This window comes from Bacillus sp. FSL R5-0397 (assembly GCF_038593395.1).
Taxonomy (GTDB): domain Bacteria; phylum Bacillota; class Bacilli; order Bacillales; family Bacillaceae; genus Bacillus; species Bacillus altitudinis.
The window spans coordinates 568316-683658 of the sequence record NZ_CP151992.1; the positions used below are offsets into that span (position 1 = coordinate 568316).

Sequence of the window (115343 nt, forward strand, 5' to 3'; positions counted from 1 at the left end):
AGGATTTGATTTACTGGACGCACCAATCAAAAAAGTGACGGCTCCTCATACACCGGTACCATTTTCACCACCTCTTGAAGATATTTATCTGCCAACACCTGATAAAGTTGTGAACACCGTATTAGAGATGATTGGCAAGAGTCATGACAAGATCTTGAACTAGAGAAAGGAGAGAGGGAGATGGCTGTCGAAGTTGTGATGCCTAAATTGGGCATGTCGATGAAAGAAGGAACGGTATCTGTCTGGAATAAAGAGGTCGGTGAGACCGTAAGTAAAGGAGAAAGCATTGCAAGCATCAACTCCGAAAAAATTGAAATGGAGATCGAATCACCTGCTGAAGGAACCATTTTGGATATAAAAGTGTCTGAGGGAGAAGGTGTACCGCCCGGCACGGTCATCTGCTATATCGGTGAAGGAAATGAACAGGTGGAGAGAAAGAAAGAAAAAGAAATCCAGTCAAAACCAAAGAAAGAGAGAAAGAAAATCTCCCCTGTTGCCCGTAAAATGGCGAATAGCGCAAATCTAGACATTGATACGCTAGTGGGGACAGGACCAGGTGGAAGAATTACGAAAGAGGATGTGCTTCGTGCACTTCCTGAACGGAAAGAGAAGAAACAAAACGAGACAGTGCAACAGCCTATTAACATGATGCGGAAAACAATTGCCTCAAGAATGATGGAAAGCCTGCAAACAAGTGCACAATTAACCATTACGATGAAAGCGGACGTGACAAAACTGACAAACCTACAACAACAGCTGAATGAAACAGCCATCGCACGTTACGAGACAAAGTTGACCATCACCGATTTTGTAGCCAAAGCAGCGATCCTATCGTTGTTAGAACATCCTGCGATGAACAGTCAATATCATAACGGAGTTGTCGAAACCTTTGAGAATGTTCATCTTGGGATTGCTGCTGCGTTAGATAACGGATTGGCTGTACCGGTCATTCGGCATGCGGAGCGGTTAACGCTGATAGAGCTGGCGAAGGGCATTAAATTGTATGGTAAAAAAGCACGTGAAGGAAAGCTTCTACATGACGAAATCAAAGGTTCTACCTTTACCATCACCAATCTTGGAGCGTATGGTGTAGAGCATTTCACACCAATTTTGAATCCGCCGGAAGCGGGGATCCTTGGCGTCGGAACAATGTATGACACCCCTGTTTATCGAGAGGATGAATTGTGCAAAGGGACCATCCTACCACTCAGTCTTACGTTTGATCACCGCGTGCTGGACGGGGTGCCTGCCTCTGCATTTTTATCAACGGTCAAAGCACACTTAGAAGAACCATTATCCATTCTTTTATAGAAAGAAGGTGAATGTACCATGACACTGGTCATTATAGGAGGCGGACCAGCAGGTTATGTGGCGGCCATAACAGCCGCCCGTTTTGGCAGAGAGGTTGTGTTAATTGATCAAGGTCAGCTGGGAGGTACCTGCCTCAATGAAGGCTGTATCCCGACCAAAGCACTTTTGCAAAGCGCCGATATGTATGAGCATGTGAAATCGGCTGGACATTTTGGAATTGAGCTTCCAGAACATGAGCCTATCATTCAATGGAATGCTGTCCAAAAGCGGAAACAGTCTGTCGTCAAGCAGCTCACTGATGGTGTTCGTTACTTGATGAATAAAAACAAAATTACCGTGGTAAATGGGAAGGCTTCATTTCTATCAGCACATGAGCTATTCATAGAAAGTGAAGGAAAGTCTGAAATCATTCAAGCAAAACAAATCATTATTGCAACAGGGGCTGTGCCTGCGGCTTTACCGTTTGCACCTTTTGATGGCGAATGGATCATTCACAGCAAGGACGCCATGTCACTTTCTTCGATCCCAGATTCACTTTGTATCATTGGGGGCGGGGTGATTGGCTGTGAGTTTGCGAGCATCTTTAGCAGAATGGGATCAAAGGTTGTTATGGTTGAACGTGCAGTGCACATTTTACCAGAAGAAGATCGTGATACAGCACAATGTCTTCACGAGCAGCTCGAAGAAACGGGTGTAAACATTTTGACGTCCGCCGCAGTCAAACAGCTTGATTCCTCTTCAAGAAAAGTAGTGGTGGAGAATAATCAAGGAGAACGTTGTGACATCCAGTCGGATCTTTGCTTAGTGGCGATTGGCAGAACTCCGCAACTTGGAGAGTTGAATCTTGATCAGATTGGAATTGAATTTGATAGAAATGGAATCTACGTCAATGAACATATGCAAACCAATCTCCCGCATATTTATGCGTGCGGTGATGTGACAGGTGGTGTACAGCTTGCTCATACTGCCTTTCATGAAGGGACGGTTGCGGCTTCCCATGCATCAGGTGAACATATAAAGGTCAATGAACAAGTGATTCCGAGGTGCATCTACACCTCTCCAGAAATCGCGAGTGTTGGTTTAAATGAAGAGAGTGCTAGAAAACAATATGAGGAGATTCGGATAGGGACATGTGCATTTTCTGCAAATGGAAAAGCATTAATCTTAAATCAACCAGCCGGTCACGTAAAGGTCATTGTAGAGCCGCAATATCAAGAAATATTAGGCGTTTCAATCATTGGACCGAATGCAACAGAAATGATTGGACAAGCGGCGGTGATGATGCATGCAGAGTTGACCGCTGATACATTAGAGCAGTTTATTGCGGCACATCCGACACTGTCAGAGGCAATACACGAAGCCGTTCTGCAAACCATTGGAAGAGCGGTGCACTGCTGAAAGAGACTCCTTTTCTATCCAATTGACTTCTTGGGTTAGCCAATGATAATTGAAAGCGCTTTTATGTTTATCTATAATGAATAAAAAGCCCCCAGAGGAGAGGATGGAATGAATCCGACGCCTTGTTATTTAAATACGTGGAAACGTTTTGTTCGTGAAGGTTTGCTTGATCAGTCTCGTCTGAATAAGAGAGTGGCAGAATCATGGCACAGGTGTAAACAGGCAAATGTGAATCCGTATTTAGATAAAGGACAGTCGTTGTTAGAAAAGGAACGATTCAGTGCCCAAAAAAAGAAATATTCATTATTCCTAAATGCGGCTCTTCCTTACTTAAATAAAATCAATCAGCAATTAAAAGATTCTGATATGCTGGCCTTACTCATCGATGCAGATGGTTATGTGCTAAGTCTGACAGGAAGCGAAAGAACGATGGTGGAAGCCAGAAGAATTAATTTTATGGAGGGTTCACGCTGGACTGAAACAGATGTAGGGACAAATGCGATCGGAACGGCACTCGTCATCGGAGAAGCGGTGACGATCAACGGAACGGAGCATTTTTCTATCGCCTCTCATCATTGGAGTTGTTCAGCTGCTCCAATTCGCGATGCGGACGGTACGATCATAGGGGTGATTGATATCTCCTGTATGACGGATAACAAGCACCCTTTTATGCTTGGAATGGCTTCAACGGTTGCTTATGCCATAGAGAGAGACATTCAAGTCGAGCAAAAAAGGAGAGAGATGGAACTGATCACTCATTGTTTTCAGCAGGTGGAAGCAGATGAACCGTATGTGGTCTGTAATGAAAAAAAGCAAATTGTGTCTGCCAGCAGGTCGATTAGAGATCGATTTTCAGACTGGCATGGAATGGATGTTGAGCGGCTTAAGGATCATCCATTTGTTATCCGGGGAAAGCAGATCATTCAATCAGAGCAAGACGGGAAGGTGCTAGGCATATCCCTTTCTCTTGAAGAAGTAGCGAAAAGCAGCATGACCGTTTCTTTTGCTCAATTTCCCGGGGAATCAGGAACAAGTAAGGTATTTCAACAGACGCTTAGTGAGATGAAGAGAGCGGCACAAACAGATGCTCATGTGTATATTTGGGGAGAAACAGGGACAGGGAAGGAACTCGCCGCTAGAGCCATTCACTCCGCCAGTGAAAGGCATAAAGGGCCGTTTATTGCTGTTAATTGCGGAGCCATTCCTGAAAGCTTGTTAGAAAGTGAGCTGTTTGGCTATGCTGAAGGTGCTTTTACAGGAGCAAAACGTCACGGAGCTAAAGGAAAATTTGAACAAGCCCATAAAGGAACACTCTTTCTAGATGAAATAGGCGAAATCCCATATGCGATGCAAGTAGCGCTTCTTCGGGTGATAGAAGAAAGGGCAGTCGTACCGCTCGGCGGGACACACGAAATCCCTTTGGATATTCGAATCATTACAGCGACTCACCGTAATATGAACGAACTGCTGAAGGAAGGAAAAATACGAGAAGACTTGTATTACCGTCTTCATGTCTATCCGATCAATATCCCGCCGCTTAGAGAAAGAAAAGAAGACATTCATGATTTGTATCGTTATTACCAAAAGAAGCATCACTGGAATGCAGCGTTTCCTGAATCATTTTTTCAGAAATTACAGGCGTATCATTGGCCAGGGAATATACGAGAGCTTTTTAACCTGTTTGAACATCTAAGGGTCCTCTTTCCGAAAGGCGGATGGATTAGTGAATCGCAATATGCTTCAGTATTAGAGACGATTGATCAGAAAAAACAGAAGCTGCATCCAGCAGAGCAACCCGAGACTTCAAAAGAACTCACATTCAGGGAACGCATTCAAAAGCAAACAGTGATAGACGCACTGCATAAAACAAAAGGTCATGTGTCAGAAGCAGCGAGGTTAGCAGGAGTACCAAGAAGTACTTTTTATAAGTGGATGCGAAAGTTTCATCTGTCTTAATCTTATGAGGAAGGCTGCATCAAGGCCCTTGGTCTACGTGGAGGTCGGGGGCTTTCTGCCAAGTTAAACAAATGGCATGGAAAAAGGCTTGACTGTTATATTAGTATATGTTAAATTATAAAAGCCGTCGCAAATGAAGCAGGAATGAAACGCTTAAAAATTCTTGACACATTTTTCTGGCATAGATATAATAAAACATGTCTTATTATTCCGCAGTAGCTCAGTGGTAGAGCTATCGGCTGTTAACCGATCGGTCGTAGGTTCGAGTCCTACCTGCGGAGCCATAATGGAGAAGTACTCAAGTGGCTGAAGAGGCGCCCCTGCTAAGGGTGTAGGTCGCGCAAGCGGCGCGAGGGTTCAAATCCCTCCTTCTCCGCCATTATCATATGGCCCGTTGGTCAAGCGGTTAAGACACCGCCCTTTCACGGCGGTAACACGGGTTCGAATCCCGTACGGGTCATGTTTTCTTTTTTTATGTTGATTCGTTGGGCTATAGCCAAGCGGTAAGGCAACGGACTTTGACTCCGTCATGCGTTGGTTCGAATCCAGCTAGCCCAGCCATTTTTTTATATATGTTTTTCTGCATAGCAGATGAGCCATTAGCTCAGTTGGTAGAGCATCTGACTTTTAATCAGAGGGTCGAAGGTTCGAGTCCTTCATGGCTCACCATTGTCACGCGGGTGTGGCGGAATTGGCAGACGCGCTAGACTTAGGATCTAGTGTCTTTATGACGTGGGGGTTCAAGTCCCTTCACCCGCATTGTTTTTAAACAGTGCACTTATGAATATATGAGCACATCATACACGCGGTCGTGGCGGAATGGCAGACGCGCTAGGTTGAGGGCCTAGTGGGTGAATAACCCGTGGAGGTTCAAGTCCTCTCGGCCGCATCTAAGAAACCAAAGGTTATAGACCTTTGGTTTTTTATGTTTTCGAAGTGATAGAACCATTATCTATGGCATTACGATAATATCAAGTTCTGTGAAACGAAGAATATTGCTCAAATTGTGATAAAATGTTGAAGGTTAGGAAAGGAGGAAAATACATGTCAATTTACCATAAAGTCATTGGAGAGGGATTTCCGATCGTGATATTGCATGGTTGGACACTTGACCATCAAGTGATGTTACATGCATTGGAACCGGTATTTGAAAAACAAAGCGGTTGGAAAAGAATATACATAGACTTACCGGGGATGGGACGTTCCAAGCCGCATCCATCTATTCAGAACTCAGATGATATGTTAGAAGCGGTATTGCGTCTTTTGGACGAGATGATCCCTGATGAACAGTTCATTGTTTGTGGTTATTCGTATGGAGGGTACATAGCTAGAGGTATTGTTCATTCACGCCGGGAAACCGTTCGTGGATTACTGCTTGTGGCTCCAATGACTATACCTGTATTCGATAAAAGAGTCGTGCCAGAGAAGACCGTTCTAAAAAGTGACAGTCACTTAATTTCACAACTGTCTTCAGAAGAGGCGGATGAATTTTGCTCCATGGCGGTTGTGCAAGGAAAAACGGAATGGGAGAGGTTTCGCGATGAAATTTACCTTCCTTCTAAACAAACAAATCATGAATTCATCAACAATATTCTTCAAAATGGATATGGCTTTACTTTCGATATTCCTTCTGAATTTCAGTATCCTACGCTCATGATCACAGGACGTCAAGACCATGTCGTCGGATATCACGATGCGTGGCGGCTGATCGAAGACTATCCAAGGGCCACTTTTGCAGTGCTTGATATGGCTGGTCACAACCTGCAGATTGAACAACCCGATGTGTTTCATTCATTAGTCCATAACTGGTTAAATAGACTTGAGTCGGAAAATGTGTAGTATTTATCAATAAGAGTTTACTGGAGTGAGACGGAACTAGATTATTCTTTTTACCATCAATTCACCTCTCTTATTTGAGTCACTATGTCATGTGTGATAAGCTTTTAAATCAACAAATTGCAATTATTTCCGATTCATGCTATAATAAAAAGTAATTATTTTTGTTCGGCGTAAAGGATAGTATGAAGATTGACTTTTCGTCTTGAGGGTACTTTGGGCAAGGATAGTATAATACATTGTGTGGTAAACGCACGAGGAGGCAACAATCATGGAACAAGGTACAGTAAAATGGTTTAACGCAGAAAAAGGTTTTGGATTTATCGAACGTGAAGAAGGCGACGATGTATTCGTACATTTCTCAGCTATCCAAGGTGACGGATTCAAATCTTTAGACGAAGGTCAAAAAGTAACATTTGACGTAGAGCAAGGTTCTCGTGGAGCTCAAGCTGCTAACGTTCAAAAAACTGCTTAATCTTCCTTTTTCAAAACAGGTTCTCTACAGAGGGCCTGTTTTTTTTGCATGAAAAAACCCTACTTAGCGTACAAGTAGGGAGATGGTGCAAGGTATTCGTAAAAAATTTCATGCTTCAAAGGTTAGTGTATAGTATAACATACTAGATTGACAAAATGCGGAATTTCCATAAATTTTATTAAATTTTCATTATAGGTGAACTGTTTATTCGTTAATTTATTATAAAATTAAAAACAAATCTTACTTATCAACCAAATAAAAGAATATTTTTCCTTTGTAAAATATGTTAAAATTTATTCAGTGAAAAAATTGGAAATGTGGTGGCAATAATGAAACGTATTTTGGTGTCTTTTGTTTTTATATTTATCTTTAGTTTTTCATATGTTTTATTAGCAAGTGCAGAAGATGTGAATATGTCTTCTGGAGTCTCCGTAAACGGAGAATTGAAATCAAAGGATTCAATGAATCGTTACCAATTTACAACAAATAATGATGGGGAAATATATATAAGGCTAGAAAATGCATCTGCCTCTTTTAAAATCTCTCTCTCCGATGCAAAAGGAAATAGGATAGATGTTAATGAATCTTCATTTTATGGAGAATCCTTAGTACTAAATAATCAACTCAAAAAAGGAACATATTTTATTGAAGTGATGCCTAGCGAATGGAAAGGAATAACTAGAGGTACTTATCAACTGAAAGTAACCTATCCAGGTGCAATTAAGCGTAATTTAACCACTTTCGAACCAAATGATACTTTTGAAACAAGCATGAAGGCATCTAACGGTATTTATTATAAATCAACGATTGACAGTGATATTGATAAGGATGTTTATCAGTTTTCTTCAAATAAAGATGGTGAGTTGTATCTCACATTAGACCAAGAAACATCGAAATTAAAAGTCACTGTTTATAATGAAAATAGAAATGAAATCGTATCTGACTATACATGGAATGCTGGGGAAAATATTGTTATCCATGAAAATATAAAAAAAGGAAAATATTATGTCGAAATTAAACCACAAACATACAATTGGAGCGGGGTTTCAAATGCGAAGTACCGTCTTAAAGTAACGTATCCAGGGCCTTTTAAAAGAGATTTAAAAACTTACGAACCAAATGACACCTTTGAAACAGCATATCCACTTATCTCTAATCAATATTATAAATTAAAGCACGAATCGGATTTAGATAGAGATGTATATCAATTTTCCACAGTGAAAGATGGAAAAGTAAAGATTAATCTAGATAGAGTAACGGAAGGTGCAACCGTCGCCTTATACGACAAGAATGGTAATGAAATAACGAAGGAGTATTCACCTTATATTTTTGGAGTAGAGCCAATTATCGATTTAAATTTAAAAAAAGACAAATACTATATTGTTGTTGAGCCTAGAAGTTGGGATGGTGTATCTAGTCAAACATATCGTTTGAAAGTCTCTTATTCAGACAAAACACCAAGTATAAAGACAATCACTGATCAATCAACAAATATTTCAGGCCAAGCAGAAACTAATGCAAAAGTTTATGCTTATGTCGATAAGAAAAAATTGGGTTCAACAAAAGCTAGCAAAGGTAAATATTTAATTAAAATTCCTAAACAAAAAGCAGGAACTTTAATCACGGTGTATTTAGTGGATGCCAATGGAGTAAGAAGCGGTAGCAAATCTGTAAAAGTCTTAGATAGAACTCCACCAGCAGTGCCAGCTGTTAATAAAGTCACAAAAAAATCAACATTTATAACAGGTAAAGGCGAAAAATATGCGACAGTTCATGTTTATCAAAAAAACAAAAAATTAGGAACAGCGAAAGTTAATAAAAGTGGACAATTTAAAGTGAGAATAAAAAAACAAAAGAAGAACACAGTCTTATCAATTTATTTAAAGGATGCTGCAGGAAATAGGAGTAAATCTAAGATAATTAAAGTTTACTAGTAACAGGATTTAATAGGAGAAGATCGTTTAAATAAAGGAGTATCACCATGTTAAGGAGATTTTTATTTATCTTTTCAACGTTGCTTATGGCAATTTTAGTATTATTTACGGCATCAAAGAATTCACCAGGAAAGAATACAGTTTCATTAGATGAACCTATTCCATTTATTTTGTCAGCAGCAATGATCATCTTTTTCTTTATTCCTCCTTTAGTGATGTCGTTTTTTGACCAAATTGTGGTCAGGGTGATCTCTGGAATTTACCAATGCTTCATTTTAATGGTGTTTATTGGATTGATGCCTATAAGTTTTCTTATTCCTAATGGAGGCTTGACATTCCTTGAATCAATATTAGGCTGTGTTATGAGCTTACTCAGCATAATTTTTACACTTTTAAGTAGAAAAAATAATTAATCAACATAAAATAACTTTAAGTATCGTGAAGGTGAAATGCTTATTGGGAATAGGGATGATCTAAAATGATTCCCTATTCCATCTTATTATCTAATATAAATCTAGTAGTCATAAAATTTATATTGTATTTCTTCAAAAAATACTCTATATTAAATGTGTAAGCAGTTTCATAATAGGATTGTGACCGTTAAGGGCGATACCTAAATTGATACGTGTACAATAATGTTTGTTATTGTATTGGTTTCAGTTTAGGTTTTTTTATACCTTTTTTCAGCAAATCTTCATGACAATGACATATATGAAAAGGGATTGTGACTGTTCGGCAGGCGAAACCTGAATTGATGTGAGTTAATTGCGTTGCGATGCAATTAACCGGCCTCAATTCAGGTTTTTTTATTTCAACATAGAAAGATAACATGTTTATTGTTTTGAAGGGGGGAACTCGTAAAAAAGTTTGGTTTAAACTATTTTTCTGGAGGCGATGAAAGTGGATAAAGTGACGTTAGCAAAAGATATTTTAAAATTGGTGGGTGGCAGTGAGAATGTTCAAGGTGTCACTCATTGTGCGACAAGGCTGCGTTTTAGGGTGAGCCAAAGTGATAAAGTGAAAAAAGGTGAACTGGAGCAACATCCAGACATTTTAAAGGTAGTTGAAAGTAGCGGGCAATTGCAAGTGGTCATTGGAAGTCATGTATCTGATGTCTATCAAGAAATTGAACGTCAAGGGCAATTCAATGATGACCATTCCGTCGGGAAGTCAGAGCAAAAACAAACCATTTTATCAAAAGTGTTTGCTTTAATCTCAGGAAGTTTAACGCCATTAATTCCTGCTTTTGCAGGGGCAGGTTTGATGAAAGCACTGTTAATCGTTTTAGAAAATCTCCATATATTAACGCCAGAAAGTGGTACGTACGCCGTTCTTGCGGCAGCTGGTAATGCAGTATTTTATTTCTTACCCATTTTATTAGGAGTCACGATTGCTAGAGTATTAGGTGCAAACCCATATGTAGCAGGTGCTATTGGTGCAGCACTGCTAGAGCCTAACTTCACTGCTCTGCGTGAGGCAGGGAACGTTGTCTCCTTTATAGGAATCCCAGTTCCTTTATTGGATTATGCATCATCAATATTTCCTATATTTATTGCCGTCAGTCTATTTGCATTCATTGAAAGAAATTTAAAGAAAGTCATTCACAAAAATATTCAAATATTTGCTGTTCCGTTTTTATCTATCTTGATCACTGTACCTTTAACAACCATGCTCGTTGGACCATTTGGTGTTTATTTAGGGACATGGTTAGGCGACTTGGTCAATTATTTGATCAATAGCAGTCATATTGTATCGGGTATTATCATTGGAGGGTCTTGGTCTTTCTTAGTTTTGTTTGGACTGCACTGGGCAATGGTGCCTATCATTTTAGAAAATCTTAAAAGTGGATCTGATTTAATTGTGCCATTGGCAGCAGCATCTGTTGCAGCACAAATGGGGATTGCTTTAGGGGTCTTCTTGAAAACAAAAGACAAAGATATGAAAGCCTTAAGTGGTTCGACATTTCTATCAGCCATTTTATCTGGAATTACGGAACCTATTTTATATGGGATTATCCTTCGACATAGAAAAACAATGATTTATATGGTTGTAGCAGGAGCCATTGGAGGAGCGCTGATTGCGATCTTTAACGTAAAATTAGTTGTCTTTAATTTCTTCCTTAACGTATTTACGTTCCCGGCTCAAAGTCCGATGATTCTCTATATCCTAGGTATTGTGATAACGATTGTTATTGCAGCAGTTCTTCCCATCATATTTGGATATGAATTGAAGCATCAACAGAAAAAAGAAGACAACGCTACGAATAAAGAGCTTGAAACAAAAGAGTCAATCATGAGCCCTCTCTCTGGACAAGTGAAAGCACTTCAACAAGTGGATGATGTTGTTTTTTCTTCAGAAGCGATGGGGAAAGGAATTGCGATAGAACCGAGCCAAGGGGAAGTCGTTGCCCCTGTAGATGGCGTCATATCAGTTACAATGGAAAGTGGACATGCAGTTGGCATGATTTCTAAAAAGGGAGCCGAAATATTAATCCATGTAGGAATAGATACGGTGAAACTGGATGGAAAGTATTTCACTTGTTTGGTGAATCAAGGGGATGATGTGAAACAAGGCCAGCCTCTCATCAAATTTGAATTAGATAAAATCATTGAAGCTGGTTTTCAGACGACAACACCAATTGTCATCACAAATTCCGACCAATATGAGCACATAGATGCGGTTGTTCCAGTTGAAGAGCAAATTCAAAAGAACGAAGATTTACTGAATCTAAAGAAAAAATCTTAATATGAACACCAGGTATTCTTTACCTGGTGTTTGTCTCTAAATTTTACGAAAAGGAGTGTGCTTACGTGAGGTTAATTATCAATGCAGATGACTTTGGTTTAACAGAGTCAGTGAGTAAAGGCATTTTGAAAGGGATGCAAGAAGGGATCATTACAGATACCACGATGTTGACGAATACAAGACATTTTGATCGATCTATAGAATTAGCAAAAGAAGCAGGGATTGAAGCAATGGGAGTCCACTTAAACCTTACATTATTGAAACCTATACTTGAAAGTGGGAAGGTTCAGTCGATTGTAGATGGCAAAGGGGATTTCTATCGAAAGCCATCATTGATTCCAAGTACGTTTCATAAAGGAGAAGTCCGTGCAGAGCTCAGAGCCCAAATCGAAAAGTTCCTTTCTTCGGGATTAACACTGACACATATTGACACACATCATGGTTTTAGTGTTGTGCATGCAGAGATGTTTCAGATCATCCTTGAATTGACCAAAGAATATCGTGTTCCTATGAGAAAAGATGATGTTTTAACGGATGATCCTTTCATTAAATCTCAATTAGCCGAATCGGGTGTGAAAACGACAGATGTATTATGCGCAGATTTCTCAGTTCCCATCATGCAGGAATCTGTCCTCATCAATACGATAGCAAAATATAAACAGACAAACGCAACGATTGAAATACCGTGCCATCCTGGATTTGTTGATGATGAGTTGCGAACAATTTCTTCATTAAATGATGAGCGAGAAGAGGATCTACAGTTATTGTTAAAGCAGGAGTGGTTAGGTTACATGAAAGAACAAGGCATCGAACTGATCTCATTTAGTCAGCTTTAACATTTTAAAATGATAGAAGTATTTTTTTAATAAAGTATGATAGATTAAAATGAGAACGTTAAATTTTCTCTGGATTTTCTTCTTTAGGATTGTAGGAAAGTGGGTGATCTAAATGAAAATCAAAAAAATCTTTAATAACAATGTCATCTTATTAAGTGATGAGATGGATCATGAAATGATTGTGATGGGGAAAGGGATCGGTTTTAATAAGCATAACAGTGAAGAGGTAGACTTTTCGAAAGTGGATAAAAAGTTTGTCATTGACAAAGGTCAAACCAACAAGCTGACTGAACTCATTGAACATATTAACATCGAATATTTAGAACTAACAAAAGACATGATTGAATATGCTGAAAATAAATTAGCCGTAAGTTTCAACCAAAATATTTACCTAACCTTGACGGACCATATTAGTTTTGCCATAACACGATATCAAGAAGGCATCGATATCAGAAACCCGCTTTTATGGGAAATTCAAAAATTCCATAAAGAGGAATATCATGTGGCTTTAGAGGCACTGAAAATCGTTGAAGAACGGCTTCAAATTGCACTGCCAACTGAAGAAGCTGCGTCCATTGCGCTTCATTTTGTAAATGCTCAACAGAGCGGGAGTGATATGAAGCAAACCATTGAAGTGACCAAGATTGTGAATGATCTAATCAATATTGTGAAATACCACTACGGCATTAAACTAGACGAAAATTCAATAAATTATAGTAGGTTTATGACACATTTAAGATATTTTGCCTATCGAATTCTCTCTAAAGAGGGAATACCGGATGAAAATGATTCGCTTTTTGACCAAATAAAAAATCGTTATCCAAAAGCATATAGCTGTGCACAAAAAATGGTCACATACCTAGAGAAAAATGATAGGATCACTCCTACCGATGAAGAGCTTGTCTATTTAATCATTCATATACATCGAGTAACCAATAGGAGTACAAATCGTTCATAATATGCTTTTTCGCAAAATATAAACCGATCTTTTGAGCTACTATTCATATAGTAGCCTTTTTTATTTTGAATGAAACAACAAAAGACCAGCCAAACAGGCTAGTCTTTGAACATGATTTTTTGATCATAATGTCGAAATATCAATCACAAACCGATAACGCACATCACTATTGAGCACACGTTCATATGCTTCATCGACTTGGTTTGCGTTGATCACTTCAATTTGTGGTGCGATATTGTGAGCAGCTGCGAAATCGAGCATTTCTTGTGTTTCTTGGATGCCGCCAACGAGTGAGCCGGCGATGCTGCGACGTCCCGTAATTAATGAAAACACATGGAAGTTGTCTGGCTTTGGTGGTGCACCGACGTTTACTAATGTTCCGTCAACACGAAGTAAGGACAAATAGGCATCCACGTTGATATTGGCAGAGACGGTATTGAGAATGAGGTCATATTGACCGGCTAGTGTCTTAAACGTATCAGGGTCACTTGTAGCAAAATAGTCTTTTGCACCAAATGACAGCGCCTCTTCTTTTTTATTCAAAGAGCGGCTTAATACAGTCACTTCAGCGCCAAGTGCGCGTGCAAATTGAATGGCGACATGACCTAGACCGCCCATTCCGACAATCGCCACTTTTTTGCCAGGCCCAGCCTTCCAGTGTTTTAACGGAGAATACGTTGTGATGCCGGCACAAAGAAGGGGGCTGGCGACATCGAGGGAGAGCTGGTCAGGAATATTGACAACAAATCGTTCTGTCACAACAATTTTCTGACTGTAGCCGCCGTAAGTTGGTTCTCCATCATAATCCAGGTTATTATAAGTTTGAACGACTCCTTTCTTGCAATATTGTTCATCTCCATTTTGGCAATATTCACATGTACCGCAAGAATCGACAAAACAACCGACGCCTACACGATCACCAATGTTGAATTTCGTGACAGCATCCCCAACAGCTGAAACAACTCCAGTAATCTCATGACCCGGAACCATTGGGAAAATACCGCCGCCCCATTCATCAAAGGCACTGTGGATATCTGAATGACAGATCCCGCTAAACTGAATATCAATTAAAATATCATGTGGACGAAGTGCTCTTCGTTCAATGGTTGTCCGTTCAAAGTTTGCTTTTGCATGGGAAACACTTAAAACGTTTGATTGGTGCGTCTGACACATTCTTGATCATCCTTTCAAAAGTAAGATTCGGTCCTTCCTCTATACTGTACGTCTTAAAGTGAACTTTAAGTCAACATAGAACCCTCTGATCGCCTCAATTCAGGCTTTAGCATCAACCTTGAATCAAGATTTGAGCCAAAAGTATCTTGTCTTCTCGATTAAAATGGAGATGATGGGAAAAGGGAGATCGTCAAGTAAGAGAAAGAAGAGAAGGGTGAAAACAATGAAAATAGCACAAGCCGCCAAGCAGCTCGATTTATCTACTGCTACGCTCAGGTATTATGAGAATATAGGTTTAATTAGACCGATCAGGCGTGATGAAAATGGTGTTCGTGATTATACAGAAGAAGATATTCAGTGGATAGAATTTATTAAATGTATGAGAAATGCGGGTCTGTCAATTGATGCTCTTAGAGAATATACGGCTTTATTTATCGAGGGAGAGGATCGTACATTGTCCTCAAGAAAGAGTATTTTGGTCAATGAGAGAGAAAGACTCGTAGACAAACAAAAGGAAATCGAAGAAACGATTAAACGGTTAGATTACAAGATCGAAAGTTATGAAGATATTATCCACAGTTATGAACAAAAACTAGTTCATCAATTAAAAACGAGCTCTATTTAAATGAAGAAAAACCTGTGACTTGTCACAGGTTTTGTGATGTGGTTATCTTTTTGTGTAACGCACCCAATTGTAATGAGCGTAAAGTGGAGTAACACCGTTGTAGGAGCCGAGCCATTCATCGACACCTGCACCATTCCATAAGTTCATCATAATCTTTCCCGGTGTTTGAGGGATTTGAGTAGTAGCCGTATGTTTTAATTGACCGTCCACATACCATTTAATCGAGTTAGGCTGCCAGTCGAACGCATATGTGTGATAAGAGTTTGCTGCATCAAAACCAAGGTTGACGATTTTTTCATGATTTCCGACACCATTGGTATAATAGTTAAACTGAACCTTTGTCGTATCTTTTCCTAGAAATTCGATGTCGATTTCATCCCAAGGCGTACCATCAGTCGGTCCCGTATAAGTAAAGAACGAAGACACGATCCCAACATTTTTGGCTGGTTTCATGTTTACTTCATATAGCCCATAGCCATATGTTTGAGTAGAACGGTTTTCTCCGCAGTCAAACTTATTATAGGAAGGACTTGTGAGTGATAAGCGCATTTCCCCTAACGACGTCATGGAGACATTGTTTGCGCGCCACGTACAGTTAAACATATTTCCGTTCGAGTACCCATCGGCTTTTTGCCATAACCCGGTATTATAGTTGTTGAACGGTTCATAAAACGACCCGCCCGTTTGTGCCGAGGCACTTGCAGCAAATGTGGACAAACTTAAGAATAATCCAGTGACAAGCAGCATCAACATTCGTTTTACACGGTAAGACATGTAGGCATTCCCCTCTCTTTTTTGAAAGCGTTTTCTTTTTGATCATACATGATTCTCTCAAAATGGAAAATCGGTCTAAATAATGATAAACAGTGTGTTTTTTTAATAGAATGAAAAGAAAATTGATAGGTAAAAAATAATGATTGACAAAGCGGACAGTTGTCCGTAAGATAATACCGGTACAATTGTCCTAATGAAAATGAAAGAAATTTGATTTACACATAGAGATATATGCAAGGTGGATGAAGGTAAAGAAGGTGAAGCATCATGGAAAAGGATATTGGAAAGGAAATTGAAGAGGTCGCTTTTTCTTTGTTTCAAGAGTTTGGTGTAGAGAATGTCAGTATGCATAAAATTGCTAAAACAGCTGGTGTTGGACAGGGTACTCTTTACCGCCGATATGCCAATAAAAGTGATTTATGCCTTTCGATCCTTGGAGAAAAATTTGAACAACTGATTCCTGCGTTGCATCTTTACTTAAGTAAAATAAGTGATCAGCCGGTTCGTGAGCGTTTACGATATGTTCTTGAAGAAATTCATCTCATCGTCGGTCATCATTTAGATTGGATTCGCATGCTCACAATCTCTGGGAACTTAGAGCAGACAAGTAAAGTATATGATTGTCATTACAGTCAATCACTCAAACAAATCATTCGTGATTTGCTCGAGGAAGCGAAAGTAAAGGGAGAAGCGAACATACAAGACATTGAGTTGACGACATTATGTATGTCCTCTCCAATGACGCCTGAACTCATGTTTTATATTCATGAATCCGGCTACTCAATCGAAAAAATTGCCCAATTCGCTGCGGAAAAACAAATTTTATCTATTTTTCAACGACAATGAAGTGGCTCATTTCTGACTAGCCTGACTTCCTAAGATTGCTCAATATTGAAAAAGAAAAGGAGCCAACTTAATATGAACAAACAGCAAACAGCAGCTTCCGACATTCGAACGCTGCCCATTATTATTTCATTTATCACAGCTGGATTTATTGGACTGTTCAGTGAAACGGCACTCAACATGGCGCTGAGAAGTTTAACATTAGACTTTGGTATTGAAGCAACGACTGCACAATGGCTTACAACCGGCTATTTATTAACACTAGGGATTCTTGTTCCAATTTCAGGCCTCATTCTTCAATGGTTTACAACAAGACAGCTTTTCATAACCTCACTGGTCTTTTCGATCATCGGTACATTTATTGCGGCCGTTGCACCAGTCTTCAGTATTTTAATGGTGGCACGTGTGGTGCAGGCAGTAGGAACAGCCTTGCTCCTTCCATTGATGTTTAACACGATTTTGGTCATCATTCCGCCTCATAAAAGAGGTAGATCAATGGGGATTATCGGTCTTGTCATTATGTTTGCCCCAGCAGTTGGTCCAACGGTCTCTGGTCTTATTCTTAAATCGTTAACATGGCATTGGATTTTTTGGATTTCGCTTCCGTTATTAGTTGCTGCACTCGTATTTGGGTATATTTTTATGCAAAATATTACGGAACCCACAAGACCGAAAATCGACATTTTATCGATTGTGTTATCAACCATCGGTTTCGGTGGAATTGTGTATGGCTTTAGCAGTGCTGGTGAAGGCGGCGGCTGGAGCAGTATGCATGTGATTGTGGCGATTGTTGTAGGTGTCATTGGCATTCTTGTGTTCGCCCTAAGACAGTTAAACATGAAAGAACCGATGTTGAATTTAAGCCCATTTAAATATCCAATGTTTGTGATCGGGTTACTTCTGATTTTAGTGTGTATGATGGTGATGCTGTCTGCTATGATGATTTTGCCATTATATCTGCAAACGTCCTTGGCACTGTCTACATTTACAGCAGGTTTAATGCTATTACCAGGTGGAATTATCAATGGACTGTTATCGCCAATCATGGGTGGGCTTTTTGATAAATTTGGGCCGAAGTGGCTTGTCATCCCAGGCCTTGTCATCGTTGCAGCGACCATGTTTGGCTTCACGAACTTAAGTGTGAATACGTCCATCGGTTATATCGTGACGCTTCATATTACGTTAATGATAGGAATTGCGATGATCATGATGCCTGCCCAAACAAATGGATTAAATCAGCTGCCGCCAGAGCTATATCCGCACGGTACAGCGATTATGAATACATTGCAGCAAGTGTCAGGAGCGATTGGGACTGCGGTTGGTATCTCGATCCTTTCATCAGGAGCGCGCAGTTTTATGGAAAATGTGGCTGATCCCGCAAATCCAGTCAATCAGCTGCTCGCCTTTACAAATGGCGTCCAGCATGCCTTTATCTTTGCTGTCATTATGACAGTGATTGGTTTGGTGATTGCTTTCTTTATTAAACGAGTGAAAGTAGAACAACAAGTATCATAATATATGAAAAGCACTGAGGACTTAGCACCGCAGTGCTTTTTTTATTTACTCATAGGGGTGAATGTTTGTTTCAAAGGAGCTGAAAATGGGGAGATAGATAAAAAGCAACGACTCTCTGACGACATTGAAGGAAAAGGCGAAATTCGTAACGAATGGATAGAGATAAAAGAATAAGATAGGAGCTGAGATCATGAACTTAGACGAACAAATTAAAATGGCTGAGTCATTGCGTCAACCAGCTGAAGATTCATTAGCTGGTCAATCAGAACTTAAGCCAGTCCACCCTCCTGAAGTGAACAAAATGGAATATGATATCCCAACGGGTGCTGGTAAAACAAAGGTGTGGGTATTTAAACCTGTGAAAACATTGAAACAACCCCTACCTGTTTTCGTCAATTTGCATGGGGGCGGTTTTATACTTGGAAGTGCTGAAATGGATAATCATTGGTGTCCGGTCATAGCAGATCGTGCGGAGTGTATCGTCGTCAATGTGGAATATCAGCTGGCACCGGAACACCCTTTTCCGGCCGCTCTTCATGAATGCTACGATGTGATGAAATGGTTATATGAACATCCTGATGAACTACAAATAGACCCAAATCGATTAGCCATTGGCGGACATAGTGCAGGTGGGAATTTGGCAACAGCGGTTTGTTTGCTTGATATCCAAAAAGGGAACAAACTTCCGATTGTCTATCAAGTGCTTGATTATCCGCCGCTTGATTTAGCTACTGATCCAGCACAAAAGCCAGCGTTTGAAGAAGCAATTCCAGTTGAAATGGCGAGACTGTTTAATGCCTTCTATCTGCAAGGTCAAGATCCGCACAATCCGCTCGTTTCTCCAGTCTTTGCAGAGAGAGAAGTCTTAGCACAAATGCCCCCAGCTCTTGTTATCACAGCTGAGAAGGATTCACTAGCTGAAGAAGCTGAGCATTATGCGGACAAGTTAAAAGAAGCAGGGGTAGATGTCACATACAAACAATTTAAAGGAGTCCCTCATGCGTTCACTCATGCCGGAGATTTAGAGATAGCTGAAGAGGCTTGGCATCTGATGAGCGATCAGCTTAAGAAGGCGTTTGAATAAGAAATATTCGGATATAAATAAAAAGCACAGACCTTTTTTTCTGTGCTTTTTTTGTGTTCTTGCTGACGTCCTGAAAAGAAGTGTAGATACAACAATCACAACTGTCGATATAATAGAAAGATAGAAGACAACTAAAAAAGGAGCTAATAGAATGAAAAAAGAGACACTACAGGCATTTTGTCTTTCTTTACAAGGAGCAACCCACGACTATCAACCTGAGTGGCAGGCAGATCGTTATCATATAGGTGGAAAGATGTTCGCCATGATGGGGGGAGACGTCGATCGTAAGCCAGTTATCACTTTAAAATGTGATCCGCAACGCGCTGAAGAATTAAGAGAAATGCATGAAGGAATTATTCCCGGCTATTACATGAATAAGACGCATTGGAATTCTATTTATCTTGATGCAGATATTCCATCTTCATTTGTCGAAGAGCTAATTGAACATTCCTATCAACTGGTTTTTCACAAATTAACAAAAAAAGCTCAGCAGGCTATCCTCCAACATGATTCAAAAGAAACCGATTAAAAGCTGAACGTTCAGTTGTTCATGACTCTTTGAATCTCTTCAAAATTGACTAGAGTCACATGCTCTCGCTATACTTTAAACAGCTAGAAGATACGAATAGGGGGATATACAATGGGCTATACAGTCATTACAGGGGCAAGTTCAGGTATTGGATATGAAACGGCTTTGGCCTTTGCAGCAAGAGGAAAAAATCTGATCTTAGCTGCACGCCGGCTTGATAAACTCCAAGAACTGAAGGGAAAGGTTCTAGAAACATATCCCGATATTCAAGTGAAAGTCCAGTCTGTTGATTTAACAGACAGAGAGCAAGTGTATTCTTTCTATGAGTCATTAGCTGGTGATGAGCTGGATACGTTCATTAATAATGCCGGGTTTGGCCATTTTGGTTCAATAGGAGAGCAGGATGTGAAAAAAATTGGGGACATGCTTCATCTCAATATTGAAGCGTTAACAATTTTATCCACTCTGTTTGTCCGTGATTATGAGCAAAAAGAGGGGAAGCAGCTAATCAATATCTCTTCAAGAGCGGGTTATACCGTCGTCGGCAACGCTGTCACTTATTCAGCCACGAAATTTTATGTGAGCGCCTTTACAGAAGGGCTGGCCCTAGAATTGAAAGAAAAAGGAGCCAAATTACAGGCAAAAGTATTAGCGCCTGCTGCGACAGAATCGGAATTTGCAAAGCGTTCATTAGATGTCGATCAATTCGAATATGAAGGCACTATCAAGAAATATCACACATCAAAAGAAATGGCAGCGTGCTTGCTTGAGCTTTACGACAGTTCAAAAACAGTTGGTATCGTTGATGGGAAGACATTTGATTTTGAATTGAAGGACCCCATTTTTTCACACGCTGGCACAAGCATGAAATAAAAAGTTCCAATCACTGAGATAGATTCTCTTAGCGATCAGCAGGTCACCGAGCTGAAAGATGTCTTGGATAATGTGGAGCACTGTCAATACATACTAGATTAGATAAAAACACCTACACATTAGGTGTTTTTTTTATACTTCTTTGATGAATGAAAGAATCGCAGGTCCAGTAGATGAGACTGCTGACAATTATGATCGGAAGGGATGTGGAGCTCTCAATTCCATCCATAACAAAAAGCATGACAATCATTGCTATCAATAAGTAAGCCGCTAAATAAAGAGGATGAAAAGCCTTGGGCTGTAAAGAGAACAACAACTGTAAAGGTACTGCAAAGATGAAATAATAAACAAAAAAGATGGGAGTGTAAAACATCATAAACGCAGGCTCGCCCTGAATCGGTGGATATAAACATACGAACAAGCTGAGTAAAATGGAACTGAAGAATAGTGTGAGTAGGATTTTGTAAAATGGTTGAACGAAACGCACTGTATGTACTCCTTTTTTGTAAGATTTCCTATATTTTATCATAAATGGGTTGAGAACAATTTCTGAAGTCAATTTAGGTATTATGGTATAAATAAATTTTGATAATAGTGTCCTTTTTCCTTTATTTGGTTCTGAGACTTTCACCTCATGCTGATGAATGAAGGAATGGTATAAAGTAAACCCTATAGACAGATAATTATTCATCACATTTAAGAAAAGAGATGATCTTATGAACGTAACAAAATGGTTTGGTGCTACCCTTCTTTCTGTTTCACTATTGGTGACCGCAGCTTGTGCGAACGATAGCACTCAAGAGAATAATCAAAGTAATCAAGAAAGCACTACCAGTGAAACAAAAGAAAAAAACACGGCTGTTGAGACAGGGAACAAATCTTTATCCAATATTAAGGTGCTGGCAACAGGCGGAACGATTGCCGGTAGTTCAGATAGTAATACAGATACGACTGGATATAAATCTGGTGCACTTGGAATCGATAAAGTCATTGCTTCCGTACCACAGCTGAAGGATATTGCAAATGTCACGGGTGAGCAAGTAGCGAACGTCGGCAGTGAAAATGTGGATAACGCTCTTCTTTTAAAATTAGCGAAACGAGTCAATCAGCTTTTAAATGATGATCAAGTGGATGGCATTGTGGTGACACATGGTACAGATACTTTAGAAGAAACGGCCTATTTTTTACATTTGGTTGTAAAAAGTGATAAGCCAGTGGTGGTCGTGGGTTCCATGAGGCCAGCATCTGCCATTAGTGCGGATGGCCCGCTTAACCTGTATCATGCAGTGAAAATTGCTTCGACAAAAGAAGCCAAAGGCAAAGGTGTAATGGTGACATTAAATGACCGAATTGCCTCTGCTCGTTTTATTACGAAGACAAATACCACCACAACCGATTCGTTCAAGTCTCTTGAGCAAGGGTACATTGGAGAAGTGGCGGGTGAAGTTGTCTCTTTTTATAACGAACCGACAAGAAAACATACAGCTGACAGTGAATTCGATATTTCAAAGCTAAAAGAGCTGCCGCAAGTGGATATCTTATACGGCTATCAAAATGATCAAAAGTATGTGTATGATGCTGCCGTTAAAGCAGGAGCGAAGGGCATTGTCGTTGCCGCCGCAGGAAATGGAACGATGTCAACAGAAGCGATCAATGGGGCAACAGATGCAGTGAAGAAAGACGTGGTGATCGTGAGGTCAAGCCGTGCAGGAAATGGCATTGTCACACATGAAAAAATGGATGATGAACATCATTTTGTCTCATCGGATTCATTAAATCCACAAAAAGCCCGCATTCTACTCATGCTGGCTCTGACGAAAACAAAAGATCCAGATAAAATTCAATCCTATTACGAGCAGTATTAAAAAGAAAAAGACCCGACGTATCATTGGGTCTTTTTTTATATGTGTACCTGATGTTCTGCCCGTTTTTTTAAAGAGAGTAAAATGTCTCTCCAAACATCATCTATATCAGTAAGAAAATGTCCTGCTTGCTCGATATAGTGCGTTTTGGCGTTTGGAATGTTCGGAGCCATTCTTTCTATCTCTGCAAAAGGGGCCATCTGATCCTCTTTTCCATGCCAGACATCCACAGGGATTTGTATATCTTTCATATCGAATGCCCATGACCGTGAGAGTAAATCTGGTTCATGAATACATTCATCAACAGATTGACGAGTGGCTTCGTATAAATGCCGCATCATCAGCTCCAGTTGATCATCGGTTTGAAGAAATTGCCGATCCGAAGGATGTAAATGTTTGTTCCCTTTTTTCGTTAGTTTCTTGAATTTCTCTGGTTTCTTTTCAATTAGTTTTTTCTGAGCGCGATAACTTGCCTTTAAGAGCCAAGGCATTCTTTTACTGAGGAAAAAGGCAATCTTGTTCTCCTTTAGCATACTTTTAGGCGGTTTACCATCCTGAAATGGGGTGGTACTTGAGACGAGAGCAGCCGAAAGAATGCGATCTGGCAATTGATAGGCACAACCAGCAGCGAATGCCCCGCCTCCAGAGACACCAATCACTGAAAACTGGGAGATGTCAAGATGATCAGCCACTTCCTGTACGTCTTTTGCCCAGTCTAAAATGGTACGGTCAGGTTGCGGATCAGATAAACCAAAACCAGGTCTGTCTAAAGAAATGAGACGAATGCCAAGCTCTTTTGAGATTGGATCATCATCTAAAAACATCACTCTCGATCCAGGTGTCCCATGAAAAAAGAATACTGGGAATCCTTCAAGATCACCGTATTGAGACAAACCAATATGACGTCCATCTTGCAAATGAATCCTGTCCATATGATCATCCCCTTCATCGTTTATCTAGCTTACATATTCATGCATGAAAGGCCGGGTTAAGGCGTTTCTTTCGCAATTTGATAGATTTTTTCGTAAAGCGATAATAATGTTTTTAGATCTTCTTTTGAAAGCTTGGCATAGTATTTTTGAATAAGATGCAGCTGAATTTTTTCAATATCTTTATGATAGTCATGGCCCTTTTGAGCAAAATCAACAATGATTTCTCTACGGTTATGTGGATTAATCTCTCTTTTCACATATCCAAGCTGTTCAAGCTTTGATATGAGCTGGCTAGCGGCACTAGATGAAATGGAGAAATAATCAGCTAGTTCATTGATTGTTTTCGTCTTCGACCGCAGCAATTCAAGTGTCAGTTCTTGTTTGCTTGTTAAATCTGCATACTCATTTTTCAAGAATCGTTGATACTCTTCTACATAGATAGAGCCTAGTGCGTTTGAGTACTCAATGATTTTTTTGCTGTAATGAATGATATCCTCATCCAATGACATCACCTCTTTTCTCCTATATTATATGTGATCTTAATATTTAAGTGAAGTTAAATGTTAATTAAAATTAAATAAAAGAGGGATAGATGTGATGAGAAAATGACCTCTACTTCCACTTTCTCATCAACAATGGACAAAGAATACTTCCTGTTATCCCTAAGCATTCATAAAACATAGTTGGTTTGATTTTGAACATGTAGTAGGCTAAGGTGGCAATGAATAGATCATAAAAGAAAAACAAGTATACGTCCTTTTTGGTGATAGCATAAATGATCGTTTTGTTTGTTTTCACTTAGATTCACTCCTTAGGAAGTCGATGCCTTTTTCATTGTATTATGGGCGATCTCCATTTATAATAAAAAAATAAACCAACTGGTCGGTTTTATTTGTCCATGTGAAGAAAAGCAAGGTAGAAGGGATTGTTCATAGATGACAAGTACACAAAGCGGGGCTGGAAAAAGTGAAAAGACGAAGCAGAAGATTGTCACCGCTTCACGTGATTTATTTGCGAAAAAAGGATATTCTGAAACATCCGTGCGAGATATTCTAGAGGCGGCTGAGATTAGTAAAGGCAACCTTTATCATCATTTTAAAGGAAAAGAGTTTTTGTTCCTTCATATTATGGAAGAGGATCATCGATTCATGATGGAGACGTGGCATGAAGAGAAACAAACGCTGCACCGGGCCATTGATAAGCTCGCAGGGTTTGCAGAGCTGCTTAGTCAAATGGGGATTAACTATCCTTTAATGAGAGCAAGTGAAGAATTCTGTGCCAGTGCATTTACATCAGATGAAGTCATGGAGCGTCTGAACAAAATTGATGTGGACTTTGATGATGTGATGAGAGACATCCTGCTTGAAGGAAACGAAGATGGCAGCTGGTCGATTCAGCATGTTGAATCAAAAGTGAAAATATTACTTTCCGTATTCTATGGATTAGACGTGTTATATAAAAACGACACGATGCAGCAGAAAAAGGAATTACAAAAAGAGGCGATCTCATTGTTTATTCACGGAATCAATCATCATGAGTAACAAGTGAGTCAGTAAAGGGGAAACAAACATCATGCAAAAACCGATTCGTGAGCAAAAAGCCGTACTTGTTATTTTATTAAGTAATATATTTATTGCGTTTTTAGGTATCGGTCTGATTATACCTGTCATGCCGCTCTTTATGAATGTCATGCATTTAACGGGCAGTACGATGGGATATCTTGTGGCGGCGTTTGCTGTTGCACAGCTTATCGCATCACCTATTGCGGGAAGATGGGTAGACCGATACGGAAGAAAGATCATGATTGTGTCTGGGCTGTTTCTATTCGCGTTATCAGAACTCGTTTTTGGCCTTGGGACACATGTGTATGTTCTGTATTTTGCAAGGCTTCTAGGCGGTATTAGTGCGGCATTTATCATGCCGGCTGTCACTGCCTATGTCGCTGATATCACAACCGTTCAAGAAAGATCAAAGGCAATGGGGTATGTATCCGCTGCTATTAGTACCGGATTTATCATCGGCCCGGGAATTGGCGGATTTATTGCAGAATATGGTGTTCGCCTGCCGTTTTTCTTTGCAGCAGGGATTGCATTTATTGCTGTGATTTCGTCTATGTTTATGCTGAAGGAACCATTAACAAAAGAAGAGCGAGAGAAACAAATGGATCAAGTGAAGGAATCGACCTTCTTTAAAGACTTGAAAAAATCGATTCATCCAAGTTATCTCATCGCCTTCATCATTGTCTTTGTGCTGGCGTTTGGACTATCTGCATATGAAACGGTCTTTAGCTTGTTTACAAATCACAAGTTTGGATTTGGTCCGAAGGATATTGCGATTATCATTACCGTCAGTTCAATTGTAGCCGTCATCATTCAAGTCCTCGTGTTTGGTAAAATGGTGAATGCGCTTGGGGAGAAACGAGTTATTCAACTATGCTTGATTGTTGGAGCAGTTCTCGCTTTTGTTTCCACAGTCGTGTCAGGCTTTATGGTTGTGCTGATCGTGACGTGTGTGATTTTCCTTGCGTTCGATTTATTGCGCCCTGCACTCACGACCTTCTTATCAAAAATCGCTGGCAATCAGCAAGGGTTTGTCGCAGGGATGAACTCTACCTACACAAGTCTTGGTACGATCTTTGGCCCGGCACTTGGCGGCATTTTATTCGATCAAAATATTCATTTCCCTTTCCTGTTTGCAGGTGTTGTCTTATTTCTTGGATTAGGCTTAACCCTTATTTGGAAGGGGAAGGCGACGGTTGAATCTGATTAGATTAGGGGCTCTAACTAGGGCTCTTTTTTTTGTTCCTTTTGGATAGATGATTGAAAAATAATCACAAGGTCCCTGTTGAAAAGGTATTATACATGTTAATCTAATACATGTTTTACCAAAATACAGGAGGAGGATTTTCAATGCAAATTAAAGAGATTTTTTATATTCGGTGTATCTCGTGTTTGAGTGTTGTGCTTATTCATGCAATAGCCATTTTATCTAGCTCTCATTCATCATCTATTCTTGTAGCACTACTCATGTTCAGTACCCCGAGTTTTATTTTCATTTCTGAGTTTTTATTGGCTCATGCTTATCCGAATGGTACCCCTAAAGGATTTATGTGGAAGAGGGTGAAAGCCATCTTTTTCCCATTTGCTTTTATTGGGATTGTCGATGGTTTTTTGCATTCGGCATCGTTAAATGGAGGGGCAGCTGACTTTTTTAAAAGAGCTTCAGCAAATGTCTTATTGGGAAATTATATTGGTTATTTTGTTCTGATTATTTTTCAATTTTACTTTTTGCACATGTTTTTTCACAAAATGGCTAAGCGTACCTCAGCCAAATGGGTATTGCCGATCTCCTTTATCATCACAGTTGGTTATTTAAGTGTCATGAACCTCGTCAAAATCCCACAACCTCAATTACCTAATCCAATGTTCGGCTTAGAATGGATTCCATTTCCAGGGTGGTTGTTCTATTTTTGTTTAGCCTATTATTGTGGAGCGAATTATCAGCAGTTTATCACAAGACTTCATCGTTTTAAGTATGCCGTGTATGGACTTGTTTTGATTTCCGCAGCGACCCTTCTAAGCAATTCATATGTAGGCTTTTTCGAGTCTTCTTCTAAGAGGCCAGACGTTGTTCTTTATACAGTCAGTATTGTCTTCTTATGTTTTCTCTTGTTTTCTAAAGTGAAAAGCGTTCCACCTTTCGTAGCTGTCATTAGTCAATATTCATTCACCATCTATTTGCTTCACGGGTATTTTCTAGGTATCTCTGTGTTACTATGGGGACAATTAAAAGATTATCCATTCTTTGTAGGGACAATCATAACATCAGCACTTGCAATTGCTGGACCTATCCTATTGTCACGGATAGCAAATCATTATAAATATGGCTATATGTTTGTCGGTAAAATCAACAGAACGAGGCGAAAAACAGTCGCTTCATAAACGTTTTAAAGGGGATCTTAAGAAGATGCCCTTTTTTTGTTGCCTAAAAGTACAATGCTTCTTGCCCGAAAGTACAATTTCAATCGACCATCTCATTGCTTAGAATAAAGAGATCAAGTTCACGAAGTTGAAGAAAAAGGAGTAAGTGAATGGCAAAATTTTTATATCATTTAGGAAAAAGTGCATTTTCTAAGCCGAAACGGATGATTATCGGTTGGTTACTTGTTTTAGTAGCTGTTGTGGCGGCAACAATAGGGACAGGTGTTTCATTTAATGGCGATATGTCGATTCCAGGAACAAAGTCAGAAAAGGCAATGGATCTCTTGGAGAAAAAGTTCCCAGCAGGTGATGATGGCGGGACGATTCGTCTGATCTTTAAAGCACCTAAGGGTGAAACATTAGAAACAAAAAAAGTAAGAAACAAATTGAACGAAACGATCAAAGAAGTCAAAAAGGATAAAGCAGTCAAGCAAGTGACGGATTTATATCAGACATTTGCTATTAGTAAGGATAAGAAAATAGGGTATGCGGATATTACATACCGGGTAAAGGCGGATGAGGTAAAAACATCCTCAAAAGAGAAAGTATTAGATAGTATTAAGATTTCAAGAAAGGCTGGCATCCAAACAGAATTAGGCGGCTCCGTCACATTCTCAGAAATTGAGGTAGGCGGGATTTCGGAAGTCATAGGTATTGTCATGGCCTTCTTTATTTTAGCCTTTACTTTCGCTTCACTATTGATTGCAGGACTACCGATCTTGACGGCTGTCATTGGGTTAATAAACGGTGTGATGGTCATATTAATTACCTCAAATTTTGTTGAGATGTCTGCATTTAGTCTTACATTAGCTGTGATGATTGGACTTGCAGTAGGAATTGATTATGCATTATTTATCATTTCTCGTTATCGACAGTTATTAGCAGAGGGTTACGAATTGAAAGAAGCAGCTGCTAGAGCTGTTGCTACAGCAGGCAGCGCTGTATTGTTTGCAGGTGTTACCGTCGTAATTGCACTATGCGGACTTGTATTAGTCGGTATACCATTTTTAGGCGTTATGGGTCTTGTAGCTGCATTCATGGTACTATCAGTTATGCTTGTGTCTCTCACAATTGTTCCTGCCATACTAGGGATTCTTGGTGATAAAGTAAGCCCTTCAAGAAAGAATAAATGGTTCTCTAAATTACAATCTCAACAAAAAGAAGAAGCCACAGCTTGGGGAAGGTTTATCAAGAAGTATCCAGGTAAGATCATCCTAGGTGTCATTGTATTGACTGGTCTACTCAGTTGGCCAGCACTTCATATGGAGTTGGGTCTTCCTGATAACGGCATGAAGGGGAAGGAAACAACTGAACGTAAGGGCTATGACCTGTTAGCAGAAGGATTTGGTAAAGGGTTTAATGGGCCACTGGTTGTTATCATTGATGCCTCCCATGCAAATAACGCAATGAAATCTATTGAGAAAACAACAAAAGTATTAGAGAAGATGGATGGCATCAAACAAATGGCACCGCCTGTTCCTAATCCATCGGGTAAGTACGCCATGCTGACCATTTTACCGAAAAGCGGTCCAGAAGATAAGGCGACAAAGCAATTAGTCAAAGTTATACGAAATGAATCTAGTCAGACTGCTGCAAAGTATGATACGAAATTACTTGTTACTGGTTCTACGGCAGTTAATATAGATATTTCAGATAGACTCAGTGAAGCGTTACCGAAATTTGCAGGAGTCATTATTGGATTTGCTTTGATTTTGATGATTCTTGTGTTTAGGTCATTCCTTGTTCCATTAAAAGCGGTTTTAGGATTTCTTATGACATTGACCGCTACACTAGGTTTTTCTGTCTTTGTTTTACAGGATGGACACCTTGCGCCATTGTTTGGAATACCAGCAAATGGCCCATTGTTAAACTTTATGCCTGTACTAGTAACAGGAATATTATTTGGTCTTGCAATGGATTATGAGGTCTTTTTAGTCAGTCGAATGAGAGAAGATTTCCTTCTATCAGGTGATGCGAAAAAGTCCGTTGTATCAGGTTTGAAGCATAGTGGGAGAGTAGTGACTGCCGCAGGCTTAATCATGATCTTCGTCTTTGCTAGTTTTATCTTTGCAGATGACTTGATTATCAAAACAATGGGGTTAACGTTGGCATTCGGTGTTCTGTTTGATGCATTTGTCATAAGAATGACTTTTATCCCAGCTTGTATGATGCTGATCGGACGAGCTGCTTGGTACTTACCCAAATGGTTTGAAAGCTGGCTTCCACGTATAGACATTGAAGGTGAGTCTATTTCTCAGAAGGATGAGAAAGAAGAGAAGGTGATTTAGTCACTGATAGTCTTACATGGTATGATTGATGATACCGCCATTACCTCGATAAAGGGTGGGCGGTATTTTTTGAGTGAATATGAGGCTCGGATGGTGATATTTATGGCGAAACGACGGGTAGACCCTTTTAATGAAATGATCTATTCGCGAATTCCAACATTATTATGGGTGATTCTTGTTTATATTGCAGCAATGATATTTCAGTTTATAACCACCCCATTAGCACTTTCTGGCCTGTTTTTTTCTGCACTTATTGCCATACATCTGATTCTGCATTGGTGGTCATTTTACTGGTTTCGGCAGAATCCATGGGTATATTTTCTGATTCAAGGAATAGTGATTCTACTTTGTGTTTCAGTCATGCAGGCGGCTTCCCCTGTGATCTTAATTGGTCTGTTACCGGTACTAATAGCGCAAAGTATTGGGGTATATTATCATACATTGAAGGTGATTTTGACAGGGCTTAGTTTTTATGTTCTTTTTTTTCTTGCCCTTATTTTGGTCAATGATACAGATGATTTGACCGTATACATTCCTATTTTGTTTTTGATTCTGATTGTAGTCATCGCATACTCCATTTTATTTTTTAGACAAGTCAAAGCTAGAATTCGTACACAAACATTTTTAAAGGAACTTGAATTGGCACATCAACAAGTGGAAGAGCTGACACTTGCTAATGAGCGTCAAAGAATGGCGAGAGATTTACATGATACCCTTGCACAAGGGCTGGCAGGTATTATTATGCAGCTAGAAGCGGTCCATGCCCATTTAGAGAATCAGAATGTTGAGCGTGCTCAAAGCATTATTAAAGGTTCAATGAGCCATGCGCGGACGACATTAGGTGAGGCGAGATTGGTCATTGACGACCTTCGAACATACAGCCAGGATCAATATGACTTAGCTGATTCTGTGAAAGATGAAGTGAATCGGTTTATGACGGCGACGAATATTCCAGTTCATACAAAAGTGGCTGTCTCTTATCAAGTGTCCCCTTTCCTCATCGAACATACCGTATACATTGTCAGTGAATGTTTGACGAATATTGCCAAGCATGCCAAAGCAAGTAAGGTCGAATTGATGATGAAGCAACAAGATGATCACATCTCCTTGCAAATCACAGACAATGGAGTGGGTTTTGATGAGAAAAAACAAGAATCCACTTCCGGGCATTACGGTCTAATTGGTATGTCAGAACGTGCCCGACTGCTTGATGCACAGCTACACTTGAAAAGCGAAAAAAATGAAGGTACACAAGTGACGGTAACCATACCTTTGAAAAAGGAGTAAAAACAATGTCTTATCAAATTGTGATTGTCGATGATCATTTTGTTGTTAGAGAAGGATTAAAATTAATTCTTGAGACAGATCAACGATTTGATGTTGTTGGTGAAGCAGAAGATGGAGCAAAGGGTTTAGATATCTTGAAAGAGAAGGCTCCAGACCTTGTATTACTTGACCTCAACATGCCTAACATGAGTGGGCTTGAGATGTTAAAAGAGATGCAGTCTCTTCAATTAAAAGTACCGGTCCTGATTCTCACTACCTATAACGAAGAGAAATTAATGATTGAAGGGCTGCAACTTGGAGCAAAGGGCTATCTTTTAAAGGATGCCAGCAGAGAAAATTTATTTTATACAATTGAAGCAGCTATCAGAGGGGATATTCTTCTTCAAGCAAACGTCGCTGCTAAAGTATTTGAATCAACAGAGCATCAAGTGACTCCGACCCATTTGAAAAAAGAAATAAACATGCTGACTGAAAAAGAGATGCTTGTCTTGCAAGCAGTGGCTAGAGGATATCGAAGTAAGGAAATTGCATTTGATATGGGGATTTCCGAGAGAACTGTCAAAGCTCATTTAACAAATATTTATCAAAAGCTGGAGGTCACTTCAAGAGCGGAAGCAATTAAAGCAGCAGTGGAATTAGGGGTGATTCATTTTTAGAGAGAATGAGTTAGCAGCAGAATAATAGACAAGAGACCTTTCAAATAAGGTCTCTTTTTTTTAAGGTTGCGGCTTCAGGTGATTCAGTGCCTGCGCCAGTTTTTGATTTTGTTGCTTTTTGTAAAACAGAAAGGCGATGATATGGCCTACTAATGTGAGAAAGGCTATACCGATAAAATAAGGCATGATCCATTCGAGCAGTGCAGTCGAATATAAAGCGACGGCTCCTACTTGAAACCCTAAATTGACGACAGTGGAGATGAGAATGTTGATGGGTGCTGGAAAGGTAAAGTAGTTCCATAGTAAAGGATACATGACCCCAAAGACGATGCCTGCTAAAGTACCGATGGCAATGATGTGCCACACGTAATGAAAAGGGATAGAGGATGACCATTGAGTGATTGACAGGATGAGTGTCAGCCATACGATAGAGACAAAAGCTGTTTGCATAAATTGATGTTTTAGTTCCTTGATCATTTGAATCGCTCCTTTATATATTTGGCGTAATGACGACTGACGGTGTAGCTGTTTTTCGAGATGGTTTCGACCTCTAAGCGAGCGTACGTACCAGCGACAAAGCTGTCGACTTGCGCTAAATTGAGAATGACTGCATTGTTGATACGATAGAAATGTTCACGCTCTAACGACTTCAGATCCTTCAGCCGTTTACTGAGAAAATACGTCGTACCCTGAGTCGTGATCACCTTTGACAGATGTCCAAGCGCAGAGATCGCTTCAATTTGTTCTAATGGTAAAAGAGACTGCCGATCATTTTTTGGATCTTTGACCGTTAGAGATGTACTAGTCTCCAGCATTGATGCCATCTTTTGTAAACGTTCTTGATTATGTGGATGGCTGATGACGTCTACTTCCGTCACATCCTTTTCTTGATTCCAGATCAAACGAAATTTCATCCATAAACCTCCTCTCACAATGAGCATAGCAATAGATGAAAGCGAATGCGATTGAATGTTGCTTTGATGCAGAAGAATTCTTTTTGTTGCAAAGATTCACCGCGTGTCTGCGGCTTTCCTTTATAATGAAAAGATACTCGTTCGTGAATGGAGGAATGATGTTGTATCTTGTAGATCAACAAAGGACAGGAGCGGTAAAAGAGGAAATTCGGCGGATTGATCCTGCCTATCCAGTGTTCGTAGATGCGATACTCGATGGGGTGATACAAGGAGATTTATATGTGGATCACCGAGATCACCCGTGTGTCTATTTTGCAGGGACGACAACCGGCATTTATTATGTCGCAGGCAAGACAGAAGCAGCACTCTCATTATGTTCAACGTTCATTGTGGATGTTTATAAAAAGCAGAAAAGAGAGAACAGACGGTTCACTTTGTTTTCAGCAAATCCAGCATCAGATGAGATGATGAAAAAATGCTTCGGTTCCCAACTGAATGAAATGCAAAGACATGCGTATTCTTATGACTTGACCTCTCCTGATCTGATTGTGCCTGATCAAGACGAAATGATCAAACGCACGAATGAACAAGTCATTGCCGCAAGCAAAGTATTCCCATCCAGCTATTATGAAGCATATTGGGGAGGAGTAGATCACTTTTTATCTAATGGCGTCGGAGTTGCCATCTTAAATGGTGAAGATGTGGTCAGTGAATGTATCTCTATTTTTTTAAGTGAAAAACGTGTGGAAATCGATATTTGGACAGATGAAGCCTGCCGTGGAAAAGGGTTGGCTTTGTTAGCAGCTCAGCAAATGATCAGCATCTGTGTTGAAAAAGGGAAGACACCGCATTGGGATTGCGATGTCCATCATGCAACCTCGGCCAAATTGGCAGAGAAGCTAGGTTTTCAGTGGACAAAGACGTATCGTTTATTTTATGCCTCACGCTGAAAAGGTTTTGAGATACCAAGCATCCATGGCAGAATGCTCTGAGCCTTCAATCGGTGCAGGAAGAAGAGAGAAGTCATACCGTTGATAAAGACCAGTAGCAGCTGTTAATTCACTGCGGGTTTCTAAATAACAAGCATTGTAGTATGTAGCAGCATATTGCAGGGCCGTATCCATCAGTTTCTTGCCCGCACCTTTGCCTTGTGCTTTTGGGCTTAAATAAAGCTTTTGCAGCTCACAAATGCCATCTGTGAAAGGGGCAATGCCAACGCCACCAACAACTTCACCATGTTCTTCGGCAATCCAATAGGCTGCATGAGTCAATGATTGATAGTATTCGAAAAGCTGATCAAGGTGTGGGTCTGTGTAGGCTGTACCTTCAATCGCAAGATTCGCTGATTCTAATGACTGGCGGATAATGGCCGCGATAAAAGGATTGTCCTGCTTTTGAATCGGTCTGATATTCATTGGAAAAACCTCCATTGTCATAGGATAAAAAAGAAAAGGAGTTGATGCGATATGTTCTGGCTGCAAACCGCTATTTTTACTGTCATTGTACTCTGTCTCTCGTGGTGGGCAGGAAAAAGACGCAGGCATCGCCATGCCGGGCTGATTGTTCCGATATGTATCACTTTGTTTGGATTGCTCTTATTGATCGGGAGTTTCTTCATCGGCAGATGGGAAGGGATGGCGCTCAGCATATCAAGCGTCTCTATCGTTCTCTCTTCTATCATTTGTTTGATCATCGTTACAGGGGTTCATTTGTTTAAAAAAGATGACCCATCGTAGGCTGGGACATCTTTATGATTTGATTCTATCGTATTCCTCACGAAGGATGCCCATCATGATGACATCCGAATAAGCACCGTTGAAATAGAGCGCTTGACGTCTTTTTCCTTCATATTGAAATCCGGCTTTCTCATAGCTTCGAAAGGCTCGTGGGTTATGGGAAAAAACTTCAAGCTCAAGCCGATTGAGTTCTAACGTCTCAAAGGCAAATGTTTGAACCATCCGAACAGCCTCAGTACCATACCCTTTGTGAAAATGCTCTGGACCATGCAGCGCAATGCGGAAACTTGCCGTATGGTTTATCGGATCAATATCCACAATCGCCGCATCCCCGATCATTTCTTTCGTGTCTAGCAGACAAATGGCAAAGTCTCGTCTACTGTCATCCAGCAGAAAACGGGTATAGGCTGAACGAATTTCTTCTAGTGTGAACGTTTTGCGTGTGCCAGTCATATAAAGTGTTTCTGCATGCTGGCATCCTCTATGAATACCAGGATAATCTTTTTCTTCAATCGGTCTCAAGAATAATCGAGTCATGATGGATCAGCCTCCTCTATATATCGGGAGATTTCAATTAAGTTCATATCAGGATCACGGATATAAATGGATTCAATCGGACCTAATGCACCAGAACGTCTGACCGGACCTTCTTCAATTGGAACAACCTGCTTTCGAAGATGAAGCAATAAACTGTCTATATCTAAATCGGTGATAAAACACAAGTCAGCAGATCCAGGCTTGGGATGATTAGCTTTTGGTTCAAATTCATGACCCGCTTCATGAAGGTTAATCTTTTGTAAGCCAAAACGAAGGGCTTTACGGCCTTCTCCAAAAGTTTCTTCCTTCATTCCTAATACGTTTGTATAAAAGCGAATGGTTTCCTCCATATGTTGAACAGTCAACACGATATGATCAAGTCGTCGTATCATCAGTCTCTCCTCCAAGTATGATCATTGTCTGAACTGCTTCTATTATATCATCCCTTGAAGAAGATACCTTATTTGATCACGGTTTTATAACTCCAGCTTTCTAGGGACATGTTTTCTCCGTGCAGTACTCTCTCATCAAACTCCGTCCACCCATTTTTTCGATAGAAATGACGATTGGCCTCGTTGTGTGTAATCAGTGTGAACAGTCCGCCGCCTTGCCGGGCAATAAAGGGGAAAAGACATTGCTTTAGCATACGGCTTCCAAGTTTTTTTCCTTGTTGGTCTTTTGCAACGACAAGTGCTTCTAAATACCAGTAAGGTTTCTTTAAGGAAGAACACGCTTTTTTTGCCTCCTTTAACATACGGAACACATGCTGAATCGCCGATATGCCACCAGTAAAGAGCAACTTTAACCCACCAGATAACACATAATCCATGAGTCCTGGTTCAGGAAGACGGGGATGTTTTAACAGGGCGGCAGACACAATTTTCTCGTTCTCAACCCCGACCAAACAGATTTGATGCTGAAAATATACCCTTGTATTGATCAAATGCAGCTGACGGGCGAAAGCAGCACGCTTGGTAACCTTTTCGCATAATAAATCAAAAAATGAATAGTTCTGAAATGAATCATCTAACAACGCTGCCACTTGAGGCAGTTCATCCTCTCTAGCAAGTCTGAATTGAAGCATATGATGGTCCTCCTTTTTTTGAACAGATATAGATTATTGAACATGTGTCCATTATAATAAGAGGAAAATAAACCGAACATCGGCAATGAATGATCTCTTGTTCATAAATAGACAGGTATAGCCAGATTGTTCAAAAATGGAGGGTGTTTGATGAAGGACAGACGAACAATCAAAACCAAAAAGGCGATACGGGAAAGCTTTCTTGAGCTTTTAAAGGAAAAAGATGTTCAACAAATTACAGTATCAGAGCTATCTAGAAGAGCGGATTTAGGAAGAGGGACCTTTTATTTGCACTACCAAGATGTATTTGATTTGCATGAACAGCTTGAGAAGGAACTATTCGATCAGCTTGGCGGACTATACGATGAATCGTTTCCAAGCCAGGACCCGCTTGATATGCTGTCCTTTTTAAACAAAACAACTGAGTATTTAAAAGAAAAACAATTCATGATGACGTTGTTTGTCAAACCGAATAGCCCAACGACGAATCAATTCAAATCGTTTTTTAAAGAAAAAATCATGAAAGAGTGGCAGCTTGATCAGCGTCAAATTACGGAGCATGAACAGATTGTGGCCTCATTTGTTGTGTCTGGTGTTGTTGGTGTACTGGAGGAATGGATTCATGAAGGGATGACAGTCGAAGCGGGGCAGCTTGCACACATCTTGTACAAACTTCTCATGAAGGTAGAACAGGAATCGTAAGAAACGAATGGATCATATATCATTTATCTATTCTTTCTGTTAAAATGGGAACATGCGTTCTTATATCAGGCGGGGAGTGGTGAGATTGAAAAGGAAATTACTATTTTATGGGGCAATGAGCATTGATGGATATTTAGCAAGGGATGATCACCGTTTAGATTGGCTCATAGGAACAGAGGGCGAAGAGGATACGAGATATGAGGAATTTTATGCTTCCGTCGATACGCTGATCATGGGACGGAACACATACGAACAGGTTCTAAAGCTCTCACCTGATGGGTTTCCTTATGAAGACAAGACATGTTATATCGTTTCTCGCACTTTACAAGACAGTCATACAGGAACCCATATCATTCGTGAAGATGTTCTCTCATTTATCCACAATTTAAAAAATGAAAAAGGGCAGCATATCTGGATAGTAGGAGGCGGGGAACTGCTTCAAGCATTATTAAAAGAAAAATTAGTCGATGAGCTGTATCTCCAAATCGCACCTGTCATGATTGGAAAAGGAATCCCTCTTTTCCCTCCAACTGATCAGGAATCTAGATTTTCATTACAACAAGTGAATCAATACAAACAAATTGCTGAAATGCATTTTGTGTCAAAAGAAGACCACTGAATCACAGGGGTCTTTTTTTAATCAAACAAACACGTTGACAAGAAAATATCCTAGTGTTAGGATAAATTTATCCTAGTTTTAGGATTTATTGAAAAAGGAGTAGTTGCCATGGTGCAGCAAGATCAGGAATTAGACTTAAGGCTTTTCCGAGTATGGATGAAAGCCTATCATGCCCTTTTTGCAAATATCCAAAAAGACATTGAACGTTATGATATCGGATTTGAAAACTTTCAAATTCTTGAATTACTGTATAGTAAGGGACCACATCCCGTTCAAAAAATTAGTGAGATTTTATCCATTCCAAGTGGGAGCATCACCTATGTGGTCAACAAATTAGAAAAACAAGAATTAGTCAAAAGACAATGTGCACCTTCTGATAAACGTGTATTCCATGTATTACTGACAGATAAAGGGAAACAGCTATTTGACGATATTTTTCCAAAACATACAGATGTCATTTCACAAAATCTGTCCTTTATCGAAACAGAGGAAAAAGAACAGCTCATTGAATGGTTGAAAAAAATCGGTTTAGGTGCAAAACAACTTCACGAAAAGGGGAAACAAGATGACACACAGCTTTGATACATTGGTACGTGAAAGACGATCAGCATCAAATTTTTTGCCAAATATCTCGATTTCGAGAGAAGAGCTTAATAGTATCTTTGAAGAAGTGAAGCTGGCACCTTCAGCCTTTAATTTACAGCATACGCAATATGTCGTCGTCCAATCAGAAGCGCTTAAAGAGCAAGTAAGAGATGCTGCATTTGGACAATATAAGGTGCATTCCGCTTCAGCAGCGATCATTGTACTCGGCGATCCGAAAGCTTATGAGCAAGCAGGAAACATTTATGAAGGCCTAAAAATGCTCGGCATCTTAAATGCGCAACAATATGAGGAAATGGTCAGAGAGACGATGAGTTTTTATGTGCAGAGAGGATCAGACTTTCAGAAAGAAGAGGCGATTCGCAATGCTTCATTATCTGCCATGCTATTTATGCTTGCCGCCAAAAACAAGGGATGGGATACTTGCCCAATGATCGGCTTTGACCCCGAAGCAATGAAAAAGGTGTTAAACATCGAATCAGATTTGGTTCCTGTATTAATGATCACGCTCGGAAAAGAAAAAGTAGAGAGCAGACAAGCGAGAGGCTATCGCAAGCCGGTCTCTGAATTTGTGACATATTTATAAGATAGGGGGTTCCATTCATGGAACTAGGAATTAGTACATTTGTAGAAACAACACCTGATTTTCAAACAGGAAAAACAGTCAGCCACGCACAGCGTATTCGTGAAGTAGTAGAAGAAATTATTTTAGCAGATCAAGTGGGTCTCGACGTTTTTGGTGTAGGAGAGCATCATCGTGAAGATTTTGCCGCATCAAATCCAGCAGTCGTATTAGCAGCTGCGGCAACGCAAACAAAGAATATTCGTCTGACAAGTGCCGTAACTGTTCTTTCATCGGCAGATCCTGTTCGTGTGTTTCAAGATTTTGCGACATTAGATGGCCTTTCTAACGGGCGTGCAGAGATCATGGCTGGCCGTGGATCATTTATTGAATCGTTCCCGCTTTTTGGCTATGACTTAGATGATTATGAAGAATTATTTGAAGAAAAACTAGATTTACTGTTGAAATTACAGCAGTCAGAGCGTGTGACGTGGAGCGGTAAGCACCGTCCTTCCATTCAGGATGTCGGCGTATATCCAAGACCTGTTCAAGATCCGCTTCCCATCTGGATTGGCAGTGGAGGAAACAGAGAATCTGTCGTACGTGCTGGATTATTAGGATTGCCACTTGTCCTTGCCATTATTGGCGGCAGCCCTAGACAGTTCGCACCGCTAGTGCAGCTCTACAAGCAAGCTGCGATTCACGCTGGACATGATCCTGAGAAATTAACGGTGGCATCCCATTCACATGGATTTGTTGCGGAGGAAACAGAATTGGCAGCAGATCAATTCTTCCCTTCTACACAGCATGTCATGAATACATTAGCAAGAGAACGAGGCTGGGGACCTTATACCCGTTCTACATTCGATGCAGCAAGAACATTAGAAGGTGCATTGTATGTAGGAGATCCAGATGCCGTAGCAGAGAAAGTGATTCATCTGCGAAAAAATGTAGGCATTACGCGCTTCATGTTGCACGTACCAGTCGGTTCAATGCCGCATGATCAAGTGCTGAAAGCTATTGAGTTATTTGGGAAAGAAGTGGCTCCTAAAGTAAGAGAAGAGGTTGCTCGCTGGGAAGCCGAACAAGCATAACAAAAAAGTCGATCAAGTGAATAGGCTTGATCGACTTTTTCTTATGCTTAAGGATCAATAACACATGGTTTCACTGTAGGGCATGAAGCAGCAGAAGCAAATGGTGTGGCCGTCAAGGTGAAGAGGAAAACAAGTTGAAAACAGATAAGCCATTTTTTCATGAAATCACCTCCGTTATCAATTGTTTCACTAGAACGAGGTGAGGATAAAAGCATAGAAGTATGTAACACTCTCTATCCAGCATAAGACAATCATATCATAATTTTCAAAAAAATGAAAAAATAACTTACTAAAGTTCTAAATTATGGTATGGTTAATATGTTCAACAAAAAAGGGAGGGATTTTTGTATGAAAAAGGTCATAACTTCTGTTTTGGTTGGAGCAATTGTTTTAACGGGTGCGGGTGTCACCGCTGTCCCGGTAGAAGCGAAGGGGAAAGTAAGCAGTGAAGTAACGGTACAAGCAAGTCGAACCGTCTCGGAAACGAGAACATATACGACGTCAAACATCCCATCAAGTATTACATATGCAAAGGATGGATGGGTCGGTATTCTCTATCAATCGTCAATTGAAGAGTTAGGTTTAGGAAAATATAGAGTTACCTTTACTGGAACGGTTGTACGCGATCCAGGATTTAATTAAATATAAAATGTAAAGCTGACAGGTGGACAAGCCTGTCAGCTTTTTTTAATGGGGATAATAAAGAATCATTTGCATCCGTACCATCTGTTCTCCTGATTGTTTATACTCATGGGCGCGGTCAGCCTTAAACCGAATCGAGTCGCCAGCTTGTAATGTGTATTGCTCATCACCGATCGATAAATCAAGTGCTCCCTCAAATACGGTAATCAATTCCTCTGTACCGCCGATATGTTCTTCCGCACTTAACGACCCATGAGGATCAATTTCTACCTGATAGACTTCAAATTTTCTCAGGTCATCAAATGGGAACGTCGTATATACCCGATACCTTCCCTCGTCCTCGGTTAAAACTTGTCCTTCTTCTTTTCGCACGATCTTAATTTCAGGCTGCGGTGCGTATATGAGTTCGCTAAAAGACACCTTCAACCCATTGGCGATTTTCCACAGAGTGGTGATGGTTGGTGTGGATTCTCCTCTTTCGATTTGCCCAATCATCGTTTTACTCACACTTGTTACCTCAGCCATCTTTTCTAGGCTTAATTTCTTTTGCTCTCTTAGCAGTTTGACATTTCTAGCAATAATTGATTGTACGTCCTCCATCAAAAAACTCCTTTCTTTTATTTACTTTATAACGACCGAATAGTACAATGAAACGTAATATACGCAATAAAGACTTTTAGGTCTAAATAACGTATGAAAAGGAGGTAACGATTTGATTGTTTCCATGTTGATTTATGCTTTTGTTACCAGCTTCACCCCTGGGCCGAATAATATCATGGCGATGGTCTTTACGAATAAATATGGGGTCAAGCAAACATTTCGATTTTGTTTAGGGGTTGGGATCGGATTTTTGGTCATTTTATGTTTGAGCGGTTTCTTTAATCTCATTCTTTATCAAGTCATGCCGAAAATAGACTGGGTCATGGCTTTCATCGGAGCCGGTTACATGATCTATTTGGCTGTTAAAATCATGAAAAGTAAAGGCGGAGATGACGAAACATTAGACCGCTATAATCATTTTATCCCGGGGATGCTGCTGCAATTTATTAATCCGAAAGCCATTTTGTATGGGTTAACCGTCATTTCCACTTTTGTTCTGCCGTATGGACAGTCCAATATGCAATACATGTTGTTGACGCTGATTCTCGCCATCATTGGTTTTTTAGGCACATTTAGCTGGAGTTTATTTGGCTCTGTATTCAAGCGTTTTTTAACTCTTTATCAGCGGCCGTTCCAGTTCGTCATGGGGCTGCTGCTTATGTATAGTGCGATTTCGATGATCTGGAGTTATGTCATGTAAGCGGTCAGGAGACTGGCCGCTGCCTGCCCATCACAACCGTATCATAATACATGCCGTCCGCCAGCCGTTTATCTTTTTTTAACAAGCCTTCAATCTCAAAGCCATAGTGTTCATATAAACGAATGGCTTTTTGATTGGTTTCCATTACTTGAAGTGACATCTTTTGAATGCCTTGCTGATCTGCCCAGTCGATCGATGTAGCTAAAAGTTCTTTCCCGATGTGATAGCCCCAAGCGGCCTTCTGTACGGCGACGCCAAACGTTACTTTGTGAGCAGAGCGCTTAAGAGAATGTCCTTCGCATCTTGAAAAACCGACAATGTCTCCTTCAATATCTGCAACTAAAAAGAGATGACGGCATTCATTGGAATCCTCTTGAATCAACGCCTCGAACCCTTTCTCATCAATAAAAGCTTCACCCGGTTCACGATCTAAATATTCGGTTTCACCATCGATTTTCAGTCTGAGAGTTGATAACTGTTTGGCATCTGCTAATGCAGCAGAGCGAATACGATAGGTCACACCACGTACAGTGAACATACTTTCAGAAATGATCATTGAACAGACCACCAACCTTTCATTCCATTATGTCTATCATACCTGAAACGCGCACACAGCACACTCAGATGTTTTGTCATGTGCAAAAAGGCTAAATAAACAGTATCAAACGTGGAGGTGGAACAAATGAGTGAACAAAATGGACATATGGATAAAGCGAAAGGAAAAACAAATCAAGTCAAAGGTCAAGTGAAAGAAAAACTTGGCGAAGCGACAGATCGTGAAAACCTGAAAGCAGAAGGAAAGAAAGATCAAGTAAAAGGAAAGCTTCAAGATAAAAAAGGTGACGTGAAAAATAAGCTGAATCAGTAGTTTGCGCATACTTGCAGGTACTCGCCCCATGTATCCATCATCACATTCCTTTCATCAATAAAATCAATAGGTGTGTGAAAAGAATTGATTATAAATTCTTGCTTCCGTCATGTAGACTTTAAATAGAAGACATGAACAAGGGAGATGGATGAAATGGAGCAAGTATGGGGGAAAGTTGACGAGTATATCAAAGACAAATTGATGGTCAAAGATGACGTATTGGAGCAAACTCTTATCAAGAATAAGCAAGCCGGGTTACCAGAAATAGATGTGTCGCCGGCCCAAGGAAAACTGCTTTATTTGTTAGCAAAAACCAAGGGTGCAAAGCGCATTTTAGAAATCGGTACACTTGGCGGTTATAGTACCATTTGGCTTGCCCATGCACTTGAAGCGGATGGAGAACTCATGACATTAGAGGCTGTCAGTCATCATGCAGAAACCGCACAGCAAAACATAGACAGAGCAGGCCTAGCAGAACGTGTCACCATTTTACAAGGAAAAGCGTTAGATACTTTATCTCAGTTAAAAGAGCAGGATACGCTTCCGTTCGATTTGATTTTCATTGATGCAGACAAACCAAACAACCCGCAATATTTGAAGTGGGCGTTACATTTCTCAAAAAAGGGAACAGTCATTATTGCAGACAATGTGGTCAGAAATGGAGCAGTTCTTCATGCCTCTGATCAAGATGAGCGAGTGAAGGGAACGCGTGAATTTTTCGATTTACTCAAACAAGAGTCGAGAATTGAAGCAACCGCTATTCAAACTGTTGGCGAAAAAGGCTATGACGGCTTTATATACGGTATCGTAAAATGACAAAAAGCTTAACCGCATCCGGTTAAGCTTTTTCTATTAGAAAAACCATCTAGCTGTGCCCATCAGCATGACGCCTACTAGAACGGTGAGGGACAAGCTTTTTGTCCAAATAGCGATTAACACAGTTGGAAGCAAGACAGCAAGGTACATCCAGTGAATGGTGACGCCTGCTGTAGTATGTATGAAAAGATGCTCTGCAATCAAAGCGGTAAATATACAAATGGGGATAAACGATAACCATTTGAGCACCACTTCTGGCATCTGGATACTCCTTACAAATAAAAATGGAACGACTCTTGGGATGATGGTCACAATCATACAGCCAAGAATGAGCCATAACATAAAACTACTAATCATTTATCTGTCACCACCCCAATAGTGGCAACAAGCACAGTTGCCAACAAAACAGCCACGTGTGAAGGAACAAAATGAAGCAGCACAAACATCGCAACAAACATATATAAAACAAGTGACAAGCGATGGGTTAGCTTATTTTTTGGCACCGTCTGTAAAGAAAGAATGAGCAGCGCAGCAAACATCGCGGATAGGGCAAAATCAAGACCAAGCGCCTCTGGATTGGAAATCCAGTGTCCGAATATTCCGCCAAGTGTACACGCAGCAATCCAGCATAAATAAGCTGTAATATTCAGTCCATGCATCCATCTGTTATTCAATTTTCCTTGCTGTGCTAATTTATTCATCGCTACGCCAAAGGATTCATCAGTAAGCAGAAGACCAAACCCGATGTTCTGCTTTGCAGAGTAGCGTGTAAAATGAGGGGCAAGCGTAAGGCTGAGTAACAAATGCCGTAAATTGACAATGAACGTGGTGAAAATAATAGCGGAAAGGGGGCTTCCTGTCACAAGTAATGCACAGATGATAAACTGTGAAGCGCCAGCATAAATAAAGATAGAGAGCAGCGCGATTTCCCATATACTTAACTGCGAACTAATGCCAACAATTCCAAAGGCAAACCCAATGCTCATATAACCAAGCAAGGTTGGCACACAATCTTTTATTCCCTCAAGAAACGGTTCGTTTCCGGCAGTGGGAATGTGTTTCCTAGCTTCAACATCCAAAGAACTCTACTCCTTTTCTGTGTAAACATCAATTGTTTTACTTACTATAAGAAAACGAATTCATCATGTCAATCCTATTGAACTTCTATTATATGAAGAAACATGGCGATAAAAAAGGATTGAAGTGAACCAGATTTTGTTATAAAGTAATCAGAAAATAAAAACAATTGGGGTGACTGATATGCAATGGAAGCCTTTATTTGAACATGATGTACCAAATCACCTCCGTCCATAACGGAGAGTGATCTCCGTTTGTGGATATCGCAGTGAATATATCCAGTAACGGAGGGGAAAAAATGAATGAAAAATATATAGGAGCCCTTTACTTAGCGTTAGCTGCTAGTATTTGGGGCGGTATGTATGTAGTGGTCAAAGTAACAGTTGCGGTGGTCCCGCCACTTGAGCTTGTCTGGATGAGATATGCAATAGCTGGAGTCGTTCTTGTGTTCACGATTTGGCGTTTGGGTTACTCTTTTCGATTAGACAAAAAGGATATCCCGCTGATTGTGGCGATTGGATTGATTGGCAACTTTCTCTCGATCGTGACCCAAGAAATTGGCACAATGTATACGTCTGCACAAATGGGTGCCGTCATCACATCGGCCACACCTGCTTTTATGGTGCTTTTCGCTTTCTTTCTATTAAAAGAATCATTCACAGTGAGAAAGTGTGTCTCCATTCTGCTTGCTACAGTAGGTGTGCTGACGATGATTGGGCCTGTCGCTGTTCAAACGGATGAGTTTGTTGGTGGTCTTTCACTGGTTATTGCTGCATTAACATGGGCGCTCATGTCTGTTCTTTTGAAACGAGTTCCAGGAAAGTATCCTCAAGTAGTGACGACAACATATGCGATCATTGTGGCCTTTATCGTATTAACACCACCTGTCTTGTTTCGTTTGCCTCATCTTGATGTGCAGCAAATGGCAAGACCGGAAATATGGGGCGGCATTCTGTATCTAGGTATCATCTCAACGGCCCTTGCTTTCTTTTTGTGGAATAGAGGGCTTCAACTGATGGACGCTTCAAGCGGTGGTCTGTTTTTCTTCTTTCAACCAATCGTTGGCACGGTCCTTGGATGGATGCTTCTAGGTGAAGAGATGGGCTTACGTTCGTTTGTTGGGATTTTGTGTATTTTCGCAGGTGTATATACTGTCCTGCGTCAGAGAGAGTAAGACGAGATTCCCCTTGGAGAAGGGGAATTTTCTTTACAATGAATAGATGAGAGACTCATAGAAGGTGAAGGTGAGCAGGATGATCCAGTATCCGCATTTGAAAAAGGGACAAACAATTGGTGTGACAGCACCATCCTCAGGTGTACAACCCTCTTTGCATGAGATGTTTCAACTGTCTTGCGATCGGATGAAAAAAAGAGGCTATGAAGTCATATGTGGAGAGACAGTATGGCAGCAGGAAAAAGCGAAATCAGCCCCTGCGATCAAGCGAGCAAATGAGTTACAGCGGATGATGACTTGTCATGAGATTGACCACATCATCCCGCCATGGGGGGGACAGCTGCTTATTGAAGTGTTAGAGCATCTTGATTTCTCAGTGATGCAAAAAAAGTGGATTCTTGGTTACTCAGATACAAGTCTCCTTCTATTAGCTTTGACATTAAACACAGGCATTGCGACAGCGCATGGACCGAACCTGGTGGATCTTCAGGGGGAAGAGCTTGATCAGGTGACGGCTATGTGGGAACAAATACTTTCCACTCCAGAGAAAAAGGACGTTACTCAATTTTCTTCTGATATGTATCAAAAGGAATGGCAGTATGACCATCCAAGCATTCATGTCTTTCATTTAACCGAGCCAACCGCATGGCGTACTGTTGATCACTTAGAGACGACGATGAAGGGAAGACTGATGGGTGGCTGTATTGATGTGATCCGGCACTTAGCTGGCACGCCTTTTGGAGATGTCAAAGCTTTTCAAGAAACATACCTGAAAGGTGAACCCATTCTATGGTATTTTGAAAACTGTGAATTAAATGCTGCGAGCATGAAGAGGTCTCTTGTTCAATTAAAACTAGTAGGCTGGTTTGATCATTGCTCTGGCATCATGTTTGGCAGGAGTGCAGTGGACACTCCTGTGGAAGGATATGAATATACGGATCTATATGAAGAATTGCATAAGGAATTACACATACCGATTGTTTACGATATTGATTGTGGACACGTACCGCCGCAAATGACCCTCATTAACGGAGCATATGCGGAGGTACAGTTGCAACAAGAAGGTAAAGCCGTGCTGAAGCAGACATTTTTGCCATAAAAAAAGGAAAGGGCGACCCCTTTCCTTCATAAAAAACATTACATTCCTTTTGTTTCTTCACCTGCTTTTGGAACTTCCCATGCAGACTCTCGGAATACTTTTTCCCATTTAGAAACGACAATACAGGCAACCGCATGTCCAGGAACATTCACGCCTGTTCGAGCCATATCCATAATCCGGTCAACCCCGGCGATAATAGCGACACCTTCTGCTGGCAGGCCTACTGCATGAGCTGTTGCCAAAAGAACGACAAGTGAGCCAGACGGGACAGCCGCAATGCCTTTACTTGTTAAAACAAGGACAAGCATCATGAGGAGCTGCTGTGATAAACTCATATCGACACCAAACGCTTGTGCAAGAAACACACAGGAAACCGATAAATATAAACTTGAACCATCGCAATTAAGAGAAAGACCTGACGGGATGACGAAGGAAACGATTCTTTTTGGGCAGCCGTATTTCTCCATCCGTGACATGAGCTGTGGAAGAACAGTTTCTGTACTTGTAGTAGAGAAGGCAACCAAAAACAAATCCCAAATCATTTTCAACACTTCGAAGTAGTTAAAACGGAAGATCAGTGCGACAAGAGGGAACAAAACAAATAGAATAATAAACAATCCTAAGAAGACAGTGCCAACAAGTTTCATCATAGGAATGAGTAAAACAATGCCGTATTGTCCGACAGAAGCTGCCATTAATGCTAAAACTCCAATAGGAGCTGTCACCATGACCATTTGTGTGAGCTTAAACATAATTTGTGCTACTGATTCAAAGAAGGTAAGGACAGGAGCGGAAGCTTTCCCAATACCGCTTGCGGCTACACCGAATAAAATAGCGAAGAAAATCACTGCTAGTAAATCATTCTGAGCCATGACATCGATGATATTGGTTGGAATGATGTCTAAAACCATCTGTTTAAAATCGACGACCTTTTGAGTATAACCATCGAGTTCCCCAATATCTTTCTTAGCTAATTGAGAGAAATCGAGTCCAACGCCTGGCTTTAACACGTTGGCCAATAAAAGCCCGATTCCAAGAACGATGGTCGTAATGACTTCAAACCAAATGATTGTCTTTAATCCGAGACTGCCCATTTTCTTCATTCCACCGCTGCCAGCTGCGCCGATGACAATCGTAGAGAAAACAATAGGGACTACAATCATTTTAATTAATCGGATAAAGCCATCCCCAATGGGCCGCAGTGCCATTCCGAAATCAGGGAAGAAGTGGCCGATAAGAGCTCCTATCACCAAAGCGATCATGATTTGAAAAGCGACGAACTTTTTCATCATCTCCTACCTCCTTTAAATGCATGGAAAATATTAAGAATTTTCCAATAAATAAAAATTCTAGGTGACCATGTTTTGTCCTCCTTTGGATTTAGAAAGATTTTATTTAAGAATCATTAGAATTATGAAGAAAGAAATGAAAATAGGGCGATTGAAACTCTATTTATCTAACAAAAGAGCACTTCTTAAAAAACATTAAACTTTTTTAGAAAAATGTATTGACCCTTTTGTATGATCCATGGTATATTTTTATTCGTCGCTGATGACGCATCTGAAACACTGATGCTCAGACAGATACGACAAACAAACTTTAAAAAGATGTTGACTTAATAAAAACGATATGTTAAGATAATTAAGTCGCCTGATTAAGCGCCCGTAGCTCAATTGGATAGAGCGTTTGACTACGGATCAAAAGGTTAGGGGTTCGACTCCTCTCGGGCGCGCCAATAACATTTAACCACGCGGGTGTAGTTTAGTGGTAAAACCTCAGCCTTCCAAGCTGATGTCGTGAGTTCGATTCTCATCACCCGCTCCATTTTAAAAAAATGATCTTTGAAAACTAAACAAGACAAAACGTACCTGTTAATTCGAGTTTTTATAAAAAAATCCTATGATACATCATAGGTAGTCAGTCAAACGCTGACGAAAAACAAAACTTCGGTTTTGTACTTTTTCGGAGAGTTTGATCCTGGCTCAGGACGAACGCTGGCGGCGTGCCTAATACATGCAAGTCGAGCGGACAGAAGGGAGCTTGCTCCCGGATGTTAGCGGCGGACGGGTGAGTAACACGTGGGTAACCTGCCTGTAAGACTGGGATAACTCCGGGAAACCGGAGCTAATACCGGATAGTTCCTTGAACCGCATGGTTCAAGGATGAAAGACGGTTTCGGCTGTCACTTACAGATGGACCCGCGGCGCATTAGCTAGTTGGTGAGGTAACGGCTCACCAAGGCGACGATGCGTAGCCGACCTGAGAGGGTGATCGGCCACACTGGGACTGAGACACGGCCCAGACTCCTACGGGAGGCAGCAGTAGGGAATCTTCCGCAATGGACGAAAGTCTGACGGAGCAACGCCGCGTGAGTGATGAAGGTTTTCGGATCGTAAAGCTCTGTTGTTAGGGAAGAACAAGTGCAAGAGTAACTGCTTGCACCTTGACGGTACCTAACCAGAAAGCCACGGCTAACTACGTGCCAGCAGCCGCGGTAATACGTAGGTGGCAAGCGTTGTCCGGAATTATTGGGCGTAAAGGGCTCGCAGGCGGTTTCTTAAGTCTGATGTGAAAGCCCCCGGCTCAACCGGGGAGGGTCATTGGAAACTGGGAAACTTGAGTGCAGAAGAGGAGAGTGGAATTCCACGTGTAGCGGTGAAATGCGTAGAGATGTGGAGGAACACCAGTGGCGAAGGCGACTCTCTGGTCTGTAACTGACGCTGAGGAGCGAAAGCGTGGGGAGCGAACAGGATTAGATACCCTGGTAGTCCACGCCGTAAACGATGAGTGCTAAGTGTTAGGGGGTTTCCGCCCCTTAGTGCTGCAGCTAACGCATTAAGCACTCCGCCTGGGGAGTACGGTCGCAAGACTGAAACTCAAAGGAATTGACGGGGGCCCGCACAAGCGGTGGAGCATGTGGTTTAATTCGAAGCAACGCGAAGAACCTTACCAGGTCTTGACATCCTCTGACAACCCTAGAGATAGGGCTTTCCCTTCGGGGACAGAGTGACAGGTGGTGCATGGTTGTCGTCAGCTCGTGTCGTGAGATGTTGGGTTAAGTCCCGCAACGAGCGCAACCCTTGATCTTAGTTGCCAGCATTCAGTTGGGCACTCTAAGGTGACTGCCGGTGACAAACCGGAGGAAGGTGGGGATGACGTCAAATCATCATGCCCCTTATGACCTGGGCTACACACGTGCTACAATGGACAGAACAAAGGGCTGCGAGACCGCAAGGTTTAGCCAATCCCACAAATCTGTTCTCAGTTCGGATCGCAGTCTGCAACTCGACTGCGTGAAGCTGGAATCGCTAGTAATCGCGGATCAGCATGCCGCGGTGAATACGTTCCCGGGCCTTGTACACACCGCCCGTCACACCACGAGAGTTTGCAACACCCGAAGTCGGTGAGGTAACCTTTATGGAGCCAGCCGCCGAAGGTGGGGCAGATGATTGGGGTGAAGTCGTAACAAGGTAGCCGTATCGGAAGGTGCGGCTGGATCACCTCCTTTCTAAGGATATATGGAGCAGCGTACGTTTTTCGTCTTGTTTAGTTTTGAAGGATCATTCCTTCAAACATGTCTCTAGCGAGACAGGATTGTTCTTTGAAAACTAGATAACAATAAGTAATACATTCACATTGAATGCAATGCAAAGTTCATCACACATAGTGATTCTTTCTAAAGTAAGAAATGGTTAAGTTAGAAAGGGCGCACGGTGGATGCCTTGGCACTAGGAGCCGATGAAGGACGGGACGAACACCGATATGCTTCGGGGAGCTGTAAGCAAGCTTTGATCCGGAGATTTCCGAATGGGGAAACCCACTGCTCGTAATGGAGTAGTATCCATACTTGAATACATAGAGTATGAGAAGGCATACCCGGGGAACTGAAACATCTAAGTACCCGGAGGAAGAGAAAGCAAATGCGATTCCCTGAGTAGCGGCGAGCGAAACGGGAACAGCCCAAACCAAGAGGCTTGCCTCTTGGGGTTGTAGGACACTCTATACGGAGTTACAAAGGAACGATATAAGCGAAGAGGTCTGGAAAGGCCCGCCAAAGAAGGTAACAGCCCTGTAACTGAAATGTTGTTCTCTCCAGAGTGGATCCTGAGTACGGCGGAACACGTGAAATTCCGTCGGAATCCGGGAGGACCATCTCCCAAGGCTAAATACTCCCTAGTGACCGATAGTGAACCAGTACCGTGAGGGAAAGGTGAAAAGCACCCCGGAAGGGGAGTGAAATAGATCCTGAAACCGTGTGCCTACAAGTAGTCAGAGCCCGTTAACGGGTGATGGCGTGCCTTTTGTAGAATGAACCGGCGAGTTACGATCCCGTGCAAGGTTAAGCAGAAGATGCGGAGCCGCAGCGAAAGCGAGTCTGAATAGGGCGCATGAGTACGTGGTCGTAGACCCGAAACCAGGTGATCTACCCATGTCCAGGGTGAAGTTCAGGTAACACTGAATGGAGGCCCGAACCCACGCACGTTGAAAAGTGCGGGGATGAGGTGTGGGTAGGGGTGAAATGCCAATCGAACCTGGAGATAGCTGGTTCTCTCCGAAATAGCTTTAGGGCTAGCCTCAAGGTAAGAGTCTCGGAGGTAGAGCACTGATTGGACTAGGGGCCCCTACCGGGTTACCGAATTCAGTCAAACTCCGAATGCCGATGACTTATCCTTGGGAGTCAGACTGCGAGTGATAAGATCCGTAGTCGAAAGGGAAACAGCCCAGACCGCCAGCTAAGGTCCCAAAGTATACGTTAAGTGGAAAAGGATGTGGAGTTGCTTAGACAACCAGGATGTTGGCTTAGAAGCAGCCACCATTTAAAGAGTGCGTAATAGCTCACTGGTCGAGTGACTCTGCGCCGAAAATGTACCGGGGCTAAACGTATCACCGAAGCTGCGGACTGTTCTTACGAACAGTGGTAGGAGAGCGTTCTAAGTGCAGTGAAGTCAGACCGGAAGGACTGGTGGAGCGCTTAGAAGTGAGAATGCCGGTATGAGTAGCGAAAGACGGGTGAGAATCCCGTCCACCGAATGCCTAAGGTTTCCTGAGGAAGGCTCGTCCGCTCAGGGTTAGTCGGGACCTAAGCCGAGGCCGAAAGGCGTAGGCGATGGACAACAGGTTGATATTCCTGTACCACCTCCTCACCATTTGAGCAATGGGGGGACGCAGGAGGATAGGGTAAGCGCGGTATTGGATATCCGCGTCCAAGCAGTTAGGCTGGGAAATAGGCAAATCCGTTTCCCGTGAAGGCTGAGCTGTGATGGCGAGCGAAATTTAGTAGCGAAGTTCCTGATTCCACACTGCCAAGAAAAGCCTCTAGCGAGGTGAGAGGTGCCCGTACCGCAAACCGACACAGGTAGGCGAGGAGAGAATCCTAAGGTGATCGAGAGAACTCTCGTTAAGGAACTCGGCAAAATGACCCCGTAACTTCGGGAGAAGGGGTGCTTCTTAGGGTGTTAAAGCCCCGAGAAGCCGCAGTGAATAGGCCCAGGCGACTGTTTAGCAAAAACACAGGTCTCTGCGAAGCCGTAAGGCGAAGTATAGGGGCTGACGCCTGCCCGGTGCTGGAAGGTTAAGAGGAGCGCTTAGCGTAAGCGAAGGTGCGAATTGAAGCCCCAGTAAACGGCGGCCGTAACTATAACGGTCCTAAGGTAGCGAAATTCCTTGTCGGGTAAGTTCCGACCCGCACGAAAGGCGCAACGATCTGGGCACTGTCTCAACGAGAGACTCGGTGAAATTATAGTACCTGTGAAGATGCAGGTTACCCGCGACAGGACGGAAAGACCCCGTGGAGCTTTACTGCAGCCTGATATTGAATGTTGGTACAGCTTGTACAGGATAGGTAGGAGCCTTGGAAACCGGAGCGCTAGCTTCGGTGGAGGCATCGGTGGGATACTACCCTGGCTGTATTGACCTTCTAACCCGCTGCCCTTATCGGGCAGGGAGACAGTGTCAGGTGGGCAGTTTGACTGGGGCGGTCGCCTCCTAAAATGTAACGGAGGCGCCCAAAGGTTCCCTCAGAATGGTTGGAAATCATTCGCAGAGTGTAAAGGCACAAGGGAGCTTGACTGCGAGACCTACAAGTCGAGCAGGGACGAAAGTCGGGCTTAGTGATCCGGTGGTTCCGCATGGAAGGGCCATCGCTCAACGGATAAAAGCTACCCCGGGGATAACAGGCTTATCTCCCCCAAGAGTCCACATCGACGGGGAGGTTTGGCACCTCGATGTCGGCTCATCGCATCCTGGGGCTGTAGTCGGTCCCAAGGGTTGGGCTGTTCGCCCATTAAAGCGGTACGCGAGCTGGGTTCAGAACGTCGTGAGACAGTTCGGTCCCTATCCGTCGCGGGCGCAGGAAATTTGAGAGGAGCTGTCCTTAGTACGAGAGGACCGGGATGGACGCACCGCTGGTGTACCAGTTGTTCTGCCAAGGGCATCGCTGGGTAGCTATGTGCGGACGGGATAAGTGCTGAAAGCATCTAAGCATGAAGCCCCCCTCAAGATGAGATTTCCCATTCCGCAAGGAAGTAAGATCCCTGAAAGATGATCAGGTTGATAGGTCTGAGGTGGAAGCGTGGTGACACGTGGAGCTGACAGATACTAATAGATCGAGGACTTAACCTATATTCTAATGTGAAAAATGAACATTGTTATCTAGTTTTGAGAGAACATTCTCTCCATCAGGTTTGGTGGCGATAGCGAAGAGGTCACACCCGTTCCCATACCGAACACGGAAGTTAAGCTCTTCAGCGCCGATGGTAGTTGGGGGTTTCCCCCTGTGAGAGTAGGACGCCGCCAAGCTTTTCATTTTATATCGTCGCGGGGTGGAGCAGTTCGGTAGCTCGTCGGGCTCATAACCCGAAGGTCGCAGGTTCAAATCCTGCCCCCGCAACCAAATTATTTTACCTATTAAATAGGGAGTACTCATTGAGTACAGCCAAAATGGTCCGGTAGTTCAGTTGGTTAGAATGCCTGCCTGTCACGCAGGAGGTCGCGGGTTCGAGTCCCGTCCGGACCGCCATTTTTATGACTTGTAAACGAAAACGTATAGTTTCGTTTTTTTTTATGTCTTTTTCTTTCAATAAGTATCCTAGATGCAATGAAACTCCTTGTGTTTGGCTACACTAAATGTGATAAGAAAAGATCATGACTTCAACAAACATCGCCTGGTTTTTTTATACCAGGCTTTCTTTATATCGTTTTTAGTTGGAACCGAGGCTCATATTCGCTACACTAATACTAACTGTGTCTGACATCATGTTTGCTCAATCAGTTGATTGTATGAAGGGGCTGTCTTTTATGGATGAATTTGATCTTATTCGCCGAATTACACCAAAAGAAACGCATCAGCGTTCTTTGGTCATGGGCATCGGTGATGATGCTAGTGTTTATCAACCTCATTCACATTGTGAAGAGGTCGTTTGTGTTGATACAATGGTAGAGCATGTCCATTTTCGATTTGATTTTTCCACACCCTTTGAGGTTGGATTTAAAGCGCTGGCAGTGAATATCAGTGATATCGCAGCCATGGGAGGAACCCCTAAGTATTATCTTGTATCAATTGCAATCCCGCCTCATGGGGATGAAGCAATTGTCGCAGCTTTTTACGAGGGAATGAAAGCATTGGCTGACAGATATCATATGGATTTAATCGGTGGAGATACAGTAGCCACCCGCAGTGACTTTGTCATCACAGTAACGGTCATTGGTGAGATTCCAAAGGGAACAGCCTGTTACCGTCATAGTGCTCAGACAGGAGACGTTGTCTTTGTCACAGGTGAATTAGGTTCATCAGCTGCTGGGCTATCCCTTTTAATGAATGAAGTAAATGCTGAACATTCGATTGACACTGCTTTTTTTCTAGAGCGACACAAAATGCCGCAGCCGCATATTGCTGCTGGCCTTATTTGCTCAAGCTTCCCCCGGGTGACCTTGAATGATGTGAGTGACGGATTAGCGAGTGAGTTAAACGAAATAGCGGAAGCCAGTCGTGTAACGCTGGAAATTGAGGCTGATCAGCTCCCAAAACATCCACATCTACCGTTGTTACATAAAGAATGGCTTGAATGGGTCTTGTTCGGTGGAGAGGATTTTGTCTTAACTGGTACGATCCCTGAAACGGATTGGAAGCGATTTGAGATGCAATGTAAAAAAGATCACATTCAGGTCACGCGTATTGGACAAGTCAAAGATGATCGAGCGTCCAGCGTTATTTTAAAAGACCATGATCAACAAACAATTTTAATGAAAAAAGGATATAATCATTTTAAGAAATGAGGTGACTCCACCATGAAGTTAACGTGGACAACAAAAGGTGCGGATGAGACGAAACGTATTGCTGCTGCCTTGGCTACACTTGTGATGCCCGGCGATGTCTTAACATTAGAAGGAGACTTAGGCGCAGGTAAAACGACTTTTTCAAAAGGTTTTGCAGAAGGCTTAGGTATTACCCGTATCGTCAACAGCCCTACTTTTACAATTATTAAAGAATATACGGATGGCAGACTGCCACTTTATCATATGGATGTGTATCGTATGGAAGATGCGGAAGAAGATATTGGACTGGGCGAATATTTTGAGGGGGAAGGTGTATGTTTGGTTGAATGGGCACATCTCATTGAACCTCAATTGCCTTCATCGTATTTAAAAATTGAAATGCTGAGAACAGAACGTGAAGAAGAACGTCATCTCACGTTTTATGCAAAAGGGGAGCGCTATGAGGCCCTTTGTAAGGAGATGAAAGACATTGACCATACTGGCAATTGATACGTCAAACCATACACTCGGAATAGCTCTTGTCCGTGATGACACTGTGGTTGGGGAAAGTATTACGTACTTAAAGAAGAATCATTCAGTACGTGCAATGCCGACAGTTGAAGCATTGATGAAAGAATGCGGCGTAGCACCGAACGAATTAAGCAAAATTGTTGTAGCCAAAGGACCCGGTTCTTACACTGGCGTTAGAATCGGTGTGACCATTGCAAAAACACTTGCTTGGACGCTGTCTATCCCGATAACTGCTGTTTCAAGTTTAGAAACGCTGGCGGCAAATGCTCGATATTTTGGTGGAATGATTTCTCCTATATTTGATGCAAGAAGAGGACAAGTTTATACAGGGCTATATACATTTGAAGGTGGAAAGATAAAAGAAGCGAAACCAGATCAAAATATCCTGCTCACTGATTGGCTTCAAGAGCTGAAAAAGGAAGGGAACTCTGTTTTATTTCTTGGACATGATGTGCATCTTCATCAAGAGAATGTTCTCTCCATACTTGGAGAAACTGCTGTGATCGCAGACGAGGCATTTCATAACCCAAGACCTTCAGTGCTCGCATTTTTAGGGGCAGACCGCCCTGCTGAAGATGTCCATCAGCTTGTTCCTAATTATATTCGTTTGGCAGAAGCGGAAGTGAAATGGCTTGAAGGACAAAAATAATCTCAACACAGTAGAGATGCGAAGAATGACAGTAGAGGACATCCCAGAGGTATATACGATTGAAGTGCATTCGTTTACAGCGCCTTGGAAAAAAGAGTCGTTTGTCTATGAAATTCTCCATAACCAATACAGCCATTATTTCCTCATTGAAGAAGATGGTCAGCCTGTTGGGTATTGTGGCGTTTGGATTGTCATGGATGATGCACAAATTACGAATATTGCGATTCTCCCTGAGCACCGGGGAAAAGGATACGGGGAAGCGCTGCTTCGATATGTCATGGAATTTTGCAAAGAAAAAAAGACAGATCATCTTTCACTAGAAGTGCGGGTATCAAATACGCCAGCACAATCCCTTTATGAAAAGCTAGGTTTTAAACCAGCTTCTATTCGAAAGAATTATTATACGGATAACGGGGAAGATGCATTAGTCATGTGGGTGAAGATAAATGAGTGAAAAAAAAGATCGATTCATATTAGGTATAGAAACAAGCTGTGACGAAACAGCTGCGTCCATTGTGAAAAATGGGAAAGAGATCGTAGCGAATGTTGTCGCCTCACAAATAGAAAGTCATAAACGATTTGGCGGCGTGGTACCAGAAATCGCTTCAAGGCATCATGTGGAACAAATGACGATCGTATTAGAAGAAGTCATGACGCAGGCCAATATGACCTTTCAGGATTTAGACGCCATTGCTGTGACAGAAGGTCCGGGCTTAGTTGGTGCACTTTTGATAGGTGTCAATGCAGCCAAAGCATTGAGTTTTGCACATCAAATTCCGCTTGTTGGTGTTCATCATATTGCTGGACACATTTATGCGAACCAGCTCGTTGGTGAACTGGTATTTCCTTGTTTAGCTCTAGTCGTCTCTGGTGGGCATACTGAGCTTGTTTTGATGAAAGAGCATGGGTCTTTTGAGGTCATTGGTGAAACGTTGGATGATGCGGCTGGAGAAGCGTATGACAAAGTAGCTCGGACAATGGGTCTGCCATATCCAGGGGGACCTCACATTGATCGATTGGCACATGAAGGGGAGCCAACGATTAAGCTTCCTCGAGCATGGCTTGAAGAAGGGTCTTATCATTTTAGCTTCAGCGGTTTAAAATCAGCGGTTATCAACACGTTACACAATGCGTCTCAAAAGGGCGAAACCATTGCGCCAGAGGATTTGGCTGCAAGTTTCCAAGAAAGCGTGATTGAGGTGTTAGTCGGAAAGACATTAAAAGCGGCTGAAGCGTATGGTGTGAAACAAGTTGTTCTAGCTGGCGGGGTTGCTGCCAATAAAGGTCTTAGAGAAGCTCTCACTTCAGCATTTGCAAAGCTACCTGAAGTGAATGTCATGATTCCGCCATTGTCTCTTTGTACAGACAATGCAGCCATGATTGCTGCTGCGGGAACCATTGCATTTGAAAAGGGAATAAGAGGCGACATGGCAATGAACGGTCAACCTGGACTGCCGCTTGTCTCCTATGAATAAGAACTCCTGTGGATACAGGAGTTTCAGCGTGTAGACAAACCCTCGCATTCTTTGTCAGTCCTGCGTGCTGGTGCTCACGAATATGAAATTCGCTCCGCGCCAGTACTCGTCCTTCCTAGACTGCAAAGGTTTTCTAGCACGCTGAAAAGAAGACAAAGGGCTAAAATCAAGTTCATTTTAGCCCTTTGTCAAAAATTTGGAACTCCTGTGGATATACAGGAGTTTTTTCTATTGAAATGAAAGCGATTTATTCACATGTAAACGTTATATATCCACAATTGTTAGAAAATTCGTTTTAAAATGAAGAGAATGTGTATAAATGTGATCTTTTGTGTGGATATGTGATTAAAATACTGTGGATAAAGTGGATAACTTTAAAATATTTAAGAATAATCAAGATGTTATTGTGGGTATCATTGTGGATAAAGATTCTCACCTTAAAAAAAGAGCACCCGTTAGGGCACTCTTTATGCATCTGATAGATCTTCCCATTCCGCAAAAAGTGATTCCATCTCTTGATTGAGCGCATCATTTTCTGTTTGAATGGCTTGTACTTTCTCGTGATCTTGGAAAATAGCAGGATCACATAGAAGCTCTTCGTTTTCACCGAGCTTGTCTTCGATGACAGCGATACGCTCTTCAATTTCTTCAATTCGGCGCTGCTTTTGTCTTTCTTTCTTTTTGAGTTCTTTCTCTTCTGCATAGGAAAGTTTTGCTGTTTCTACTGGTTTTTCTGCTTGTTTTTTATGCGTCTCCTGAGTTTGGAGTGCTTCAAGCTCTAATTGTTCGTTTTTCTTTTCAAGATAATAGTCGTAGTCACCAAGGTATTCTTTTGTTTCATTTGGTGACAACTCGAGAACTTTTGTTGCCAAGCGATTGATAAAGTAACGGTCATGTGAAACAAACAAGATGGTGCCTGGATAATCTATTAGTGCATTCTCTAATATTTCCTTACTGTCCAAATCAAGATGGTTCGTCGGCTCATCGAGAATGAGGAAATTGGCTTTTTGGAGCATCAGCTTTGCCAGTGCAAGTCGTGCTTTTTCTCCACCACTTAAAGCATGTACAGGCTTTAAGACGTCATCACCTGAAAAAAGGAAGTTTCCTAAACAAGTCCGAATATCTTTTTCAGTCATATGGGGATAATCATCCCAAAGTTCATTTAACACTTTTTTGGAGGATGTCAGCTTGGCTTGTTCCTGATCATAGTAGCCAATCGTCACATGAGAACCAAAGCTGATCTCGCCTTTTACTGGTTTTAACGTATCCGTTAAGGTTTTTAAAAGAGTTGATTTCCCGATACCGTTAGGACCGATGAGTGCCACGCTATCCTCCCGTTTAATATGAAAAGAGAGGGAGGAGAGGAGCGGCGTTTTTTTATCGTAACTAATATCGAGATCATGCACCTTCAGCACGTCATTTCCGCTTTGTCTCATAATATCGAAATGGAAGTTTGCGGATTTTTCATCTCCTAGCGGCTTATCTAAACGATCCATTCGTTCCAGCTGTTTCCGCCTACTTTGAGCACGCTTTGTGGTGGAGGCTCTTGCTAAGTTGCGATCCACGAAATCTTGAAGCTTCGAAATTTCTTCTTGTTGTTTTTCATACAGCTTCATATCACGCTCTAGCTGCTCAGCTTTTTGGTCAAGATACTTACTATAGTTCCCTGCGAACTTTTTCATCGCTGTTCTTGACACTTCATATACATGGTTCACGACTTTGTCTAAGAAGTATCGGTCATGGGAAACGATGAGGATGGCTCCTGTATAATTTTGCAAATACTGCTCAAGCCATGATAAGGTATCAATATCTAGATGGTTGGTTGGCTCATCCAAAATCAAGAGTTCTGGTTTCATCAATAATAGCTTTCCAAGCGCTAGACGGGTTTTCTGACCGCCGCTTAAGGATTGGACGGTTGTATGGTCTTCAAAATGACTAAAGCCGAGTCCGTGTAAAATGGAGCGGACATCTGCTTCATATTGATAGCCGCCTTGATCTTTAAAAGCTTGCTGCAGTCTGTCATAGGTTTTCATTAGAGAATCTAATTCTGTTCCTGTGGAAGAAGCCATTTTCTCTTCTATGGTTCTCATCTCTTGTTCCATTTCTTTTAAATGATCGAAAACGGATAGTAGTTCGTCTTTTAGCGTACGTGTAGACGTCACATCTGTATGCTGTGCTAGATATCCAATGGATAGGTCTTTCGGTTTGATGATCTCACCTTGTTCGTAAGACATTTGACCGGCAATGATTTTTAAAAGCGTGGATTTTCCTGCACCGTTACGACCGACAATGGCAATACGATCCCTCGCTTTGACTTCCAATTTTATATTCGTTAAAACGGTATCAGCGCCAAACGATTTGGACAGCTGATTCACTTGTAGAATCATCATGTAACTTCACCTCTGCTATAATATGTTAAGTGTAGCTTATCAGCAGTAAACCGGCAAATCTTACATACGGCTGCCATGGTCAAATGAAAGACAGATAGGAAAAAATAGTGTATGATTTGAGTGAGGGAGCGTTGAAAGATGAGTCAATTTAGCCACTTTAACGAACAAGGAAGAGCAAAGATGGTCGACATTAGTGACAAATCGTCTACAGTGAGAACTGCCGTTGCTGTTTCAAGCGTTCGTATGATAAAAGAAGTATTTCATCAAATACAAAAGCATGACATTGGAAAAGGGGATGTACTATCTGTCGCACAGGTAGCTGGCATCATGGCAGCAAAGCAAACGTCCAGCATCATTCCAATGTGTCATCCGCTTGCATTAAAAGGTGTCGATATCTCCTTTGATTGGGAGGAAGACGGAAATGCGTACATTCTGAACATACAAGTACAGGTGAAAACAAAAGGAAGTACGGGTGTGGAGATGGAAGCGCTCACTTCTGCCTCAGTATGTGCACTGACCGTTTATGACATGTGCAAAGCAATAGACAAAGGGATGATCATCGGCCCGACCTATCTAGTAGAAAAAACAGGCGGGAAAAACGGTGATTTTCACAGAGCATCTGATATTTAAGTTGGAGGATCTTATATGAATATAGACCAGTCAAAAATTCCACAAGCGACAGCCAAACGTTTGCCGCTTTACTACCGTTTTTTAAAAAATCTGCATGCATCAGGAAAACAAAGGGTGTCATCGGCAGAGCTTAGTGATGCAGTCAAAGTGGATTCTGCCACCATTCGCCGAGATTTTTCTTACTTTGGTGCACTTGGGAAGAAAGGGTATGGCTATAATGTCGATTACCTCTTGACCTTCTTTAGAAAGACCCTTGACCAAGATGAAATGACGAATGTCATGCTCATCGGTGTCGGGAATTTAGGGACTGCTTTTTTACACTATAATTTCATTAAAAATAATAATACAAAAATTTCAATGGCTTTTGACGTCAATGAGAGTAAAATAGGAAGTGAGATAGGCGGCGTGCCTGTCTATGATTTGGATAAGCTTGAAGAGCATGTGCAAGAGGTAGGAGATATTCCTGTTGCGATTTTGACAGTGCCTGCCGTAGCAGCTCAATCCATTACAGATCGTTTGATTGCCCTTGGCATCAAAGGAATCCTTAACTTTACGCCGGCTCGATTGAATGTGCCGGAACACATTCGAATTCATCATATAGATTTGGCGGTTGAACTTCAGTCTCTTGTGTATTTCTTAAAGCATTACTCTGTTACACAGGAGGACTGACGAAAAGGGGTAAAGGGGGTGGAGCAAATGGGTCCGATCGGTCCTGGAAGTTTGGTTCTGATTGCGGTTGTTGCGCTCATTATTTTTGGGCCGAAAAAGCTTCCTGAATTAGGAAGAGCAGCAGGAGATACATTACGTGAATTCAAAAATGCCACAAAAGGTTTAGCTGATGATCAGGAAGAAAAAAAGAAAAAAGAAGATCAGTAGAATAGGATGAGCTTCATGAATGTCAAAGATATGCCGCTTATGGAGCATATTGTGGAACTGCGAAAACGTTTAGTGATCATTGCGATGTTTTTTGTCACCTTTATGGTGGCAGGTTTTTTTCTCGCTAAGCCGGTCATTGTGTATTTACAAAATACCGATGAAGCGGCCACACTGACATTGAACGCGTTTAAGCTCACAGATCCACTGTACGTGTTTATGCAGTTCGCTTTTGTCATTGCTCTTGTTTTGACGTGTCCCGTGATCTTATATCAGCTTTGGGCGTTTGTGAGTCCTGGCTTATATGAAAAAGAAAGAAAGGTGACACTTGCTTATATTCCGATTGCACTGCTTTTATTTCTGAGCGGTGTGGCTTTCTCTTATTTTATTTTGTTTCCATTTGTCGTCGATTTTATGATACGGATGTCAAATGATTTACATGTGGAGCAAGTGATTGGGATTCATGAGTATTTTACATTTCTGATGCAGTTAACACTTCCATTTGGCTTTTTGTTTCAGATGCCTGTCGTGTTGATGTTTCTCACTAGACTTGGTATCATTACACCGATGTTTTTATCAAAAATACGGAAGTATGCCTATTTTGTCCTCCTTGTCATTGCCGCACTTATTACACCGCCAGAGCTCGTTTCTCACCTCATGGTTACCTTGCCAATGCTCGTTTTGTATGAAGTGAGTATTGTCATTTCAAGAGTGACCTATCGCAAAATGCAGCAAACAGAGACAGAGGAGAAAGAAAATGATGTTGTCTCATAAAAAAGCATCGTGATCCAAATAGGGGTCACGATGCTTTTTCTATTGTGAAAGAAATTGATTGATTGCTTGAAAGAGATGCTCATAATAGGCAGGTTCATGCGGGACAAAATCATGTACATGGACCTCTCTCTTTTCCTCACGTCGCTTGCCGTCTGCATCCACTTCAAAGCCCTCGATGTTCATTTTTTCGCATTCTCTATTTAAAAGCTGCTGTGCATCGATCAACCTTGCTCTATAAAGTCCAGCAACTTCTTCTTTCTGTAGATGGACATCCATGTGCTCTTTTTGATCCATATAAAGATACACATGGCAAAACTCACGATCGGTAAACGATGGCATATGGATTTCATCTTTAATGACACCAGCAAAGGTAAGGTTCTCAAACGAGATGGAAAGACCAAGCTCTTCTTCGACTTCTCTGATGCCATCAGAAGGCTGTTCATCTGCGAGAAGGTGGCCTGCTACTGTGATATCAAGTAGAGAAGGGAAATCCTTTTTGGAGGGACTCCTCAGCTGAAAATAGAGAAACACTGTGTCATCTTCCTTTTTTAAAAGCCAGAAATGAAAGGTTTCATGCCAAAGGCCCTCAGCATGGATATCAGATCGAGCGGCTGTACCAATCGTTTCATGCTGATTGTTCATGATGTTCAGTTTTTCGTGTTCCATGAAAACATGACCTCCATAAAAAAACCATTTTCCAAACGGCGGAAAATGGTTTTTGCTTTATTTTTGCTGCTGTTTTTTCATTTTGACAGAAAAAGCAAACATTTTTAACGCGATATTGATATTATAGGCCGCAAACACCATCAGCAAAATGCTGTAAAATGACCACATGTCACCTGGATTTTGAATGGCCATATAGGTGAACGCCACACCTACGGCAAAATAAATAATGCCCCATACGACAGGGTTTCTCATGAGAAAAAGCCTCCAATAATCATTTGCATTGTTTGAGATTGTTCTTCAATCATTTTTCTTACTGGCTCAATCTGCACAAGAATGACGAGCGAGTTCATCAGCATGTGTGCGCCGATTGGAACAATGATTCGTTTTGTTTTCGCATATAAAAAGGCAAATGTAAAGCCCATTGCGGTATAGAGCAAGATATGTGGGAAATCATTGTGTACAGCAGCAAAAACAACTGAACTGACAAGTGCGCCAATGAAAAAATTCGTTTTTTCATAAACCACACCAAAAATGATTTTTCGAAAAATGATTTCTTCTAATATCGGTCCAATCAGAGCGATGACGATTACAAGCCATGGAACTGCATCCATAATGGCTAAAATGTTTTGAGTATTTTCGGATTCTCGGCTAATGCCAAATGCATATTGTTCAATCGCCCCCGCAATGGATTGTGCAAAGAGGGAAAGAAAGAAACCGCCAATGATCCAAGCGATTGCCACGCCGACTGATGCCGGTGCTTCATTTCGAAGTGATGTTTTTGGCACAGTCCGAAGGATGAGCAGAATAATGATTAGTCCAATACAGAAGCTGATGATTGTCCATGTTCCTGACAATTTGGAGAGCTCTGCTTGTGTCATCGGTGTCTGAATGTAACCTAACCACTTCATGATGAACACATACGGAAACGCAGAAAATTGCACCAATATATACGTTAAGATGATGTACCAATATTGTTTTTTCAAGTAACGAAAACCCCTTTACTAAAAGAACTAGATTTATTGTAACACAAGTCTTCTTTTTCGTTGAAAAGGAAAGAATCGGTGATAAAAAAAGATCATGAAAGCGTAAAAATTTTTAAAGGTTTTTACTTGAAATTACAGAAGACATTCTTTATTATAATAAATGTGTTAGCACTCGTTGATGATGAGTGCTAAAAAAGACTACATATAAAAATTGAGGAGGTTGTTTCTTATGTTAAAGCCATTAGGCGATCGCGTAATCATTGAACTCGTTGAATCTGAGGAAAAAACCGCTAGCGGTATTGTCTTACCGGATTCTGCAAAAGAAAAACCGCAAGAAGGTAAAATTGTTGCAGCAGGTTCAGGTCGTGTACTTGAAAGTGGTGAGCGCGTTGCGTTAGAAGTAAACACAGGCGACCGCATTATCTTCTCAAAATATGCAGGTACTGAAGTGAAATATGAAGGAAAAGAATATTTAATCCTTCGTGAAAGCGACATTTTAGCTGTTATTGGTTAATCACATAAACAAAGATTGAGATAAATTTCTAAAAAGACTGAGGAGGTTTCGTTATTATGGCAAAAGATATTAAGTTCAGTGAAGAAGCACGTCGTGCGATGTTACGTGGTGTAGATGCACTTGCAGATGCTGTAAAAGTAACTTTAGGACCTAAAGGACGTAACGTGGTTCTTGAGAAAAAATTCGGTTCTCCACTTATCACAAATGATGGTGTAACGATTGCAAAAGAAATCGAATTAGAAGATGCATTTGAAAACATGGGTGCAAAACTTGTGGCAGAAGTTGCAAGCAAAACAAACGATGTAGCTGGTGACGGTACAACGACTGCAACAGTTCTAGCTCAAGCAATGATCCGTGAAGGTCTTAAAAACGTAACAGCTGGTGCAAACCCTGTTGGCGTTCGTAAAGGAATCGAAGAAGCAGTGAAAGTAGCACTTGAAGGCTTGCACGAGATTTCTAAACCAATCGAAGGTAAAGAATCAATTGCTCAAGTTGCGTCTATTTCTGCAGCAGATGAAGAAGTCGGCAGCCTAATTGCTGAAGCGATGGAGCGTGTAGGAAACGACGGCGTCATCACAATTGAAGAATCTAAAGGTTTCACAACTGAGCTTGAAGTGGTTGAAGGAATGCAGTTTGACCGTGGATACGCTTCACCATACATGGTCACTGATTCTGATAAGATGGAAGCGGTTCTTGAAAATCCTTACATCTTAATCACTGATAAAAAGATCACAAACATTCAAGAAATCCTTCCTGTACTTGAGCAAGTCGTACAACAAGGAAAACCATTATTGATCATTGCTGAAGATGTAGAAGGCGAAGCACTTGCAACACTTGTTGTGAACAAACTTCGTGGAACATTCAACGCAGTGGCAGTAAAAGCACCTGGATTCGGTGATCGTCGTAAAGCAATGCTTGAAGACATCTCTGTTCTAACTGGCGGAGAATTAATCACAGAAGACCTAGGACTTGACCTGAAATCAACTGAAATTGGTCAGCTTGGCCGTGCGTCTAAAGTGGTTGTTACAAAAGAAAACACAACGATCGTAGAAGGATCAGGAGATTCTGCTCAAATCGCAGCACGCGTGAACCAAATTCGTGCGCAAGTAGAAGAAACAACTTCTGAATTCGATAAAGAAAAATTACAAGAACGTCTTGCAAAACTAGCTGGCGGCGTTGCTGTCATCAAAGTTGGTGCTGCAACTGAAACAGAACTAAAAGAACGTAAACTACGCATTGAGGATGCACTGAACTCAACTCGTGCAGCAGTTGAAGAAGGTATCGTATCCGGTGGTGGTACAGCACTTGTGAATGTATACAACAAAGTCGCTTCCATCGAAGCTGATGGTGACGTTCAAACAGGTGTGAACATCGTTCTACGTTCTCTTGAAGAGCCAATTCGTCAAATCGCTCACAACGCAGGTCTTGAAGGATCAGTCATCGTTGAGCGCTTGAAAAACGAAGAAATTGGCGTAGGCTTCAACGCAGCAACAAACGAATGGGTAAACATGATCGAAAAAGGAATCGTTGACCCTACAAAAGTCACTCGCTCTGCACTTCAAAACGCAGCTTCTGTAGCAGCTATGCTTCTTACAACTGAAGCAGTCGTAGCTGACAAACCAGAAGAAGGCGGCTCAGGCGGCGGAATGCCGGATATGGGCGGCATGGGCGGAATGGGTGGAATGATGTAAGAAATCTCTAAGACCTTGATCAGTAGCAAGGTTAGAGCATTTATTCAAACCCACAGTCATTTCTAAATTTCATAAGCTTCATTAAAAGCAATAAGAAGAGGTCTCTTAAAAAATTTATTAAATGAGAGGCCTCTTTTTTGTATCTAAAAAATATTTGAAATTTCGAAAAATATTTTTTGGTTTTTATATTGTTATAATATGTAATTAGTGGTACTGTAAAAAATATGTATGTATTCTTAAAGGATAATACCAATTATTATCATTTTTCTGAGTTCAAATATCTATAAGACAAAATCTGCACTTATGTTTTTATTAGGAGTGATTACTTGGAAAACAATCAATTAAAAAATTACTTTGAAAATTACTATGTACCTTTGAAAGAAACAGCTAATGAAAGGTTTTCAATCGAACATAGTGAGAATGGTAGGTCTAGAAATGAGTACCAACGTGATTATGCACGAATATTATATTCATCATCTTTCAGACGTTTACAAGGAAAAATGCAACTATTGGATGTTCAGGAAGGAAAATTCTTCAGAAATCGTTTAACACATAGTCTTGAAGTTGCCCAAATAGCAAGATCAATTGCAGAATTATTAAAAAATAAGATTCCAACTTTAGATGTTTACGGAGAAGACATTTATGTTGTAGAAAGTGGTGCTCTTGCCCATGATATAGGAAATCCACCATTTGGACATCATGGTGAGAAGGTTTTAAACAAACTTATGAAAGAGCATGGAGGTTTCGAAGGGAATGCACAAACAATTCGTATCTTAACAAAATTAGAAAAAAAGCATCCTAACTTAAAAGGGCTAAATTTAACCGGAAGAAGTCTTTTGAGTACTGTTAAATACTTTAGGCCCTATGATCATGATCACCAAGAAAGTAAATTTTTGTATAATGAAGACTATGATTTCTTCAATGCAAAGCTCAATGATCTAGAAATATACCCTCGAACAATTGATGTACAGATTGTAGATTTAGCAGATGAGATTGCATATTGTGCTCATGATTTAGAGGATGCTTTAAGTTCAAATTATTTCAATATCGAAGAACTTTTATTCGAGATTAAATTACATTGCAAGGATAATTTTAATATTTTAAGCGATTGGGTTAAGAGTGCAAAATGTTATGCTTATAAATCTACTATGTACAATTCTTCAGAAGAATTCGCATTTGTTTTTCGCAAAGAACTGACTTCTATCATAGTAGATAAACTGGCACGTGATATTGATTTAGTCCAGTTAAGCGAAGATTATAAAGTTAAAACAGGAACAAAAAACAATGAAGAGCTTGGGTTTGTTAAGTACCAATCTTTAGTGAAATCATTAAAGAAAAAAACCTTTACTTCAGTTAATCGTACTAATAAAGTTCAAATGTATGAGAGATTGGGTGAGAAAGTAATTAAAGGTTTAATGGAAGCTCTCACAGATAAAGATTTTAATAAAGATCTACTTCTTTTGCCTGTAGAATTTAGAGATACTAATTGTATTCATAGAAGTGTTTCAGATTATATTTCGGGTATGATGGATAAATTTTCGATTAATTTATATACTGAAATTTACGGTGAGTCAAGTTTGTCTAATTTATTGTAATATGTTGTGATCTAACTTGAATATATGAGTTTTAAAATATATAATTCTTTATTAATTTGTCGGGTTCAATTATATTATCCTGTTGTCTGTATTGTTTGGATCGAAGAGGCGTGATGATTAAGAGGCTGAAACCCACTTCCAGAGAGGAAGTGGGCTTTTTATTGCATATACAATATTCATGAGCTAGACTAATTTTTAAAATTTATGTAAATACAATAAAAAAGAGGCGTGATAAATGAGAGAAATTTTGCGGGAGATCGGCGTGATTGCTCGGGCACTTGATTCAATTAGTAATATTGAATTTAAAGAGTACGATTTAACGAAGGGGCAGTATTTGTATCTTGTGCGTATTTGTGAGGAGCCTGGCATCATTCAGGAAAAACTAGCAGAGATGATCAAGGTAGATCGAACAACGGCTGCCCGAGCTATTCAAAAATTAGAGCTGCATGGTTTTATTGAGAAAAAAGATGACTCAGTGAACAAAAAAATCAAGAAGCTGTTTCCAACTGAGAAAGGGAAAGCCGTCTATCCAATGATCAAACGAGAACATGATCATTCAAATCGGGTAGCGCTGGATGGGTTTTCTGAAGAGGAAGCGGAACAGATTTATGAGTATCTTCTAAGGGTGCGAAAGAATATCGAAAAAGATTGGGAAGATGTGAAAAAAGGGATAAAAAGAAGCTATTAATTAAATAAGGGGGAAGGGAATATGCATATACCATCATTTTTTCAAGTGAAAGATATGGAGAAAATCAAATCATTTATTCAATCACATTCATTTGCTACAGTTGTGACGACAACGAATGAAAAGCCCATTGCGACCCATATTCCAGTGAGTTTTCATCAAATTGGCGATTCGTATGTGGTCTCAGGGCATATGGCGATTGGGAATCCTCAGTGGAAAACGTTTGAAGAAAATGAGAAGGTGCTCGTCATTTTTCAAGGGCCGCATGCTTACATATCCTCTTCATGGTATGAGAAAGAAGCCGTACCGACGTGGAATTATCAAGCTGTACATGTATATGGAAAGGCTTCACTGCTCGAAAAATCAGAACTGGTCAAGGAATTAACAGCGATGCTGGAGACATATGAAAGTCATAGAGATCAGCCAGTGTTATGGGATACGTTATCTGAGGAACTGTTAGAGAAACAAATGAAAGGGATTTTGGGCTTCAAAATCGTCATTAATGAAGTTCAAGCTGCTTTTAAGTTAAGCCAAAATCGCCATGAAAGAGATTATGCTCGCATTATTGAACAGCTGGAAGCAGAGGGTGAAGTGGAAATGGCGGCTGCGATGAAAAAGAGAGAAGAGAATATATGAAAAGAGCACTCTGAAGAAAAAGAGTGCTTTTGTTGTTATCCTTTTATGTTCAAATATTCTTCAAGGGTTTTACCGCTCTTTTTCACTTTTTTCGCATTTTTTGATCCGAGGTATCTGAGGTGCCATGGTTCATATTGATAGCCTGTTACTTTTTCTTTACCTTTCGGATAGCGGATGATAAAGCCAAATTCATGGGCGTGTTTACCCAGCCATTTCGCTTCTTTCGTATTGGCAAAAGAATCTTCAGCCCAATGTTTTGAATTGGCACCGCCGATATCAAAAGCAAGGCCGGTTTGATGTTCGGAATAGCCTGGTCTTGCGCTAAATCGATCTGCTTGTTTTTTGCCATGAGAGGCGACGTAATTGTTGTACAAGACACGCTGACGGTCGTATGAACGGAAGGTGCTAAAAGCGGTGAGTCGGATGTTTGCTTTTTTGGCTTTTGCTGTCATAGCGTTTACAGCTTTTCTCGCTTGTTTGTTTTCTCCGGGATTGTATGAAGATGGGAGTCTATGTTTCTTATTCACAACCAATATCCCTTTTACATACGTACCTGGCGTTTTAGTGGAAGGAGCAGCATATGAAGCTGGCGAGCTTTTGCCTGCTTTTTTGATATATTGAGAACTGACGTAACCCGTCTTTCCTTTATACTTTGTTTGAATCCATGAACCATTCTTTTCAAGATAAGGAATCCTTTTCCCTTTTGGAATGGTCAATATCACTGAATATTTTGTTCCAGGTCCCTTGCGAAGATGAACATTCGCTGTTGTCACGTATTTCGGTGTAGCTGCTTTTGCGACTGGTGTCGCATGAGTCATGTGTAAAAAGGGCAGCTGGACAGGAAAGATTCCAAGCCCAAGTACGAGAACCACACTGACAATAATTCCTTTGATCCACGGGTGTTTCATCTTCATTTCTCTCATCCCTTTCAATCTACTAACATACATATATTGAGATAGATTGAAATAAAGTGCAATGGTTTTTTTATGCCAATTGAGATTGAATCATATCATTAGGTTCTCTTTTTTGTTTAAAATTACATAAAAAATCCACTATTTCCATAAAAAATCAGCTGAATTCCTTATAATAAAAGTATCTGAGAACGGGGAGTGAGTCGAGATGGACCAAAACGTGCTGCAAATGGATCAAGATAGATCAGAGAATGAATTCGCGGTTCTTAATATATCTTCTAAAGAGATTGGTGCTCTATCAAAGGGAGCAGCGGAGCAGATTTTACAAACGGGAGATACGGACCGTATTCATCAGCTGATGTACGTTCCGATTGAAAAGCAAGAAGATTTGAATTGGCTGATCCAATGTGTTGGGGAGGCGCTAAAGAATGAAGTTGGTGATGACGTTGCACTAGAAGTAGCTGATTTGCTCTATTTCTTTGTCATTCCGTATTATGGGAAGTATATGTTGAAAGATCGTCATTTGTATGAGTATATCGATCATTTGCTGGTACGATTAGCATCTAGAGCTCACTCGGATATTGACACGCTGATTGATATCATAAGAGAAGATTTAAATGAAAATATACAATAAAAGAAGCTTGTAGAGCGACCCTCTACAAGCTTTTTTATATCAACTTTATTCAGCTGGAACTGTTTTGACAGGCTCTTTTCTAAACACACCCATGCATCCTGCGATGAGGATTAATACAGCTGGAAGGATAAAGAACATAGAAATAGAAATAATACCACCAACAGCAGATACTAATAATAAAATCCCGCCAAGCTTTGCTTTTTTCTTCACGATAACAGATGCCACAATCGCAAGAATAGAGAAAAGCATCGCTGCCCAGCCTAATCCTGTGATTTGACTCGTACCTGATTCACTAAATGCCGCATCGAGTCCTCCAAAGGCAATGGCAAACATTGCACCGAAAAATCCAAAAATACCTCCAATTAAGCCTAAAACAAATTCCGTTGTTCTTTTCATGATACTTTCCCCCGATATGTAAATAAGAATTATTGGTACTTAAGAACCAACACAATCTTACTCATCGGCATTCTTTTCACAATGTTAATAGTTTTGTTAAAAAAAACAAGAAAATCCATAAAGAATTTTCTTGTCCAATTACTGGGCTCTCTCCCAGGTAATCTTTGTTTCAGTTGTTGTTTTCTTTCCTTTTGCCAGTACTTTTCCGTTTTCCTGTTTCACGGTAATGTTTAGGTCATAAAAGGAGTAGAGGGCGCCGAGGCTGTCATTTTCCGGTTTATGCAGGTTGTTTTCCTTTTCAGTGGATGCACCAATAGCTAGTGTTTTGGCAAAGTTCAAACCAATGACTTCAGCGTAATCACTATTGGTCTCAGATGAAGCCGTCACGTTTAAGGAAATGACTTTTTTCTTTTGATCAACGGTGATCGCTGTGTCTTTTACGAGCTTAGACTGCTCCATGACCTCTTTCGTTTCATTTTGAATGCGTTCATTAATCGTTGGAAGTGCCGTAGATTCTGTTTTTTCTTCTTTTGTCGTATTTGAGCAAGCTGCTAGGATAGAGAAGGTTGCAACAAGACTCATGAAAACAAGTAGACTTTTTCTCACGTTCTTTCTCCTTTGTTCTTCAAAGTATGTATGCTTATGTTACCACGAATTGATGTTTTGATTAAAAGAGAAGTGTTGATAAGCTGTGAACAATCAAAAGCACCCAAAGTTGGGTGCTTTATTGTGCTGAAAGGGTTGTACTAAGTGGGATAGACGAAATGACCGTGAATTTTGGAGCCGGAGCACCAGATTCTAGATTTTTGCGTAAAAGAGATGATTTGACGGTGCCGTCCCATTTTTTATAGACACTTCCAGATGTATTTGCACGGAGCTGTACATTAGAGAAACTTGCTTGCGAGTAGCTGTTTGTTCCATTATCTTGTACGCCGTGTACCATTTTGACGACATCGAGGTCTTTCAGACGACTAGGATTGAAAACAGGCTGTTTATAACGCAGTTTCCCGTTGACGTATAGTGACACTGTGCCATCACCATTGTTGATGAGCTTTAAGTTGACACGTGCACCATCTTTAATACTTGAATCGTATTCGCTGTTCCAATATTGACTGCCGCCTTGGGAGCCGGTGCCCAGGAAGACCTTATAGCCAGAAGATGTTTTTGAAATCCCGCTTTCAACAACGGCAGAACCGAGACCAAGATACCAGTCGGCATAGCCATTTTTAATAGTGGCTGTTTTTGGCAGCACAATATCAGCCGAGATACCTGACCATTTGGCTTCATCCGTTTGTGTCACGATGGCGCCGTGACGAGGACCAGCCGCAGAGGCAGGAATACTTGAAAGCATCAATACGAAGGTCAAACTTACACTCAAAACGATGAACCACTTTTTCATGAAAATTCCTCCTTATCTTTGATTCATTTCTATTATATAAAACAAAAGGGAGGGATCTACTGACAATGTTCTGGCTGTTTTTGGTGAAATTTATGAACAAAATCGGTCATTAAGTGGTCAACTTGTATTCGAATTGTAATGTGACTGTAAAATAACTGGGTGCATCTTCATGTATAATAGGGTCAGAAACCAAATACGGAGGATTTTTTAATGAATAAAAAGCTTATCGCGACAATCGTAACAGTAGCTAGTTTATTTTTAGCGTTTAGTTTCTCACATGGAGCAAGTGCAAAAAAAGTAAGCGGCAATATTACATGGTATAATGGTGTCGGTAAAAAAGGCGCAGATGGAAAAAAACTCGGTCATTGGGATGCAGCAACGAAAATGGGATTTGACGTACCGAAAAAAGGTACAAAACTAAGAGTGACAACAAAAGCGAAACCACATAAAGTGATTACAGTATATAAATATGATGTAGGTAGAATGCCAAACGCAGTATTAGACGTAAGTCCGAAAGCATTCAAAGCACTTGGGTATAAAACAAGTAAAGGTGTCGTCAAAGGGCATTACACTTATTAATACATAGGCATGCAAAGAAGCGGGAAAAGTTTATTTTCTGGCTTCTTTTCTTGTGGAGAGGGTCTGAAAGTCAATGAAAAAATCAACATGGTGGATCATCACAGCAATTGGAGTCGCAGTGATTGCGGCCGTCATCTTCTTCATGATGAAGCCGGGGCAAGAGGCAAAACATGAAGGAAAAGTGAAAACAAATCAAGATGCAAAAGACGAATTGCTTGTTTCATTTACGGATCAAAAGTTAAACAATACTTATTACTTGCATGACAAGGCGCTTCATACAGAGAAACTGACAGCATATCCTTCAATTGCTTATGATCAGGCGAAACAGCTTTTATACTATACGTATACAGATGAAGACACACAAAAAGTAAGTATACGGGAATTGAATGTGAAAACGGATAAAGAAAAAACGCTCTTTACGAGTGACGATTCAATCGACAGTATGAGACTTTCTGGTGACGGAAAACAGTTATATCTAAGGTATAACAAGGATTCAGGTGAGCAATTTTATGTAGCGTCTTTTGATTTGAAAACACAGAAAGTGAAAGTGTTATATCCAGAAAAAAGTGATGATGATACGGTGAGTTCTTTTGCTTATGATCCAGCATCAAATCTGTTGGCCATTCAGCATTATTCGTTAAAAGAGGATTATAAAAAGACGGATGAGGCAAATGAAAAAGGAATGGATCCTGAACCAACGACCATGAAGATTACCCTTCAAACAGGTGAGAAGGGTAAGCGAATTGCACGTATTTCTCAAACCATCAATGATATTTCTTTTTCACCAGATCATAAAAAACTCATTTATACAGAAGTGAAGGTTCGAAATGAAAAAGAAGTATCATCTATTAAGGTGATGGATGTAGATACAGGAAAAACAAAGACACTTGTTAAAAACAGCCAAGATGTGCGTATTTTAAGTGCTGCCCAGCCGCAATTTTCTGCGGATGGTACATCTGTTTATTTCTTAGGTGTTGCAAAGAACGCAAAGGAATTAAAGGATGACACAGGACGAAAGGCGAAGGTCAGAACCATTTTTGAATATGATATTAAGAAGAAAACAGTAGAAACCGCTTGGGAGAAAGAAGGCGGGATTGTTAACAATTTCACTGTCAATCGGTAAAAGGTGCGCGTTCAGTTATTTTATATAACTGGACGTTTTTTTATTTTGTCATGGGATGTGTCGGTGAAAAATGCGGTTTGTGAAATGAACATCACTTTTTAAGCAAGGAAATGAGTGGTATTTTGATATTTTGCTACTGTGACAGAATCAGCGTAAGAGAGTAAAGTAAGTGGAAATAAAAAAACGAGAGGACAGAAGACTTCTCGTTTTCTCTTATTTATTTATTGTTTTCATCTAGTAAGTTTTGAAAAATAAACAAGGCATTAATGGAATGAGGGAATCCTGCAACCTTTGTACAGTGCTTAATGATCTCCATAATCTCTATAACAGAGAGCCCGATATGTAATGCTTGTACAAAATGAGCTTTTAACTCTTCATTACAATCACCTTTTGCAATGAGAGCCGATAATGTGCTGATGGTCTTCTGTTTTTCATCTAATATGAAGTGATTGAATTCTTTTTGTTCACCGAGTTCAATTGTTAGTTGTTCAATGTTTGATCGAATGCTCTCGTTTTCATGAATTGAAAGCTTCTCCCTGTTACCTGCCACTGTTTCTTGCTTGACCTGGCAAGTCTCTTTTTCTTCATTCAAATTGAACTCCTCCGTTTTTTATGACGATTTTCTATTTGTTCGTGCTTGGTTTCTTAAGTGCCTTTTGATAGAGGTAATGGGTATATAGTAGTATTATCGGTTTACTTCGTCAACTTTTTAAGTGTGGAATGTTCAAAAAAATGCCATTCATGCGATACATTGTTCGTTTTTCTCATGGAGATTGAAAAGAAAATAGAGGGCTAATATATAGAAGCTGTTAGCCCTTTTTCATATTACGCAATTAAGAGAGAGGAGGTTTCATATTTACTAAATGATATCCATCGGCCGCATCATGTCATAATCCTCGTGTTCTAAAATGTGACAATGCCACACATATCGTCCGCTATATGGGACAAACCGAGCGATGATGCGAATGACTTCACCGGCATGCGCCTGAATTGTATCCTTGTAGCCTTGTTCATGCAAAGGAGGCGCTTCATTTGGTCCCGTGTACACGATTTCACCAGTTGATTGATAGATGTCTGTATCGAATGGTCTTCTATCAATCACCCGAAATTGAACAAGATGTAAATGAATAGGGTGTGTGCCCCTTGTTGGGTTGACAATGTTCCATACCTCTACACTACCAAGTCGAGGATTTTCCGTGACAGGATCATTCCAAAACCGGTTATCTAGTAATAAAATCGGGCGCCCATATTTATCTTGTGTGCCAGTAAGCGTTAGCGTTCGCTCGTTATCAGCTCGGCTCGGTCGGAGCGGTGGCAGTGGTTTGAAGATCGGACGTAATGTTTTAGCTGCTCTTCCTTTGAGCGGACGAGTGACTTTAAATTGCATAATGTTCGCATCTGTTTCTGGATTGACATCCTGACCGCAGCCTGCCGTATTTTTTAAAACAATTGTTTTGTTTTCGTAAGCTGAGAAGTCGATGATGACATCAAAACGTTCAGCAGGTGCAATGCTAAAAGATTGGTGATGAACAGGTCTTGGCAAAAAGCCGCCATCAGATCCAATTTGTAAGATTGTGGCGTCGTTATCTAGATGAAGCTCGTAAGTTCTTGTATTGGACGCGTTTAAGATACGAAAACGATATTTTCGAGGCTCTACTTCTAAATATGGCCATACTTTTCCATTGACTAAAATCGTTTCCCCGCAAAAAAATGGCACGATAGAGGGATCTGGAAGGTCACTATCTTCTGGTGTGTTATTTGGTCTACTTGGGTAAAACAGTGCGCCATCCTCCTGGAATGTCCGGTCCATGATCATTAAAGGGATATCATATTCATCTTTCGGTAATTCGAGTGATTTTTCAAACGCATCTGAGATCAAATAAAAGCCAGCCAATCCGGCGTATACATTTAATCGTGTCAATGCCATGGCATGATCGTGATACCACAATGTGCATGCTTGCTGGTGATTAGGGTATTCGTAAACCTCTCGTTCAAAGAAGGGTCCGGTCGCTTCAAAGTCTCGCGAAAACCAAGCCTCCGGATAACCGTCACTGCTTGCAGGTGTCACGCCCCCATGCAGGTGAACGACTGTTTTGACTTCGGGTTCATCATGATGTCCAGCGTGAATGGTATGATCGACAGGCAGGAAGTGTTTCAGCGGCAATTTGTTCATCCATTTGACTTTGACCTTTTCATTTCGATTCGCTTTAATGGTTGGACCCGGCAAACTGCCATTATAGGTCCATAGCTTGGTTGGGGGAAGATCTCTATGAACTTTTAGGAACACCTCCTCCATAGCGATTTCATAATACGTTTGTCTTGGGTTTTTTTTGACGGGCTCTGCGACTTCTGGAATTGGCAGCTCGTCAACAAACTTTTCTAGGTTCATGTTGACTAATCCTCACTTAAAATCAATTTGATACATTATAAGTGCGGACATCCAAATAGGTGAATAAAATAAAAAAACCCGCTTTTCAGCGGGAGAATTAAGGGTGTTTATTTTCAAGCGCTGCACTTGCAGGCACTTTTTTATTCGGTTTAAAGATGAAGTAGGCGGCTAGTACACCGATGGTAATGATGCTTGTCAGTATGAGCTGAGGTCTCATCGATTCGATAAACAGCATAGAGGCCAAGATGGCGCAGATGACCAAAATGGTAAAGTACGTAAGGTATGGGAACAGCCACATTTTGATTTTGAGTTGTTCTGGATTTTCTTTTTCAATTTTACGACGCATTCTTAATTGTGAAACGGCAATCACCAAGTAGACAAGAAGTGCAATGGCACCAGAGGCATTGACTAGAAATAGAAAGATGGTTTCAGGGTAAAAGTAGTTCATCATGACGGCAATATAGGAAAAGAAGGTACCTGCGACTGTCGCTGCTACAGGGACACCGCGTTTGCTGATTTTCATAAAACGTTTTGGTGCTTCGCCTCTTTCTGCTAATGAATAAAGCATTCTGGACGTTGTGTATAGGCCGGAGTTTAAACAAGAAAGAACGGCTGTTAAAACAATGACGTTCATGACTTGAGCGGCTGATGGGACACCGATGTATTCTAATACTGCAACGAACGGACTTGTTAAAATATTCGCTGAATTCCATGGGAGTAAAGTGACAACGACGGCGATCGACCCGACGTAGAACACAATAATACGCCATACAACTGAACGGGTAGCTGTTGTCACAGATTTGACAGGGTCTGCTGATTCACCTGCGGCAATTGCCACAATCTCGGTTCCCATGAAGGAAAAGATGACAACGACAATCCCGAGGAGCACAGAGCCGAATCCGTTTGGAAGGAAACCGCCATTTCCCGTTAAATTAGCAAGACCTGCAGTATGATGACCGCCAAAACCAAAGATAAATGCAAAACCAATGAGTAGGAAGAGAATAATGCTGACGACTTTAATCAATGAAAACCAATATTCAAATTCGCCAAAAGATTTAACAGAAAAGATATTTGTCAAAGTTAAGAGGATTGTGAGGATAAGACTTGTGAGCCAAACAGGTGCATCTCCATACCAATATTGAATAATGGCAGCACCAGCAATGGCCTCAATGGCGATGACGATGACCCAGAAGAACCAGTAAAGCCAGCCGATTGTAAACCCGGCCCACGGGCCGATGGCGTCGCTCGCATATTGTGAGAAAGAGCCGCTTGTCGGATAGGCACATGCCATTTCTCCAAGCATTCTCATAATAAAGATGACCAGAAGGCCGGCAAATGAATAGGAAAGAATCGATCCAGGCCCTGCAGAATGAATGACAGCACCACTACCAACAAATAGCCCTGCCCCAATGACCCCGGCAATGGAGATCATTGAAATATGTCTTGTCTTAAGGTTTTTTTGAAGACCGTTTGTCATGTTGGACATTTCTTTACCTCCAAACATTTCTCTTTTATTCAAGAGTTTGTTTTTAGAATATTTTAAATTTTATCATACTGAATTGTCATTCAGCATTGGACAGGTTATCAAACTGACATTTCAAACCTCTTAACATGATGTTAAAAAGTATAAAGGATTTGAGAGATTATGTTCCCTCATTTTCCTCTGCCCATTCTTAAAAATAGCATAAGAAGGAAGAAAGAAAAGTTGTGTTTTGAAATAAAACTATTCTGACAATTAGGTAGTAGAGTCATTTTGTTCTTTTTCATTTTTCGGGGTGGTTTTGAAAAACATTGATGGGAGTAGGTCTTGAGGTCAATTGACCTTATAAAAATAAGTTTGCTTAGGTCAACACATTTCTATGTCTCCTATTTTGCTGATTCAAGCGAATCATGTTGCTGTAGACCCACACGGGCTTGGCTTTGTAAGATAAATATAGAAAAGTAATGTGTGAGGAGGCGCTGTTCGGTATGGAGCGCTACAACGAATTAAGACAAGGTGAAACAGGTGCTTGGGTCAGCATTATAGCCTATGTGATCTTATCTGCTGTCAAACTGATCATTGGGTATGTGTTTCATTCAGAAGCCCTTTCCGCAGATGGCTTGAATAATACGACAGATATCATTGCTTCGCTTGCCGTATTAATTGGGCTGCGTATTTCTCAGAAGCCACCTGATGAGGATCATCCATACGGTCATTTTAGAGCTGAAAATATTGCGTCACTTGTGGCTTCCTTTATTATGATGCTTGTCGGGCTTCAGGTTTTGCTGAGTGCAGGCCAGTCGCTTTTCTCATCAGAGCATCAAACGCCTGATATGATTGCAGCTTGGACGGCAGCAGGAAGTGCTGTTGTGATGTATGGCGTGTATATGTATAACCGTAAACTGTCTAAACGAATTAATAGCCAGGCGCTATATGCCGCAGCGGCTGATAATAAATCAGATGCTTATGTGAGTATCGGGACGTTTGTCGGAATTATCGCCTCTCAATTTCAGCTGGCGTGGGTTGATACGCTTGCTGCGTTTGTGATTGGCTTAATTATCTGTAAAACGGCGTGGGAGATTTTCAGAGATGCGTCTCATTCGTTAACGGACGGTTTTCATATAAAAGATATGTCTAAATATAAAGAGACGATTGAATCGACACCAGGAGTGGGCGATTTGAAAGACATTAAAGCTCGTTACCTTGGAAGCACTGTCCATGTAGATGTGGTCGTTGAAGTAGAACCGCATTTAAACATCGCAGAAAGCCATGATATTGCAGATGAAATTGAACGCAGAATGAAGCAGGAACATGATATTTTACACTCTCATGTTCATATGGAACCAGCAAGTGAGCCTAAAGAGGAGCAGAAGTCTTTTCCATCGTGAGAAGGCTTCTTTTTTCTACGTGTTGATGTTTCATGCAAATGCGTGTTGTATGGTAAAGTTAGACTATATGAAAATTGACGGAAACGTGATAGGAGGATCAGGATGGCATTTGATGAACCGATGCATTCAGATTTACAAAAAATCGTAGATAACATCAATAAAGTGATGGTGGGGAAAAAAGATATTGCGATATTAAGCCTTGTTGCGATTTTGGCGAAGGGGCATGTGCTATTAGAGGATGTGCCTGGCGTTGGGAAGACCATGATGGTTCGTGCTCTTGCAAAATCCATTGGGTGTGAGTTTAAGCGAATCCAATTTACGCCTGACCTTTTGCCTTCAGATGTAACAGGTGTGTCGATTTATAATAAAAAGACAAACGAGTTTGAATTTAGACAAGGACCGATTATGGGGCAGATTATTTTGGCTGATGAAATCAACCGAACCTCTCCTAAAACACAATCAGCCCTTCTTGAAGCGATGGAAGAAGGCAGTGTCACAGTGGACGGAGAAACGATGCCGCTGGCAGATCCTTTCTTTGTGATGGCTACGCAAAATCCAGTGGAGTATGAGGGAACCTATCCACTTCCAGAAGCGCAAATGGACCGTTTCTTATTTAAGCTGCAGATGGGGTATCCAACCATGCTGGAGGAGCTTGAGGTGCTGAATTTGCAGGAGAAACAATCGCCAATTGACACGCTTCAGGCAGTCATGACAAAAGATCATATCCATGCTTTGCAGCAAGCGGTTCAGACCGTACATGTGGATGCATCGATTAAAGAATATATTGTCGAAATCGCCCAAGCGACGCGAAATCATCCGTCTGTCTATTTAGGCGTGAGCCCAAGGGGTTCAATTGCATTGATGAAAGCGGCTCAGGCGTATGCGCTGTTGAACAGGCGGGATTATGTGATTCCTGATGATGTACAGTATTTGGCGCCTTACACATTGCCGCATCGCATGATTTTGACATCAGAAGCAACATATGAAGGGAAGAAGGCGGAGACACTGTTGCGACAGATGATTGAGCATATTGGCGTACCAGTTCAAAAGTCGATGACTCAATGAAGTCACGTAATCGTTTAGCCGTTTCATTATGGTTACGGGTGATGATGCTCGTCATTCTCACGGCAGCAGCCTTTTGCTATGCCATGTTTCAGGGCGGCTTTGTGAGCTGGTTCCTTTTTTATGCATTTTCACCATATGCTTTGTATGCTTTGTTGTTTGCCCTTGTTCCACTTCGTGCAACAGCCAAAAGGACATTACAGCATACCCGGTTAAAGGCAGGGGATGTGCTGTCTGTTGACCTTGAAATCAAGCGGACGAATTTATTTCCGTACGTGTACGTCATACTTGAGGATGACCCGCCGGATACCATCCATTTACAGGAACAAATTGAAATGAAGCGAATGATCTTTCCATGGTTTCGGAAAACGTGGCGATTTTCATATCAATTCAATGACATCATGCGGGGAGAGCATCAATTGACGGCGGTTAGAATCAAAACGGGTGATATGTTTGGGTTTGTTGAAAAAGAAGTGATTCTTCCACTAGAGAAAAAATTACTTGTGTATCCGAAAATGTTGAATATTCCGGTTGAATCTGCTGTATCGGTGAATGAAAATGGAGGCAAAGCGGTGCACTCTTGGTTAAATGAACCGACAAATGTGACGACAGGTGTGCGTGAATACCAGCAAGGAGACCGTTTCGCTTGGGTGGACTGGAAGACAACAGCTAGAAGAGGTCAGCTTATGACGAAGGAATTTGAACAGAATCAGACAAAGGATCTGGTGGTGTTTGCTGATTTTACAGATGAAGCCGCTTTTGAAACGATTGTATCTATGGCCGCATCGGTTCTGCAAACGGCTGTGAAAAAAGGGGTGCCGGTAGGCCTTGTCCCGCTTGGGGATCAGCACATATTTCGAGTGGATCAAGGAGAGTGGCATTTACAGGACATGCTCTACTATTTAACAAAGGTGCAGTATCAGCCTTCTCGTGCACCTGATTATCAATCATTAACATCGAGTGAGCACCAGCAGACAGGAAAGTATGTGGTGACAGGTCATCTGCAAGAAGAGCTTGCTGCCATTTTACTTGGGAATCGAAACAGAAAGAACATCACTGTTCTTTTAGTGAAGAGAGCCGTTGATCGATTGACGGCAAAAGAAAAACAGCTTGTGGACCGGCTTAAAGCTTCTGGGATACACACGACCCTTTTATTTGAGGACCGGCTGCACGAAAGAACTGTGAGGTGACAAACATTTATGCTGCATATGCATCAGCGGCAAAGCCGTTTTGAGTTGTTCATCTATTATGCTGTCGCATTTCTGCTGCTTTGGGAGTGGCTTCGTCCGCTTCAAGATTTTACAGAGACGAGTCATACGTCTTATTTCATCATTTTTATAGGGCTTACGTGTTTGTTTACGTTCTTTCGATTGAAGTGGTATGTGACGTTTCCTATTTGTGCTGGATTGATCTTGCTCGCATTATATTTGATTTTTTATCAATCAGAGCCAAGTTATCTGCCTGCGCTGTTTGCTGATATTCAAGATAATATTTCTTTGATGAGCATGGGCATGTGGAGTGACATGTATCCGTCTTTCCGCACATTGTTGTTTTATATTTTGCTTTGGCTACTTGTTTATTTGCTTCATTATTGGGTTGTGTATCAGCAGCGTATCTTTTTCTTTTTACTGATGACGATTGTATATGTCACGATTCTTGATACGTTTACGCCTTATGATGCGACTTTTGCGATCGTTCGAATTATGGTATTTGGCTTTTGTTTGCTTGGCCTGCTCTATTTCGACCGGCTTCGTTCGGCTGAAGGTGTGAGGGTGTCACAGAAAGCGCGTCTCAATTGGTTCTTACCCATGCTGGCGCTTGTTCTTGTATCAGCATCACTCGGTGCTTCTTTGCCAAAATCTGATCCGAAATGGCCTGACCCTGTCCCGTTTTTTAAAGCGGTCACGAATCAAGATGGTTCCACCGGGCAGAATAAGGTGGGATATAGTACGGATGATTCGTCGCTTGGGGGACCGTTTAGTGAGGACCGTACACCGGTATTTAAATGGAGCGGAAAAGAGCCGTCTTATTTTCGTGGAGAAACAAAAAGTATTTACACGGGGAAAGGCTGGGAGGATGCTTCAAATGATACGAAACCTACTCGGTTAAAAGGGAATGAAGTGCCGAACCGGTGGTTTACCAATCGCGTGAAAACAGAGGAGCATGAAACGAGAGTCGATATGGAATCAAATTATCGATTTAATCATGCTGTTTATCCGATTGGTACGGTTATGCTGACGCCGATGGAAAACATTCCACTGCAAATGATGGGCAAAACGGAGAAAATTGTCCCGTCTACTCAAAACCCGCCCAAAAATTTAGGGAACTATCGAGTCAGCTTCTTATCACCTACATTTATCCTAGAGGACTTGCAGCGGATCAAAGTACCGACCAAGCAGCAAGTGAACCAGCAGGTCGGACGTGAATACTTGCAGCTCCCATCCTCGCTGCCAGAGCGTGTGAAAACATTGGCGAACAGCTTAACGGAAACGAAGGATAATATGTATGATAAAGCAAAAGCGATTGAGGATTATTTAGGATCTGCGAAGTTTTCATATGAAACCCAAAATGTCGCTGTGCCTGGGCGTGACGAAGACTATGTGGATCAGTTCTTATTTGATACGATGATTGGCTATTGTGATAACTTTTCAACCTCGATGATTGTCATGCTTCGCTCGATTGGAATTCCGGCGAGATGGGTGAAAGGGTACACGTCAGGTCAGTTATATGAAACACAGATGGATGGAAACAATGTGTATGAAGTGACCAATAACAATGCGCATTCATGGGTAGAGGTGTATTTTCCAAACCGTGGCTGGGTGACATTTGAACCGACAAAAGGGTTCACGAACCCAGAGACATTTACGAATGAAACCACGGCTAACAACGACCAAACAGATGATCAACAGGATGAAAAAGATCAGCCGGCATCTGATCAACAAGAAAACGAGCAGACACAACAGCCGCAGCAACAAGAACCAGAACAGGTGGCAAAACAAGAGGAACAAGCAGCTAAAGCAAAGCCAAGTATGATTCATGTTGGTTCAATCTTGGGCTACGCAGCAGGTGCGATTGTCTTTCTTGGAATTATAGGCTGGATGCTTTACCGGTTCAGAGCAAGATGGCTGCCAATCTTTATTGTGAGAAAGGTAAAACGTCTGCCAGATGAGGAAGCTTTTTTCTACGCATATGCTGCTCTATTAAAACAGCTAAGGCGCAGAGGGATCGATAAAAAGCCAGGCATGACGCTAAGAGAATTTGCTTCTTTGATCGATGACAAGGAAGGGAATCATCACATGTCTGAACTAACGCAGTTCTATGAGCGGGCGCTCTACAGGCGAGAAGATGCGTCGGCGCTTTGGCGGCAGTCGGTGAAGTTATGGGAAAATTTAATAAACAGGAGATAGTCTTGACCCCGTACCTTCCTGTTGTTAGAATAGGTGAATATTAAAACCTTCTAAAATACATGAAATTGAAGCGTTCGGATGTGAGTCTGGGCGCTTCAAAAGCGTGATTTACACTGAGAGCAGGTTTTCTCCTCTCATTTTTTCTGTGCGTTTATAAAAACTATATTGGACATAGAGGTGACACCATGACAAATTTAGTAAATGAAATGATTTTGGTTCTCGATTTCGGTAGTCAGTACAATCAGCTGATCACTCGCCGTATTCGTGAATTTGGTGTGTACAGTGAGCTTCATCCGCACACTTTAACTGCTGAAGAAATTAAAGAAATGGCGCCGAAAGGAATCATCCTTTCTGGTGGTCCAAACAGTGTATATGATGAAGGATCTTTCCGCTGTGACGAAAAGATTTTTGATCTAGGCATTCCGGTTCTAGGCATTTGCTACGGCATGCAGCTGATGACTCACTATTTAGGTGGGAAAGTAGAAGCGGCAAGCCAGCGTGAATATGGAAAAGCAGACATCCATATTAACGGAACACCTGCTTTATTCAAAGACCTTCCAACGGATCAAGTCGTTTGGATGAGCCATGGTGACCTTGTCGTTGAAGTACCAGAAGGCTTTACAGTTGATGCAACAAGTGCACATTGTCCAAACTCAGCGATGAGCTTAGCTGAGAAGAATTTCTATGGCGTTCAGTTCCACCCAGAGGTACGTCACTCTGAGTACGGAAATGATCTATTGAAGAACTTTGTCTTCGGCGTATGTGAGTGCGATGGCAAATGGTCAATGGAGAACTTCATTGAAATCGAAATGCAGAAAATCCGTGAAACAGTAGGCGACAAACAAGTATTGTGCGCACTAAGCGGCGGTGTAGATTCATCTGTTGTGGCTGTATTGATCCACAAAGCCATCGGCGATCAGCTGACATGTATTTTCGTTGACCACGGTCTTCTTCGCAAAGGCGAAGCAGAAGGGGTAATGAAAACATTTAGCGAAGGTTTCAACATGAACGTGATTAAAGTAGATGCGAAAGATCGTTTCTTAAACAAGCTAAAAGGTGTGTCTGATCCTGAGCAAAAACGTAAAATCATCGGTAACGAATTCATCTATGTATTCGATGACGAATCGGACAAGCTAAAAGGAATCGACTACTTAGCACAAGGAACTCTTTACACTGACATCATTGAGAGTGGAACAGCAACGGCACAAACAATCAAATCTCACCACAACGTTGGCGGTCTTCCAGAAGACATGCAGTTTGAATTGATTGAGCCACTCAATACGCTATTCAAGGATGAAGTTCGTGCTCTAGGGTCAGAGCTAGGTATTCCAGACGACATCGTATGGAGACAGCCATTCCCAGGTCCAGGACTAGGAATCCGTGTACTAGGTGAAATTTCTGAAGAAAAACTAGAAATCGTCCGTGAATCGGATGCGATTCTACGCGAAGAAATTGCCAACTTCGGCCTTGAGCGCGACATCTGGCAATACTTCACAGTCCTCCCAGACATCCGCAGCGTAGGTGTCATGGGTGACGCAAGAACATACGATTACACAATCGGTATCCGTGCTGTTACGTCTATTGACGGTATGACGAGTGACTGGGCAAGAATCCCTTGGGATGTACTTGAAAAGATCTCGACTCGTATCGTGAATGAAGTGAAGCATGTGAACCGCGTGGTGTATGATATTACGAGTAAGCCGCCTGCTACGATTGAGTGGGAATAAAAGTAACGGATGTGGTTTTTTGCACTAAATGTATTTAATGGTTTTTAGTGGGGATAGTGCCGTTTTGAATCAATTAAAAAGAGTTCGAACTGTCTATAAGATTGTTTTTAAAAATATCCGATAATCCACTTGGGTAATTTTTATGTTTCTGAAAAGTTCCAGTGTTTGAGTGAAACCTCAATATACTGGGCTTTTTTGTATATTTTTAGATGAAATGTAAATAAGACACTATTTTTAACTTGAGGAAATCAATGAGTGAAATTCTAGGGTTTAAAATAACTTTTCTTTAATTATAAATAAAGAGATCTTTCTTTTACTTTAAAATTTATGACGAGACTTCATTGATTAAAAATTCTTTGTCTTTTAGACAAATTCAAAGAACCCAGATAGGAAAATCCAAGAGATTATATTAAAAATAGAAAAAGTTGTTAAAATTATACATATTTGTTATAATTGTTTTAATTGCATTTTTCTTAATGAAGAACAATAAAGTTATCAATGCAATTTGGAGTGAGAAACTTGCGAGAAAAAGATTATTCATTATTAACAAGAGTTTTTACTAGAAAAGTTTTAAATGAATTAACAAATACCACTGTTAAAATTAGTAGTACCTTTGATGAAGCTAGAAAAACCTTTATTCACTCTGATAACAATACTGATTCAATAGCAAGTGCCTTCGAAAAGTTGTACTCTATTTTGCATCAAAACTATAGAAATGAATACTATTATAAAAACACTTTATTGAATAAGCTCTTGTTAGGAGTTCATAGTGTCAATACAACTACAGCTTTAACGGAATTATCGATTGGTGATGCAAAGGCAGACTTTGTTCTAATTAATGGAAAGGCTGTAGTTTATGAAATTAAAACTGAACTAGATAATTTTGAAAGACTAGATAACCAAATTAGAAATTATTATAAAGCATTTGACCATGTAACTGTATTGACAAGCGAGTCTCATCTTGAAAAAGTATCTAAAATATATAAAGATTCGTCTGTCGGGGTTTCTTTGTTGACTAGACGAGGGACTATAAGCCCTATTTGTTCTCCCGTGAAATCAAACGATAGTATTGAATTAGGAATAATGTTTGATATCCTTAGAAAAGGAGAATATGAAGACATTATTTTCAGTTATTATGGATATCTACCTAAAGTATCACAATTTGAATACTATAATACGTGTAAAGCTCTATTTTTAGATATAGAGCAAGACATAGCTTATAACCTTTTTATAAATAAGTTAAAGCAACGAAACAAGGTCTCTAACCCAATTTTTTTTGATTTACCAAAATCATTAAAATCGCTAGCGTATTTCAGTAACTTAACAGACAATCAATTTACACGTCTGAAAAGAAATATATTTTAGGAGGAAAAAAATGTATTATCCATTTTTGAGGGGAAAAAAGGAAGAATTATTAGCAATAAAAGAGCTGCTTTTAGCTGAAAAGTTGGGAGATAGAGTAACTCCCGTAATAGAATTAGTTAAACTATCCTCTACTTTAGTAAGTACCTTAGCTGAATTTGTAAAAGCCGAAAGAAATATTTATCTCGTTATGAACCCAATTGTTGGAGAGTTTGAGGATAACATGAGTGAAACATTATTAGGGAATGAAGATGAAGATGAGGTTCGTAGAATAAAACGATTAAATTCAAATAAAGAAAAATTCAATGTTCTGCTTACTTCTAAATTTGTAAAAATAGCTCTTTATTACTGTAATGATTTCAATGGATACTTCAATGATCCTAAACTTCAATCTGAAAATGAGATCGCTATCTTACTTAAAGATGGTGGGGAGAATGGGGCATTCATGCAAAGTTCTTTCATTGAGAACAATAGAATCAAATTATGTTTCATGACTGAAATTGAAGACGTTATTAATTTTATGGGTAAAGCAGTATTATGGAGAGATAGGTTTAACAAAAGAGAAAGAAATTCTGATTATCCTGACGATGAATTTTTCTCAAAAGATCACTCAATTTATTCAACTCACGGGTGTGTAGGTTTTTCTGACTATAGTATAGTTGATTCTGAATATGTTGATAATGGGTTTAGCCCTTACGCAATTGCTATTCACATGGTATATGAAGAAAGTGAGAATAAGCATCTTAGAATTCGGCATTTCATATCTGATTCAAATAAAAGCCCTAAGAATCCATCACAAAAATATAAGGAAGCAACCAAAAAGTTAGTTGCGTGGTGTGAACCAAATTTAAGTTTAAAAACATTGGGCTATTCAAAAATAAAGGATACACATGACAGAGAGACTTACCCAGGTCTTGGAAGTGTGAAACGCTTTTCAATAATGCATCATCTTGAAATTACAGGAGAGGTTTTAGAAACATTGTAATCGCACTACATACACCGAACTTTATAAAATAATTTTCGTTTGTTTTGAAATACCTTTCTTCTATCGAAAGGTATTTTTTGGAACTTTCATTTTCTGATTTAGAAAATGTTCAAGGAATATTGGATATTTATCGATTGATTTTTAGGTTTGAGTTTTGGCTATCTGTCGTATTATTAAACTATTTTCTTATAAGAAATAACCTACCAATAAATATAAATGGAATATGTTACAAAAGTTGTTCTATAACATTGGGGTGCCTTGCGTATACTCTGATTGTGGCTTTTGGATGAAATGAATATCCGTTTTCATTTGTTTCTCCTCTGTTTAATAGGATTTTTCGTAATCTCTCTTCAAAATCGAATACATATACACATCATCGAATCCCTTCTGACCCAATTCATACTCTCTTAATAAACCCTCTTGTACAAAATGTATCTTCTCCAATAATTGAACAGAAGACGTATTTGCTGGATCAATGATCGCTTCAATCCGATTCAAGTTCATCTCCTGAAATCCATACCGCAACACCGCAGTAATCGCTTCTTTCATGATGCCTTTTCTCCAATGATCATGGTGTAATTCATAGCCAATTTCCGTACGGCGGTGCTGTTTTTCTAGATTGAGAAAGCCGCAGCTCCCGATGATGGTGGGGTTGTTTTTTAAAGAAATGCCCCACCGGATGCCTGTTTGTTCTTTGAAGATATTGTCATACCACTTGATTTCCCCTTTTGTGTCCTCGATGGTTTCATGTGCATCAATGCCCATGTAGCGGCACACGGTTTCATTGGATAAATAGATGTGCATATCCTCAGCATCTGCGATTGTCGCTTGTTTTAAGATTAGTCTTTCAGTCTGTATCGTTGGAAATGATTGTGGAAAAGTAATTTTGTTCATGCATTTATCCCCCATGTGATGTCTTTTGTTCTGTACATGCCTTACAATAAAAAACCCCTTCATTTCTTAGCCAAGCCTTTACTTCTGTCATTCCTCGTCTCTTTGGATAGACCAGCTTAACGTACACTTCTTCGTTACCTTCTATTTTCTTTTGGCAGCTAGCACAAGCAGGTTCTTCAAATAGAAACAATCAATATCCTCCTTTTTGTAGATATTTCTTCCATTATATCAAAAGTTCAATACGATCTTTGCGGCCTATTCTTCACTTTCTCTATTTTTGTCCGACATATGTTGAGTAAAAGAAATTTTTGTTTGTTGAAACCGTTTGAGAGAAACCTTGCTCTAACAGGTGTAGGAGGTGTGGATGAGATGAAGCAAGTGCGTCTAATTAAAAAAGCACAAAAAGGGAATGTCCCGGCATTTGAGACATTAATGCTGATGTATCAAGAGCGTTTATATAAAACGGCTTTTCTCTACACAAGAAATAAAGAGGATTCGTTAGATGCTGTTCAAGAGACGGTCATTAAAGCATTTAAACATTTATCTGGATTAAAAGAACCGGCTTATTTTTCTACATGGCTGACTAGGATTTTGATTCATACGATTTTTGCGATGAAGAAAAAGCAGCAAGATGTTGTTCCGTTTGAACAGCAGCATGAGAGCGTTGAGCGGCATGATTTTTTGGAAGACAAGCTCGATTTAAAAAATGCACTTGATGTGTTAGATGAGCAATATCAGCTCGTGATTCAGCTATTTTATTTTCAAGATTATTCGATTTCAATGATTTCTGAACAGATGGGTGTGCCCGAAGGAACTGTCAAAACTCATTTGTATCGAGCAAGAAAGTTATTAAAGCAAACATTGGAGAAGGAGGAGAGTGTCGATGGAACGAAAAGAAATGAAAAAGCTCTATGATGAGATTGATGTACCAAAGGTTGAATTGACCTCTGCGGTTCGCCAAGCAATAGGAGATGTGAAAGCGGAAAAGAAAAGACGTTGGTTCAAATGGAACTGGAGAACGCCAGTATACTCTGCCATTGTTCTCATCGTCCTTTACTTTTCATCAGGTTTCCTTTTTCCTTCTCTTAATACAGCAATGGCACGTGTACCGATTATTGGACAGTTTTATATGATGTTTCACGATAAAGTAGGAATGTCTCTTTTTCAGAGTGATTTGGTGAAGCATGTCAATGAAGGGGCTGAATCAAGAGGGGTGACTGTGAAAGTAAACAGTGTGTATTATGATGCCGGGCGGCTTGTTTATACGTTTACTGTGGAGAATTTGAATACAAAGGAAGATGTTGTCCCTTTCATAGTCAACTTAGATCCAGTAAATCAAGCTTCCCAATCGAGTTCCTACAATCATGAATTGAAAAAATTAAAAGATGGCCATTATGTTGGGCAGGTGACAGTCTATACAAATGGTCAAACGATCAAACAAGGTCAACAAGTGCCACTTGTCATTTCTAAAATTGGGGATATTGTAGGGAATTGGCGCTTCAAGGTACCAGCGGTCAAGCAAAAAACCACTGTATTAGCTGGACAAAAAGACGTGTCTATTTTAAATGGACGTTATCACTTAAGAAATATAAAGGTAGAAAATGGAGTGAAAAGCTCTGTTATTCAATATACCATTGATTACAATGGTTTTGCTAAAGACGATATAGTTAGTATAGAAAGAATGAAGGATAATCTAGGGAATGATTATCAGCTCGAAATTGGAACAGTTTTAGGAGAAAAACAACTGACTTCTGACAAAACTAGAAAAAATCATTTGACCATTTTAGATCAGTCGATTGATCCAGAGGCAACTGAATTAACATTTTACACGGGTGTGACAGACGAACAAGAAGAAAGCAAAATCATTCCTCTTCAGACAAAGCTGCCTGTTCAGTTCAAAACAAAGCATCATGGAATAGGGATCAAAATCAATAAAATAGAGCAAAAGGGGCATTCTGTGACAGTTTATTATCAATTTACTGGAGTAGATCAGAAAGAATTAGATGAGGATGTTATGGAGAATATCGGTGAATGGATAGGATTAGGTGATGTTAAAAAGCTGAAATCGTGGTCAGATCCTGAAGCAAATGATGAAAACGGATATTACTTGGAGAGAAACGATGCGAAGGTGACCAATTTCAAGACAGCCTCTATGCAATCCACCTTTGAATTTGATGTGAAGAAGTTAGACACATTTTCTTTTAAGGATTATGGGCTGTATCTTGATCTGTCAAATCTGAATCTGTTGGCACCACAGGAAGATATACCCGTAACCATTCCAGTCAAAAAAGAAACATCAAAAGCTAATCGATAAATAATAAAGCGAACATGATTACACATGTTCGCTTCAGACCGTAGACAAACCCCACCTTTACTTCAAGTAAAAGTGGGGTTTTCACTTATTTTGATAAAATTGATCAGTCGCTTTACGCTGGACATGGCTCTTTCCATGTCCAGTTTGCTAATTTCTTAAGATTCATGGCAGCGAAAGTAAGCATCGCCTGCATCGAAACTTTTTTCAATCCTCGAAGTTTCGTCCATCGCATTCCATGCTTTTCTTTTGCATCCGCAAAAACGCGTTCAATCGTTTCTTTCCGTTTTGCATAGATGTTCTTATTCATTTCAGTGAGTCTCAGATGGTCTGCTTCGTCTAGGTAGTCCTGCCAAATATGTCGGTGAATCTGTTTGGTGTGATTTTGACTTTGTGTACAGTTATCTAGAAACGAGCAGGATTTACATACCTCTGAATCGGACGCATATTGCTTATATCCCTCTCTAGTCGTTGTACGATAAGAAAGAATTTGCCCGTTTGGGCAAATGTAACAATCAACATGTGCGTCATATACGTATTCATTCTTTTTCAAGTAACCAGCTTTTGTTTTCGGGCGAGTGTAAGGCATGACAGGTCTTATCTCTTGATCCATTAAAAACTTGGCGATATAAGGTGTTTTATATCCAGCATCCACTGCGACTACATTGGGTTTTCCGACTTTCTTTGTCACCTTTGATACAAGTGAATCTAACATACGACTATCATGAACATTTCCACCAGTGACCAGTGTTCCTAAAATAAATCCTTTTGAATCACAAGCCGTATGAAATGAATAAGCAAATAACTTTTCACGTTCATCCTTTACATAGTAGCCACTCTCTGGGTCAGTTGTACTGACCTTGATTTCTTTTTTCTCTTCTTTATTCTGTAGGGGTAACGGCTTTTTTCCATGTTCCTCACGATCAACATTGATCTCCTCATGAAGCTGATTTTGATAACTTCTCGTTTCTACTCGAACAATTTTCTTTTCAAGTTTTTTCTTATTGGCGTTCGCTTTTACATGAGTTGAGTCAATGAAAGCGATAGATGGATCAACGAGACCTTTTTTCATCGCTTCTCTTAAGATTCGATAAAAAATTTGTTCGAATAAATCTGTATCATGAAAGCGTCTCACGTAGTTCTTACCGAAGGTAGAAAAGTGCGGAATTTTCTCTGAAAACCCATACCCAATAAACCAACGATAAGCAACATTGGTTTCAATTTCTTTAATGGTTTGACGCATAGAACGAATGCCAAATAGATATTGGATCAAAACCATTTTAATAAGAACAACGGGATCCACACTTGGTCTACCGTTATCAGAACTATAATGATCTTTGACAAGATCATAAACAAAATCAAAATCGATCGCTTGATCAATTTTTCGTACAAGATGATCTTCAGGCACTAATTCATCTAAGGCCACGACTTCTAATTGATTTCTTCTTTCTTCTTCACGTTTCGATAACATGTTCATCCCCCACAGAAATGTGTTATTGCCCTTATTATACAAAAAAGCGTGTAGACTTTGTCTACACGCTGAAGCGAACATGATTACACATGTTCGCTTTTTATCTGTTGATGCAGCAGTCGATGACGATTGAACGAGTACCGAATCAACATCAACGCAACAAAACTGGCTAGCCCGCCTATCCAACTTAAATTCGTTACATTTGTATATTGAATAATCAGACCACCCATTGACGATCCGAGCATCATGCCGATATTCATAATTGCTGTATTAAAGCTCAGCACGGTTTCCGATGTTTCGGGTTTTAGGGAGATGAGATAAAATTGCTTCGCTGGTGTTGTCGTCCACGTGGCGGTGCCCCAAATGGCGAGCGTGATGAAGACGCCAACTACAGAAAATTGTGTAAAAGATAATGCAAAGAGCATGAGCATCTGAACCGTGATGCTGATTGAAATGGTTCGGTTTGGTCCCCATTGATCGACAGCGTATCCGCCAAAGCGTGATCCGATAAAAGCAGAAATCCCTAAGACGAGCAAGGCAATGCTTGTCATTTCGAGCGTAAATCCGGATGTCTGTCGCAATAATGGCGAAATGTAGGCAAATACCATTGTGTAACCTAAAATCCAAAAGGCTGTCGTGGCTAAGCCGCTTAACACCCTACGGTCTTGAAGAATTTGCATTTGCTGTTTGAATGGCACATGGGAATGTCCCTCCATAGGCGGTAATAATCGATACAGAAGAAATAAGAGACAAGCGGTTCCTATTGCAATGATGAGAAAAATGGCATGCCAATCTACATATCCTGCTAAAAATGTTCCAATCGGTACACCGAGTACTAGTGAAACAGTAAATCCAGTGATCACCGTTGCCATCGCACTCCCCTTTTTTTCTGGCGGGGCGAGCTGCGCTGCATAATTTGTTGCGAGTACAATATATAAGCCGCCACTCATGGCCATGATGACCCGTGAGAGCATGAGCAGCATAAAGTGATGGCTAAAAAAGGCAAGCACATTCCCTGCTATAAACATGGAAATCGCCGATAAAAGAACCTTTTTTCGATTCAATTTCGATGTGGCCATGACTAAAAAGAGGGCACCCACGGCATAAAAAAGAGAATAGATGGTGATAAGCTGTCCCGCAACCGGGATGGAGATGCGCAGATCGTCAGAAATGATGTCCAGTATGCCTGATACGACGAATTCTGAAGTGCCTGTGACGAAAGAACCGACGGCTAAAAGAAATATGAGCAATGGATAAGATGTACTTTTCATTTTGAACCCTTCCTTTATGTTGAAACGTTGTATTCATTTTAAATTCCGTGCTAACATAAGTAAAATTGATGTTTTTCATGAAAGGGATGAGTGAATACTCATGAGCTTTGTTCGATTCGAGACGATGGCTAAGGTGGTCGAGCTAGGCAGTTTTACCGCTGCAGCTGAAGCATTAAATATGACACAGTCTGCCGTGAGTCATGCGGTGGCAAGTTTAGAGACGGAGTGGGGCGTGTCTTTATTCGTGCGTGACCGAAAAAAGGGCATTACGCTGACAGATACCGGTGAAACCCTTCTCCCGCATATAAGAGAAGTGCTAAATCGAGTAGAGAAAATTCAGCAGGAAATTGCGCTCACCAAAAATATTGAATCTGGCTTGATTCGGATTGGAACATTTGCCAGTGCATCCGCTTGTTTATTGCCAAAACTGCTTGTGAGCTATCAGAAAAAGCATCCAAAGATTGAATTTAAATTCTATGAGGGGACATATGAAGAAATATTGGAGTGGCTCGATTCTGGCATTATTGATGTTGGGTTTGTTGTAAAAGGTAAAGCGGATGAAGCGTTTGATCTATTGCCACTTATGAAAGATAAAATGGTGGTGGCCTATCACGAAAATCATCGTTTTAATCATCGGCCAATTGTAGACATGGAAGAATTAGCAGATGAACCATTTATTATGCCAACTGGCATGTATCAATCCCATGTAGAGGATATTTTTTCAGAGGCGCAAATCAAGCCGTCTATTTTATTTGAAGTGCATGATTGTACGACCATTGCCCGCATGGTTGGGGAAGGACTTGGTGTGACGATAGGTCCTGAGTTATTCCTAAAAACGCAGCAACTTGTGCAGATCAGTCATCTGAATGTATCGCATCATCGTGAGGTGGCGCTTGCCTGTCCATCGCTCACGCAAGCTTCTCCTGCTGTGAAGGCATTTTTCGATGTAGCAGAAACGGCTTTTGCCAGAATTCAGTGATGGGTGTATAAAGAACTAGATGTGATTTTCCAAATTCGTGTAATAAGACGAATGAAGCGGACATTTCTTTGAAAAATGTTCGCTTTTCGTATTGTGTTTTAAAAATGAAGTTGGTACAATAGACACAGAAATCAAATAGATAGAAGTCGTATAATGGCGGGGATATGGCCCGCAAGTTTCTACCAAGCTACCGTAAATGGCTTGACTACGTCAATTCACACTCGTTTGATATAAATCATGCATTGTTCTTGTTTGATGTCACGGTCTGAATTCACATTGTAGTCAAGCGTCCCAAAAACTGTTGGGGCGTTTTTTATTTGACTTGTGAATGGGGCAGACTAAAGCAAAAGGACATGAAGGGAGTCAGTTGGCTTTGAAACAGTTTTTTCAGTTTGATGAGTTAGGTACGAATTATCGCAGAGAGATCATCGGCGGTTTAACGACATTTTTGTCGATGGCTTACATCTTGTTTGTCAATCCGATCACACTTGCTTTAGTAGCAGTACCGGATTTTCCAGATAAATTACGAATTGATCAGGGGGCTGTCTTTACAGCTACGGCGTTAGCTTCTGCGGCAGGTTGTTTCCTGATGGGATTGATCGCCAGGTACCCGATTGCGATTGCACCAGGTATGGGACTGAATGCGTTCTTCGCTTTCTCAGTGGTTCTTGGTATGGGAATCTCATGGCAGGCAGCACTTTCCGGTGTGTTTGTTTCAGGATTGATTTTCGTTGCTCTTTCTTTAACAGGTTTTCGTGAAAAAATCATTAATGCCATTCCGGCTGAGCTGAAGCTGGCGGTTGGTGCAGGGATTGGTTTGTTCATTACATTTGTGGGTCTTCAAGGCTCTGGCATTATTGCCAATAACGATAATACGCTCGTTTCGATTGGAAACATTCATAGTGGTCCTGTATTGTTAACGGTGTTTGGGATCGTTGTGACTGTCATTTTAATGGTTCTTCGAGTGAATGCAGGTGTCTTCATTGGGATGCTTGTGACAGCCATTGCTGGAATGATCTTTGGTCTTGTGCCAGTTCCATCTCAAATTATCGGAAGCATTCCAAGCTTGTCTCCAACCTTTGGCCAAGCCTTGATTCACTTGCCAGATATTTTCTCCATTCAAATGCTTATTGTCATTTTAACGTTCCTATTCGTTGGGTTCTTTGATACAGCTGGTACACTTGTGGCTGTGGCGACACAAGCTGGTTTAATGAAAAATAATGAGCTGCCGCGTGCAGGAAAAGCACTGCTGGCGGATTCTTCTTCTATCGTAGTCGGTTCTATTCTTGGAACATCAACGACGACGTCTTATGTTGAATCTAGTTCAGGTGTTGCTGCGGGTGCCCGCTCTGGTTTTGCAGCCGTCATGACAGGTATTTTCTTCTTACTTGCGATGTTCTTCTCGCCGCTTTTATCTGTCGTGACACCGAATGTAACGGCACCTGCTTTAATCATTGTCGGTGCACTGATGGTAGCACCTCTTGCGAAGATTGCATGGGATCGTTTTGAAATTGCGGTACCGGCCTTCTTAACCATGATTATGATGCCACTCACATATAGTATTGCAACAGGGATTGCGATTGGTTTCATTTTCTACCCGATCACCATGATCTTTAAAGGAAAAGCAAAAGAAGTGCATCCAATTATGTACGGACTGTTTGTCATCTTTATTCTATATTTTGCTTTCTTAAATCATTAATGGTTTGTCTGAAACAGCAGCTCATGGAGGCTGCTGTTTTTTGTAGGGAAATTTTAAAAACATAGTTGACTTATAGGAATTATGTGTTTATGATAAAAAGACATAATTCGCTGATTGGATCACCAAAGGCGCTTTGATTTCCTTTTTTCTATAGAAGGGTTCAGAGTGCCTTTTTTCTTGCATTCATTATAACGGGAGGGGATGACTTGTCACGCTGGCTTAGGCAGGTGATTGAGCGGAAAAAGCAGGTATTGATTGAGCAGCTCCTTTTATGGGGGCATGAAGAAAAACATGAAGCGCTCATGCATTATACGATTCATGAGCTGGAAAATGAGGTTCTCTATTTAAAAGAGCGAAAGCAAAATTAGTGGGATGGGGGATGAGCGATGGATGAACAAAAGCTGAATTTTATTTTATCTGCCTTAAAAGGGATTGAATACGGGTCGGTGGTGATCACCATTCATAATGGACAAATTACACAAGTTGATACGACAGAAAAGACTCGTTTCCCAGCACACCAGGAGAATCTTCGGATTCAGAAAGCAAAGCAGGGGCGCTATCGTTCATGAAAAGTTATGAAAGATGATGAAAAGCTGATCCACTCATCAGCTTTTTTGTTTTGGCTTATTTTCTCACCAATTAAAACCTCTTCATTCTTTTATCCGTCTATTCGTATGAACGTCAAGGAATCTTGACTGAATAGAGAGACTCCGCTACTTTAATAGGAGTCATCCGGACAGGTCACATGAGCCTGTGCGGATTGTCTGAGATAGGAGTTGATATGGGATGTTAGAGAAAGATCAAGAGCAGGTTACACCTGAAACGAAAAACGAAAACGAAGAGCCATCAATAGATCAAGAAACGAGGCAGTCCCGCCTCAGCCGCAGCGCTGCAAAACGTGGAAGAACGGCTAAGCCAGCTGATGAAGAGCGTTCAGCCATTCAGCGCATTGCAAGAAGTGTAGGAGGTGCGTTTAAGCGCTATGGCTCATATGGGCTCGCAATGTTAAAATCACCGAGCCGTGCGATCCATCAAGCGGACACTTTACGCATGAAGTACGCCTGGATTTCAATTGTGTTATTCAGTGTGTTTTTTGCTTTAGGCAACTACGTTCAATTAAAGGCGTCAAAGACCCGTTTATTAGGTTTTGGTATTCATTATTCTTTTGGTGACGCCTTTTTGAAGGTAGCGGTCTTTACACTCATTTTGTTAACACTGATGATGCTGACGGTTTGGGTGCTCGGTAAGTACATGCTGAAAGGGAACATATCGCTGAAAGAAGTGATCATGAAGTTCGGTGCCGTGCTTGTGCCGGTTTTGGTTTTATCTATCCTTTGGCTTGTATTTGCCATGCTGAATATTCCATATGTAACGGTGATTTTATCCGTGATGATGTTTTTTGGTCTTCAGCTGATTGCCATTGTGCTCTTCCGCTCCATTCAATCAGAGCAAGGTGCTGTACGGGGAGACTTGATGTATGCCGGCTGGGTCTTTTTGTTGATTGAGCTCGTCATCATTGCCCTTTTATGGGGCATTGTCGGAGAGTATTTGATCCCATCACTTGTTCCGGTTAGGTTTGGATAATAACACGTTTCAGCGTGTAGACAAATCTTTGCAATGCGTCAGTCCTGCGTGACGGTGCTCACGAAAGTGAAATTCGCTTCGCACCGGTACTCGTCCTTCTTAGAATTCAAAAGTTTCTATCACGCTGAAAAGAAGACAAAGGGTTAAAATAAAGTATATTTTAGCCCTTTATCAACCATCTAAAGCCTCCTTTTGAAAAAGGAGGTTTTTCATGTTGAGAAGAGGAAAAAACGGGTAAACTCTTGGTAACAAAGACCACCCCTTGTTGTCGAAAGATATATGTGTTTTTCTCGCGCAAATTTGATTGTATCAAGGTTTGTTCTCTAGTAGAATATGGGGTGCTTTATTTGATTTTTAGTGCAGGGGGTTCGAATCGTGCTTCAACAACTTTTATCCAATGCGTTCACCATGGTTTTGATTATTTTAGTGATTAACATTGTCTATGTCTCTTTTTCCACTATGCGTTTAATTTTAACAATGAAAGGCAGAAGGTATGCAGCCGCTTTTGCTGGTACTGTCGAGATGCTGATTTATGTCATTGGTTTGAGTATCGTATTAGATAACTTAGATCAAGTACAAAATGTCATTGCGTATGCGCTAGGTTATGGAATTGGAATCATTGTCGGGATGAAAATTGAAGAGAAGCTGGCACTTGGCTACATTACTGTGAACGTGATTACAAAAGAAATCGATCTAGATCTCCCAAAACAATTGAGAGAAAAAGGATATGGCGTCACCAACTGGGTAGTAGGAGGTCTTGAAGGAGACCGGTCAGCGATGCAAATTTTAACACCGAGAAAATATGAACTGCAATTATATGAAACGATTAAAACGCTTGATTCAAAGGCGTTTATCATTTCGTATGAGCCCAAAACGATTCATGGCGGCTTCTGGGTGAAGGCTGTGAAGAAAAGGAGAATTAAAGAATGACCGCAAAACCAAAGAAAAAGAAATTCTACGTGGAAGACAACATGACGATTGAACAAGTGTTGTCCCAGATGGCAGAGGAAGGCTACTCACCTGTCCGACGAATGGAGGAGCCCATCTTTCAGGAAAAGAAGGAAAATGGGTCGATTCAGATCATTCCGATTGGGAAGAAAATCGTATTTGAGGGAAAAATACTCTAAATCCGAACATTAAAACGACGACTTCATAGATTGTTCGATAAATCCGTTGACATCATGAACATCCGTTGTTAAGATAAACATGAAATCAAAACACGAGCCTCATATAATCTTGGGAATATGGCCCATAAGTTTCTACCCAGTTACCGTAAATGACTGGACTATGCAGGATAGTGAACAAAACTGACATGGCGTTTTAAAAGCGAACAGCGCTTACCATGGCCCGGTTTGTGTTGCTTCCTAACAATGCAATACAAACCGGGCTTTTTTGTTCGGCGTTTGACAAGCTGCTTAGGTTTGGGAAGCGTGTCAAACGATACAAAATCGAATAATAGCTTAAAGGTGGGGACAAAATGAAGCCGCTTGTAGGTGTCATCATGGGAAGTACATCTGATTGGGAAACAATGAAACATGCGTGCGATATCTTAGAGGAATTAAACATTCCGTATGAAAAACAGGTTGTATCCGCACATCGGACACCTGATTTGATGTTTGAATATGCGACTGAAGCAAGAGGTAAAGGACTCAAGGTCATTATTGCCGGTGCTGGAGGCGCAGCACATTTACCGGGGATGGTCGCAGCAAAAACGACACTGCCGGTCATTGGTGTGCCCGTACAATCAAAAGCATTAAACGGGCTGGATTCCTTATTATCCATCGTTCAAATGCCAGGCGGTGTACCTGTTGCTACAGTGGCAATTGGCAAAGCCGGTGCAACAAATGCAGGCCTTTTAGCTGCACAAATGATTTCAGCATTCGATGAAGCCGTTGCAGCACGCCTTGAAGAAAGAAGAGAGCAAACAAAACAAACTGTATTAGAAAGCAGTGATCAGCTTGGCTAAGCAGACCATTTTTCCAAACAAAACCATTGGTATCATCGGCGGCGGACAGCTTGGCAGATACATGGCCGTCAGTGCAAAGCAAATGGGCTACCGGGCAGCAGTCCTTGACCCTGTCACACTTTCTCCTTGTGGACAGGTTGCTGATACAGAAATTACAGCCGCATACAGTGACCTTGAGGCGATCAGGCAGCTGGCGGACATCAGCGATGTGGTCACATATGAATTTGAAAATATTGATTATGATGCACTCAATCAGCTGAAGGAAGAGGCGTATTTACCGCAAGGAAGCGAACTCCTTCTTTTAACCCAAAACCGTGAAACGGAGAAAAAAGGGATTGTAGATGCAGGCTGTGAAGTCGCCCCTTATCGCATCGTTCATGATGAGAAGGAGCTGAAAGATGCAGTAAATGCGCTTGGTTTGCCAGCTGTGCTGAAAACATGCAGAGGCGGTTACGACGGTAAAGGACAGTACGTCATCAAAGAGAAGGATCAGCTTCATGAAGCGGCTGCACTTCTCACGCATGGAACGTGCATTTTAGAAAGCTGGGTTCCTTTCCAAATGGAACTGTCCGTGATTGTGACGCGGTCTGTTCATGGGGAAATTGCGACATTCCCAGTCGCTGAGAACATTCATAAGCACAATATTTTATTCCAAAGCATCGTGCCTGCACGGGTAGATGGCAGCATTCAGGAGAAAGCAAAAGAGCTGGCAACAACGCTTGCTGAAAAGCTAGGGCTGGTCGGTACCCTTGCTGTTGAACTGTTCCTGACAAATGAAGGGAAGCTGCTTGTCAATGAACTGGCACCGCGCCCGCATAACTCTGGACATTACACATTGGATTTATGTGAGACGAGTCAGTTTGAACAGCACATTCGCGCCATATGCGGTTTGCCGCTTGGCGGAACAGCTCTTTTATCAGAGGGTATGATGGTGAATTTGCTGGGCGATGAAGTGGACATCCCAAAAGAACATCCTGAGCTTTTAAAGGAAGCGAAGCTTTATCTATATGGCAAACATGAAGTAAAAGCCGGCCGCAAAATGGGGCATATGACATTTATGAAACAGCTTGATGATGAATGGATGGCAAACATCACAAAGATATGGACTGAAAGAGATGGAGGAAACGGGAAATGATCGAACGTTACGCACGACCAGAAATGTCAGCAATCTGGACAGAGGAAAACAAATTTAATGCATGGCTTGAAGTAGAAATTCTCGCTTGTGAAGCTTGGGCAGAACTTGGTGTTATTCCAAAAGAAGACGTTGTGACAATGCGCAAGAATGCAAGCTTTGATATTGGACGTATTTTGGAGATTGAACAAGACACGCGCCACGACGTGGTTGCCTTTACGCGTGCTGTATCTGAATCTCTAGGAGAAGAAAGAAAGTGGGTTCATTACGGGTTAACATCTACAGACGTAGTGGATACGGCGCTTTCATATCTATTAAAACAGGCGAACGATATTTTGCTCAAGGACATTGAGAGATTTGTTGACATACTAAAAGAAAAAGCAAAAGAGCACAAATATACAGTCATGATGGGCCGTACGCACGGTGTACACGCTGAACCGACAACATTTGGCTTGAAGCTTGCTCTTTGGTACGAGGAAATGAAGCGTAACTTAGAACGTTTTAAACAAGCAAAAGACGGCATCGAATACGGCAAAATCTCTGGTGCTGTTGGCACATATGCGAACATCGACCCGTTTGTTGAGCAATATGTATGTGAGAAACTTGGCATCAAAGCTGCACCAATCTCCACCCAAACCTTGCAGCGTGATCGTCATGCCGATTACATGGCTACTCTTGCACTCGTCGCAACAAGCATTGAGAAATTTGCTGTTGAAATCCGTGGTCTTCAAAAGAGTGAAACACGTGAAGTAGAAGAGTTCTTTGCAAAAGGACAAAAAGGATCATCAGCGATGCCTCATAAACGAAACCCGATCGGTTCTGAAAATATGACGGGGATTGCCCGTGTCATCCGTGGTTATATGCTGACTGCTTATGAAAATGTACCGCTATGGCATGAGCGTGATATTTCTCATTCATCTGCTGAACGCATCATTTTACCAGATGCAACGATTGCACTGAACTATATGCTGAACCGTTTCTCTAACATTGTGAAGAACTTGACGGTGTTCCCTGAGAATATGAAACGCAACATGGACCGCACACTTGGCTTGATCTACTCTCAGCGTGTTCTGCTTGCACTTATTGATACAGGTATGGCACGTGAAGAAGCATATGACACGGTTCAGCCAAAGGCGATGGAAGCTTGGGAGAAACAAGTACCATTCCGTTCATTAGTAGAAGCAGAAGAGAAAATCACTTCACGCTTAACACCTGAACAAATCGCTGACTGCTTCGATTACAACTATCACTTGAAAAATGTCGATATGATTTTCGAACGTCTAGGTCTTGCGTAAGAAATGGGCCGCCTGCTAGTCAGGCGCCTAATCCTGAAAATTGCCAACATTCAAATTAGGAGGCCAATCTGAATGACTGTGAAACAAGAACTTCTCTACGAAGGCAAAGCGAAAAGAATCTATCAGACCGATGACGAGCATATTTTATATGTCGAATATAAAGACTCAGCTACAGCATTTAACGGTGAAAAGAAAGCGGAAATTGAAGGAAAAGGCAGACTGAATAACGAAATTTCTAGCTTGATTTTTCAAATGCTACATGAGAAAGGGATCAACAATCACTTTGTGAAACGCCTATCTGAAACAGAACAGCTCATTCAAAAGGTGGACATTGTACCGCTTGAAGTCGTTGTGCGAAACGTGGTGGCAGGCAGTATGTCAAAGCGTCTTGGGATTCCAGAGGGAACGAAACTGGACACACCTTTGATCGAGTTTTACTACAAAGATGATGCACTCGGCGATCCACTCATTACAGAAGATCATATTCGCATTTTACATGCAGCGACACCTGAGCAGGTCGAGGAAATGAAACAAATCACAAGACAAGTGAATGAAGAATTGAAGCAAATCTTCTCAGATTGCCATGTGAATTTAATTGATTTCAAGCTTGAATTCGGAATAGATCACGAGAATCGTATTTTGCTAGCTGATGAGATTTCACCTGATACGTGCAGGCTTTGGGACAAAGACACAAACGAAAAGCTTGATAAAGACGTGTTCAGACGAAACCTGGGCGGCTTAACAAATGCATACGAAGAAATTTTCAAAAGACTTGGAGGCCATAAACATGTATAAAGTGAAAATTTTTGTCAGCTTAAAAGAGAGCGTTCTTGATCCACAAGGAAGTGCCGTGCAGCACGCTTTGCACAGCATGTCTTATCAGGAAGTAAAGGATGTCCGTATCGGGAAATATATGGAGCTAGTCATTGAGAAATCAGAACGTGACTTAGATACAGTGGTCAAAGAAATGTGTGAAAAATTGCTTGCCAATACGGTGATTGAAGATTACCGCTATGAGGTGGAGGAGGTTGTCGCACAGTGAAGTTTGCAGTGATCGTCTTGCCTGGCTCTAACTGTGATATCGATATGTACCATGCGATTCAAGATGAGTTAGGTGAACAAGTTGAATATGTATGGCACGACGAAACGAGTCTTGATGGTTTTGACGGTGTACTCGTACCAGGCGGTTTCTCTTATGGGGATTACTTAAGATGCGGTGCGATTGCTCGTTTTTCTAACATCATGCCGGCTGTGAAAAAAGCAGCTGCGGAAGGAAAACCTGTTCTTGGTGTTTGTAACGGGTTCCAAATTCTTCAGGAGCTTGGCATTTTGCCAGGTGCAATGAGACGGAATAAAGATCTAAAATTTATCTGTCGTCCAGTTGAACTCATTGTAGAGAACAACAAAACGCAATTTACAAGCGGCTATCAAAAAGGTGAATCGATTACGATTCCTGTAGCACACGGTGAAGGTAACTTCTACTGTGACGAAGACACGTTAGCGAAGCTGATTGAACGAGGCCAAATCGCTTTCACTTACGGTGACGATATTAACGGCAGTGTCAATCGAATTGCAGGTGTAACGAATGAACAGGGCAATGTACTCGGCATGATGCCGCACCCTGAGCGCGCGGTTGACTCATTACTAGGCAGCGCAGACGGACTTAAATTGTTTCAATCTATCGTGAAAAATTGGAGGGACACTCATGTCACTACTGCTTGAACCAAGTCACAAGCAAATTAAAGAAGAGAAATTGTATCAGCAAATGGGATTGAGTGATGAAGAATTCGCTTTAATCGAATCCATTATTGGCAGGCTGCCAAACTACACAGAAACGGGTATCTTTTCTGTCATGTGGTCAGAGCATTGCAGTTATAAAAACTCAAAGCCTGTTTTAAGCAAATTCCCGACAAAAGGAGAGCATGTTCTTCAAGGTCCTGGGGAAGGCGCTGGAATCGTTGATATTGGAGACAACCAAGCGGTTGTATTTAAAATCGAATCACATAACCATCCATCTGCAATTGAACCGTATCAAGGAGCGGCAACAGGTGTCGGCGGAATCATCCGTGATGTATTCTCCATGGGGGCTCGTCCAATTGCGGTATTAAACTCTCTTCGTTTTGGTGAACTGACTTCACCGCGCGTGAAGTACTTGTTTGAAGAAGTAGTGGCAGGGATTGCAGGCTATGGAAACTGTATCGGTATTCCAACAGTCGGCGGAGAAGTTCATTTTGATCAAAGTTATGAAGGCAATCCGCTCGTTAACGCGATGTGTGTAGGGTTAATCAACCATGAAGACATCAAGAAAGGGCAGGCAAAAGGTGTTGGCAATACGGTCATGTACGTTGGTGCCAAAACAGGACGTGACGGGATTCACGGTGCAACATTTGCGTCTGAAGAATTTTCTGATGAATCAGAAGAAAAACGTTCAGCGGTTCAAGTCGGCGATCCGTTCATGGAAAAGCTTTTGCTTGAAGCATGCCTTGAAGTCATCAAAAATGATGCGCTTGTGGGCATTCAAGATATGGGAGCGGCTGGCTTAACTAGCTCAAGTGCAGAGATGGCAAGTAAAGCCGGTTCAGGTATCGAAATGAACTTAGACCTGATCCCTCAGCGTGAAACAGGCATGTCAGCGTATGAAATGATGCTGTCTGAATCCCAAGAGAGAATGCTGTTGGTCATTGAAAAAGGCCGTGAGCAAGAAATCATTGATATTTTTGAAAAATACGATCTTGAAGCAGTCTCAGTCGGTCATGTGACAGACGATAAAATGCTTCGTTTACTCCATCAAGGAGAAGTAGTGTGTGAGCTTCCAGTTGACGCACTTGCAGAAGAAGCACCGGTTTATCACAAGCCGTCAAGTGAGCCTGCATACTATCGCGAGTTTTTAGAAACAAAAGTGGAAGCTCCAGCGATCACAGATGCAGCAGATACGTTGAAACAGCTGTTAAAACAGCCAACGATTGCGAGTAAAGAATGGGTTTACGATCAATACGACTATATGGTTCGTACAAACACAGTCGTTTCACCTGGCTCTGATGCGGGCGTGCTCAGAATCCGTGGGACGAAAAAAGCTCTTGCGATGACTACAGATTGTAACGCGCGCTATCTCTACCTTGATCCAGAGGTTGGCGGTAAGATCGCCGTCGCAGAAGCTGCACGTAACATTGTCTGCTCAGGCGCTCGTCCGCTTGCAGTAACAGATAACTTGAACTTCGGTAACCCGGAGAAACCAGAAATCTTCTGGCAGATTGAAAAGTCTGCTGACGGCATTAGCGAAGCTTGCCGTACATTAAGTACACCGGTCATCGGCGGTAACGTCTCTTTATATAACGAGTCAAATGGAACAGCCATTTACCCAACGCCAGTTATTGGCATGGTTGGTTTGATTGAAGATACAGCTCATATTACGACTCAATCGTTCCAACAGGCAGGCGATGTGATTTTCGTCATTGGTGAAACGAAGGAAGAATTTGCAGGCAGTGAGCTTCAAAAAATGACAGAAGGCCGTATCTACGGAAAAGCACCAGAAATTGATTTGGATGTAGAACTGGCGCGTCAAGAAGCCCTTTTAGCAGCGATTCAAAACGGACTTGTTCAGTCAGCACATGATGTGTCTGAAGGCGGTCTTGGTGTAGCACTAGCTGAAAGTACATTTGGAACAGATGGTCTTGGCGCTAATATCCAGCTCGATCTAAACAGCGCAGCATCACTATTCAGTGAATCACAGTCACGTTTTGTCGTCACAGTGAAACCAGAAAACCGCGAAGCATTTGCTGCGGCTGTGCAAGATGCAAAAGAAGTCGGAACGGTCACAAATGATGGTGTATTCACTGTCAAAAATCAAGAAGGACAACAATGGATTCATGCGGCAGTCAACGAGCTTGAACGCGCATGGAAAGGAGCGATCCCATGCTTGCTGAAATCAGAGGCTTAAACGAAGAATGTGGCGTCTTTGGGGTTTGGGGACACGAAGAAGCCCCGCAAATCACATATTACGGATTGCATAGCCTTCAGCACCGAGGACAAGAAGGTGCGGGAATTATTGCAACAGACGGTGAAAACCTGACGTCACACAAAGGCCTTGGATTGATTACGGAAGTGTTCCAAAATGGTGAGCTTAAGGATTTAAAGGGAAAAGGTGCGATCGGACACGTTCGGTATGCGACAGCAGGCGGAGGCGGCTTTGAGAATGTGCAGCCCCTCTTCTTCCGCTCGCAAAACAATGGCAGTCTTGCCCTTGCTCATAATGGAAACTTGGTCAATGCAACGCAATTAAAACAGCAGCTAGAGAACCAAGGAAGTATTTTTCAAACGTCTTCTGATACCGAAGTGCTCGCTCACTTAATTAAGCGCAGCGGATATATGGATTTGAAGGATCAAATCAAAAATGCTCTGTCTATGTTAAAAGGGGCTTATGCTTTCTTAATCATGACGGAAACAGAAATGATCGTAGCGCTTGATCCGAACGGATTACGCCCACTTTCACTTGGTATGCTTGGGGATGCTTATGTTGTCGCTTCTGAAACATGTGCCTTTGATGTCGTTGGTGCTACCTATTTACGAGATGTAGAGCCTGGCGAAATGCTGATCATTAATGATGAAGGCTTAAAATCTGAGCGCTTTTCGATGAACATTAACCGTAGCATGTGCAGCATGGAATACATTTATTTCTCAAGACCGGACAGCAATATCAATGGCATTAACGTGCATAGTGCGAGAAAGAATCTTGGCAAGAAACTTGCAGAAGAAGCACATGTCGAAGCAGATGTTGTGACAGGTGTGCCAGACTCCAGTATTTCTGCAGCGATTGGCTATGCCGAAGCAACAGGTATTCCATATGAGCTAGGTTTAATTAAAAACCGTTATGTTGGCCGGACATTTATTCAGCCGTCTCAAGCATTGCGTGAGCAGGGCGTGCGAATGAAGCTGTCTGCTGTGCGCGGGGTGGTCGAAGGCAAACGTGTCGTCATGGTGGATGATTCCATCGTACGCGGAACCACAAGCCGCCGGATTGTGACGATGCTAAGAGAAGCGGGAGCGACGGAAGTGCATGTACGCATTAGTTCACCGCCAATCGCTCATCCGTGTTTTTATGGAATTGATACGTCTACACACGAAGAGCTGATTGCATCATCTCATTCAGTGGAAGAAATTAGACAGGAAATCGGTGCAGACACCATTGCATTTTTATCTGTAGACGGTTTAATGGACGGGATTGGCAGAAAGTATGATGATCCGCAGCGCGGTCAGTGTTTAGCATGCTTTACTGGAAAATACCCGACCGAAATTTATGAAGATACTGTCCTTCCTCATGTGAAGGAAACAGTCCTGACGAAATAATCGAATAATGGAGCAGCAGTCAACGTGATTTGATATGCTGCTCTTTCATTCTGCCGAAAATACATGAAAGACAAGCAGATAAAAGGAGTGAATGGGATGTCAGAAGCATATAAAAACGCCGGTGTCGACATCGAAGCAGGATACGAAGCCGTTAAACGAATGAAAACACACGTAGAACGTACAAAAAGAGCAGGTGTCATGGGGGCTCTAGGCGGATTTGGCGGTATGTTTGATTTATCTGAACTGCCATACAAAAAGCCCGTTCTTGTCTCAGGAACAGATGGTGTTGGTACGAAATTAAAGCTGGCATTTTTAATGGATCAACACGATACGATCGGTGTAGATGCTGTTGCTATGTGTGTGAACGATGTACTTGCACAAGGGGCAGAGCCGCTCTTTTTCTTAGATTACTTAGCAGTTGGAAAAGCAGATCCTTTGAAAATTGAATCCATCGTCAAAGGTGTAGCTGACGGATGCGAGCAGTCTGGTTCAGCGCTTGTCGGCGGAGAGACAGCAGAAATGCCGGGTCTTTACACAGAAGAAGAATATGATATTGCTGGATTTTCTGTAGGTGTCGTTGAAAAGGATGAAATCGTCACAGGAGAGAACATCAAGGAAGGTCATTTGCTGATTGGACTCAGCTCTAGCGGAATTCATAGCAATGGCTATTCTCTTGTACGAAAAGTATTGCTGGAAGACGCAGGACTAGACCTTCACCAAACATATGAACCTTTTACAAGACCGCTTGGAGAAGAGCTGCTCGAACCGACGAAGATTTATGTCAAGCCTGTTCTTAAACAAGTGAAAGCTGGCAAGGTTGACGGTATGGCACATGTGACAGGCGGTGGCTTTATTGAGAATTTACCACGTATGCTACCTGAAGGACTTGGTGTTGAGATTGATAATGGCTCATGGCCGGTCCCGCCTATTTTCTCCTTTATTCAAGAAAAAGGGCAATTGAAAGCAGAAGAGATGTTCAATGTATTTAATATGGGTATCGGCTTTGTCCTAGCCGTCAAAGAGGATGATCTCGTCGATGTGATCAGCGGACTTGAACAAGACGGAGAGAAAGCCTTTCTTATCGGACGAGTTCAAAAAGGAGAAGGCGTCACTTTCGGTGGTGGAAGCCTCTCATGAAAAAGTTTGCGATCTTCGCCTCTGGAAGCGGGACAAATTTTCAAGCCATTATTGATACGTTAAAAGAAGAACAGTGGCCGGCAAAAGCTGCCATTGTGATCTGTGATAAACCGGGTGCGAAGGTGCTGGAGCGGGCAGAGAAAGAGGGCATTCCGTCCTTTTCTTTTACGCCGAAGGCTTTCCCGAGTAAAGCCGCTTTTGAGCAAACCATCATTGAACAGCTGAAGCTGCATGAAGTGGAATGGATTTTCCTCGCTGGGTATATGCGACTGATCGGTCCGACATTGCTTGATGCATTTAGAGGGAAAATCGTGAATATCCACCCTTCTTTACTGCCAGCATTTCCTGGACTCGATGCGATTGGACAAGCCTATCAAGCAGGAGTCAAAGTGGCTGGCATCACGGTTCATTATGTCGACGAAGGCATGGATACCGGCCCGATTATTGATCAAGCAGCCATTCATATTGAACAAGGGGAAGACCTTGAATCCATTGAAAAAAGAATGCATGAATTAGAACATACACTATATCCAAAAGTGATCAAATCACTTTTAGAATTATCTTAATGAGGTGACAAAGGCATGACGATCAAACGCGCATTAATCAGTGTTTCCGATAAAACAAATCTTGTACCTTTTGTGAAAGAACTAACAGAACTTGGCGTTGAAGTGATTTCAACTGGTGGTACACACAAACTTCTTCAAGAGAACGGCATTGATGTCATTGGTATTTCTGAAGTGACTGGCTTCCCAGAAATCATGGACGGACGTCTCAAAACGCTTCATCCGAACATTCACGGTGGACTGTTAGCAGTGAGAGAAAACGATGAGCATATGGCACAGATCGAAAAGCACGGCATTCAGCCGATTGATCTTGTCGTTGTGAATCTATATCCATTCAAAGAGACCATTTCCAAAGACGATGTCACGTATGAAGAAGCGATTGAAAACATTGATATTGGCGGACCGGGTATGCTTCGTGCTGCTTCTAAAAACCATCAGGACGTCACGGTGATTGTAGACCCGCGTGATTATGATTCTGTCGTTCAACAAATCAAAGAAGGCGGCGTATCACTAGAGAAAAAACGTGAGCTTGCAGCAAAAGTATTCCGTCATACAGCTGCTTACGATGCCCTGATTGCGGATTACTTAACGAACTTTGTTGGCGAAACAGAGCCAGAACAGTTCACAGTCACATTTGAGAAAAAGCAATCTCTTCGTTATGGAGAAAACCCGCACCAAGCGGCGACGTTCTATGAAAATGCGCTTCCAAGCAAAGGCTCTTTAGCTACTGCAACGCAATTACATGGAAAAGAACTTTCCTACAACAACATCAAAGATGCAGATGCAGCACTTCAAATTGTACGTGAATTTACGGAGCCGACGGCTGTGGCTGTAAAGCATATGAACCCATGTGGTGTTGGGACAGGGGAAACGATTGCAGAAGCATTTGATCGTGCATTTAAAGCAGATGAAACATCTATTTTCGGCGGCATTGTGGCGCTTAATCGTGAAGTAGACAAACAAACGGCTGAGGTGCTCCATACGATTTTCTTAGAAATCGTCATCGCACCATCGTTCAGCCAAGAAGCACTTGACGTGTTAACAGCGAAAAAGAACCTTCGTCTACTAACATTAGATGTAGAAGCAGATCTTGGGAAAAAAGAAAAGCAGCTGACAAGTGTTCATGGTGGATTGCTCGTTCAGGATATCGACACATACGGCTTAGAGGAAGCAACGATCTCTATCCCAACGAAAAGAGAGCCGACTGAAGACGAATGGAAAGACTTAAAGCTCGCTTGGAAAGTCGTCAAGCATGTGAAATCAAATGCCATCGTTCTAGCGAAGGATCAAATGACAGCAGGTATTGGTGCTGGTCAAATGAACCGTGTTGGCTCGGCTAACATTGCGATTGAGCAAGCAGGTGAAAAGGCAAAAGGCAGTGCACTAGGTTCTGATGCATTTTTCCCAATGGGCGATACAGTGGAAGCTGCTGCAAAGGCAGGCGTTACAGCGATCATCCAGCCAGGTGGTTCCATTCGTGATGAAGAATCAATCCAAAAAGCAGATGAATACGGCATCGCCATGGTCTTCACTGGCGTTAGACATTTCAAACATTAAGGGGATGACAGTGTGAACGTATTAATTATCGGCAGAGGCGGAAGAGAGCATACCATCGCATGGAAAGTGAATCAAAGCGAACTTGTCAGCCAAGTATTTGTCGCACCCGGCAATGATGGAATGACAGACGCTGCGAAGCTTGTCCCGATCGACGAGGGAGATCATGAGGCGTTAATTCGTTTTGCAAAAGACAATAACATCGGTTTAACAATTGTCGGTCCAGAGGTTCCATTAATTGCAGGTGTCGTCGATGCATTTGAAGAAGCAGGACTCAAGGTATTTGGACCGAATGCAAAAGCCGCAGTCATTGAAGGCTCAAAAGAATTTGCAAAAGACTTAATGAAAAATTATGAGATCCCGACAGCCGCTTACGCCACTTTTACATCGTTTGAAGAAGCGAAGGCATATGTGGAAGAAAAGGGTGCCCCAATTGTCATTAAAGCAGATGGGCTTGCCGCAGGAAAAGGCGTGACAGTGGCAATGACGCTTGAAGAGGCAATTAACTGCCTGCATGACTTTTTAGAGGATGAAAAGTTTGGCGATGCGAGTGCATCGGTTGTCATTGAAGAATTTTTAACGGGTGAAGAGTTTTCTCTGATGGCCTTTGTCAATGGAGAAAAAGTGTATCCGATGGTGATCGCACAGGATCATAAACGGGCATTTGAAGATGACAAAGGACCAAACACCGGTGGGATGGGCGCTTATTCACCGGTTCCACAAATTTCTGATGAAGTCGTACAAAAAGCGGTGGAAGACGTCGTCAAACCAGCAGCTCGCGCGATGGTGCAGGAAGAGCGTTCGTTTACAGGCATTTTATATGCAGGCTTAATGCTGACACCAGAAGGCTCAAAAGTCATTGAGTTCAATGCACGCTTTGGCGACCCTGAAACGCAAGTAGTGCTCCCTCGTCTTAAATCAGATCTAGTCCAAGTATTCCTAGACATTCTAGATGGAAAAGATGTGGACTTGCAGTGGAAAGACACAGCCGCTGTCAGTGTCGTTCTTGCATCAGAAGGATACCCGGAAGACTATGCAAAAGGCACGCCAATCGGTGCTTTGCAAACAACGGTCTCTGATGTCGTCACCTTCCACGCAGGAACAAAAAAGGAAAACGATCAATTCGTCACAAATGGCGGCCGTGTAGCAAATGTGACCGCATTTGACGACACATTTGAAGCGGCAAGATCAAGAGTGTATGAAGCGGTTGAAGAAATCATTCAGCCAGGTTTATTTTATCGCCGTGACATTGGCGCCCGTGCGCTGAAGGCTGCGGGGAAAAACGTTTAATCAAAACACCTTTCTATCTGACGAGATGGAAAGGTGTTTTTTTCTTCTTCTGTTCATAGGAGGGATGCGGGCAGATGATGAAGAAGTAGTATGGGATCACGAATAGATTTAGGGAGGCAACATGGAAATCAAAGCATTTATCATCTTTGCAAACGTCATGCTTGTTTTATATCTCATAACTATAAATAACATCATGGTGACTGCCATTAAGCAGAATAAATTGAAAAAAGGCTTTGCCATTAGTTATATGATCCTATCCATTTTTTCTGGCATTAGTATTTCTTCATTTTTAATTTGGAAGTTTTTCATTAGCTAAGAGGGGAATGAGTGTATGGTGCAATTGAAGAAACTTGCAAACGAGCGTTTTTCTGCTTTGATCTGTGTGGATTCATTTAATGAGCGAATACGTTTGGATGACTATAGCGGCAAAGTGGAGGATGTGATTCAGTCCGTGCTTCAGGAAGCGTCGGACTGCAAGGCGTCTAAGGTCATTGTAAAAGTAAGGCGTGAGCATATGCCTCTTTTTTTAGCAAAAGGCTTTCGGCTTGAAGGCGTGTTTTCTCATTATTTCCTCGGAAGTGATGCGTACGGCATGTCGCTTTTTCTTACCGAAGATCGAATGAACAGCCCATTTTGGCTGAAGGAAGATGAAATCGTTGCTTCTATTCAAGAAAAGCCGATTAAAAAAGACCAAGGCGTGTGGCAAGATGAGTATGTGATGAGGAAAGCCGGTCCAGAGGATGTGCACAAGCTGGCAGCGCTCTATGATACGGTCTTTGAAACGTATCCCACGCCAATGAACGAGCCAGATTACATCCAAAAGGTAATGGAGGAAGGTACGGTTTTTTATGCCGTTGAACATGACGGTCAACTTGTAAGTGCCGCATCCGCTGAAATCAATGTGCCGTATGGTCATGCAGAATTAACAGATTGTGCAACCCTTCCCACATACAGAAAACTAGGATTCATGCATCATTTGATTCTAGCCCTCGAACAAGAGCTTCAATCCATGCACATTTATGTCTTTTATTCTCTCGCCCGTGCACTGTCCTATGGAATGAATCAAGTATTTTATCAGCTCGGGTATACATACACCGGACGCTTTCAAAACAACTGCTATATTTTTGACAAAATTGAAGATATGAATCTATGGGTCAAAACGCCAAATGAATCATGAAATGGTTCTCATCTGATCAAGCAGACCAGATAGGCGGTACGCCATGATACTCAGCTGCAGCTTCATCCGATCATCAGTGGATTTGAGGCTGCAGCCTGTTCTCGTTTCAATTTGTTTCAACCGGTAGCTTAACGTATGCCGGTGAATAAACAATTCTCCTGCTGACTTTTGAATATTTTCATTGTGTGCCAAATACACTTCGAGTGTATGAATGAGGTCAGCCCCTTGTTTTTTTGTATAAAGCAGCGGGCTTAACAGCTCCACGTAAAAGTCATGCAAATTCATTCCGGCTTCGTTCATTTCAAGCAGCATCCCATATAGACCGAGCTTCTGATAATGAATGATGCTGTCATCTGTTTTCAAAAGAGGAAGAAGCCTTGCTGCATACTGGGCTTCTTTTGCACTTTTAGCAAAGAGACTGATCTGGTCGTAGGCTCTTCCAATGCCAATCACAATGGGATGGACGGGGAAAAAATAAGACCAAGTACTGCGGCATTCTTCTGATGCACGATACCAATTTGTTTCTTGATATGTGTTTTTTCCTGCGGGTGTCAGAACGAAAATGGAATCAAGCCTTGCTTTTAATAAAAAAGGAATTTGTCTGCGTTCAAAAATGGATGTGAGCAATTGGGATAGGCGCTGCACCATTTGATGGTCGAGCTGTGTGTGCTGATGCTGAAATTGAAAGTAGATGACGACTTGTTCTTCGCTCATATCATATTGCAGCTTTCTTGCTTGTTCGATGACATAACTTTCTTCTGTGTATTGCTGTTGCAGCATATCATCCAATAAATGCCCCTGCATTTGGTTTTCTGTATCTTGAATGGCTTTTTGTTTCAACCATTCAATCGCATACACCGCACCGGCATGCTCAATGGCGATGGCATCGAGATGGTGCCACGTCTCTTTTTTCTTTAACGCCACAATGAACCCGAAAATATCCCCCATTGCAATCACAGGGCATGCAGCTAGAACAAACGCACCATATGTGTCATAGACGAGCCGGCCTTTTTCCTCTGCCTGCTTGAGCAGAGAAGAGGTTTCAATCGGTTCGTCATCTGTTAGAAAGCCAAAAGCAGGAGAATAGGTCACTTCGTCTGTTTCGAGATGAGCTGCTGTTTGGTGCAAAAACACATCCAGTACGACGATATTTGCTGCTGTGAGATGTGCCAGTTCATCTGTAATTTGCGTGACATTTTTATTGCTCACATTTAAATGGGTCAGTCTTTGATGAATCGCAGAAGAATATTTGAGCTGATGGAGCTGACTGCTGACGATTTGTTCTAGAACGGCTTTTGTGATGTCTGAAAAATTGACATGGGGCGGAATCTCGATGAGCGGAATACCGCTATTATCGGCGGCTTCAATGAGTGATGCGGGAATTTCCGTTAAGTACACGCCTTTATAAATGGCAATGGCTGAAAGACGATGAGATTGAATCAATTGTTCAAGCCGGATGCGTCTTTCTTTATTTTCTGTCAGTCCAAACCCAGTTGTAACAAGTAATTCTCCTTCGGAAAGTCTAGACGTGTCTTCAATAATTTCCACAATGGTCACCCACTGGATAAGACGATCCAGTCCATTTTCTCCAGCAAGCAGTTTGGTTTCTTTCATCATATCGAGCGAGAGTGCATCTTTGACGAGAATCGCCATAGACTCATGACCTCCTTTTGAACACTCTTATACACCATGTATAAAAAACACATGTGAAATTCGGGCATATGGCGAATGGAGGATGACTGCCCTCTTGATTAAGCTAATCTTATACCAAGTATACAAAATTTTCTTGCGAT

General features: G+C 41.4%; 117 protein-coding genes, 11 tRNA genes, 3 rRNA genes and 2 riboswitches (1 of these 133 cut by a window edge). Of the genes, 98 read left to right on the forward strand and 33 right to left on the reverse strand.

The window, feature by feature from the left end; all coding sequences use genetic code 11:
- The 18 genes from NSQ70_RS02715 to NSQ70_RS02800 all read left to right on the forward strand — a co-directional run.
- Positions 1-163, forward strand: partial view of an alpha-ketoacid dehydrogenase subunit beta gene (locus tag NSQ70_RS02715; protein WP_024719198.1) — the end only. 875 nt of this gene lie to the left of the window's left edge; 163 of the gene's 1038 nt are visible here — the last part of the coding sequence; its start codon lies off the left edge, out of view; it ends in the stop codon at positions 161-163.
- Positions 164-180: 17 nt separating this feature from the next.
- Positions 181-1311 (forward strand): dihydrolipoamide acetyltransferase family protein, encoded by a 1131-nt coding sequence (locus NSQ70_RS02720; RefSeq protein WP_217967515.1) that lies wholly within the window; start codon positions 181-183, stop codon positions 1309-1311.
- An 18-nt stretch (positions 1312-1329) separates the two neighbouring features.
- On the forward strand, positions 1330-2709 hold the full coding sequence (lpdA, locus tag NSQ70_RS02725; RefSeq protein WP_335352463.1) for a dihydrolipoyl dehydrogenase: 1380 nt from the start codon (positions 1330-1332) through the stop codon (positions 2707-2709).
- A gap of 108 nt (positions 2710-2817) precedes the next feature.
- Complete coding sequence (locus NSQ70_RS02730; protein ID WP_342502429.1) at positions 2818-4665, forward strand: sigma-54-dependent Fis family transcriptional regulator; 1848 nt, start codon at positions 2818-2820, stop codon at positions 4663-4665.
- A 209-nt stretch (positions 4666-4874) separates the two neighbouring features.
- A tRNA-Asn gene (locus NSQ70_RS02735) sits at positions 4875-4949 on the forward strand.
- A gap of 4 nt (positions 4950-4953) precedes the next feature.
- A tRNA-Ser gene (locus NSQ70_RS02740) sits at positions 4954-5044 on the forward strand.
- 9 nt (positions 5045-5053) lie between these two features.
- Positions 5054-5125 (forward strand) — tRNA-Glu (locus tag NSQ70_RS02745).
- 26 nt (positions 5126-5151) lie between these two features.
- A tRNA-Gln gene (locus tag NSQ70_RS02750) sits at positions 5152-5226 on the forward strand.
- A 32-nt stretch (positions 5227-5258) separates the two neighbouring features.
- Positions 5259-5334, forward strand: a tRNA-Lys gene (locus NSQ70_RS02755).
- A 7-nt stretch (positions 5335-5341) separates the two neighbouring features.
- A tRNA-Leu gene (locus tag NSQ70_RS02760) sits at positions 5342-5424 on the forward strand.
- 46 nt (positions 5425-5470) lie between these two features.
- Positions 5471-5554: transfer RNA gene (locus tag NSQ70_RS02765), tRNA-Leu, on the forward strand.
- Between the two features lie 155 nt (positions 5555-5709).
- Entirely contained in the window at positions 5710-6504 is a 795-nt protein-coding gene (locus NSQ70_RS02770) for an alpha/beta hydrolase (protein ID WP_035390362.1), read from the forward strand.
- A gap of 268 nt (positions 6505-6772) precedes the next feature.
- Positions 6773-6976: a cold-shock protein gene (locus tag NSQ70_RS02775; RefSeq protein WP_003214229.1), complete on the forward strand. Its 204-nt coding sequence runs from the start codon at positions 6773-6775 to the stop codon at positions 6974-6976.
- A 329-nt stretch (positions 6977-7305) separates the two neighbouring features.
- The gene (locus NSQ70_RS02780; RefSeq protein WP_138278143.1) at positions 7306-8910 is read left to right on the forward strand and encodes an Ig-like domain-containing protein; all 1605 of its coding nucleotides are present in this window, start codon (positions 7306-7308) and stop codon (positions 8908-8910) included.
- A gap of 47 nt (positions 8911-8957) precedes the next feature.
- A complete protein-coding gene (locus tag NSQ70_RS02785; protein ID WP_080964893.1) occupies positions 8958-9323 on the forward strand; it encodes a hypothetical protein in 366 nt (121 codons plus the stop codon).
- Between the two features lie 487 nt (positions 9324-9810).
- Entirely contained in the window at positions 9811-11655 is a 1845-nt protein-coding gene (locus NSQ70_RS02790; protein ID WP_138278144.1) for a beta-glucoside-specific PTS transporter subunit IIABC, read from the forward strand.
- A 65-nt stretch (positions 11656-11720) separates the two neighbouring features.
- Positions 11721-12491 carry a ChbG/HpnK family deacetylase gene (locus tag NSQ70_RS02795; protein ID WP_138278145.1) on the forward strand — a complete coding sequence of 257 codons (771 nt, stop codon included), beginning with the start codon at positions 11721-11723 and terminating at the stop codon, positions 12489-12491.
- Between the two features lie 112 nt (positions 12492-12603).
- Entirely contained in the window at positions 12604-13449 is an 846-nt protein-coding gene (locus tag NSQ70_RS02800; RefSeq protein WP_138278146.1) for a PRD domain-containing protein, read from the forward strand.
- Positions 13450-13572: 123 nt separating this feature from the next.
- On the opposite strand, the gene NSQ70_RS02805 is transcribed toward NSQ70_RS02800, so the two are convergent.
- The gene (locus tag NSQ70_RS02805) at positions 13573-14622 is read right to left on the reverse strand and encodes an NAD(P)-dependent alcohol dehydrogenase (protein WP_050826995.1); all 1050 of its coding nucleotides are present in this window, start codon (positions 14620-14622) and stop codon (positions 13573-13575) included.
- A gap of 223 nt (positions 14623-14845) precedes the next feature.
- Between NSQ70_RS02805 and NSQ70_RS02810 the strand changes: the two genes are divergently transcribed.
- The gene (locus NSQ70_RS02810; RefSeq protein ID WP_039169850.1) at positions 14846-15247 is read left to right on the forward strand and encodes a MerR family transcriptional regulator; all 402 of its coding nucleotides are present in this window, start codon (positions 14846-14848) and stop codon (positions 15245-15247) included.
- A gap of 42 nt (positions 15248-15289) precedes the next feature.
- On the opposite strand, the gene NSQ70_RS02815 is transcribed toward NSQ70_RS02810, so the two are convergent.
- A complete protein-coding gene (locus tag NSQ70_RS02815; protein ID WP_073416011.1) occupies positions 15290-16021 on the reverse strand; it encodes a glycoside hydrolase family 16 protein in 732 nt (243 codons plus the stop codon).
- 267 nt (positions 16022-16288) lie between these two features.
- On the opposite strand from NSQ70_RS02815, the gene NSQ70_RS02820 reads away from it, so the two are divergent.
- The 5 genes from NSQ70_RS02820 to NSQ70_RS02840 all read left to right on the forward strand — a co-directional run bounded on the left by NSQ70_RS02820 (position 16289) and on the right by NSQ70_RS02840 (position 20865).
- Positions 16289-16867 (forward strand): TetR/AcrR family transcriptional regulator, encoded by a 579-nt coding sequence (locus NSQ70_RS02820; protein ID WP_342502430.1) that lies wholly within the window; start codon positions 16289-16291, stop codon positions 16865-16867.
- Positions 16868-16939: 72 nt separating this feature from the next.
- Positions 16940-18379 (forward strand): DHA2 family efflux MFS transporter permease subunit, encoded by a 1440-nt coding sequence (locus NSQ70_RS02825; RefSeq protein ID WP_058336370.1) that lies wholly within the window; start codon positions 16940-16942, stop codon positions 18377-18379.
- 190 nt (positions 18380-18569) lie between these two features.
- A complete protein-coding gene (locus tag NSQ70_RS02830) occupies positions 18570-19463 on the forward strand; it encodes an alpha/beta hydrolase (RefSeq protein ID WP_216896061.1) in 894 nt (297 codons plus the stop codon).
- Between the two features lie 151 nt (positions 19464-19614).
- The gene (locus NSQ70_RS02835) at positions 19615-19992 is read left to right on the forward strand and encodes an MmcQ/YjbR family DNA-binding protein (RefSeq protein ID WP_019743360.1); all 378 of its coding nucleotides are present in this window, start codon (positions 19615-19617) and stop codon (positions 19990-19992) included.
- A gap of 111 nt (positions 19993-20103) precedes the next feature.
- Complete coding sequence (locus NSQ70_RS02840) at positions 20104-20865, forward strand: SDR family NAD(P)-dependent oxidoreductase (RefSeq protein WP_274661047.1); 762 nt, start codon at positions 20104-20106, stop codon at positions 20863-20865.
- 112 nt (positions 20866-20977) lie between these two features.
- Here the strand turns inward: NSQ70_RS02840 and NSQ70_RS02845 are convergent, their stop codons facing one another.
- Positions 20978-21556: a UPF0715 family protein gene (locus tag NSQ70_RS02845; protein WP_338150127.1), complete on the reverse strand. Its 579-nt coding sequence runs from the start codon at positions 21554-21556 to the stop codon at positions 20978-20980.
- A gap of 25 nt (positions 21557-21581) precedes the next feature.
- On the opposite strand from NSQ70_RS02845, the gene NSQ70_RS02850 reads away from it, so the two are divergent.
- On the forward strand, positions 21582-22730 hold the full coding sequence (locus NSQ70_RS02850; protein WP_024719179.1) for a type II asparaginase: 1149 nt from the start codon (positions 21582-21584) through the stop codon (positions 22728-22730).
- Between the two features lie 35 nt (positions 22731-22765).
- Here the strand turns inward: NSQ70_RS02850 and NSQ70_RS02855 are convergent, their stop codons facing one another.
- From NSQ70_RS02855 to NSQ70_RS02865, 3 genes are all read right to left on the reverse strand, one after another.
- Positions 22766-23659, reverse strand: coding sequence for an alpha/beta hydrolase (locus NSQ70_RS02855; protein WP_342502431.1), 894 nt, complete (start codon positions 23657-23659; stop codon positions 22766-22768).
- Between the two features lie 56 nt (positions 23660-23715).
- On the reverse strand, positions 23716-24168 hold the full coding sequence (locus NSQ70_RS02860) for a MarR family transcriptional regulator (protein WP_342502432.1): 453 nt from the start codon (positions 24166-24168) through the stop codon (positions 23716-23718).
- Positions 24169-24271: 103 nt separating this feature from the next.
- Positions 24272-24457, reverse strand: coding sequence for a hypothetical protein (locus NSQ70_RS02865; protein WP_041507606.1), 186 nt, complete (start codon positions 24455-24457; stop codon positions 24272-24274).
- A 137-nt stretch (positions 24458-24594) separates the two neighbouring features.
- On the opposite strand from NSQ70_RS02865, the gene NSQ70_RS02870 reads away from it, so the two are divergent.
- The 6 genes from NSQ70_RS02870 to NSQ70_RS02895 all read left to right on the forward strand — a co-directional run bounded on the left by NSQ70_RS02870 (position 24595) and on the right by NSQ70_RS02895 (position 31870).
- The gene (locus tag NSQ70_RS02870) at positions 24595-25200 is read left to right on the forward strand and encodes a TetR/AcrR family transcriptional regulator (RefSeq protein ID WP_007496429.1); all 606 of its coding nucleotides are present in this window, start codon (positions 24595-24597) and stop codon (positions 25198-25200) included.
- A gap of 31 nt (positions 25201-25231) precedes the next feature.
- The gene (locus NSQ70_RS02875; RefSeq protein ID WP_073415861.1) at positions 25232-26428 is read left to right on the forward strand and encodes an MFS transporter; all 1197 of its coding nucleotides are present in this window, start codon (positions 25232-25234) and stop codon (positions 26426-26428) included.
- Between the two features lie 140 nt (positions 26429-26568).
- Positions 26569-27600, forward strand: coding sequence for an acyltransferase family protein (locus NSQ70_RS02880; RefSeq protein ID WP_096881057.1), 1032 nt, complete (start codon positions 26569-26571; stop codon positions 27598-27600).
- Between the two features lie 149 nt (positions 27601-27749).
- Complete coding sequence (locus NSQ70_RS02885) at positions 27750-29927, forward strand: MMPL family transporter (protein ID WP_342502433.1); 2178 nt, start codon at positions 27750-27752, stop codon at positions 29925-29927.
- A gap of 102 nt (positions 29928-30029) precedes the next feature.
- Positions 30030-31214: a sensor histidine kinase gene (locus tag NSQ70_RS02890; protein ID WP_072368474.1), complete on the forward strand. Its 1185-nt coding sequence runs from the start codon at positions 30030-30032 to the stop codon at positions 31212-31214.
- Between the two features lie 5 nt (positions 31215-31219).
- Positions 31220-31870, forward strand: a complete 651-nt coding sequence (locus NSQ70_RS02895; protein ID WP_017358441.1) for a response regulator transcription factor — start codon at positions 31220-31222, stop codon at positions 31868-31870.
- A 60-nt stretch (positions 31871-31930) separates the two neighbouring features.
- On the opposite strand, the gene NSQ70_RS02900 is transcribed toward NSQ70_RS02895, so the two are convergent.
- Together NSQ70_RS02900 and NSQ70_RS02905 are read right to left on the reverse strand one after the other, a co-directional pair.
- Positions 31931-32347 carry a hypothetical protein gene (locus tag NSQ70_RS02900; protein ID WP_017366684.1) on the reverse strand — a complete coding sequence of 139 codons (417 nt, stop codon included), beginning with the start codon at positions 32345-32347 and terminating at the stop codon, positions 31931-31933.
- Positions 32344-32784, reverse strand: a complete 441-nt coding sequence (locus tag NSQ70_RS02905) for a LytTR family DNA-binding domain-containing protein (RefSeq protein WP_024719172.1) — start codon at positions 32782-32784, stop codon at positions 32344-32346. The genes NSQ70_RS02900 and NSQ70_RS02905 overlap by 4 nt, the downstream gene beginning before the upstream one ends.
- A 161-nt stretch (positions 32785-32945) precedes the next feature.
- Between NSQ70_RS02905 and NSQ70_RS02910 the strand changes: the two genes are divergently transcribed.
- The gene (locus NSQ70_RS02910) at positions 32946-33734 is read left to right on the forward strand and encodes a GNAT family N-acetyltransferase (protein WP_159160143.1); all 789 of its coding nucleotides are present in this window, start codon (positions 32946-32948) and stop codon (positions 33732-33734) included.
- Here NSQ70_RS02910 and NSQ70_RS02915 read toward each other — a convergent pair.
- Entirely contained in the window at positions 33726-34199 is a 474-nt protein-coding gene (locus NSQ70_RS02915) for a GNAT family N-acetyltransferase (protein WP_041092903.1), read from the reverse strand. The genes NSQ70_RS02910 and NSQ70_RS02915 overlap by 9 nt on opposite strands.
- Before the next feature lie 51 nt (positions 34200-34250).
- On the opposite strand from NSQ70_RS02915, the gene NSQ70_RS02920 reads away from it, so the two are divergent.
- Positions 34251-34520: a YesK-like family protein gene (locus tag NSQ70_RS02920; protein WP_024719170.1), complete on the forward strand. Its 270-nt coding sequence runs from the start codon at positions 34251-34253 to the stop codon at positions 34518-34520.
- Positions 34521-34532: 12 nt separating this feature from the next.
- Here NSQ70_RS02920 and NSQ70_RS02925 read toward each other — a convergent pair whose 3' ends face one another.
- From NSQ70_RS02925 to NSQ70_RS02935, 3 genes are all read right to left on the reverse strand, one after another.
- Positions 34533-35057 carry a GNAT family protein gene (locus NSQ70_RS02925; RefSeq protein WP_024719169.1) on the reverse strand — a complete coding sequence of 175 codons (525 nt, stop codon included), beginning with the start codon at positions 35055-35057 and terminating at the stop codon, positions 34533-34535.
- Positions 35054-35449 carry a VOC family protein gene (locus NSQ70_RS02930; RefSeq protein ID WP_342502434.1) on the reverse strand — a complete coding sequence of 132 codons (396 nt, stop codon included), beginning with the start codon at positions 35447-35449 and terminating at the stop codon, positions 35054-35056. The genes NSQ70_RS02925 and NSQ70_RS02930 overlap by 4 nt, the downstream gene beginning before the upstream one ends.
- Before the next feature lie 68 nt (positions 35450-35517).
- The gene (locus NSQ70_RS02935; protein WP_342502435.1) at positions 35518-36141 is read right to left on the reverse strand and encodes a GNAT family N-acetyltransferase; all 624 of its coding nucleotides are present in this window, start codon (positions 36139-36141) and stop codon (positions 35518-35520) included.
- 150 nt (positions 36142-36291) lie between these two features.
- On the opposite strand from NSQ70_RS02935, the gene NSQ70_RS02940 reads away from it, so the two are divergent.
- The 6 genes from NSQ70_RS02940 (at position 36292) to NSQ70_RS02965 (ending at position 40363) form a co-directional block, all read left to right on the forward strand.
- On the forward strand, positions 36292-36843 hold the full coding sequence (locus NSQ70_RS02940; protein ID WP_024719167.1) for a TetR/AcrR family transcriptional regulator: 552 nt from the start codon (positions 36292-36294) through the stop codon (positions 36841-36843).
- A gap of 79 nt (positions 36844-36922) precedes the next feature.
- Entirely contained in the window at positions 36923-37462 is a 540-nt protein-coding gene (locus NSQ70_RS02945) for a dihydrofolate reductase family protein (RefSeq protein WP_217967504.1), read from the forward strand.
- 108 nt (positions 37463-37570) lie between these two features.
- Positions 37571-38044 (forward strand): MarR family transcriptional regulator, encoded by a 474-nt coding sequence (locus tag NSQ70_RS02950; protein WP_007496406.1) that lies wholly within the window; start codon positions 37571-37573, stop codon positions 38042-38044.
- Complete coding sequence (locus tag NSQ70_RS02955) at positions 38028-38651, forward strand: nitroreductase family protein (RefSeq protein WP_039170198.1); 624 nt, start codon at positions 38028-38030, stop codon at positions 38649-38651. The genes NSQ70_RS02950 and NSQ70_RS02955 overlap by 17 nt, the downstream gene beginning before the upstream one ends.
- A 17-nt stretch (positions 38652-38668) precedes the next feature.
- Positions 38669-39721, forward strand: coding sequence for an LLM class flavin-dependent oxidoreductase (locus tag NSQ70_RS02960; RefSeq protein WP_024719164.1), 1053 nt, complete (start codon positions 38669-38671; stop codon positions 39719-39721).
- Positions 39722-40069: 348 nt separating this feature from the next.
- Positions 40070-40363, forward strand: a complete 294-nt coding sequence (locus NSQ70_RS02965; protein WP_024719163.1) for a hypothetical protein — start codon at positions 40070-40072, stop codon at positions 40361-40363.
- A gap of 45 nt (positions 40364-40408) precedes the next feature.
- Here NSQ70_RS02965 and NSQ70_RS02970 read toward each other — a convergent pair whose 3' ends face one another.
- Positions 40409-40963, reverse strand: coding sequence for an XRE family transcriptional regulator (locus NSQ70_RS02970; RefSeq protein WP_039170194.1), 555 nt, complete (start codon positions 40961-40963; stop codon positions 40409-40411).
- A gap of 112 nt (positions 40964-41075) precedes the next feature.
- On the opposite strand from NSQ70_RS02970, the gene NSQ70_RS02975 reads away from it, so the two are divergent.
- Positions 41076-41663: a LysE family transporter gene (locus NSQ70_RS02975; RefSeq protein ID WP_024719161.1), complete on the forward strand. Its 588-nt coding sequence runs from the start codon at positions 41076-41078 to the stop codon at positions 41661-41663.
- 4 nt (positions 41664-41667) lie between these two features.
- On the opposite strand, the gene NSQ70_RS02980 is transcribed toward NSQ70_RS02975, so the two are convergent.
- On the reverse strand, positions 41668-42219 hold the full coding sequence (locus NSQ70_RS02980) for a GNAT family N-acetyltransferase (protein ID WP_024719160.1): 552 nt from the start codon (positions 42217-42219) through the stop codon (positions 41668-41670).
- Between the two features lie 126 nt (positions 42220-42345).
- On the opposite strand from NSQ70_RS02980, the gene NSQ70_RS02985 reads away from it, so the two are divergent.
- Together NSQ70_RS02985 and NSQ70_RS02990 are read left to right on the forward strand one after the other, a co-directional pair.
- Positions 42346-42531 (forward strand): CsbD family protein, encoded by a 186-nt coding sequence (locus NSQ70_RS02985; protein WP_024719159.1) that lies wholly within the window; start codon positions 42346-42348, stop codon positions 42529-42531.
- 153 nt (positions 42532-42684) lie between these two features.
- Positions 42685-43347, forward strand: a complete 663-nt coding sequence (locus NSQ70_RS02990) for an O-methyltransferase (RefSeq protein ID WP_024719158.1) — start codon at positions 42685-42687, stop codon at positions 43345-43347.
- A 36-nt stretch (positions 43348-43383) separates the two neighbouring features.
- Here the strand turns inward: NSQ70_RS02990 and NSQ70_RS02995 are convergent, their stop codons facing one another.
- Together NSQ70_RS02995 and NSQ70_RS03000 are read right to left on the reverse strand one after the other, a co-directional pair.
- A complete protein-coding gene (locus NSQ70_RS02995; protein ID WP_160758205.1) occupies positions 43384-43704 on the reverse strand; it encodes an AzlD domain-containing protein in 321 nt (106 codons plus the stop codon).
- Complete coding sequence (locus NSQ70_RS03000) at positions 43701-44426, reverse strand: AzlC family ABC transporter permease (protein WP_342502436.1); 726 nt, start codon at positions 44424-44426, stop codon at positions 43701-43703. The genes NSQ70_RS02995 and NSQ70_RS03000 overlap by 4 nt, the downstream gene beginning before the upstream one ends.
- 296 nt (positions 44427-44722) lie before the next feature.
- Here NSQ70_RS03000 and NSQ70_RS03005 point away from each other — a divergent pair, with 296 nt between their 5' ends.
- The gene (locus NSQ70_RS03005) at positions 44723-45598 is read left to right on the forward strand and encodes a DMT family transporter (RefSeq protein ID WP_024719156.1); all 876 of its coding nucleotides are present in this window, start codon (positions 44723-44725) and stop codon (positions 45596-45598) included.
- A 79-nt stretch (positions 45599-45677) separates the two neighbouring features.
- Positions 45678-46697: a S66 peptidase family protein gene (locus NSQ70_RS03010; protein WP_338706390.1), complete on the forward strand. Its 1020-nt coding sequence runs from the start codon at positions 45678-45680 to the stop codon at positions 46695-46697.
- Positions 46698-46735: 38 nt separating this feature from the next.
- On the opposite strand, the gene gltP is transcribed toward NSQ70_RS03010, so the two are convergent.
- Complete coding sequence (gene gltP / locus NSQ70_RS03015) at positions 46736-47986, reverse strand: glutamate-aspartate/proton symporter GltP (RefSeq protein WP_024719154.1); 1251 nt, start codon at positions 47984-47986, stop codon at positions 46736-46738.
- 369 nt (positions 47987-48355) lie between these two features.
- Between gltP and NSQ70_RS03020 the strand changes: the two genes are divergently transcribed.
- The 12 genes from NSQ70_RS03020 to tsaD all read left to right on the forward strand — a co-directional run bounded on the left by NSQ70_RS03020 (position 48356) and on the right by tsaD (position 57605).
- A tRNA-Arg gene (locus tag NSQ70_RS03020) sits at positions 48356-48432 on the forward strand.
- A 15-nt stretch (positions 48433-48447) separates the two neighbouring features.
- Positions 48448-48521, forward strand: a tRNA-Gly gene (locus tag NSQ70_RS03025).
- Positions 48522-48656: 135 nt separating this feature from the next.
- Positions 48657-50205: ribosomal RNA gene (locus tag NSQ70_RS03030) — 16S ribosomal RNA — on the forward strand.
- Between the two features lie 182 nt (positions 50206-50387).
- Positions 50388-53318 (forward strand): 23S ribosomal RNA (locus tag NSQ70_RS03035).
- Positions 53319-53379: 61 nt separating this feature from the next.
- Positions 53380-53495 (forward strand): 5S ribosomal RNA (gene rrf / locus NSQ70_RS03040).
- The 16S, 23S and 5S rRNA genes sit together here with 4 tRNA genes alongside, the layout of an rRNA operon.
- A 17-nt stretch (positions 53496-53512) precedes the next feature.
- Positions 53513-53589 (forward strand) — tRNA-Met (locus NSQ70_RS03045).
- 49 nt (positions 53590-53638) lie between these two features.
- Positions 53639-53715 (forward strand) — tRNA-Asp (locus tag NSQ70_RS03050).
- A gap of 278 nt (positions 53716-53993) precedes the next feature.
- Positions 53994-54971, forward strand: a complete 978-nt coding sequence (thiL, locus tag NSQ70_RS03055; RefSeq protein WP_342502437.1) for a thiamine-phosphate kinase — start codon at positions 53994-53996, stop codon at positions 54969-54971.
- A gap of 12 nt (positions 54972-54983) precedes the next feature.
- Positions 54984-55460 (forward strand): tRNA (adenosine(37)-N6)-threonylcarbamoyltransferase complex ATPase subunit type 1 TsaE, encoded by a 477-nt coding sequence (tsaE, locus tag NSQ70_RS03060; RefSeq protein ID WP_007496038.1) that lies wholly within the window; start codon positions 54984-54986, stop codon positions 55458-55460.
- A complete protein-coding gene (gene tsaB, locus NSQ70_RS03065) occupies positions 55441-56130 on the forward strand; it encodes a tRNA (adenosine(37)-N6)-threonylcarbamoyltransferase complex dimerization subunit type 1 TsaB (protein ID WP_100325615.1) in 690 nt (229 codons plus the stop codon). The genes tsaE and tsaB overlap by 20 nt, the downstream gene beginning before the upstream one ends.
- Positions 56131-56155: 25 nt before the next feature.
- A complete protein-coding gene (rimI, locus tag NSQ70_RS03070; protein WP_008344382.1) occupies positions 56156-56584 on the forward strand; it encodes a ribosomal protein S18-alanine N-acetyltransferase in 429 nt (142 codons plus the stop codon).
- Positions 56577-57605 carry a tRNA (adenosine(37)-N6)-threonylcarbamoyltransferase complex transferase subunit TsaD gene (gene tsaD, locus NSQ70_RS03075; RefSeq protein ID WP_017359857.1) on the forward strand — a complete coding sequence of 343 codons (1029 nt, stop codon included), beginning with the start codon at positions 56577-56579 and terminating at the stop codon, positions 57603-57605. Before rimI ends, tsaD begins: the two co-directional genes overlap by 8 nt.
- Before the next feature lie 467 nt (positions 57606-58072).
- On the opposite strand, the gene NSQ70_RS03080 is transcribed toward tsaD, so the two are convergent.
- Entirely contained in the window at positions 58073-59995 is a 1923-nt protein-coding gene (locus NSQ70_RS03080; RefSeq protein ID WP_045034401.1) for an ABC-F family ATP-binding cassette domain-containing protein, read from the reverse strand.
- 138 nt (positions 59996-60133) lie between these two features.
- Between NSQ70_RS03080 and moaC the strand changes: the two genes are divergently transcribed.
- From moaC to tatC, 4 genes are read left to right on the forward strand one after another with little or no spacing between them, the layout of a single operon-like run.
- Positions 60134-60625: a cyclic pyranopterin monophosphate synthase MoaC gene (moaC, locus tag NSQ70_RS03085; protein WP_026050052.1), complete on the forward strand. Its 492-nt coding sequence runs from the start codon at positions 60134-60136 to the stop codon at positions 60623-60625.
- A 15-nt stretch (positions 60626-60640) separates the two neighbouring features.
- Positions 60641-61294, forward strand: a complete 654-nt coding sequence (locus tag NSQ70_RS03090; RefSeq protein WP_008355687.1) for a redox-sensing transcriptional repressor Rex — start codon at positions 60641-60643, stop codon at positions 61292-61294.
- A gap of 27 nt (positions 61295-61321) precedes the next feature.
- On the forward strand, positions 61322-61501 hold the full coding sequence (locus tag NSQ70_RS03095) for a twin-arginine translocase TatA/TatE family subunit (RefSeq protein WP_008344374.1): 180 nt from the start codon (positions 61322-61324) through the stop codon (positions 61499-61501).
- A 6-nt stretch (positions 61502-61507) separates the two neighbouring features.
- Positions 61508-62272: a twin-arginine translocase subunit TatC gene (gene tatC, locus NSQ70_RS03100; protein ID WP_096881072.1), complete on the forward strand. Its 765-nt coding sequence runs from the start codon at positions 61508-61510 to the stop codon at positions 62270-62272.
- Positions 62273-62311: 39 nt separating this feature from the next.
- Here tatC and NSQ70_RS03105 read toward each other — a convergent pair whose 3' ends face one another.
- Genes NSQ70_RS03105 through NSQ70_RS03115 form a run of 3 tightly spaced genes read right to left on the reverse strand, consistent with a single transcriptional unit; the run spans position 62312 to position 63921 of the window.
- On the reverse strand, positions 62312-62938 hold the full coding sequence (locus tag NSQ70_RS03105; protein WP_256689042.1) for an NUDIX domain-containing protein: 627 nt from the start codon (positions 62936-62938) through the stop codon (positions 62312-62314).
- A 57-nt stretch (positions 62939-62995) separates the two neighbouring features.
- Positions 62996-63190, reverse strand: a complete 195-nt coding sequence (locus NSQ70_RS03110) for a YdiK family protein (protein WP_017366710.1) — start codon at positions 63188-63190, stop codon at positions 62996-62998.
- A complete protein-coding gene (locus NSQ70_RS03115; protein WP_019743787.1) occupies positions 63187-63921 on the reverse strand; it encodes a CPBP family intramembrane glutamic endopeptidase in 735 nt (244 codons plus the stop codon). Before NSQ70_RS03115 ends, NSQ70_RS03110 begins: the two co-directional genes overlap by 4 nt.
- Before the next feature lie 229 nt (positions 63922-64150).
- Between NSQ70_RS03115 and groES the strand changes: the two genes are divergently transcribed.
- The 5 genes from groES (at position 64151) to NSQ70_RS03140 (ending at position 69042) form a co-directional block, all read left to right on the forward strand.
- A complete protein-coding gene (groES, locus tag NSQ70_RS03120; RefSeq protein WP_003214120.1) occupies positions 64151-64435 on the forward strand; it encodes a co-chaperone GroES in 285 nt (94 codons plus the stop codon).
- 56 nt (positions 64436-64491) lie between these two features.
- Positions 64492-66126 (forward strand): chaperonin GroEL, encoded by a 1635-nt coding sequence (gene groL, locus NSQ70_RS03125; RefSeq protein WP_007496015.1) that lies wholly within the window; start codon positions 64492-64494, stop codon positions 66124-66126.
- 326 nt (positions 66127-66452) lie between these two features.
- A complete protein-coding gene (dgt, locus tag NSQ70_RS03130; protein ID WP_342502438.1) occupies positions 66453-67721 on the forward strand; it encodes a dGTP triphosphohydrolase in 1269 nt (422 codons plus the stop codon).
- A gap of 235 nt (positions 67722-67956) precedes the next feature.
- Positions 67957-68409, forward strand: a complete 453-nt coding sequence (locus NSQ70_RS03135; protein WP_342502439.1) for a MarR family transcriptional regulator — start codon at positions 67957-67959, stop codon at positions 68407-68409.
- Between the two features lie 21 nt (positions 68410-68430).
- Positions 68431-69042: an FMN-binding negative transcriptional regulator gene (locus tag NSQ70_RS03140; RefSeq protein ID WP_342502440.1), complete on the forward strand. Its 612-nt coding sequence runs from the start codon at positions 68431-68433 to the stop codon at positions 69040-69042.
- 35 nt (positions 69043-69077) lie between these two features.
- Here the strand turns inward: NSQ70_RS03140 and NSQ70_RS03145 are convergent, their stop codons facing one another.
- Positions 69078-69956, reverse strand: coding sequence for a D-alanyl-D-alanine carboxypeptidase family protein (locus NSQ70_RS03145; RefSeq protein WP_342502441.1), 879 nt, complete (start codon positions 69954-69956; stop codon positions 69078-69080).
- Between the two features lie 205 nt (positions 69957-70161).
- Between NSQ70_RS03145 and NSQ70_RS03150 the strand changes: the two genes are divergently transcribed.
- On the forward strand, positions 70162-70587 hold the full coding sequence (locus NSQ70_RS03150; protein ID WP_342502442.1) for a hypothetical protein: 426 nt from the start codon (positions 70162-70164) through the stop codon (positions 70585-70587).
- A gap of 45 nt (positions 70588-70632) precedes the next feature.
- On the opposite strand, the gene NSQ70_RS03155 is transcribed toward NSQ70_RS03150, so the two are convergent.
- The 3 genes from NSQ70_RS03155 to NSQ70_RS03165 all read right to left on the reverse strand — a co-directional run bounded on the left by NSQ70_RS03155 (position 70633) and on the right by NSQ70_RS03165 (position 72382).
- Entirely contained in the window at positions 70633-70983 is a 351-nt protein-coding gene (locus NSQ70_RS03155) for a DUF4064 domain-containing protein (protein ID WP_008344359.1), read from the reverse strand.
- A 138-nt stretch (positions 70984-71121) separates the two neighbouring features.
- Positions 71122-71589, reverse strand: coding sequence for a hypothetical protein (locus NSQ70_RS03160; protein ID WP_144667741.1), 468 nt, complete (start codon positions 71587-71589; stop codon positions 71122-71124).
- Between the two features lie 118 nt (positions 71590-71707).
- Entirely contained in the window at positions 71708-72382 is a 675-nt protein-coding gene (locus NSQ70_RS03165) for a hypothetical protein (protein ID WP_041093255.1), read from the reverse strand.
- A 210-nt stretch (positions 72383-72592) separates the two neighbouring features.
- On the opposite strand from NSQ70_RS03165, the gene NSQ70_RS03170 reads away from it, so the two are divergent.
- Both NSQ70_RS03170 and NSQ70_RS03175 read left to right on the forward strand, forming a co-directional pair.
- On the forward strand, positions 72593-72961 hold the full coding sequence (locus tag NSQ70_RS03170; RefSeq protein ID WP_003213878.1) for an RlpA-like double-psi beta-barrel domain-containing protein: 369 nt from the start codon (positions 72593-72595) through the stop codon (positions 72959-72961).
- 73 nt (positions 72962-73034) lie between these two features.
- Positions 73035-74084 carry a hypothetical protein gene (locus NSQ70_RS03175; RefSeq protein ID WP_342502443.1) on the forward strand — a complete coding sequence of 350 codons (1050 nt, stop codon included), beginning with the start codon at positions 73035-73037 and terminating at the stop codon, positions 74082-74084.
- Positions 74085-74301: 217 nt separating this feature from the next.
- Here NSQ70_RS03175 and NSQ70_RS03180 read toward each other — a convergent pair whose 3' ends face one another.
- The 3 genes from NSQ70_RS03180 to gabP all read right to left on the reverse strand — a co-directional run bounded on the left by NSQ70_RS03180 (position 74302) and on the right by gabP (position 77959).
- Entirely contained in the window at positions 74302-74676 is a 375-nt protein-coding gene (locus NSQ70_RS03180; protein WP_342502444.1) for a carboxymuconolactone decarboxylase family protein, read from the reverse strand.
- Positions 74677-74943: 267 nt separating this feature from the next.
- Positions 74944-76473 carry a multicopper oxidase domain-containing protein gene (locus NSQ70_RS03185; RefSeq protein ID WP_072367833.1) on the reverse strand — a complete coding sequence of 510 codons (1530 nt, stop codon included), beginning with the start codon at positions 76471-76473 and terminating at the stop codon, positions 74944-74946.
- Between the two features lie 97 nt (positions 76474-76570).
- A complete protein-coding gene (gene gabP, locus NSQ70_RS03190; RefSeq protein ID WP_024719380.1) occupies positions 76571-77959 on the reverse strand; it encodes a GABA permease in 1389 nt (462 codons plus the stop codon).
- A gap of 482 nt (positions 77960-78441) precedes the next feature.
- On the opposite strand from gabP, the gene NSQ70_RS03195 reads away from it, so the two are divergent.
- The 7 genes from NSQ70_RS03195 to NSQ70_RS03225 all read left to right on the forward strand — a co-directional run bounded on the left by NSQ70_RS03195 (position 78442) and on the right by NSQ70_RS03225 (position 87884).
- Positions 78442-79341: a cation diffusion facilitator family transporter gene (locus tag NSQ70_RS03195; protein WP_342502445.1), complete on the forward strand. Its 900-nt coding sequence runs from the start codon at positions 78442-78444 to the stop codon at positions 79339-79341.
- 102 nt (positions 79342-79443) lie between these two features.
- Complete coding sequence (locus tag NSQ70_RS03200; RefSeq protein WP_017366721.1) at positions 79444-80406, forward strand: MoxR family ATPase; 963 nt, start codon at positions 79444-79446, stop codon at positions 80404-80406.
- A complete protein-coding gene (locus NSQ70_RS03205; protein WP_144667747.1) occupies positions 80403-81593 on the forward strand; it encodes a DUF58 domain-containing protein in 1191 nt (396 codons plus the stop codon). Before NSQ70_RS03200 ends, NSQ70_RS03205 begins: the two co-directional genes overlap by 4 nt.
- A 9-nt stretch (positions 81594-81602) precedes the next feature.
- A complete protein-coding gene (locus NSQ70_RS03210) occupies positions 81603-83810 on the forward strand; it encodes a transglutaminaseTgpA domain-containing protein (protein WP_342502446.1) in 2208 nt (735 codons plus the stop codon).
- Between the two features lie 185 nt (positions 83811-83995).
- Positions 83996-85537, forward strand: coding sequence for a glutamine-hydrolyzing GMP synthase (guaA, locus tag NSQ70_RS03215; RefSeq protein WP_017366723.1), 1542 nt, complete (start codon positions 83996-83998; stop codon positions 85535-85537).
- Between the two features lie 519 nt (positions 85538-86056).
- Entirely contained in the window at positions 86057-86902 is an 846-nt protein-coding gene (locus NSQ70_RS03220; protein WP_024719385.1) for a sce7726 family protein, read from the forward strand.
- Between the two features lie 10 nt (positions 86903-86912).
- Positions 86913-87884, forward strand: coding sequence for a sce7725 family protein (locus NSQ70_RS03225; protein WP_024719386.1), 972 nt, complete (start codon positions 86913-86915; stop codon positions 87882-87884).
- 324 nt (positions 87885-88208) lie between these two features.
- Here the strand turns inward: NSQ70_RS03225 and NSQ70_RS03230 are convergent, their stop codons facing one another.
- Positions 88209-88778, reverse strand: a complete 570-nt coding sequence (locus NSQ70_RS03230) for a GNAT family protein (protein WP_024719387.1) — start codon at positions 88776-88778, stop codon at positions 88209-88211.
- 4 nt (positions 88779-88782) lie between these two features.
- On the reverse strand, positions 88783-88968 hold the full coding sequence (locus NSQ70_RS03235) for a hypothetical protein (RefSeq protein WP_047946428.1): 186 nt from the start codon (positions 88966-88968) through the stop codon (positions 88783-88785).
- 179 nt (positions 88969-89147) lie between these two features.
- Between NSQ70_RS03235 and NSQ70_RS03240 the strand changes: the two genes are divergently transcribed.
- Both NSQ70_RS03240 and NSQ70_RS03245 read left to right on the forward strand, forming a co-directional pair.
- Positions 89148-89693, forward strand: a complete 546-nt coding sequence (locus tag NSQ70_RS03240; protein ID WP_047946429.1) for a sigma-70 family RNA polymerase sigma factor — start codon at positions 89148-89150, stop codon at positions 89691-89693.
- Positions 89662-91092 carry a DUF4179 domain-containing protein gene (locus tag NSQ70_RS03245; protein ID WP_256689060.1) on the forward strand — a complete coding sequence of 477 codons (1431 nt, stop codon included), beginning with the start codon at positions 89662-89664 and terminating at the stop codon, positions 91090-91092. Before NSQ70_RS03240 ends, NSQ70_RS03245 begins: the two co-directional genes overlap by 32 nt.
- A gap of 112 nt (positions 91093-91204) precedes the next feature.
- Here NSQ70_RS03245 and NSQ70_RS03250 read toward each other — a convergent pair whose 3' ends face one another.
- The gene (locus tag NSQ70_RS03250; protein WP_047947312.1) at positions 91205-92560 is read right to left on the reverse strand and encodes an IS1182 family transposase; all 1356 of its coding nucleotides are present in this window, start codon (positions 92558-92560) and stop codon (positions 91205-91207) included.
- Positions 92561-92643: 83 nt separating this feature from the next.
- Positions 92644-93831 (reverse strand): MFS transporter, encoded by a 1188-nt coding sequence (locus tag NSQ70_RS03255; RefSeq protein WP_135009901.1) that lies wholly within the window; start codon positions 93829-93831, stop codon positions 92644-92646.
- Between the two features lie 100 nt (positions 93832-93931).
- Between NSQ70_RS03255 and NSQ70_RS03260 the strand changes: the two genes are divergently transcribed.
- The 21 genes from NSQ70_RS03260 to ablB all read left to right on the forward strand — a co-directional run bounded on the left by NSQ70_RS03260 (position 93932) and on the right by ablB (position 113550).
- A complete protein-coding gene (locus NSQ70_RS03260) occupies positions 93932-94810 on the forward strand; it encodes a LysR family transcriptional regulator (RefSeq protein ID WP_193804130.1) in 879 nt (292 codons plus the stop codon).
- Positions 94811-94936: 126 nt separating this feature from the next.
- Positions 94937-95038: riboswitch (purine riboswitch) on the forward strand.
- A gap of 145 nt (positions 95039-95183) precedes the next feature.
- On the forward strand, positions 95184-96509 hold the full coding sequence (locus NSQ70_RS03265; protein ID WP_008355742.1) for an NCS2 family permease: 1326 nt from the start codon (positions 95184-95186) through the stop codon (positions 96507-96509).
- Between the two features lie 206 nt (positions 96510-96715).
- Positions 96716-96877 (forward strand): hypothetical protein, encoded by a 162-nt coding sequence (locus NSQ70_RS03270; protein WP_008344307.1) that lies wholly within the window; start codon positions 96716-96718, stop codon positions 96875-96877.
- Between the two features lie 18 nt (positions 96878-96895).
- A complete protein-coding gene (locus tag NSQ70_RS03275; protein WP_008344304.1) occupies positions 96896-97078 on the forward strand; it encodes a YezD family protein in 183 nt (60 codons plus the stop codon).
- Positions 97079-97295: 217 nt separating this feature from the next.
- Complete coding sequence (locus NSQ70_RS03280; protein ID WP_256689061.1) at positions 97296-98093, forward strand: hypothetical protein; 798 nt, start codon at positions 97296-97298, stop codon at positions 98091-98093.
- Between the two features lie 375 nt (positions 98094-98468).
- A complete protein-coding gene (locus tag NSQ70_RS03285; protein WP_008344300.1) occupies positions 98469-99023 on the forward strand; it encodes a DUF5698 domain-containing protein in 555 nt (184 codons plus the stop codon).
- Entirely contained in the window at positions 99020-99220 is a 201-nt protein-coding gene (locus NSQ70_RS03290; protein ID WP_017359825.1) for an NETI motif-containing protein, read from the forward strand. Before NSQ70_RS03285 ends, NSQ70_RS03290 begins: the two co-directional genes overlap by 4 nt.
- A gap of 79 nt (positions 99221-99299) precedes the next feature.
- A riboswitch (purine riboswitch) is annotated at positions 99300-99401 on the forward strand.
- 169 nt (positions 99402-99570) lie between these two features.
- A complete protein-coding gene (gene purE, locus NSQ70_RS03295; RefSeq protein WP_017359824.1) occupies positions 99571-100059 on the forward strand; it encodes a 5-(carboxyamino)imidazole ribonucleotide mutase in 489 nt (162 codons plus the stop codon).
- Positions 100052-101194 (forward strand): 5-(carboxyamino)imidazole ribonucleotide synthase, encoded by a 1143-nt coding sequence (gene purK, locus NSQ70_RS03300; protein ID WP_251211087.1) that lies wholly within the window; start codon positions 100052-100054, stop codon positions 101192-101194. The genes purE and purK overlap by 8 nt, the downstream gene beginning before the upstream one ends.
- On the forward strand, positions 101191-102486 hold the full coding sequence (gene purB, locus NSQ70_RS03305) for an adenylosuccinate lyase (RefSeq protein WP_024719396.1): 1296 nt from the start codon (positions 101191-101193) through the stop codon (positions 102484-102486). The genes purK and purB overlap by 4 nt, the downstream gene beginning before the upstream one ends.
- Positions 102487-102558: 72 nt before the next feature.
- Complete coding sequence (purC, locus tag NSQ70_RS03310; RefSeq protein ID WP_007496901.1) at positions 102559-103281, forward strand: phosphoribosylaminoimidazolesuccinocarboxamide synthase; 723 nt, start codon at positions 102559-102561, stop codon at positions 103279-103281.
- Positions 103274-103528, forward strand: coding sequence for a phosphoribosylformylglycinamidine synthase subunit PurS (gene purS, locus NSQ70_RS03315; protein WP_008344293.1), 255 nt, complete (start codon positions 103274-103276; stop codon positions 103526-103528). Before purC ends, purS begins: the two co-directional genes overlap by 8 nt.
- A complete protein-coding gene (gene purQ / locus NSQ70_RS03320) occupies positions 103525-104208 on the forward strand; it encodes a phosphoribosylformylglycinamidine synthase subunit PurQ (protein ID WP_342502447.1) in 684 nt (227 codons plus the stop codon). Before purS ends, purQ begins: the two co-directional genes overlap by 4 nt.
- Positions 104192-106423, forward strand: coding sequence for a phosphoribosylformylglycinamidine synthase subunit PurL (gene purL / locus NSQ70_RS03325; RefSeq protein WP_342502448.1), 2232 nt, complete (start codon positions 104192-104194; stop codon positions 106421-106423). Before purQ ends, purL begins: the two co-directional genes overlap by 17 nt.
- On the forward strand, positions 106399-107829 hold the full coding sequence (gene purF / locus NSQ70_RS03330) for an amidophosphoribosyltransferase (protein ID WP_017359819.1): 1431 nt from the start codon (positions 106399-106401) through the stop codon (positions 107827-107829). The genes purL and purF overlap by 25 nt, the downstream gene beginning before the upstream one ends.
- A 96-nt stretch (positions 107830-107925) precedes the next feature.
- On the forward strand, positions 107926-108966 hold the full coding sequence (gene purM, locus NSQ70_RS03335) for a phosphoribosylformylglycinamidine cyclo-ligase (RefSeq protein WP_017366751.1): 1041 nt from the start codon (positions 107926-107928) through the stop codon (positions 108964-108966).
- A complete protein-coding gene (purN, locus tag NSQ70_RS03340; protein WP_008344288.1) occupies positions 108963-109532 on the forward strand; it encodes a phosphoribosylglycinamide formyltransferase in 570 nt (189 codons plus the stop codon). The genes purM and purN overlap by 4 nt, the downstream gene beginning before the upstream one ends.
- A gap of 15 nt (positions 109533-109547) precedes the next feature.
- Positions 109548-111086 carry a bifunctional phosphoribosylaminoimidazolecarboxamide formyltransferase/IMP cyclohydrolase gene (gene purH, locus NSQ70_RS03345; protein WP_224559842.1) on the forward strand — a complete coding sequence of 513 codons (1539 nt, stop codon included), beginning with the start codon at positions 109548-109550 and terminating at the stop codon, positions 111084-111086.
- 12 nt (positions 111087-111098) lie between these two features.
- Positions 111099-112373 carry a phosphoribosylamine--glycine ligase gene (gene purD, locus NSQ70_RS03350; RefSeq protein WP_327862172.1) on the forward strand — a complete coding sequence of 425 codons (1275 nt, stop codon included), beginning with the start codon at positions 111099-111101 and terminating at the stop codon, positions 112371-112373.
- A 121-nt stretch (positions 112374-112494) separates the two neighbouring features.
- The gene (locus NSQ70_RS03355; RefSeq protein WP_024719400.1) at positions 112495-112689 is read left to right on the forward strand and encodes a hypothetical protein; all 195 of its coding nucleotides are present in this window, start codon (positions 112495-112497) and stop codon (positions 112687-112689) included.
- Positions 112690-112704: 15 nt separating this feature from the next.
- Positions 112705-113550, forward strand: coding sequence for a putative beta-lysine N-acetyltransferase (ablB, locus tag NSQ70_RS03360; protein ID WP_024719401.1), 846 nt, complete (start codon positions 112705-112707; stop codon positions 113548-113550).
- Here ablB and NSQ70_RS03365 read toward each other — a convergent pair.
- The gene (locus NSQ70_RS03365; RefSeq protein WP_144667843.1) at positions 113545-115203 is read right to left on the reverse strand and encodes a PucR family transcriptional regulator; all 1659 of its coding nucleotides are present in this window, start codon (positions 115201-115203) and stop codon (positions 113545-113547) included. The two genes, ablB and NSQ70_RS03365, sit on opposite strands and share 6 nt — an antisense overlap.
- Positions 115204-115343: the final 140 nt, after the last annotated feature.

Excerpts from the sequence above, each read along its gene's own strand:
- NSQ70_RS02800 (WP_138278146.1), top strand. The coding sequence starts at position 12,604 with ATGAAAATCAAAAAAATCTTTAATAACAATGTCATCTTATTAAGTGAT.
- tsaD (WP_017359857.1), top strand. The coding sequence starts at position 56,577 with ATGAGTGAAAAAAAAGATCGATTCATATTAGGTATAGAAACAAGCTGT.
- groES (WP_003214120.1), top strand. The coding sequence starts at position 64,151 with ATGTTAAAGCCATTAGGCGATCGCGTAATCATTGAACTCGTTGAATCT.
- NSQ70_RS02950 (WP_007496406.1), top strand. The coding sequence starts at position 37,571 with ATGGTGCAGCAAGATCAGGAATTAGACTTAAGGCTTTTCCGAGTATGG.
- NSQ70_RS03365 (WP_144667843.1), bottom strand. The coding sequence starts at position 115,203 with ATGGCGATTCTCGTCAAAGATGCACTCTCGCTCGATATGATGAAAGAA.
- NSQ70_RS03355 (WP_024719400.1), top strand. The coding sequence starts at position 112,495 with ATGGAAATCAAAGCATTTATCATCTTTGCAAACGTCATGCTTGTTTTA.
- NSQ70_RS02930 (WP_342502434.1), bottom strand. The coding sequence starts at position 35,449 with ATGATACGACGACTTGATCATATCGTGTTGACTGTTCAACATATGGAG.
- NSQ70_RS02915 (WP_041092903.1), bottom strand. The coding sequence starts at position 34,199 with ATGAATATCAGACCGATTCAAAAGCAGGACAATCCTTTTATCGCGGCC.
- NSQ70_RS02780 (WP_138278143.1), top strand. The coding sequence starts at position 7,306 with ATGAAACGTATTTTGGTGTCTTTTGTTTTTATATTTATCTTTAGTTTT.
- NSQ70_RS03240 (WP_047946429.1), top strand. The coding sequence starts at position 89,148 with ATGAAGCAAGTGCGTCTAATTAAAAAAGCACAAAAAGGGAATGTCCCG.
- tatC (WP_096881072.1), top strand. The coding sequence starts at position 61,508 with ATGAGCTTCATGAATGTCAAAGATATGCCGCTTATGGAGCATATTGTG.
- thiL (WP_342502437.1), top strand. The coding sequence starts at position 53,994 with ATGGATGAATTTGATCTTATTCGCCGAATTACACCAAAAGAAACGCAT.
- NSQ70_RS02940 (WP_024719167.1), top strand. The coding sequence starts at position 36,292 with ATGAAGGACAGACGAACAATCAAAACCAAAAAGGCGATACGGGAAAGC.
- NSQ70_RS02905 (WP_024719172.1), bottom strand. The coding sequence starts at position 32,784 with ATGAAATTTCGTTTGATCTGGAATCAAGAAAAGGATGTGACGGAAGTA.
- gabP (WP_024719380.1), bottom strand. The coding sequence starts at position 77,959 with ATGTCCAACATGACAAACGGTCTTCAAAAAAACCTTAAGACAAGACAT.
- NSQ70_RS02890 (WP_072368474.1), top strand. The coding sequence starts at position 30,030 with ATGGCGAAACGACGGGTAGACCCTTTTAATGAAATGATCTATTCGCGA.
- purN (WP_008344288.1), top strand. The coding sequence starts at position 108,963 with ATGAAAAAGTTTGCGATCTTCGCCTCTGGAAGCGGGACAAATTTTCAA.
- NSQ70_RS02815 (WP_073416011.1), bottom strand. The coding sequence starts at position 16,021 with ATGTCTTACCGTGTAAAACGAATGTTGATGCTGCTTGTCACTGGATTA.
- ablB (WP_024719401.1), top strand. The coding sequence starts at position 112,705 with ATGGTGCAATTGAAGAAACTTGCAAACGAGCGTTTTTCTGCTTTGATC.
- rimI (WP_008344382.1), top strand. The coding sequence starts at position 56,156 with ATGACAGTAGAGGACATCCCAGAGGTATATACGATTGAAGTGCATTCG.
- purL (WP_342502448.1), top strand. The coding sequence starts at position 104,192 with ATGTCACTACTGCTTGAACCAAGTCACAAGCAAATTAAAGAAGAGAAA.
- NSQ70_RS03095 (WP_008344374.1), top strand. The coding sequence starts at position 61,322 with ATGGGTCCGATCGGTCCTGGAAGTTTGGTTCTGATTGCGGTTGTTGCG.
- NSQ70_RS02775 (WP_003214229.1), top strand. The coding sequence starts at position 6,773 with ATGGAACAAGGTACAGTAAAATGGTTTAACGCAGAAAAAGGTTTTGGA.
- NSQ70_RS02840 (WP_274661047.1), top strand. The coding sequence starts at position 20,104 with ATGGGCTATACAGTCATTACAGGGGCAAGTTCAGGTATTGGATATGAA.
- NSQ70_RS02925 (WP_024719169.1), bottom strand. The coding sequence starts at position 35,057 with ATGACTCGATTATTCTTGAGACCGATTGAAGAAAAAGATTATCCTGGT.
- NSQ70_RS02955 (WP_039170198.1), top strand. The coding sequence starts at position 38,028 with ATGACACACAGCTTTGATACATTGGTACGTGAAAGACGATCAGCATCA.
- NSQ70_RS03245 (WP_256689060.1), top strand. The coding sequence starts at position 89,662 with ATGGAACGAAAAGAAATGAAAAAGCTCTATGATGAGATTGATGTACCA.
- NSQ70_RS03155 (WP_008344359.1), bottom strand. The coding sequence starts at position 70,983 with ATGAAAAGAACAACGGAATTTGTTTTAGGCTTAATTGGAGGTATTTTT.
- NSQ70_RS02995 (WP_160758205.1), bottom strand. The coding sequence starts at position 43,704 with ATGATTAGTAGTTTTATGTTATGGCTCATTCTTGGCTGTATGATTGTG.
- NSQ70_RS02920 (WP_024719170.1), top strand. The coding sequence starts at position 34,251 with ATGTTCTGGCTGCAAACCGCTATTTTTACTGTCATTGTACTCTGTCTC.
- NSQ70_RS03135 (WP_342502439.1), top strand. The coding sequence starts at position 67,957 with ATGAGAGAAATTTTGCGGGAGATCGGCGTGATTGCTCGGGCACTTGAT.
- NSQ70_RS02770 (WP_035390362.1), top strand. The coding sequence starts at position 5,710 with ATGTCAATTTACCATAAAGTCATTGGAGAGGGATTTCCGATCGTGATA.
- NSQ70_RS03145 (WP_342502441.1), bottom strand. The coding sequence starts at position 69,956 with ATGAAGATGAAACACCCGTGGATCAAAGGAATTATTGTCAGTGTGGTT.
- NSQ70_RS02895 (WP_017358441.1), top strand. The coding sequence starts at position 31,220 with ATGTCTTATCAAATTGTGATTGTCGATGATCATTTTGTTGTTAGAGAA.
- NSQ70_RS02965 (WP_024719163.1), top strand. The coding sequence starts at position 40,070 with ATGAAAAAGGTCATAACTTCTGTTTTGGTTGGAGCAATTGTTTTAACG.
- NSQ70_RS03105 (WP_256689042.1), bottom strand. The coding sequence starts at position 62,938 with ATGGAACACGAAAAACTGAACATCATGAACAATCAGCATGAAACGATT.
- gltP (WP_024719154.1), bottom strand. The coding sequence starts at position 47,986 with ATGAAAAAGTTCGTCGCTTTTCAAATCATGATCGCTTTGGTGATAGGA.
- lpdA (WP_335352463.1), top strand. The coding sequence starts at position 1,330 with ATGACACTGGTCATTATAGGAGGCGGACCAGCAGGTTATGTGGCGGCC.
- NSQ70_RS02990 (WP_024719158.1), top strand. The coding sequence starts at position 42,685 with ATGGAGCAAGTATGGGGGAAAGTTGACGAGTATATCAAAGACAAATTG.
- NSQ70_RS02785 (WP_080964893.1), top strand. The coding sequence starts at position 8,958 with ATGTTAAGGAGATTTTTATTTATCTTTTCAACGTTGCTTATGGCAATT.
- NSQ70_RS03200 (WP_017366721.1), top strand. The coding sequence starts at position 79,444 with ATGGCATTTGATGAACCGATGCATTCAGATTTACAAAAAATCGTAGAT.
- NSQ70_RS02960 (WP_024719164.1), top strand. The coding sequence starts at position 38,669 with ATGGAACTAGGAATTAGTACATTTGTAGAAACAACACCTGATTTTCAA.
- NSQ70_RS03260 (WP_193804130.1), top strand. The coding sequence starts at position 93,932 with ATGAGCTTTGTTCGATTCGAGACGATGGCTAAGGTGGTCGAGCTAGGC.
- NSQ70_RS03150 (WP_342502442.1), top strand. The coding sequence starts at position 70,162 with ATGGACCAAAACGTGCTGCAAATGGATCAAGATAGATCAGAGAATGAA.
- purF (WP_017359819.1), top strand. The coding sequence starts at position 106,399 with ATGCTTGCTGAAATCAGAGGCTTAAACGAAGAATGTGGCGTCTTTGGG.
- NSQ70_RS03210 (WP_342502446.1), top strand. The coding sequence starts at position 81,603 with ATGCTGCATATGCATCAGCGGCAAAGCCGTTTTGAGTTGTTCATCTAT.
- NSQ70_RS02810 (WP_039169850.1), top strand. The coding sequence starts at position 14,846 with ATGAAAATAGCACAAGCCGCCAAGCAGCTCGATTTATCTACTGCTACG.
- NSQ70_RS02855 (WP_342502431.1), bottom strand. The coding sequence starts at position 23,659 with ATGGACAGGATTCATTTGCAAGATGGACGTCATATTGGTTTGTCTCAA.
- NSQ70_RS03280 (WP_256689061.1), top strand. The coding sequence starts at position 97,296 with ATGTTAGAGAAAGATCAAGAGCAGGTTACACCTGAAACGAAAAACGAA.
- NSQ70_RS03205 (WP_144667747.1), top strand. The coding sequence starts at position 80,403 with ATGAAGTCACGTAATCGTTTAGCCGTTTCATTATGGTTACGGGTGATG.
- NSQ70_RS03195 (WP_342502445.1), top strand. The coding sequence starts at position 78,442 with ATGGAGCGCTACAACGAATTAAGACAAGGTGAAACAGGTGCTTGGGTC.
- NSQ70_RS03110 (WP_017366710.1), bottom strand. The coding sequence starts at position 63,190 with ATGAGAAACCCTGTCGTATGGGGCATTATTTATTTTGCCGTAGGTGTG.
- NSQ70_RS02970 (WP_039170194.1), bottom strand. The coding sequence starts at position 40,963 with ATGGAGGACGTACAATCAATTATTGCTAGAAATGTCAAACTGCTAAGA.
- NSQ70_RS02820 (WP_342502430.1), top strand. The coding sequence starts at position 16,289 with ATGGAAAAGGATATTGGAAAGGAAATTGAAGAGGTCGCTTTTTCTTTG.
- guaA (WP_017366723.1), top strand. The coding sequence starts at position 83,996 with ATGACAAATTTAGTAAATGAAATGATTTTGGTTCTCGATTTCGGTAGT.
- NSQ70_RS03290 (WP_017359825.1), top strand. The coding sequence starts at position 99,020 with ATGACCGCAAAACCAAAGAAAAAGAAATTCTACGTGGAAGACAACATG.
- NSQ70_RS02720 (WP_217967515.1), top strand. The coding sequence starts at position 181 with ATGGCTGTCGAAGTTGTGATGCCTAAATTGGGCATGTCGATGAAAGAA.
- NSQ70_RS03255 (WP_135009901.1), bottom strand. The coding sequence starts at position 93,831 with ATGAAAAGTACATCTTATCCATTGCTCATATTTCTTTTAGCCGTCGGT.
- NSQ70_RS03170 (WP_003213878.1), top strand. The coding sequence starts at position 72,593 with ATGAATAAAAAGCTTATCGCGACAATCGTAACAGTAGCTAGTTTATTT.
- NSQ70_RS03080 (WP_045034401.1), bottom strand. The coding sequence starts at position 59,995 with ATGATGATTCTACAAGTGAATCAGCTGTCCAAATCGTTTGGCGCTGAT.
- NSQ70_RS02805 (WP_050826995.1), bottom strand. The coding sequence starts at position 14,622 with ATGTGTCAGACGCACCAATCAAACGTTTTAAGTGTTTCCCATGCAAAA.
- NSQ70_RS02850 (WP_024719179.1), top strand. The coding sequence starts at position 21,582 with ATGAACGTAACAAAATGGTTTGGTGCTACCCTTCTTTCTGTTTCACTA.
- NSQ70_RS02830 (WP_216896061.1), top strand. The coding sequence starts at position 18,570 with ATGAACTTAGACGAACAAATTAAAATGGCTGAGTCATTGCGTCAACCA.
- NSQ70_RS03010 (WP_338706390.1), top strand. The coding sequence starts at position 45,678 with ATGATCCAGTATCCGCATTTGAAAAAGGGACAAACAATTGGTGTGACA.
- NSQ70_RS02935 (WP_342502435.1), bottom strand. The coding sequence starts at position 36,141 with ATGCTTCAATTCAGACTTGCTAGAGAGGATGAACTGCCTCAAGTGGCA.
- NSQ70_RS02730 (WP_342502429.1), top strand. The coding sequence starts at position 2,818 with ATGAATCCGACGCCTTGTTATTTAAATACGTGGAAACGTTTTGTTCGT.
- NSQ70_RS03250 (WP_047947312.1), bottom strand. The coding sequence starts at position 92,560 with ATGTTATCGAAACGTGAAGAAGAAAGAAGAAATCAATTAGAAGTCGTG.
- NSQ70_RS03225 (WP_024719386.1), top strand. The coding sequence starts at position 86,913 with ATGTATTATCCATTTTTGAGGGGAAAAAAGGAAGAATTATTAGCAATA.
- NSQ70_RS02835 (WP_019743360.1), top strand. The coding sequence starts at position 19,615 with ATGAAAAAAGAGACACTACAGGCATTTTGTCTTTCTTTACAAGGAGCA.
- NSQ70_RS03185 (WP_072367833.1), bottom strand. The coding sequence starts at position 76,473 with ATGAACCTAGAAAAGTTTGTTGACGAGCTGCCAATTCCAGAAGTCGCA.
- NSQ70_RS03175 (WP_342502443.1), top strand. The coding sequence starts at position 73,035 with ATGAAAAAATCAACATGGTGGATCATCACAGCAATTGGAGTCGCAGTG.
- tsaE (WP_007496038.1), top strand. The coding sequence starts at position 54,984 with ATGAAGTTAACGTGGACAACAAAAGGTGCGGATGAGACGAAACGTATT.
- NSQ70_RS03165 (WP_041093255.1), bottom strand. The coding sequence starts at position 72,382 with ATGAAAAAGTGGTTCATCGTTTTGAGTGTAAGTTTGACCTTCGTATTG.
- moaC (WP_026050052.1), top strand. The coding sequence starts at position 60,134 with ATGAGTCAATTTAGCCACTTTAACGAACAAGGAAGAGCAAAGATGGTC.
- NSQ70_RS02860 (WP_342502432.1), bottom strand. The coding sequence starts at position 24,168 with ATGTCATTGGATGAGGATATCATTCATTACAGCAAAAAAATCATTGAG.
- NSQ70_RS03230 (WP_024719387.1), bottom strand. The coding sequence starts at position 88,778 with ATGAACAAAATTACTTTTCCACAATCATTTCCAACGATACAGACTGAA.
- groL (WP_007496015.1), top strand. The coding sequence starts at position 64,492 with ATGGCAAAAGATATTAAGTTCAGTGAAGAAGCACGTCGTGCGATGTTA.
- NSQ70_RS03275 (WP_008344304.1), top strand. The coding sequence starts at position 96,896 with ATGGATGAACAAAAGCTGAATTTTATTTTATCTGCCTTAAAAGGGATT.
- NSQ70_RS03140 (WP_342502440.1), top strand. The coding sequence starts at position 68,431 with ATGCATATACCATCATTTTTTCAAGTGAAAGATATGGAGAAAATCAAA.
- NSQ70_RS02885 (WP_342502433.1), top strand. The coding sequence starts at position 27,750 with ATGGCAAAATTTTTATATCATTTAGGAAAAAGTGCATTTTCTAAGCCG.
- NSQ70_RS02825 (WP_058336370.1), top strand. The coding sequence starts at position 16,940 with ATGAACAAACAGCAAACAGCAGCTTCCGACATTCGAACGCTGCCCATT.
- purH (WP_224559842.1), top strand. The coding sequence starts at position 109,548 with ATGACGATCAAACGCGCATTAATCAGTGTTTCCGATAAAACAAATCTT.
- NSQ70_RS02900 (WP_017366684.1), bottom strand. The coding sequence starts at position 32,347 with ATGATCAAGGAACTAAAACATCAATTTATGCAAACAGCTTTTGTCTCT.
- NSQ70_RS02875 (WP_073415861.1), top strand. The coding sequence starts at position 25,232 with ATGCAAAAACCGATTCGTGAGCAAAAAGCCGTACTTGTTATTTTATTA.
- NSQ70_RS02845 (WP_338150127.1), bottom strand. The coding sequence starts at position 21,556 with ATGAATAATTATCTGTCTATAGGGTTTACTTTATACCATTCCTTCATT.
- purC (WP_007496901.1), top strand. The coding sequence starts at position 102,559 with ATGACTGTGAAACAAGAACTTCTCTACGAAGGCAAAGCGAAAAGAATC.
- purE (WP_017359824.1), top strand. The coding sequence starts at position 99,571 with ATGAAGCCGCTTGTAGGTGTCATCATGGGAAGTACATCTGATTGGGAA.
- purB (WP_024719396.1), top strand. The coding sequence starts at position 101,191 with ATGATCGAACGTTACGCACGACCAGAAATGTCAGCAATCTGGACAGAG.
- purS (WP_008344293.1), top strand. The coding sequence starts at position 103,274 with ATGTATAAAGTGAAAATTTTTGTCAGCTTAAAAGAGAGCGTTCTTGAT.
- NSQ70_RS03005 (WP_024719156.1), top strand. The coding sequence starts at position 44,723 with ATGAATGAAAAATATATAGGAGCCCTTTACTTAGCGTTAGCTGCTAGT.
- NSQ70_RS02985 (WP_024719159.1), top strand. The coding sequence starts at position 42,346 with ATGAGTGAACAAAATGGACATATGGATAAAGCGAAAGGAAAAACAAAT.
- NSQ70_RS02880 (WP_096881057.1), top strand. The coding sequence starts at position 26,569 with ATGCAAATTAAAGAGATTTTTTATATTCGGTGTATCTCGTGTTTGAGT.
- NSQ70_RS02980 (WP_024719160.1), bottom strand. The coding sequence starts at position 42,219 with ATGATCATTTCTGAAAGTATGTTCACTGTACGTGGTGTGACCTATCGT.
- purM (WP_017366751.1), top strand. The coding sequence starts at position 107,926 with ATGTCAGAAGCATATAAAAACGCCGGTGTCGACATCGAAGCAGGATAC.
- NSQ70_RS03090 (WP_008355687.1), top strand. The coding sequence starts at position 60,641 with ATGAATATAGACCAGTCAAAAATTCCACAAGCGACAGCCAAACGTTTG.
- NSQ70_RS02870 (WP_007496429.1), top strand. The coding sequence starts at position 24,595 with ATGACAAGTACACAAAGCGGGGCTGGAAAAAGTGAAAAGACGAAGCAG.